This is a genomic window from Peribacillus sp. FSL H8-0477, assembly GCF_038002765.1.
GTDB lineage: Bacteria > Bacillota > Bacilli > Bacillales > DSM-1321 > Peribacillus.
The window spans coordinates 862,744-978,086 of sequence record NZ_JBBODE010000002.1; the positions used below are offsets into that span (position 1 = coordinate 862,744).

Sequence of the window (115,343 nt, forward strand, 5' to 3'; positions counted from 1 at the left end):
TTTTTATAAAAAAATGATTCATATCCGCAAAGCGCATCCAGTTTTTGTTTATGGGGAATATCAGTTATGGCTTGAGAATGATGAAGATGTGTATGTGTACACACGGACGCTTTCAAACCAGTTGGCTGTAGTCATTTGTAATTTTAGAAATAAACAAGCTGATCTTGTTTTGCCAACACTGCCTGAGGGCCAGTCGACGTTACTGCTAGCCAATTATCAGGACTGTTCAAATGAATTAACGAGTTTTGTTTCACTCAAACCATTTGAAACAAGAGTGTATCTATACGAATAACTGAGAGGTGGAGATCATGTTAATGACTCCGCCTTTCTTGGCAAATAGGTTGATTTTTGGAAAGGAGAGAAACTCGATGGCGGTTACCATTAAGGATGTAGCAAAATTAGCAAATGTAGCACCTTCAACCGTGTCACGAGTAATTGCTAATAATCCACGCATCAGTGAAAAAACAAAGCTCCGTGTCCGGGAAGCAATGAAAAAACTTGGGTATCATCCGAATTTAATAGCTAGAAGTCTAGCAAGCCAATCTACTAAAGTAATTGGTCTTGTATTTCCTTCATCGGATATATTCTTTCAAAACCCGTTTTTCTCGACTGTGATTCAGGGGTTGAGTGAAGGCGCTCATGAGAAGCAGTACGCCCTTCAAATGAGCACAGGTAAAACTGAAGAGGAAATTTTTGAAGGCGTTGTGCATATGGTCCAAGGCGGAAGAGTAGACGGAATCATTCTCTTATACTCGCGAGTGAACGATCAAGTGCTCAACTATTTACGAGATCGGGATTTTCCTTTCCTCGTCGTTGGAAAGCCCTATGAATGTGCGGAAGAAATCACTCATGTGGATAATGACAATTGCCGGGCATCAAGAGACGCTGCTGAGTATCTGCTGGGTCTTGGACATACCAAAATCGGTTTTATTGGCGGCAGTGAGAAATTAGTGGTAACCATCGAACGACTCTTAGGATATAAGGAAGCTTTGCGGGAAAATGGGCTGCCAATCCTGCCTGAATATATCATTCACGAAGAATTTCATCGAGAAGGCGGACAGGATGCCGTAAAAAAACTCCTATCATTAGACATACCGCCAACAGCATTTGTCGTCACAGATGATATTATGGCGCTCGGAGTCGTGAATACATTAGTTGAAATGAATATCAAACTGCCGGAACAAGTATCGGTTATCAGCTTTAATAATGTTTTATTAGCAGATATGTCGAGACCACCGTTAACTTCTATTGATATTAACATTTTTGAATTGGGCTACCAGGCGGCTAGAAGTCTAATCCAAATGCTAGAAAACGACAATGAACCTGTGAAACGAATTATCATTCCACATCAGCTTGTCGAACGGCTATCTTGTGAGAGAGCAGAAACCAAACTGGTCGCACATAAATAAGAAACCAGAGAGTTGTAATAACTCTCTGGTTTTTTTCGTGTTTCTTCTATTATAGAAGACGCACGTCTCAATATAGAGAATAATTGGTAAGTGATGGTAATTAAAGAAGTATATGTAAAATTATGTTTATAAAACAATATTGGTTTTTTATTGTATAAATTTAACTATATTACTTTTTTTAAGTATATCCGCTCATGTCTGGATAAAGAAAATAATAAATGGACTGCAGATCTAACTAGTTTTGTAGCATGGATCACGACTTAGTGAGAAATTGTATCTAGTATAAAATAACCAGGAATATAGTCGTATTCCTATTCTATCAAGGATATTTTGAGGTAGTACTTACTAGATTCACAAAAATGATTACATAAATTTTAACTAAAAGAAGAAAAATATGGTAATTTTTATCATAATTATGTATAATTTAATATAAATTTTGAAACCAATTGAAGAAAAATGTGTTAATTTAATCAAAATAATGTATAATGAAGATATTAAAGGATGAAGGAGGGGGCTTACGACACAGGGAAAAAAATAAAATGTTAATTATCACTAAATAATTGTCTCTTTATACCGATATAACATTTATGAAACTAGTTAGATAGTTTCACTCTGATTTCTGTCGAATATAGCAAACTACTTTTAATGTCCATTTAATAAGATTTGTGAAATTAGTTATTGTGCCTCTTTAGTATTTGGATGTTTCAAACTAATTAATGGTACTTATATAAGATCTAAACCTACTTGATAGGTATTTGAAAGGGGAACTACAACAAACATGAGTAAAAAGAAAGCAATTAAAATTACAACGGCAACTGCAATTGCCGCATCAGCATTCGTAGCAGTAGCACCAACACAATCTGAGGCTGCAACTAGCTCAGTTGACAAAGCAATCACAAAAGCAACTAACCAAATGGCGAAAGCTTACGATACTTACCACAAAACAGCTAAGAACGAAAACAAACTTCCTAAAACTGCAACAATCAGAAAAGAAGTTAAATTAGCTCAAGAATACTATGCAGCAGCAACAAAAGAAATCGCTAAAAACGGCGGAAGCAAAACTAAAAAAGCTGCATTCACTAAAAAATTAGATACTAAAAAGAAATACCTTAACCGTGCAGAAGCTTACCTAGCTGCAATCAACACAAACCTCAACCCAGCTAAAACAACTTTCACTACAGCTGTTGAAGCAGGAAAAGCTAAAAATGTTGAAAAAGCTAAAACTGCCCTAGTTAAAGACGTTGATGCTTTCAAAGCAATCGTAGCTAAAATTTACGGACCAGACGTTCGTGACTTACTACTAGAAAAATACGCAACTCCAGCAACTGAACTTTCTAACTCTGTAAACGACGAATTAAAAGTTTACGCAGCTTACAAAGCTATCGAAGCTGGTAAATTTGCAGATCTAGAAGAAACTGCTAAAAATATCGACAGTGTTAAAGCTGAAGTTGAAATTCTTAAAGGCAAAGATACTAAACTAGCTAAAACACTTGTTGAAGTAGTAGCTAAAAACATCAAAGCTTTTGAAGATAAACAAGTAACGACTGTTAAAGAAGTAAATGCAATTAACGCTACTACAGTTGCACTAACTGGTACTGGCTTAGATAAGCTAAAAGCTGAAAACTTCTCTTTAGAAGGAAATAAAGTAACTAGCTATAACGTGAACGCTGAAACTGGTGTAGCTACATTAACTTTTGAAAACAAATTCGAATCAGCTAAAGAACAAACGGTAAAACTTACTGAAAAAGTTGAAGGTGAAGCTGATAAAGTGTCTGAAATTAAATTCACATATACAGTAGAAGTTAAATCAGTTGAAGCTAATGCATTAACTGTTGATAACGATACAGCTAGTCAAAAGTTATCTTTCAAACTTAACGGTGAAACAGTAGACGCTGATGGTGAATACCTTAAAGCTTCTGGTTATACAGTTGAATTCCAAGCTACAACTGGAGTATTTGTTGGTGGTACTACCAATTCTTCAACAGGTGAACTAGCAACTAATTTAACTCAAGATACTAAATTTGCTTACAAAGTAGTTATTTCTGATAAAGATGGTAAAGAAGTAGCTGAATCAGCCTTAGTAGAAGTTAAAGTTGTAGACAAATCAGACGTTGTTACAAGCATTGACAAGTTAGATGTTACTAACGGTACTATCAAGCTTTCAAGCAACACTGTAACTTTAGGTGAAAACTTCGCTATTGATAACGTTGTTGGTAATAAAGCTGACGGTACAAAAGAGGCCGATATCACAAGCCTTGTAGAATTTTCTTCTTCTAATAAAGATGTAGCACTTGTAGATTCTACAGGTAACATTCTACCAATCAAGGCAGGTACAACAACTATTACAGTTAAATCAGGTGATGCAACAAAATCATTCACACTAACTATTGCTTCAGATGCACGTACTGCTAAATCAGCTACTTTATCTACTTCTACTCTTAAATTAGTTGAGAATGGTGATAATGGTTCTGTTGGTGTAGTAGTAAAAGACCAATATGGTGACGTTTTTGAAGGTCTAGATCTTTCTAGAGTAACTTACGAATATCCTCAAGTAACTGTTAACGGCACAGCTACTAATATTGTTTCTGTAACAGGTACAACTACAGATGCAGAAGGTAAAGCTGCTTTGACAGTAGCACCGGCTGCTGCGGGTGCAGGTGTAGTGAAAGTTAAAGTTGGTAATAATGTTGTAGCTTCATTGAATGTTTCTGTATCAAAAGATACAGCAGTAGCATCTCGTAAACTTGAATTAGTTGATGCTAGTAAAGATACTAAACTAGATATTTATGCTAATGAAACTCCTGATAACGAAGTATCATTTGTTTATAACAAATACAATGCTGCTGGTTTCTTATTAGGTAAAGAAAGTGCTGATATTGCTACAACTGGACAAAAATATACAGTTACAGTAGACGAAGCTACTGATAAAGATATTATTGATGTTGCTGTTGTTGATGGTGTTATTACAGTAACTGCCAAGACTGATGTGGGAACAGCTAACCTTGTAATTAAAGAAGGTTCTGTTACTCGCGAGAAACTAGCGATTACTGTTAATAACTCAACTCCTACTGTTTCTGAAGTTACTCTTAAGAATGCTGATAAAGTTATTACTCCTGGTACTGACATTACAGCAAGCTCTGTATTGACTTTGAAAGCAGACTCAGGTGATGATATCGTTCAAAATATCACACTATCTGCTACAACTTCAAAAGCTGTCCGTCTTGATGAAACTACAGGTAATATCTACCTAGACACTGACGCTAATGGTGCTTATGATGAATCAGAATTAGTAGTTGGTACTGTCTCTATCACAGAAAATATTGCTGCAATTGCTGTAGGCACTACTATTGCAACTACTGCTGGCGATAAAGGTAGCGTGGTTTATGCAGTTAAAAATGCAAGTGGTAAAGTAATTGCTACTACTGTAGTAGATGTAGAAGTTCCAGCTGCTAACTAATTTGACATCACATTTTTGAAGTAATCTATTTCTAGTAGGCACCTCAACGTATAGTTGAGGTGCTTTTTTAGTGCGCCCGGCATGGGTGCAATCTATAGGGGGGGGGAGTCCCGAACCATGAAGGCAGTAGTAATGGTTAGCTTAATGCAAGGATGTCCACGGTGACGTGGAATCTGAAGGAAGCAAGCGGCAAACCGCCGGTCTGAGGAACACGAACTTCACACGGGGAACTTCAAAAGGGCGGAGCAGATAAAGGCACAAATAGACTATTTATCCACGTAGAAAGGATATCAACAATGTTAATGGAACACATAGTAGAGCGGGAAAACTTAATACGGGTATTAAAGCGTGTAGAGGGAAATAAGGGAAGCCATGGAAAAGATGGAATGCCGGTTCAAAACCTGAGACCGCACCTCGTAGCAGCGTGGCATAGCATGAAAATATCCCTACTACAGGGTACTTATCAACCGCAACCCGTTCGTCGTATAGAAATCCCGAAACCAAACGGCGGTGTTCGGTTATTGGGTATCCCTACTGTCCTAGATCGTTTCATTCAACAAGCCATTGCCCAGATATTGACCAAGATATATGATTCTTCAGAGAATAGCTATGGATTTTGCCCTAACAAACAGGGACACCAAGCCGTTCGAAAGGCAAAATCCTATATAACCGAAGGTTATACATGGGTAGTAGATATGGACTTAGAGAAATTCTTCGATAAAGTGAATCATGATAAACTCATGGGAAAGCTTGAGCAGAAAATTGAAGATAAACGAGTTCTAAAACTGATTCGTAGATTCCTGCAAGCAGGGATTATGATTGAAGGGCTATTCCATAAGAGTAATGAGGGAACTCCGCAAGGAGGACCCTTAAGTCCTCTATTATCTAATATCATGTTGGATGACTGAATAATTTGAAACTGCCCTGAATAAAGGAGATAACTTGGAAGGAAAAACAGTATCAGTTAAAGTAGTTGAGATTGTATCTGTTAGTGCTTTTGGTTACAATATCCAGACTGGAAAGCATTTGGATTTTGTGTCAACTGACATTCCGAATCTTAAAAAAGGAGATAAAGTAATTCTTAAGGCGAAGGAAGTAAAAAGTGCATTGGGCTAATTTGTCATTACTGATGAAAAGCAGTAATTTGATTAAAAAAAAAATCACCAACAAAAAAACGCATACGAAATCCGTAAAGGATTTCGTATGCGTTTTTTGTAGAAAAGAACCTTGATAAGAATGAAATTCCCTGACCTGACCATTACTATTATGGTGGAGCAAGGCCTCAATCAAAAATTGTTTCTATTAAAAATCGATTAGAGTTAAAAGACATGCTTCAACTCCTTGAGGTAAATGTATTGAATTTGAAGATCCAGATAAGAGATTGAACGAATCATTAATGGATATTTTTGATGAAATAATGAAAATTATGGGTGCCGTTGATTGAAGTAACCTTTCTGATGAGCTAATATATCGTAAACCATACAATGAGGTCATCAACGTGAAGAGTGATTGTCCGATTCGTCATATCTATTCAGAAAAAGGTTGGTTTTATCAAATGGTACAGTATCGTAATCATTTTAGAGGAATAGAAAATATTCATAGCATGTCTCAGAAGAGGAACTGTTTAGACAATTGACTAATAAAATGTTTTTCGGATTGATGAAACAAGAAATGTATTCGGCTAGGCCTATAAGAGCTTTTAAGAGCTAATACAAGAGATAGTTGAGTATATAGATGTCCAGTTGAGTATCAAATGAAGAAGCTTAAATAATGAATAAGTGTATAAATGAAAAAATTCGGAGTGATTCTTCACTCCGAATAAAGTCTATTTATTCAATCTATAAAAGAAATGATTATGTATTCCTACTATTTCTGAGAATCAGATGTTGGTTTTACAGGGGGTAATTTTCCTGGACCGCCAGGCTCAATTTCATCTAAAGTAAGTGGTGTTAGGTCTTCAATTTCCTTATCCGTTAAGGGAACATCTCCTTTAGTCTGTTTCTTTACTTGTTCGACAACAGCGCCGTGATCTGCTACTTCTTTATTGGCTTGTTGAACTTGTTTTTCTAGTTCAGCAACTAATTTATCAGCTTCTTCTGCTTTTATTTTTGCTGTTTTTATATCAGTTTCTAATGCTGCTATTTTTCCATTAGCTGTAGCAAGTTCGGCTGCTTTTTGGTCATATTCTGCTGTTTTAGCAACAAGAGCGGCTTTGGTAACTGCTAATTCTTCTTTTGATTTGTTTAAATTTATTGTTAATTTTTCGATCTCTGATTGTAACATAGCTACATCTTTTGTAAGACTTTCTTTTTCGTAAGTCAAATCATAAACTCGCGATTCTAAATCAGCAATCGTTTCATTCTTTGTTTCAATCAATGTATTTGCATTAGCGATTTTAATGTTAGCTGTAGTCTTTAAAAGACCAAATTGTTGGAGGAGAGAACCTTCGTTTTTTTCGTAGTTTGCTAGTTTAATTCCTGCTTCTTTAACAAAAGTTGATGCTTGTTGAAGGGTGCTTGTACCAGTAAATAAAAGTCCTGCCCCGCCTAAAGTAAATCCTCCAGCTAAAACACCTATTGCTATCTTACTTGTAAGTAATCCCATTAATTTCATCTCCTAATCTTGTTTTATAAATGCGTATAATATACAGAATGTTCGCTTCATCTATGTATGCAATTTTTTACATCCAACCACCTCCTTTAATGTATAAATAACCAACGATTGATCTTACTATTCTTTTTCTCTTTAATTGTCCGCGTTGTAGATAATCCTCAAATACTAACAAAGTATTTTATATTTAGTGATTCAACTGTTATTGCTAGTTTCTCGTAAAACAAGTTCTTAATAGAGAACAACGAGACAAGTTCGTATTAGTCTAATTACTAAAGGAGTGAAGATATGAGTGCATAACTCCATGAATTAATATCCTTTTTATACCAATAGGTAGATTTTATTTCTTTATAAAGAACAAGTCAAGCGTTTTTAAGAATGTTTTGATAGAATTTTAGAAAGGTAATAATCTGGAACATTTAAGGTAACCAAGATTATTGTGAAAAAAGATAGGTTTGAACCTAGCCTATAGAAAACTTAAAATTGTGAAGAAGTGGAAAATAACCAGGAGGGTAAAGTTAAAACAGGCTCAACCAACTAGATGCCATTTCAAAAAGGCAGCCCACCAGGTCCCCAAGACCCAACAAGCTGCCTGTTTTTTTATTTACCCATTCACAACAGTTCCGCCATTGACATGTATAACTTGTCCGCTGACATAGGATGCGTCTTCACTTGCTAGGTATACGTAGGCTCCTGCTAGTTCCTCAGGCTGTCCTGCGCGTCCCATTGGGGTGTTTGTGCCAAACTTGGCTACTTCTTCGTCTGAGAAGGATGCAGGGATGAGTGGGGTCCAGATTGGGCCTGGTGCGACTCCGTTTACACGAATGCCATCTTTGGATATGGAGTTGGAGAGGGCTCGTGTGAAGGAGAGGATGGCCCCTTTGGTTGACGAATAATCGATTAGGGTTGGATTTCCTTGATACGCTGTGATTGATGTTGTATTGATGATGCTGCTTCCTTTTTTTAGATGTGGTAATGCTGCTTTGGTTAGATAGAACATGGAGAAGATATTCGTTCTAAATGTTTTTTCTAGTTGTTCAGCAGTAATATCAGTCAGGCTTTGCTGTACATGCTGTTCAGCTGCGTTATTGACTAGGATATCCAGTGATCCAAAGGTTTCTATGGTTTGCTTAATTACGTCCTGACAGAAGGTTTCATCACCGATGTCTCCGGCTAATAGTAAGCATTTTTGCCCTTCTTTTTCGACTAATTCCTTTGTTGTCTTAGCATCTTCGTGTTCATCTAAATAAACGATGGCAACATCTGCGCCTTCTTTTGCATAGTAGATTGCCACGGATTTACCAATCCCGCTGTCGCCGCCAGTTATAATGGCGGTTTTTCCTTTTAATTTACCGCTGCCCTTGTAGGATTCTCTGACAGAATCTGGTTCAGGAGTCATTTTGGTTTCAGTACCCGGTTGATGTTCTTGATGTTGTGGTGGAAAACCTTGTTTATCTTGTTTTTGATTGCTACTCATACATAATCCCTCCAATTTTTTGTCTATATTTTGTTATTCCTCACTCTTGAAAAAATAAAACATGGAAATACCTAGATAATGAAAAAAAGTTAGAAGGGTAGTCTATTCATGACATCAAAATAAAAAAATCTCCATGCTTGGCATGGAGATTGCTTTATCTATAGTTGATAAATTGAACATCGATGGATAAGTCTGCGCCGCGAATGGCTGCGATGGCAGCTTGCAGGTCATCACGGTTTTTTCCAGTTACCCGGATTTGATCATCTTGAATTTGGGTCTTGACTTTAATGCCGCTGTTTTTTATGATAGTATTGATTTTTTTCGCTTGTTCTTTATCAATTCCTTGAATCAGTTTGGCACGTTGACGGACATTTCCGCCTGAAGCACCTTCGATTTTCCCATAATCAATATTACGAATCGGGACATCACGTTTAACCAGCTTGCTGATTAAGACATCTTTCAGCTGATCTAATTTGTACTCATCATCAGAAACCAAGACAAGTTCCTCTTTGTCGAGAGTAATATCACTTTTGCTGCCTTTAAAATCATAACGTGTTTTGATTTCTTTAAGTGCCATTGTTACGGCATTGGTTACTTCTGTAAATTCTACCTTTGAAACGACATCAAATGAATTTTCCTTACTCATGCCTTACCTCCAGCTTTTTTTGTTTCTTTTATTATAATTAAACTATACTGTTAAAACAACCAAAGTCATTCAACGTGCATAAAAAAGAAAAGCAATCGAAACTGCTTTTCCTGCTGTCTATTTATGAGGGCGGGTTTTCATCTAAGAAGAAGATGGCGATGGTACTTGGACCGGAATGAGCTCCGACTACGGCTCCAACGACATTAATAATGACATTTTTAGTCCCAAACTCATTTTGAATGGCTTCTTTCCATTCTAATGCGAGTGGCAGGTCATCTCCGTGACTGATAGCAATCGTTTGTTTATCGAGATCTACTCCGCGTTCGTGCATTAATTCTAATGTACGTTTAACTAATTTTTTCTTGCCGCGGATTTTTTCAAGCGGAATTAGTTTTCCGTCTTCTACATGCAGCAATGGTTTAATATTTAACAAACCGCCTACAAATGCAGAAGCTTTAGAAATTCGTCCTCCGCGGGCTAAATATTCTAGATTATCCACGGTGAAAAAATGAACCATATGCTGTGCATGATACGCAGCAGCGCGGCTAATGGTTTCTTTATCGGCACCAGCAGCGGCTAATTCGACCGCTTTCATGACTACAAGTCCTTGACCAAGTGATGCGCATTTCGTATCAATGATATCCAAGTCCAAGTCCGGATAGGTTTCCTTAACTTGGTTGTACACCATAACAGCCATTTGGTAGGTGCCTGAGAGTTCAGAAGAGAAAGCAATATAAACGGCCTGCTTCTTTTCAATCGCAAGTTGAGTAAACAGCTGGGTAACATATTCTGGTGAAGCCTGAGATGTTTTAGGAGCTTTTCCTTCGCGCATTGCTTGATATACTTCAGCCGGCTGAATCGTCTGCAAGTCTTCATAGTTGTCCCCATCTAAATGAACTTGAAGCGGGATAAATGAAACCTTATTTTCTTTATAGTAAGACAGCGGCAAATCACATGCACTGTCAGCTATGATGGTAACGCTCATAGCTACACCTGCTTTCCTATATTAGATATAAAATAATTACTATAAGTAAGTGTAGCACGACAATGAAAAAATACAATCCTATTCTCGTGTATAAGTTTATGATGATAGGGTAATAAGATAACAGGACACACCTTAGAATGGAGACAGATTAAATGTATATGATGGAAACGAAAAAAATGATTGTTGTCGTTATCGGTGCTTTTTTAAATGCGCTGGCAATGAATTTATTCTTAATCCCAGCTAATATCTATGCAAGCGGCTTTACTGGTTTGGCACAACTACTGTCAAGATTGGTTGGATCCTTTGCACCTTTTAACATTTCAACCGGTATTTTATTATTTATCTTAAATATCCCCGTAACGATTATAGCATGGAGGAAAGTAGGAAAGTCATTCACTTTTTATAGTTTTCTAAGTGTTATTCTAATGAGTGTATTCCTTGAAATGATTCCTATCGTTCATGTTTCCCCAGATATTCTGTTGAATGCCGTATTTGGTGGTGTGATTGCTGCTGTAGGTGTAGGGATTACGTTGAAATACGGTGCTTCTACTGGCGGGATGGACATTATTGCGATGCTTCTTTCACGAATGAAGGATCGACCTGTTGGTACGTACCTATTTGCCCTAAATGGAATTATTATTGTGACAGCAGGCTATATTTATGGACCTGAAAAAGCATTGTATACCATTGTCACACTTTACACCTCGACTAGGGTAATTGATGCGATTCATACGCGTCATGAAAAATTAACGGTGATGATTATTACGAAAAAAGCCGACGAATTGAAGCAAGCCATACATAGCAAGCTGGTTCGTGGAATTACGTCCCTTCCTGCTAAAGGCGGATTCACAAATGAAAATAAAGAAATGCTGATGATTGTGATTACACGGTATGAATTATATGAACTAGAGAAGGTTATCCAACAAACTGATTCACAAGCATTTACCAATATTGTAGAAACTGCACATGTATTTGGAATGTTTCGTAAGGATTGACAAAAGGCCTCTATCCGAAATGGATAGAGGCCTTTTTGGTTATTTCTTTCTATATTTCGAGCTTTCTAAATCAGACTGCAGTTCACTCAGCTGTTCCCTTTCGGCATCCGTAGAATTAGCGAAGGCCGATGAAAGTGCGTTTTGAGCAGTTTCCATCATTTCTTCGTCCGATTTGGATGAATGGTGTCCGTGAAGGGCTTCATCGACGAAATCACGGGCTTGTTGAAATAATTTATTTCCCATTAAAAGCCGCCATAGCTTTGTTCAGACATAACCTGCAGTCGTTTTTCTTCTGCTTCAGCATACGTAGAATGATAAGGAATTCGTTCAGCGTGCTGTGCAATAGCATTTTTCCCTTGTTGCACAAACCGTTTGGACTTATTTCTTTTACCCATTCGTACCGCCTCCGCATTTGTTATTGACACGTGTTTCGGTGTCTAGATTAGTTTAGCCAAGAGTCTAAAACTTACTATCCTTAAAATTTGGTCTTTATGTTGAACTTTTCCTGAAGGAATAATGCAATCCCGTCTTCTTCATTGGTTAAAGTAACTTCATTCGCTACATTTTTTAATTGATCAATGGCATTGCCCATTGCTACGCCTGTTCCTGCGTATTCAAGCATCTCTAAATCATTGTCTTCATCACCGAATGCAATGATACGTTCCACAGGAACATTCAGGTGCTGTGCCACTCGTTTAATGCCTACAGCTTTATTTAACCCTGTCTTAACCATTTCGATGACATGGAATGGATCAGCCCAGCGGCGATGATCAATAACCTCTGCGTGAACATCAGATAGATGCTGGCGAATGTCATCAACATGTTGTTGATCCGTATGAATGAGCATGCTAGTAGGGGAAGCGGTAAGGAAATTACGTAAATCGCCTGTTGTCACTTTAGGAGACCCGACTTGCATGAGATTAATTAACTTTTCATCATGATAATGGAAATAAACATCATCCTGAATTTCAGCAATGATATTGTGGTATTGGAAATTTTGCAGCGCTTCAACAATTTCTTTTGCCACTTTCATATCCATTGGAGAGTGATACGTCCCCCAGCTCTTATTACGAGGATGATGAACGAACGCTCCGTTAAAGTTAACAATTGGTGTTTGCAGACCTAGTTCATGATAATACATTTCACTGGAGCGATATGGCCGACCTGTGGCAATCATCACCTCATGGCCGTTTTCTTTTAGATGCATTAAGGTTTTTTTAGTGCGCTCTGATATGGCTTTCTCATCAGTAAGCAATGTTCCGTCTAAATCTAAAACAATTAAATGTTTTTCTGCCATTGTTTGTCACCTTCAGTTCTTTTGTTTGTGTTGATGTCTTAATAGTAACGTATTGTCAGACAATGTTAAATCTTTTTCATTAGGTGGTATTCAGGTATAGTGATATTATTCAAATATATGAAATGACTGGGGGAAATTCTTTGATTATCGTAGAAAAAGAACGTATTGCTGACATTCCCGTTTTACATGTGGCAAAACAAGATATATGGAAGGAAGTATCTCCTTTAGTTATTTTTATCCACGGTTTTGGGAGTGCAAAAGAACATAATCTGCATTATGCCTATTTGTTGGCAGAAAAAGGGTTCCGGGTTATTCTGCCTGATGTGGCTTGGCATGGTGAACGTGAAGAAGGACTTAAAGAGTCACAACTTCTAAACCACTTTTGGCCAATCGTTGTTCAAACGATAGATGAATTAGCAGTCATTAAGGATGAACTGCTGACAAGGAAATTAATTGATCCTACAAAAATTGGTGTTGCGGGAACATCCCTTGGCGGTATCGTGACAAATGGAGCGCTCGCTGTCTATGATTGGATTCATGCAGCTGTAAGTCTTATGGGAAATCCAGCTTATTTAGATTATGCCAAGCTTCAGTTAGAAACGATACAAAAGCATAATCCTAACTTTACTATATCAGACGAAGAATCGGAAAGACAAATGGCCTTAATCAGCAAGTATGATTTAAGTTTACAGCCGGAAAAATTAGCCGGGAGACCGCTGTTATTTTGGCATGGAGCCAAAGATCCGATTGTTCCTTATACATTTGCATACAAATTTTACGAATCAATCAGGCCGGCATATGAGCAAAATAAGCTTGAGTTTATTTTAGATACCAGAGCCGAGCATAAAGTCAGCAGATACGGACTCATTCAAACAGCAGAATGGTTTGCCAAGCATTTATCAAGAGTTGGGCAAAATACTTAATAAAATGGCTAATATCTGCTATGATAGAGATATCACAGCTCATAAAGGAGAGTCTTAATATGGATGCTGAATTAAAAGAGAGTATGATGGGTGCACTGGAACAAGTTATTGATCCAGAGCTTGGAATAGATATAGTAAATTTAGGTTTAGTCTACGATGTAGATTTAGATGAAGCAGGACAAGCAACGGTAACGATGACGCTGACAGCTATGGGATGTCCGCTGGCAGCAACTATTGTTGATCAAGTAAAATTGTCGCTTGAGGATTTACCAGAAGTGAAAGATACAGAAGTTAATATTGTTTGGAATCCAGGCTGGACCAAGGACCGCATGTCCCGGTATGCAAAGATTGCCTTAGGGATTCAGTAAAAATTATGGTACGATTGATTAGGCAGAAGGACAGGAGGCTGTTAATGGCCTCTAGACCAGGTTTCTGCCTTTTTTTAGTTCTTATAAGGGAGTGAAAGTAATGGACAGCATGAAAATAAAGGATGCGTTGGACAGACCCCTTAGAGATTTACGAATATCTGTTATTGATCGCTGTAACTTTAGATGCCAATATTGTATGCCGGCGGAAATATTTAATGAAAATTTTCATTTTCTCCCGCGCAATGAGCTTTTATCATATGAAGAAATAGAGAGAGTAGCAAAGATTTTTGCAAGTCTTGGAGTGGAAAAATTACGATTGACAGGCGGTGAACCTCTCTTACGTAAGGAATTGCCTGTTCTAATTGAAAAGTTATCGAAAATTGATGGTATAGATGATATCGGACTAACCACGAATGGTGTTTTCTTAAAGCGGTATGCGAAAGAACTAAAAGAAGCAGGGTTAGACCGTGTTAATATTAGTCTTGATAGTATCGATGATGAATTGTTTAAACAAATCAACGGACGTAATATTGGGACAAAGAAAGTAATGGAAGGAATCACTGCAGCTAAAGAAGCAGGCCTTGGCATTAAAATTAATATGGTTGTAAAAAAGGGATTAAATGAATCGCAAATCCTTCCAATGGCCAGGTACTGTAAAGAAGAAGGTGTCCAGTTGCGTTATATTGAATTCATGGATGTCGGCAGTACGAATGGCTGGCAAATGGACAATGTAGTAACGAAGAAGGAAATCCTGCAGATGCTGGAAAGTGAATTCGAGCTAGAGGCAGTAGAAGAAGATTACTTTGGTGAAGTAGCTAAGCGTTATCGCTATATAGGGACTGACAATCAAGTTGGCTTTATTACCTCAGTTTCAGAATCTTTCTGCGGCAGCTGTACACGAGCACGACTGTCAGCAAACGGAAGTTTATTTACTTGTTTATTTAATGGTAATGGACATGATCTTAAAGAACTGCTGCGTTCAGACATGAATGATGAAGACTTGCGTGACCACTTAATTGGTTGGTGGAATCACCGCAAAGACCGTTATTCGGATGAACGGATTGAAGGTAAAAATCAGAATCAGCAAAAAATTGAAATGTCCTACATTGGCGGTTAAGCAAATTATGCTTAACCGTTTTTTTTGTGCAGAAATATGCCCCGTGGGGTAATTTCCTGTTGTCAATTGTGCCCAAATGGGAATAGGCACCTCTAGACAGGAATATGCATAGTCCAGACGGGGTTACCGATATCTCAGACGGGAATAAAGGTATACCAGACGGGATTAACCATATATAGAGATGAAATACCCCTGACCTCCACTAGTAAAAATCCGACTTTGTCCTTAGAGAGCAAGCGAGGCGTGAATAACCTCCAGTAATACTCCTTTAATTATTAGAACAAACTCAATTATCTAAAATATTATAAAAATACAATTGATTTTATTTTTATTCAGTCATATAATAATAGAAATAAACAATAGGGAAATAAATTGGAGTTGATAGTTTGAAAGTTTCTATCGTAGGTGCAACGGGTTACGGGGGTCTAGAGTTAATAAGACTCTTACAAATGCATCCGAAGTTTACGATTACTTCTTTGCATACTTCTTCGAAATTCGGTGAACCGATTCATAATCAGTACGCACATCTATTACATGAAGAGTATCTATTGAATAAAATTGACCCAGAAAAAATAGCTAAACAAGCTGATATTGTTTTTCTTGCAACGCCGTCTGGGGCATCATCAGAATTGGTCGCTTCATTTAAGAACCTTGATATAAAAGTTATTGATCTCTCTGGTGATCTGCGATTAAAGACACCCGGTGAATATGAGAAGTGGTATAAACGTACACCAGCACCTGCTGATATCTTAAGTAAGGCAGTTTACGGACTTTCTGAATGGAATGCCGAACAAATCAAAGATGCAGAGATTCTAAGTAATCCTGGCTGTTATCCGACTGCGACATTACTTGGGTTAGCGCCGCTGTATAAAGAAGGTTTAGCAAGCGGTGAGGACGTAATTGTCGATGCCAAATCTGCTGTTTCAGGTGCTGGGAAATCACCAACAGATGCGACTCACTTTAGTACGATGAATGAAAATTTCAAGGTGTATAAGGTACACAGTCATCAGCATATTCCTGAAATTGAACAACAGCTGGGCATTTGGTCAGAAAAAAGTAAGCCCATTTCGTTCACTACTCATCTGGTTCCAATGACACGGGGAATTATGGCGACGATGTATGTGAAATTACAACAGAAAATGACCACAGAACAATTACATAAATTATATACAGAAACATATAAGAATCATCCATTTGTACGGATACAGCCAATCGGCAGCTTCCCTGCAACGAAGCAGGTATACGGCTCAAACTTTTGTGATATCGGTGTGGCTTATGATGAGCGTACGCAAAAAGCAACGATCATTTCGGTGATTGACAATCTGGTGAAGGGTGCTGCAGGCCAGGCCATTCAAAATGCGAATCTGATGATGGGGTACGAAGAAACGTCAGGGTTAATGACACTTCCTCTTTATCCTTAACCAAAATAGGAGGTACAAAATGAAAACACTTGAACGGAACATAACGATTCAGCTAGTGAAGGAAGGAAACATTCTTTCTCCAAAGGGATTCAAAGCAGCAGGTCTTCACGCAGGTCTCCGTTATTCAAAAAAAGATCTTGGCATGATTTTGTCGGATACGCCAGCATCCTGTGCAGCTGTTTATACGCAAAGCGTCGTTCAAGCAGCACCGCTGAATGTGACAAAGGAAAGCATTCAAACGGGAGGGAAAATTCAAGGAGTTATCGTTAATAGCGCCTGTGCCAATGCATGTACCGGCGAACAAGGTTTGAAGGATGCATACGAAATGAGAAATCATGCAGCCGCGAAATTTGGTTTGCCTGATCACTATATAGCGGTTGCATCGACGGGTGTCATTGGAGAATTTATGAAGATGGATAAAATTAAACAAGGCATCGAATTACTTGAGCCTACGACTGACGGTGCAGATGATTTTGAGCATGCAATCTTAACGACAGATACGGTAACGAAGCACTATGCTTGTCAAACAGAAGTGGATGGAAAGCTCATTACAATGGGCGGAGCAGCCAAAGGATCAGGAATGATTCATCCCAATATGGCTACAATGCTTGGCTTCATTACGACTGATGCTAATATCGAATCGGCTGACTTACAAAAAGTGTTATCAGAAATAACGGATGAAACATTTAATCAAATTACGGTAGATGGGGATACCTCAACCAATGATATGGTCTTAGTCCTGGCAAACGGGCAGGCTGGAAATAGTCCGCTGACTAAGAGTCATCCAGATTGGCCGCAGTTTGTAGCATTATTAAAACAAACGTCAGAGAATCTAGCAAAAGAAATTGCTAAGGACGGTGAAGGAGCAACTAAGCTTGTTGAAGTGAATGTAACAGGAACACAGACGAAACAGGAAGCACAAGTGCTTGCAAAAACGATTGTTGGATCAAACTTAGTGAAAACGGCCGTTTACGGAGCGGATGCAAACTGGGGAAGAATTATCGCGTCAATGGGCCGCAGCGGGGTAGAGTTTAATCCAGAAGATACGACCATTACCTTTGGTGAGATTACGGTTTTACAAAATGGAGAACCGGCTGCCTTCTCAGAAGCGGAGGCGAAATCCTATCTGGAAGAGCCAACGATCATCATCAATGTACGTTTAAATGAAGGGACGGAAGCGGGTACGGCATGGGGCTGCGATTTGACGTACGATTATGTGAAAATTAATGCAAGCTATCGTTCATAAGGAGTGAAACGGATGAAGGTGTTGGTCATAAAATGCGGCGGCAGTATTATTGATGAATTAGCTGATTCATTCTTCGAGAGCATTCGTGATTTGCAGGATCATCAATTTAAAATCCTCTTTGTTCATGGCGGCGGGCCTGATATAAATGCCATGTTAAAGCAAAATGATATTGAATCGGTATTCGAAAATGGATTACGCAAAACAACGGATGAAGTATTAGAAGTGGTGGAGCTTATGCTCGCAGGAAAATCAAACCGCAGTCTAGTTTATAAGCTGCAGCAGAATAAGATCAATGCCATTGGTCTTAATGGTTCGGATGGTAAGCTTCTGACAGGTGAGTTTGTTAATGAGCTTGTTCTAGGATCGGTTGGTGAAGTGATAGAGGTCAATACAGACCTGTTGCTGCAATTGTTAGAGGCGGATATCTGTCCGGTTTTGACCCCTATGGCAATTTCAACGTGCGGCAGGAAGCTGAATGTAAATGCTGATATGGCTGCAGGAGCGGTAGCTGAAGCACTGCATGCAGATATGTGTTTATTTATCACTGATGTCTCAGGCGTTATGAAAGAGAATAAATTACTTGCACAGTTAACGGCTGAAGATACACAAGCATTAATTAATGAGGGATCAATCTACGGGGGAATGATTCCAAAAGTTACAACGGCCCTATCCGTGTTAAATAAAGGAAGTAATGATGTTATGATTGTCAGCGGTAAAGAGCGCTTTTTTCAAAATCAGCAATTTATTGGAACTAAATTCTATAAAGAAGAAGGAAGGGTCTTACAATGACTGCACTATTCCCAACATATGCAAGATGGAAGATTGAACCAGATACCGCAAAAGGCAGCTGGCTGACCAGTAAGGAAGGGAAGAATTACCTTGATTATACGTCTGGTATCGGCGTCTTAAATTTAGGTCATGGCAACGAAACGGTAAAAGCTTCTGTAGAAAGACAGCTTGAGCGTTTTTGGCACACCTCTAATTTATTTGAAAACTCGGAGCAAGAACAGGCAGCCTTGTTACTAGCCAAAGCCTCTGGTCTTAATCGGACTTTTTTTGCGAATAGCGGGGCCGAAGCGAATGAAGCGGCGATAAAGCTTGCGCGAAAAGCGACAGGAAAAAGTAAAATTGTCACTTGTACTCAGTCGTTCCATGGCCGCACGTTCGCAACAATGGCCGCCACGGGGCAAGAGAAGATTCGAGTTGGATATGGAACGATGCTGGATGGATTTACACATGTGCCATATAACAATGCAGCCGCACTTGAGGAAGCAGTTGATGATCAGACAGCCGCGATTATGCTTGAAGTAGTGCAAGGTGAAGGTGGTATTCATCTGTTGGATACATCCTATGCAGAAGCAATCATGAAATTAAAAGATAAATACGATATTCTTCTTATCATCGATGAAATTCAAACAGGAATCGGCAGAACGGGTAAACCATTTGCATTTCAGCATTACGCCATTCAGCCAGACATTATAACCCTTGCAAAAGGACTCGGTAATGGTTTGCCTATCGGTGCAATGGTTGGCAGTGAAGACTTGGCTGAATTCTTTGGGCCGGGAAGCCACGGCTCAACATTCGGCGGGAATCCAATAAGTATATCCGCTGCAATAGCCGTACTATCTGAAGTGATGAATCCACAGTTTCTACAGGAAACAGCAGAAAAAGGAATCTACTTTATGCAACAGCTCAAATGGTGTTTAGAAAATTCAGAAGATATCGTCGAAATACGTGGACTTGGATTAATGATTGGGATAGAATTGAAAGATGAAGCAGCACCAATTGTACAAAAGCTGCAAGACTCGGGCCTTCTCCTCTTAACTGCTGGACCCAATGTTATTCGCATTCTCCCGCCGTTGACAACAGATAAAAATGAAATGGATCTTGCTGTAGAAAAGATATCAAACGTGTTGAAAATTGAATCAATACCGACAGCCTAAGGGCTGATTTTTTTACACATTGCTTGTATAAAAATACTTAAATATATATAAATATACGAACTAGATGAGGTGGATTTCATGGATAGCTATTTGCATTTATCAAACGGAAAGTCTTTTGAAGGAACCATTTTGAACGCAAGCCTAGACAAAACTGTAACAGGTGAACTTGTCTTTTTTACTGGCATGACAGGTTATCAAGAGGTCTTGTCGGATCCCTCTTATAAAGATCAAATTGTTGTATTTACCTATCCGCTTGTAGGGAATTACGGCATTAATGACCATGACTTCGAAAGTAAAAAACCTCATGTAGCAGGCGTTATCGTGTATGAAGGAGACATGGGGCATTCACATTATCAAGCACGTTATTCTCTGCAGGAATATCTTACGAAATGGGGAATTCCACTCTTAAGTCAAGTAGATACGAGAGCGGTTGTTAAAAACATCCGCAAAGAGGGTTCTATGATGGCAGCCATTTCTCCTGTAAAAGACATGCTGTTAGATACTGAAACAAAGGAAATGGTTCAGTCGGTAGCAGAGGTTTCTTCTAAAGATATCTCGGTTTTTGGAGCAGGAAAAAAACATGTTGTATTAATGGATTTTGGTTATAAAAAGTCAATCCTTAGTTCGCTGACTGACTTTGGCTGTAAAGTGACGGTCGTGCCATTTGATACAAGCTATGAAACAGTCAAACAATTAAACCCTGATGGAATTTTACTATCAAATGGACCTGGGAACCCAAAACAGCTTCAGTACTTATTACCGAATATCAAAAAAATTATTTCCAGTTACCCTACGCTTGGGATTTGTCTTGGACACCAGCTAACGGCTCTTGCCTTTGGTGGAGATACGAAGAAAATGCTTTTTGGACATCGCGGTGCCAATCAACCAGTGGTTGATCTAGAAACAAAACGTGTATACATGAGTTCCCAGAATCATAGTTTTGAAGTGGATGAATCCAGTCTTGCGAATACACACCTCTCTGTTCGGTTCCGTAATGTTAACGATGATACGGTTGAAGGCTTGTCACATAAAAACTTGCCTATATTGACAACACAGTATCATCCTGAAGCGAATCCAGGTCCAGTTGAAAGTATTATTCTTTTTGAGAATTTTTTACAGATGATAAATGAATACAGCGGGAGAGAACAAGCATATGCCTAAAAATCATTCTATACAAACCATCTTAGTCATCGGTTCCGGTCCAATCGTCATTGGGCAGGCAGCAGAATTTGATTATGCAGGAACTCAGGCCTGTCTAGCTTTGAAAGAAGAAGGATATAAAGTCGTCCTAGTGAATAACAATCCAGCAACCATCATGACCGATCATATGAATGCTGACGTGGTTTATTTAGAACCGCTTACAGTGGATATGCTGGAGAAAATCATTCAAAAAGAAAAACCGGATGGCTTACTAGCTACGCTTGGCGGACAAACGGGATTGAACCTTGCCTATCAGCTAGATGAAACAGGAATTTTAGAAAAGTATAATGTAACCTTACTCGGTACACCGATTGATTCAATTAAAAAGGGTGAAGACCGCGAGCTGTTTAGGGAATTAATGCTCGAAATTAATGAACCAGTTCCGGACAGTGTAATTGTGCATACGCTTGAAGAGGCTGTCGCTTTTTCCGAGGAAATTGGATTTCCAATCATCGTTCGTCCGGCATACACGTTAGGCGGTACTGGCGGGGGAATTTCAGATAATCTCGAAGATTTTAAGGAACTGGTCCGCGGCGGTCTGCAAGAAAGCCCAATCACACAGTGTCTGATTGAAAAAAGCATCGCAGGCTTTAAGGAAGTCGAATATGAAGTTATGCGTGACAGCAATAATACATGTATAACCATCTGTAATATGGAAAACATCGATCCAGTTGGGATTCATACAGGTGATTCAATCGTTGTGGCACCATCGCAAACCTTATCTGACGATGAATATCATATGCTTAGAACTGCTTCCATTAAAATCATCTCGGCACTAGGCATCATCGGCGGATGTAATATCCAATTCGCACTTGATCCTAACAGTAAACAATATTATCTAATTGAAGTTAACCCGCGGGTTAGTCGCTCATCAGCTTTAGCATCAAAAGCAACTGGGTATCCAATTGCGAGAATTGCAGCGAAGCTGGCAGTCGGATACCATTTAGCAGAAATCATTAACCCTGTGACCAAAAGCACCTATGCAAGTTTTGAGCCTGCATTAGATTATGTAGCAGTTAAGTTTCCACGCTGGCCATTTGATAAATTTACGACAGCTGATCGTAAACTTGGAACACAAATGAAAGCGACTGGAGAAGTGATGGCTTTACATCGCAGCTTTGAAGGTGCTGTGCAAAAAGCAGTCGATTCCCTCGAATTAAAGACACTAGGGCTTAATCTTTTATCCCTGAGCGAAAAAAGTATCGATGAGCTTTGGGAAATGCTCTTTGCTAAAACCGATGAACGGATATTTGTCATTTTTGAAATGCTCCGTAAAGGGGTTACCGAAAAAGAAATTCATGAAGCAACGAAAATTGACTACTTCTTCCTTCATTCCTTTAGCTTACTAATTAATATCGAAAAAGAAATCGCTGATCAGCAGTTAGAAGAAATGAGTAAAGCGGCGATGCAGCGTATTAAAGAAAAAGGATTTTCAGATCGGTATCTGGCTTCAGTCTGGAAAACGGACGAAGCGACTGTTAGGCACTATCGTCAAGAACTTGGAGTCAAAGCTGTGTATAAGACGGTTGATACATGTGCAGCAGAGTTCGAATCACATACTAATTATTTTTATTCCACGTACTTTGGAGAGAATGAACAACAAAAAACATCCAAGCCTAAGGTGCTGATGATCGGCAGTGGTCCCATTCGTATTGGACAGGGAATTGAGTTTGATTATTGTTCAGTACATGGCGTATATGCCCTGCAGGGTGAGCAGGTAGAAACGGTAATGATTAATAGTAATCCAGAAACCGTGAGCACGGATTTTGCAACAGCTGATCGTTTATACTTTGAACCACTTACGCTTGAATATGTGTTAAATGTAATTGAAGCCGAGGATATTACCGATGTGATTGTCCAATTTGGCGGTCAAACGGCTATCAATTTGGCACAGGGTCTTGAAGAATATGGTGTGAACCTGCTTGGTACATCCTTTGATAGTTTGGATCAATTGGAAGATCGAGATCGCTTCTATCAACTCCTTCAAAAACTTGAGATTCCTCATGTCCCAGGTGCTATGGCAGCTGATCAAAAAGAACTTGTTCAACAGGCAGAAGGCATTGGATTTCCTGTGTTAATCAGACCCTCATATGTTATAGGCGGTCAGGGAATGGAAATAATCCAAGACAAATCTGCTCTGGAGCATCGAATGAATGAAGGAACAGCGATTGTTTATCCAGTCTTAATTGACTCATATATCCCAGCAAAAGAAGTCGAAATTGACTTAATTGCTGATGGAAGTGACATTTATATTCCGTTAATTGCCGAACATGTTGAAAAAGCAGGCGTTCACTCTGGAGATAGTATGGCCTTATTCCCAGAAGTCTCCCTTTCAGATGAAACGAAAGGTTTAATTGAATCTTACGCTAAGAAGCTTGTCGTGGAACTAGATTATAGAGGGCTAATGAATATTCAATTTGTCATTGATGGGGAACAGGTATATGTACTGGAAGTTAATCCTCGTGCAAGCAGGACGATTCCAATTATTTGTAAAATAACTGGTGCCCCAATGGTTCAAGCAGCAACAAAAATATTGCTTGGGAAATATAAATTGTCGAATTTATTCGAAAAAACAGGATTAAATGAAAATCTTAGCTTTGCTGCTGTGAAATATCCTGTCTTTTCAACATTTGCTTTAAGCGGACTCGATTCCAAAGTTGGACCGGAAATGAAATCAACAGGAGAAGGGATCGCTATTGCTGATACGGTAGAGGAGGCACTTGCAAAGGTGTACCATCCAAATCGTGCAGTGAATAAAACGGCCATTTATCATAGTTCATCCGTTCACGTAAATGCCGTTTCCGAACAAATGGGACTTGAAGCAGGCATGACTTTCCAAAGCGGAGACTTTGAAGGTTTCTTGAAACAAGGGAATGGAGCAGCTGTTCTTGCTTATGGAACAACGAAAGAAGATCAACGTCTACGAGTAATGGCAGCAAAATATCGGATTCTTGCCTTTACAGAGGAGTCAACCTTTACTGCTTATTTACAGTCGTTAACACATGATGAGATTAAAGCAGTTTCCCTTCAGGAATGGCTTGAAAAAATCCCACAAGGAGTGACACCTATATGAGCGTGAAAACACTTGAAAAACAAATTATCGGACAAAAAGATTTTCTAACACTTAGAGATCTCTCAACAGATACGATTTTAAATCTATTGGCATCTGCAGAAAAGATCAAAGAGAAATTACAGGCAGGGGTCGAATACACCCCTTTAAAAGGGAAAACGCTCGGGATGATTTTTGAAAAATCTTCTACTAGAACGAGGGTTTCCTTTGAAGTAGGTATGCTTCAATTAGGTGGGAACGCTTTATTTTTAAGCAGTAATGATATCCAAATTGGCCGCGGTGAAACGATTTCTGATACAGCGAAAGTCCTTTCTGAATATATCGATGGCATAATGATTAGAACGTTTGGTCATGACAAAATTGAAGAGTTGGCGAATGCAGCAACCATTCCTGTTATTAATGGGCTAACGGACACCTATCACCCTTGCCAAGCACTAGCAGATTTACTCACAATCAAAGAAATTAAAGGTTCACTTAAAGGGTTAAAACTAGCTTATATTGGTGATGGAAATAATGTTGTTCACTCACTCATGCTTGCATGTGCTAAAACAGGCATTGATATTGCTATCGCTTCACCAAAGGGCTATGAACCGGATGCGGATATTGTGAAGTTTGCCGAAGAAGCAGCTGAGAGCCAGGGCAGTAAGGTTCTTGTGACACAATCACCAATCGATGCCATTAAGGACGCGGATATCGTTTATGCTGATGTTTGGACATCAATGGGATATGAACAGGAAAATATTACGAGACTTGAGGTATTTAAACCCTATCAAATCAATGCAGAATTGATTAAGCATGCGAAGCCTGATTATTTGTTTATGCATTGTTTACCGGCACATCGTGGTGAAGAAGTCACTGGAGAAATTATCGACGGCCCCAATTCGGTCGTCTTCCATCAAGCAGGTAATCGACTTCATGCTCAAAAAGCTGTGCTCGTTGATTTACTCTCATAAAAAAAGTGCCTGCAGACACCTGCAGGCACTTTTTTTAAATACTAATATTCATGAAATCAGTAACACACGGAAACAATAAGAATGCAGCCGGTTAAAGGAGGGTTCCTGTGGGACAAAATCATCAATTTAAAGCAGGTCAAAAAGCACCTAATAATGGGGTATATGTTGAAATTGGAGAAACGGGAAGCACTGTTCTCAACCCTCAGAAGGTCAAGCTTAATGCGGGGGATCATTTTCCTGATACGACGAATCAGAACCGTGTTTGGATGTATCAACGCAAACCTTAAAAAAAATCCTTTCCTCCTGGTTATGCAGTGAGGAAGGGTTTTTTTCTTACATAGAGCCATAAAAATCATTATTTAAAGGACATGGTTTTTGCTTTACATCTCTTTGGAAACTAGTATAATTAAGTAAAGGTCAAAAAAGGTCAAACTTTTCATCGGATAGGAGGAACCAAAGTTGGATATGAAGAAAATGACAGACAAATTACAGGATGCCTTTGTAAGTGCTCAAGAAATAGCCCTAAACCAAAAGAATCCTGAGTTGAATGAATTCCATTTGCTATCGGCTTTAATTTCTCAGGACGATAGCATGTTGGCAAGGGTGTTATCTGAAAATGGTCGCCCAGTTAAACGGTTTACTGATGAACTGCAAACTGAACTATCTAAGCTGCCACAGGTTTCCGGTACAAACAGCGGGCTGTATATGTCTAGTTCCTTGCAAACCATTTTAGATGCAGCTGAAAAACAGATGCGCGAATTTGAAGATGAATATTTGTCAGTCGAACATATTTTACTTGCCATTGTGAAAGAAAATAAGCAAGGCATCAAGAAGCTGTTTGCGCCTTTCGATATTACGTATCAATCGATGCTCGCCATTATTAAACAAATTAGGGGGAATCAACGGGTGACAAGTCAAAATCCAGAAAACACCTATGAGGTTTTAAAAAAATATGGCCGGGATCTAGTGGCTGAAGTACGCAATGGGAAAGTAGATCCAGTTATCGGCAGGGATTCGGAAATTCGGAACGTTATACGAATTTTATCTCGAAAAACAAAAAATAATCCAGTCTTAATAGGGGAGCCAGGCGTCGGGAAAACGGCGATTGTGGAAGGACTTGCACAACGGATTGTTCGTAAAGATGTCCCAGAGGGCCTGAAAGATAAAACCGTATTTTCTCTTGATATGAGCTCGCTTGTTGCAGGAGCCAAATTCCGCGGCGAATTTGAGGAGCGGTTAAAGGCCGTATTAAATGAAGTGAAAAAAAGTGATGGGAAAATTCTCTTGTTTATTGACGAGCTCCACACCATTGTTGGGGCAGGACGCACGGATGGGGCAATGGATGCCGGTAATATGCTGAAGCCTATGCTTGCTAGAGGAGAACTTCATTGTATTGGAGCGACAACGCTTGATGAATATCGTAAATATATCGAAAAAGATCCTGCACTTGAACGAAGATTTCAACAGGTGCTTGTTAGTGAACCAGATGTTGAAGATACCATCTCGATTCTACGCGGCTTGAAAGAACGATACGAAGTCCATCACGGAGTGAGAATACATGATCGTGCTCTAGTAGCAGCTGCGTCCTTATCCAATCGCTATATTACGGATCGTTTCTTACCTGATAAGGCTATTGATTTAGTAGATGAAGCCTGTGCAATGATTCGTACGGAAATCGATTCGATGCCGACTGAGCTTGATGAAATTACCCGTAAAGTGATGCAGCTAGAAATAGAAGAAGCTGCATTAAATCTTGAAGATGATCCGCAAAGCAAAGAGCGCCTTTCTGTGTTGCAAAAGGAATTAGCAGACCAGCGTGACATGGCCAATAGTATGAAAGCACGTTGGCAGATGGAAAAGTCATCACTCCAAGATGTTCAAGACTATCGGGAGCAGCTCGAAAAGCTGCGCAGGGAACTGGAAAAAGCAGAAGATGAATACGATTTGAATAAAGCAGCCGAATTGCGTCATGGGAAAATTCCACAAAAAGAAAAAGAACTAGCGGCTTTAGAAATCCAACTTGAAAGTGAGAAAAAAGATTCTCGTTTGCTGCGTGAAGAGGTTACAGAAGAAGAGATAGCCTCCATTGTCGCCCGCTGGACAGGTATACCAGTCGTTAAACTGGTTGAAGGTGAACGTCAGAAACTATTGAAACTAGCGAATATCCTCCATGAACGCGTAATTGGACAAGATGAAGCGGTTGAACTGGTATCAGATGCTGTTTTACGAGCTAGAGCAGGAATTAAAGATCCAAACCGTCCAATTGGCTCCTTTATTTTCCTTGGACCAACAGGTGTTGGAAAAACAGAACTAGTGAAAGCTTTAGCAGAAACCCTATTTGATAGTGAAGAGCATATGATTCGGATTGACATGTCCGAATATATGGAAAAACACTCCGTTTCCCGTTTGATTGGAGCTCCCCCTGGATATGTTGGATTCGAAGAGGGAGGTCAGCTTACGGAAGCTATCCGCCGCAAGCCTTACTCAGTCATCTTGCTGGATGAAATTGAAAAGGCACATCCAGAAGTATTTAATATACTCCTGCAAATGCTGGATGACGGCCGGATTACGGACTCGCAGGGTCGTACCATTGACTGTAAAAACACAGTTATTATTATGACATCAAATATTGGGTCCCAGTACCTTCTGCAAGCTGCAAATCCAGAAGAAGGTATTGAAGAAAGTATAAAAGACCAAGTGTTTTCTGAATTAAGAGGGCATTTCCGTCCAGAGTTACTCAACCGGATCGATGACATCATCTTATTTAAACCTTTGTCTAAAAAAGAAATCGTTCAAATTGTAGCTCAGATGGTTATGCAGCTAAAACTTCGCCTGCAAGATCAGCAAATTGACTTGGATATATCCGATGCAGCGAAGGAGTTCATCGCCGAACAGGGATATGACGCTGTATATGGAGCCCGTCCACTGAAACGGTTTATTCAAAAACAAGTAGAAACAAAACTCGCCCGTGAAATTATTGCGGGAACGTTAGAAGGACAGCATGAAGTATTAATTGATTACAAAAATCAGGAATTAGTACTAACGATAAACTAATCTCGAACCAAAAAGAGGTAGACTGCCACATGCAGTCTACCTCTTTTTGGATTTGAGATTCTAAGACAAACCTTAGCTGCAGAAATTAACGCCAAAGCAAGATGCTCTGGTAACTGGGAAGACCGGGGTGTTGAGGCATTAACCTGGAATTAAGTGATCATCGTGACTATCTAACGGCTAGATACACTTATTTACTAGACAAATCGTCATTAGAACCTACGCTGTATTAGCATCTCGGAAAATCAGTATGTGCGAAACTGAGGGGAATGTGTGCGGAACAGAAGAGTTTATGTGCGCTTGAGCTTATTTATGTGCGGAAACGGGGAAATCTTGTGCGCTTGGAGTGATTTTATGTGCGGAAGCCTATTGTGGGGATGACGTAGAAAAAGAAGCTGAGTAGATCGGGTTGTTAAAAATGTGTCATTAACCTGGAATTTAGTGATCCTTGAGACTATCTAAAGTCCAATACGTTTATTTATTAGGCAAACTTGTTCTTGAACATGCGCTGCACAGGCGTTTTTAGCATCTCGGAAAATCAGTATGTGCGGAACTGAGGGGAATGTGCGCGGAACAGAAGAGTTTATGTGCGCTTGAGCTTATTTATGTGCGGAAACGGGGAAATCTGTGCGCTTGGAGTGTTTTTATGTGCGGAAGCCTACTGTGGGGAGGAAGTAGAAAAAGAAGCTGAGTAGATCGGGGTTGTTAAAAATGTGTCATTACCCTGGAATTGAGTGATCCTTGAGACTATCTAAAGTCCCATACGTTTAATTAATAGGCAAACTTGTTCTTGAACATGCGCTGCACAGGCGTTTTTAGCATCTCGGAAAATTAGTATGTGCGAACTCAGGGGAATGTGTGCGGAACAGAAGATTTTGTGCGCTTGAGCTTATTTATGTGCGGAAACGGGGAAATCTTGTGCGCTTGTAGTGTTTTTATGTGCGGAAGCCTATTGTGGGGAGGATGCCGAAAAGTTGTTGTTAATGGAACGGAATTAGCCAAGTCCAGCTAAAGACCTGAGCTTCAAGAATCTTTCATCTCGTTCTCAAAATCCGAATTTTCCACATAAAAAAAGAGGCATCACAGTTGTGTGCCTCGGGACTAAATGTGGACTTCAAATCAATCAATGATGAGCTTCTTTTGCGGGACCTTCAGGGATGATAGCTGGAATAATCATAATAAGAATTGGCGCTGCAATTCCTAAGATTGTACCAGTTGTGAAGTCATAAGTAGCTCCGATCATGGATGAAACAACATATGTAAGCATATGTGCTAAAATGAATGTCCAGAAAAATGTCATAATAAATTTCATTAATGTTCACCCCATTCCACTGCAATCATCTTTATCATACCATAATTAATATGCAGTTAAAACGGGTTATTTATAAATTATTCTGTAAAAATAGAGGTGGTTGTCCATTTTTCTTTTTCTATTCCTATTTGGGCATGATACGATAGGCATATCCCCTATCAAAATAATATACGAGGCATAGAGTATATAGTAAGCAAGACTTCTTAAAGGAGCATGTAATCATGGAACAGCGAACATTTCTATTCGATGGACAATGGAATATCGTCTATTATCCCGTACAGCCGAGTGGTTTTGGGGTCCTCGTCATTGGAGACCGAACTCATTTTGTGGAAGAGAACACTAGTTATTGGATCCAGCATCCTGGTCGAAAGCAAATACTAGACCATTTAAAGAGTGCGGGGTATGTGTTATTTTCTTCAAACTTATATGGGGCAAATTGGGGGAGTGCGAAATCCGCTGATCTTGCAGCAAAACTATATTATATGATGATGAAAAGCGAGATTCTTAATCAGAATGTTCATATTTTGGCTGAAGGTTCTGGCGCACTTACTGCATTAAGTTTAATGGAAAAAATGGGCGATCACATTCGTTCAGCAGTGTTTATCAATCCTACTTTGTTTCTTAAACAAAAAATGGACAAGGAAAAGGAAAATGTCTTTTTCTATAAAAAGTGGCTCCACGAAGCAGCGGAAGCGAATGAAATGACACCAAAGGAATATGAAGGCTTGATTAGTAGTAAGGACAGTATGCCTCAATTATCAAATGTACCGCTTAAAATTATTCAAGTGTTAGAGAGAACGGATGAAAAACTTCATAAATTGTATCGTGATCTACAAAATCAAGAGGGGCCAGAAGTGGATATCACGTATCTCCTGCCGGAAAAAAGATACAAAATTGCTTCTCAAATTCAAAGATTTTTTAAACTCTATGAAGGCTCTTTATAAAGAGTCTTTTTTACATACTTTTTTCTTCTGAACTATTCTTCAGACTACCTGCATACGATACAGCAAGAACTTACATGTATGGAGGCGGAAAGATGGAACAATCAATCGTAATCGGTGCTCACCAATTTATCGGCTTTCACCTGACGAATGAGTTGCTTGAAAAAGGAAAAACAGTAATCGGTATAGACGATTCGACGAATAAAGAAACCAATGAGATGGACCTGTATATCGGGCGTAATGCTAATTATTCATTTTTAACCTTAGAGCAGCTTAAGGAAGTAAAGGTTTCGGAGCAGACTACAGTCTTTATAGATTGGTATGATATTCAGATTAATCGTGAAAATTGTCGTATATCTGCCGAAGAGATTACGAACGTTCTTCAACGCTGGGGAGAGCATAAGGAGCCGAATGTCCTCGTCTTATGTCCAATGGTACAAGAGAGTGAAGAACCCTTTATAGAATGGAAAAGGATTAAATCGGAAAAAATCATTTATCTGCCGACTGTATATGGGCCATGGCAGCCTGTAACAATGGCTTTTGCAGCAGCAATTAGTGATGTTGATACAAACGATATACGGACGTTCAAGAATGACTTTCGCCTAGACGCCATCTTCATCGATGATGTTCTTAATGCACTTACAGAGATTCAAAAACAAGAACATCAAACAATTATTTTAGAAAGTACGAGTGAAAATCAGTGGGCAGCTTGTGCGGCAGAATTAAACAAACCTGAACTTATCGAAACGCTTACATCTAAGGAGAATAGGGTATATAATGAAAAAGCTGTTTATCATAAAGTGATTAACTCTGTTTCGCCAAAACAAGGGATCGCTTTACAAATCGAACATTTTGAAAAAATGAAGCGTTTGAGTATAAGGGAGTAACAGAGATAGAAGAAATTTTTTTGCAGGTAGTGTAGAATAAAAAAAGGGTAAATGAAAAAGGATAGCGTGGAAGGAGGATGGATAGAATGTCAGAAGATAAAACATTAGAATTTATGGGGATTGCTATGAAGTACTTCCCAGAGGCAAAAGCAAAATTAGACGCTTCAGGTATTGATTTTACAATGGATTTAGCTGAGCCGTTTATGGATTTATTTAAAAAAATTATGCAAGAAGCATATGAACTGGGAATAAAAGATGCAACGAAATAAGGAATCGGCAGTCTTAAAGGACTGCCTATTTTTTTTCGCCGCTTAATTTCGTTAATAAGGTGATAAGTACCGGACTTAACTTTTTCAACGAAGGCTTCAAATCATCGTAAACAGTCATTAATGTATCAACGCTCTCCATTAACTGCATATAATCTATCGTTGATTCAGGAGCGGGAGGTTCAATGGGTTCTTTTTGTGGAGTTTCTCTTGATGGGAACATCATCCGAGAGAAGGGGTCTTTTCGAACCGATGGTTGCTGTGTTTCTTCGTTTTCCATAGCGTTACTCTCCTTATTAAACGTTTTGTTACTACTATATGTCTGCTATATTGGAAAGGCGCAGGCTCATGTCCGGATACAAGGAAAAGAATACCGCTCCTAAACAAGTTCTTGCAACATGGTCTAGTTTTGTATAAAATTAGTACCAGGTAATATTAATTGATGATAATATTTTATTTATAAATAAGGGGCTGGTACTATGAATGCTGGGATACTTGGAATGGGCCGCTATTTGCCAGAAAAGGTTTTAACTAATTTTGATTTGGAAAAAATGATGGATACTTCTGATGAATGGATCCGTACCATGACTGGAATAGAAGAACGCCGAATTGCTTCTGATGATTGTCATTCTTCGGATATGGCTTATGAGGCAGCAAAAGCGGCATTAAAGGATGCAGAAATAAACGCTGAAGATATTGATTTAATTCTAGTGGCAACAGTTACACCTGATCAGCCATTTCCTACTGTTGCATGTATGCTCCAAGAAAAGCTTGGTGCAAAAAAGGCAGCAGCAATGGATGTGAGTGCGGCATGTGCAGGATTTATGTATGCAATGATTACGGCTTCGCAGTTCATTGCTACTGGAGCGTATCGTCATGTTCTAATTGTCGGTGTTGAAAAACTCTCTAGTGTAACAAATTGGAATGACCGTAATACAGCTGTCCTTTTTGGAGATGGCGCTGGTGCAGCAGTTATTGGTCCTGTATCTGAAGGACGCGGAATTCTTTCGTTTGAATTAGGTGCTGACGGTACAGGTGGACCTCATTTGTATCAAAATGAAGACCATATCGTGATGAATGGCCGTGAGGTGTTTAAATTTGCGGTTCGTCAGATGGGGGAATCTTCATTAAATGTGATAGAAAAAGCAGGGCTGACACTGGACGATATTGATTTTCTAGTTCCTCATCAGGCAAATATCCGCATTATGGAAGCGTCAAGAGAACGTCTGAAGCTCCCAGTTGAAAAAATGGCGAAAACGGTTCATAAATATGGAAATACTTCTTCGGCATCTATTCCAATCGCTATGGTGGATGCATATGAAGCAGGTAAAATTAAGGATGACGATGTCCTTGTATTAGTAGGCTTTGGCGGAGGATTAACATGGGGCGCCATTGCTCTCCGCTGGGGTAAATAAAAGAAAAAAACAATGGGATGTATAGATAACGTTACTAGTAAAGGGGCGAAAATGAATGAATAAACGCAGGGTAGTAGTCACAGGAATCGGGGCAGTAACCCCGCTTGGAAATGACGCAGAAACAACGTGGGATAATATTGTTGCCGGTAAATCAGGCATTGGACCATTAACAAGATTAAACGCCGAAGAATTTCCAGCAAAGGTTGCTGCAGAAGTTAAAGACTTTAATATTGAACAATATACAGATCGTAAAGAAGCACGGAAGATGGACCGTTTCACCCATTATGCAATTGCGGCAGCAGCCATGGCTGTTAAAGATGCTGATTTAGAGATTAATGATGAAAATGCTGAGCGTATCGGAGTATGGATTGGTTCAGGAATCGGTGGTCTGGAGACGCTTGAAACTCAACATGAAATCTTTTTAAAGCGTGGCTATAAGCGAGTGAGTCCGTTCTTTGTACCCATGATGATTCCAGATATGGCAGCAGGTCAGGTTTCAATTATGTTAGGCGCTAAGGGAATTAACTCTTGTACGGTAACCGCATGTGCAACGGGAACAAATTCAATTGGTGATGCGTTTAAAGCCATTCAGCGTGGAGATGCAGACGCAATGGTAACCGGTGGTGCTGAAGCCCCTATTACCAAAATGGCTGTTGCTGGATTCTGTGCCAATACGGCGCTTTCAACTAACCCAGACCAAAACTCAGCCAGCCGTCCATTTGATAAAGATCGAGATGGGTTCGTTATTGGCGAAGGAGCAGGAGTCATTGTTTTAGAAGAACTTGAATATGCTCAAAAACGCGGTGCAAAAATATATGCCGAAATCATTGGGTATGGATCAACTGGGGATGCCTATCATATAACTGCCCCAGCACCTGGCGGCGAAGGTGGAGCCCGTGCTATGAAGCAAGCACTTAACGATGCAGGTATGGTGCCAGAAGACATTCAATACATTAACGCTCATGGTACAAGCACACCGTATAACGATCAATATGAAACGATGGCAGTGAAAGAAGTATTTGGCGAGCATGCTTACAAATTGGCTATCAGCTCGACTAAATCAATGACGGGACATTTATTAGGGGCTGCTGGAGGAATCGAAGCTATCTTCTCCATCCAGGCTATCCGTGATAGTGTGATTCCTCCGACAATTAATCTTGTTAATCCAGATCCAGATTGTGATCTTGATTATGTTACTGAAGGATCCAGACAAGCTGAGGTAAATGCAGTAATGAGTAATTCTCTTGGTTTTGGCGGTCATAATGCAACGATTGTCTTTAAAAAATATCAAGCGTAACCTAATCCCCTCCTGGATGTTCAGGAGGGTTTTTTTGTTTCAAATAAATCGCACCCCCTGCTGAAAAAGTATGAATAACCAGCAGTAATATACATAAAGTCAAAAAGTAGAGAAGGGGCAACATTTTAGCATCTAACATATTATATGTGGCATAGAGCAAATGGGGGTGCATCTTAGATTGGGTATTATAGAGACCGATAACTGGTTAAGGGAAGATCGTATGAACCCGGTGGCGATTTGTGACCGTTTAAAACATTTATTTTCAAATGAAGACCCAGAAGAAATTTACCGTTTTTTGCAGAATCACGGCATGTATACAAAAGCCATGAGGCTCGACCCTCTGGTAGACAAGATGACTGAGGAGAAAGTTTGGATACGAGCTAAGAGCATTTTAAACAAGTTACAAAAAGGATGGAACGGACCAGATATCCCTGTGTACATTTTTCCGCTGCGATCATCGGGATTTCTTTCTCGTGCTCTTGAAAGTAAGTCCGGCTTGGCTTTTACTGATAAATTATTTTTGTTTATCAAACCGGATATCAGTGATATAGAACTTAAAGCCTTGATCATTCATGAGTACCATCATGTCTGCCGGTTAAAACAATATAAAAAAAGTGAATGGGAATACACATTGCTTGATTCAATGGTGATGGAGGGGCTCGCAGAACATACGGTTAAGCATTATTTAGGGGAAAAGGGGCTTGCACAATGGACTTCTCTTTATCAAGATAGTGAGCTTGAGAAGCTATGGAACAGCTATATAAAAGAAAATACATCGATTAAGCGTGACACACGTTTACATGACAAACTTTTAGTGGGAAGAGCACCTTATCCTAAAATGCTTGGTTATAGTATGGGTTATTACCTCGTTCGAAAAGCAGAGCCTTTCGAAATCAAGCATTCCTTTTCCATTGAATCGAAAAAGTTCATCGAGGGAATCATTTAGTCTCTCGATGAATTTTATCAGGTTGCCCATTTCAGGAATAATATTTCAATAATCTGCCTATACTGATGGACATACAGATTACGTTAGTGAGGGGTAAAAATATGCTATATCTTCATGATGTTTGGGTAAATTGGTTTGAGGGTGAGGAAAACGGCTATAATATTTGTCACTTTCACGAGTGGAGAAAAGATGATGGAATTGAACTGCTCGATCAAGTCCCGCTTTTAAAAATCTCCCCATTGCTTTTCAACTACATAGAGAACGACTTAATGGAACTTCCAAAGGCATTATTGAATGATGTTTTTCAAAAAGCATTTGCAAGAAAAAATCATGAACGAATTCAACTGGATTATTGCTTTATCATTACAGATGGTAAAGGAATATTAGCGGTCGACACGATTGGCTATCATATCCCCATCCGAAAAAGCCGGTTAATTCCGAGGCAGGAACAAATTGTGTTTGATATGATCGACAATCATCCCGATATGGATTATACCTTTGAAGATAGCTTAACGGAAAGAGAATATCATATTTTATCGCCTGATCCGCTGTTCATGAATGGGTTAACGAGAAAAGAACGACAACTAAAACAGCTGCTGTTTATGGCAATGGATCATTTATCAACGGCAAAGCATACAGCAGAGATGAGATATTGGTATACGGAATGGGCTCCGGAAAAATATGCTGAAATACAAGCGATGGAGTTTGATCAGGCTTGGGTAGAACTATATAATGCCATCCAATACGGTTGGACGGATAAGCATCTCCAGCTTTGTGAACATCTGGTTAAAGGTCAGCCGTTTTTTGAAAAGCTTTGGGAATTAGAAGTAGGGGACAGTCCTTCTATGCTATGAATAAAAAAAGAGAAAGTCCGCCAGGTTTGCCCAGGCGGACTTTCTCTTTTTCGCTTATTTCTTTCTTTTACGGCCAAGGCCCATAGCGTTACTCATCTTCTTAATCATTTTGTTCGCTTCTAGGTTGGCTTTTTCTGCACCACGGTCAAGGATTTCATCAAGTTCAGTTGATTCAAGCAGCTCATGATAGCGGTCTTGAATAGGTTTGATTTCACTTAAAATGACATCAGCTAAATCTGACTTGAAATCTCCATAGCCTTTTCCTTCATATAACTTCTCAATGTCTGGAATGCTCTTTTTACTGAAAATCGAGTAAATAGAGAGCAAATTACTGACACCAGGTTTGTTTTCTTTATCATATTTGACTATACCTTCAGAATCGGTGATCGCACTCTTGATTTTTTTCTCAATTTGTTTTGGATCATCAAGAAGAGTAATAGTCGCTTTTTTATTTGAATCTGATTTGCTCATTTTTTTAGTTGGTTCTTGCAAAGACATAATCCGTGCTCCAACTTTTGGGAGGCTGATTTCAGGGATTGTGAAGATATCATTGTATTTTTTATTAAAGCGTTCCGCTAAATCACGAGTCAGTTCAATGTGCTGCTTTTGATCGTCCCCTACAGGAACTAGGTCAGAGTTATAAAGCAGAATATCACCAGCCATTAATGGCGGATAGGTGAGAAGTCCGGCATGAACACTGTCTTTGCCAGTTGCTTTATCTTTGAATTGAGTCATTCGCTCAAGTTCACCAATTGTAGAGATACATTGCAGCATCCATCCAGCTTGTGCGTGAGCAGGGACTTCAGATTGAATAAAAATGGTGTTTTTTTCCGGATCTAATCCGATTGCTAAATAAAGTGCCGCAAGATTACGGATACTTTTTCTTAATTCAAGCGGGTTCTGTGGAACCGTAATAGCGTGCTGATCAACTATACAGAAGTAGCAGTCGTATTCATGCTGCAGCTCAACAAATTGTTTGAGGGCCCCAATATAGTTTCCTAGCGTTACGGAACCGGTAGGCTGTATGCCTGAGAATATTCTTTTCACTATAAGTCACTCCTTAAATATAAAACCATATCTCTCTTATTGTAGAGATAAATCCTGGATGAATCCACTGTTTTAGAATTCATTAGTAAAATTATAGACATTTAATTGCTTTTCTATAAGTAGTAGATGCCTAATCCAGCAAGAACGACTACAAGAAGGGAAAGGCCAATTAAGAAAAAAACACCTAAATTAATGGATAGAATATTAGATAAACGCGATATTTCTTCTTGTTCACCGCTGGGCTTCTGTGATTCAAAGAATTTACGGAAGCTGTAGAAAATACCGTCAAAGAGCCCTTTTTGAATGACAAACAGTAAAAGTGAAAAAAGAAGAATGGAGCTTGCTAAGTAAAAGGTTATATCAATAAAATAAACCAGTGACAATTCGTGATAAATGATAAAGGAAAGGCAGATAGCAAGAAGAATAAAAAAAGAAGTCCATAAACTGTACTTTTTCATATAAGAGTACTCCGTTCTATTAGTAGAATGTAAAATAGTATAGCAAAAAAGAAGACTAAACAGATAATTTAAATCATTAAATGTTATTTGAGTATAAAGATAATAAACCAGTGATGAATCTCTACCAATATAATACTATGAATTTATTAGGAAAACATAAAACAATATACCTACTTAACTTTAGTGCTAAACTCCGTTAAAGCGATAAAAGGACTAAATAATAACTATTTAATAGAGAATTCTTTGAATACTTTACTATTTTTTAAATTTATTAAACTTTTTTGAAAAAGTATATATACAAAAGTCTGAAAAATTGTATAATAATCTTTGTGGACTAAAAAAAAGATAAGGGGTGTCGGGTAATTGAAAAATTCTAAATTTTCACTGCTTTTAATATTAACACTTGTGCTGAGTGTTTTCCTTGCAGCATGTGGAGGAAATGATACGGACAAGACTACTGGCAACAAAGAAGAAAAAGGCGGAGATACGGCTAAAACCGACGTACCGCAAGAAATGAAAGTTTTAGACTCAGCTGAAATACCTACTATGGATACAGTCTTAGCAGAAGGATCTACTAGCTTCACTTACATTAATAATGTTGGAGAAGGATTATACCGTCTAGATCAAGAAGGCAAGGCAGTTCCAGCATTAGCTGAAGGCGATCCGACAACTAATGAAGACAAAACAGTTTATACGTTCAAATTAAGAGATTCTAAATGGTCAAATGGAGAGCCTGTTACGGCACAAGATTTCGTATTTGCTTGGCAGCGTGCAATTGACCCGAAAACTGCTTCACCATATGGTCCATATATGATGAACGGTAAAATCAAAGGCGCACAAGAAATCACTAATGCTGCTGCTGATAAAAAGGATTATGATTTAAATACACTAGGTGTAGTTGCAAAAGATGAAAAAACACTAGAAGTAACACTTGAAAAGGCATTCCCATTCGCGGCTGACCTTTTTGCTTTCCCTACTTTCTACCCGCAAAATGAAAAATTCGTCACTGAAAAAGGCGATCAATATGCAAGCAATGCTGAAAACATGATTTACAACGGACCATTCACAATGACTGAATGGGATGGACCAGCAGGAGCAGAGTGGGTTTTAGAAAAGAATGATACTTACTGGGATGCTGATTCAGTAAAATTGAATAAAATCACAGTAAATGTTGTTAAAGATCCTGGTGCTCAGGTTAATGCATTTGAAGCAAATGAAACGGATGTTACTGGTCTGCTTTCTTCTGATTTAGTTCCAACATATGAAGGCGACGATCGTATGTTCAGTGAATTATCAGCGAGCGTTTTCTGGTTAAAAATGAATCAAAAAAATGAAGCACTACAAAACTTAAATATTCGTAAAGCAATTGCACAAGGGTTCAATAAAGATGATCTTGCTGCAAGTATTTTAAACAATGCATCTGTTCCGGCTAACTACATGGTGCCGCAAAACTTTGTAAGTCTAGATGGTAAAGATTTCCGTGAGAAAAACGGAGATTTAATTACTTATAATTTAGAAGAAGCACAAAAAGCTTGGAAAGCAGGCTTGAAAGAACTAGGTGTGGATAAATTAACAATTAGATACCTTGGCGGCGATACTGAAGCTTCTAAGAAAATTGATTCTTATATGAAGAATCAGTTAGAGAAAAACCTTCCTGGTTTAACTGTTGAATTAGAAAGTGTTCCATTCGCAGTTCGTTTAGAGCGTGATAATTCAATGGATTACGATTTACAAGCTGCTGGCTGGGGACCTGACTATGGAGATGCAATTTCATTTGCTGACCTTTGGGTAACTGATGGCGGAAGTAACAGAATGGGATATTCAAATAAAGAATACGATAAGCTAATTAAAGCTGCTCAAACTGATCTTGCAACAGATCCAAAGGCAAACTTTGAAGCACTGCAAGAAGCTGAAAGAATTTTACTTCAGGAAGACTTTGGTATTGCACCGATTTATCAACGTGCAGAAAACTTCCTTATTAACCCTAAAGTAAAAAATATTGCAACTTACCAGTACGGTCCAGATTACTGCTACAAGTGGGTAACTATCGAAGAATAATCACATAAAGGTTTTCATTTCTAGTATTTCATATTACAGAAAATGGAAAGAGAGTATAGTAACGTATACTCTCTTTTTCCCTTTGGTTATAATTTTCAAAACATGCTGAATATTCACATTATAGGAGGTGCACAAATGGCGAAATATCTCTTGAAACGGGTTTTTTATATGGTTATCACTTTGTTTGTGATTATTTCATTGACCTTCTTCTTAATGAAGCTGATTCCTGGGACTCCATTTGCTAGCGCAAATAAATTACAGCCAGAGCAATTGGAGATTATGAAAGATAAATACGGGTTGGACGAACCGATAGTCGTACAATATGCCAAATATATGGGGAATGTTGTGCAAGGTGACTTAGGGACTTCTTTCCAGTTTAATAATGTACCAGTTACGGAGCTGTTGGCTTCTAGAATTGGTCCGTCCATGACACTTGGATTCCAAGCCATGTTCTTCGGTTCCATAATAGGAATCTTTCTAGGTGTAATTGGGGCTTTAAGACAAAATACATGGGTAGATTATGGTTCTACTTTTATCGCTGTTTTGGGTAAATCTATTCCCAATTTTGTTTTTGCAGGTCTGCTTCAATACTACATCGGTGTGAAAATGGGATGGCTTCCGGTACTATTCTGGAAGGGTTGGGAATACAGTATTATGCCAACGATTGCACTAGCGATGTTCCCAATTGCGATTACTGCAAGATTTATTCGTACAGAGATGATTGATGTACTGGGTTCGGATTATATTACATTAGCCAAGGCAAAAGGCGCCAATTATTTTGAAATTGCCTTTAAACATGGGTTGAGAAATGCCTTGATTCCAGTTGTAACGGTGGTTGGGCCGCTGGCGGTATCCATGATGACAGGATCACTTGTTGTTGAAAAGATTTTTGCTATTCCTGGAATTGGCGATCAATTCGTAAAATCGATACAAGTAAATGATTATTCGGTAATCATGGGAACGACGGTCCTATTTTCTGTACTATTCGTCGTGATTATTTTAGTTATTGATATTCTTTACGGAGTTATCGATCCACGGATTAGACTGTCAGGAGGTAAAAAGTAATGGCGAATACGCAGATTAAATTAAGCAAGGACAAGTTTTCTCCTGCCATTATAGATTCTTCCTTAGGTGAAGTAATCGATAAGCCGAGTTTAAATTTTTGGCAGGACGCATGGTTAAGGATGCGGAAAAATAAGGCAGCTATTGTTAGTATAGTTGTGGTTTTCTTGATTGTTCTTATTGCATTTACCGGTCCTCTTTTCAGTGGAAAAGAAGCTAAAACACAAACACTTCCACACAATAATCTTCCTGCGAAAATTCCTGTTTTAGAAAATATCAGCTGGCTTCCGTTTGATGGTATGAGAACATTAAACAATGGAGATCAAGTTAACATTTATGAACAAAAAGGAATTGAAGAGTATTACTGGTTTGGTACTGACGGGCTGGGAAGGGATTTATTTACAAGGATTTGTGAAGGTACTCAAATCTCCCTTTATATCGCTTTCTTAGCGGCTATCCTTGATATGCTGATTGGTGTCACATATGGAGCGGTTTCAGGGTATTTTGGCGGAAGGCTGGATAACTATATGCAGCGCTTCACAGAAATTCTCTCTAGTATTCCTAACTTAGTCATCGTTATTTTGATGATTCTAGTATTTAAACCTGGTATTGTGTCGATTACATTGGCATTAGCTCTTACGGGCTGGGTGAGTATGGCACGTGTTGTGCGGGCGCAAACGATGAAAATGAAAGAACAAGAATTTGTAATGGCTTCACGTACGTTAGGAGCTTCCAATGCAAAAATTATCTTTAAGCATCTTTTACCCAATATGGTAGGGGTTATTCTTATAAATACAATGTTTTCAATTCCTAACGCGATTTTCTTTGAAGCATTCCTAAGCTTTATCGGACTTGGTCTTCAAGACCCGCTTGCTTCATTGGGAACCTTGATTGATGATGGTTTTAAAACATTAAGATTATATCCTCATATCGTAATATTCCCATCGATTGTAATAAGCTTAATTATGATTAGTTTTAATATGATTGCTGACGGTCTTCGTGATGCACTAGATCCAAAAATGCGTGATTAAAGGCAGGTGACTATAATGGAAAATATATTAGAAGTTAAAGATCTTACTATTTCATTTCATACCTTTTCAGGAGAAGTACAAGCCATTCGTGGGGTGGATTTCGAACTTAAAAAAGGGGAGACATTAGCGATTGTTGGTGAATCCGGTTCAGGGAAATCTGTCACAACCAAGTCCATTATGAGGCTGCTGCCCCCTGGAAACTCTGAAATCAAACGTGGTGAAATTCTCTTTAATGGTAAAGATTTAGCTAAATTGAGTGATAAAAGCATGCAGAAGATTCGTGGGAAAGAGATATCAATGATTTTTCAGGATCCAATGACTTCATTAAATCCAACCATGAAAATCGGCAAGCAAATTATGGAACCAATTATTAAACATCAAAATATGAGTAAATCGGAAGCAAAAGAGCGTGCAATGGATTTACTTCGCTTGGTAGGCATTCCTAATGCGGAAGAACGTTTTGGACAATACCCGCATCAATTTTCGGGCGGGATGAGACAGCGTGTGGTTATTGCAATTGCACTTGCCTGTAACCCTAAAGTGTTGATTGCTGATGAACCAACTACAGCATTAGATGTAACCATTCAAGCGCAAATTTTAGAACTAATGAAAGACTTACAAAAGAAAATTGATACATCAATTATCTTTATTACGCATGATCTTGGTGTCGTCGCGAATGTTGCTGACCGTGTAGCGGTTATGTATGGCGGTAAAATTGTGGAAATTGGTACAGTTGATGAAATTTTCTACAATCCTAAACACCCGTATACGTGGGGACTAATCAGTTCTATGCCTAGTTTGGATTCGAAAGATGATGAATTGTATGCGATACCCGGTACACCTCCCAACCTGTTACATCCGCCTATTGGGGATGCATTTGCACCCCGGAACGAATATGCCATGCAAATCGATCTTGAAGAGCAGCCGCCAATGTTTAAAGTATCAGATACACACTATGCAGCTACATGGCTTCTGCACCCAGATGCACCTAAGGTTGAACCCCCTCTAGCTGTGAAAAAAAGAATGGATCAATTCCAGACATGGCAGGAGGTTAAATAATGGAACAACGTGAGAAATTAGTGGAGATTAGAAATCTTAAACAATACTTCAATACTGGGAAACCAAGTATGGTTAAAGCAATTGATGATATTTCCTTTGATATTTACAAAGGAGAAACGCTTGGGCTTGTGGGGGAATCTGGTTGTGGTAAGTCTACTACAGGCCGGACAATCATTCGTTTATATGATGCTACTGATGGGGAAGTCTTCTTTAATGGAGAAAATGTTCATAATACGAAATCAAAAGCTCAGTTAAAAGATTTCAATCGCAAGATGCAAATGATCTTTCAAGATCCTTATGCTTCATTAAATCCGCGCTTAAAGATCGTTGATATCATCGCAGAAGGTATTGATATCCACGGACTAGCAAAAAATAAGGAAGATCGTATACAACAGGTTCATAAGCTGCTGGAGACAGTTGGATTAAATCGTGAGCATGCCAATCGGTATCCTCATGAATTCTCAGGTGGACAACGTCAGCGGATTGGAATAGCCCGTGCGCTTGCTGTGCAACCGGAATTTATAATTGCCGATGAGCCAATTTCTGCTTTAGATGTTTCCATCCAGGCTCAAGTTGTAAATTTACTGAAAAGACTACAAATTGAACATGGATTAACGTATCTTTTCATTGCACATGATCTTTCCATGGTTAAATATATCAGTGATCGTATTGGGGTTATGTATTTTGGAAAATTGGTAGAACTTGCACCCAGCGAGGAGTTATATGAAAATCCAATTCATCCATATACACAATCATTGTTATCAGCTATTCCTGCTCCAGATCCATATAGTGAACGGATGAGAAAGCGGAAAGTATACAACCCAAACATTCACGGATATGGTGAAGGTGAAGACTTGCAAATGCGTGAAATAAAGCCAGGTCATTTCGTTTATTGTTCGGAAAAAGAGTTTAAACAATACCAAACGATTCATACAAAATAAATTAAAAACGATCTCTTAACGAGGTCGTTTTTAATTTGGCGAAAAAAGTCGAAAAAAGAGGCTTAAGATACCGTACCAGGTGGTATAGAAGGAAGACGATGTTTTCGGGTAAGATGTACATAATAAAGAAATAATAATAAAAAACGTTTCATGTTTATTTTGTAAGTAGGGTTATCCTATACATTAAAGAAAGGAGTTAGAGAATGAAATTTCTAAATAAAATACTGATTTCGAGCGTAGCTTTAGCCAGCTCCTTAACAGTCCTCAACCCCTCCGTTCTTGCTGAAACAGATAGTAAGAGCAAGTCAGGCCACCAAACGAGTGAGCTTGCACTAACGAAAAAGGTCTTGCCTGATAAAATGAATCGGTTTAAATATGAAACCAATTTTACTTTTAACTATCCTGATGCCGTGCGCGGTATTTATCTCACTGGTAATTCTGCAGGAGGTCAAAAATTCGATAAACTTCTAAATTATGTTGAAAAAACGGAATTGAATGCTATGGTGATTGATATAAAAGATGATTGGGGGAATATTACGTATACTCCTGAGGACCCTGATTCACCCTATGCTGATATTGCAAAGAACTACATATCGGAACCAGTAGAAATGTTGAGTAAGCTTGAAGAGAAAAAAGTTTATCCAATAGCGAGAGTTGTGGTCTTTAAGGATTCGGTTCTTTCAAAGCAAAAACCAGAGTGGTCCTTTGTAGATAACGGGGAAACTTGGAAGAATGGACGAGGAGAATCGTTTGTTAATCCGTTTATGAAAGAAGTTTGGGACTATAATATCGGAGTCGCAATAGAAGCTGCGAAAATGGGCTTCCAAGAAATTCAATTTGATTACGTCCGTTTTCCTGAGGGATTCGAAAATCGAGAAGACTCACTAACGTATTCCATGGGTGAATATAAAGGAACATCGACTAATCACACACAAAAACGTGTACAGGCAGTTACAGACTTCGTCGCTTACGCAAGAGAGAAACTGAAACCATATGATGTAAAGGTATCTGTAGATATCTTCGGTTATGCAGCAACTTTACCAGAAGCACCTGGAATCGGTCAAAACTTCTCTAAAATATCTGAGAATGTAGATGTTATTTCGTCGATGATCTACCCAAGTCATTGGACATCCTATTTTGGCATTACTAAGCCTGATTTAGAACCATATAAGCTGGTTTCAGCTTATGCGAAATTGGAAAAAGAAAAATTAGGAGAATTAAAAACACCCCCGACTTCAAGACCATGGCTTCAAGATTTTACTGCTGCCTATCTTGGAAAAGGAAACTACTTAAAATATGGGAAGTCTGAAGTTCAGGCACAGATTGATGCATTAAATAAAAATGGAATAAATGAATACTTGTTATGGAACGCTGCGAATAATTACACACAGGGTGTCGATTATAAACCATGATTGATCGGGCAGTGAAAAACTGCCCGAGTTTCTGCGGTCAATTACTTTTTACTGCCGCCTACTTGGTTCCAGCCAGCTTGTATGTCTGTGGAGTGATCAGCAATTTCTGTTCGGCGTTTTCCTCCGAAAAACGTTTCACCGAGGGTGTTGAGTATCACACCGTTGAATGCGGTGATCCCAATTATTAAACCTGCGACTACAGTGAAGTCAACGAAATACCCAATCATGGACACCCTCCTAGGTAAGAATGATGAAATACTATCGTAAATAAATGTACCATTTTTTAACAGATAATTTCAACAGAAGAGAGGAACTTAACAATGCACTGGTATGAAAAGCTTAACGAATATTTTCCTATTCATGAAATGAAATCACAAGAACATATGGAAACCCTATTGGAAGAAAAGGGAGATATCTATCAAAAAGATGAAGGCCCGCACCATGTTTTAATGTATGTCGAAGATACTGATTATATTTTTATCGATTATTTGTTTGTGTCTAACGCTTCAAGAGGCCAAGGAATCGGAAAGAAACTCATTAAGATGCTGCAGGAAAAACAAAAACCTATTCTTCTAGAGGTTGAACCTATAGACAAGAACGATAAAGATTCCGCACGAAGGCTTAAATTCTATAAACGTGAAGGGTTTAACCATGCTTCAATGGTTTCTTATCGGAGAAGATCTTTAGCGACGAATGAAATCAGTCCTATGGAAATATTATATTGGGCTCCGAATCCTCGATTAGATGCGGCTGAGGAAGAGGAAATTCTCAATTACATGAAGAGAACCTATCAACGAATTCATACGTATAAAGATAAACTATTCTATGGAAAAATGTATCAGCCTGTTGATGAAGTATTGACCCTCAAATCAGCTCCTGAGGAAGATATTCTAAAGTCTATTTAATTGTTTTAGTAAGAAAGGTTTAATGGAAGTGAAAAGGGGTATCTAAAAAGTATTGTATTGTAACAGTGAAAAAAATGGTAATTGAGAATTAGCACAGGATTTTTTCAATTGCCTTTTTTTCATTACCGAAATGATGATATCTAATCAGCTGGGTAAAAGCTGCAAATAGTGTTAGGAATTCATGCTTTACTGTGATTGTAGGCAAATATTAAAAAGGGTATTCATTTCGCTGAATATAGTGTATAATCATAAATATATATTGCTAATTTAAAATCATTTCAATGTAGATATTAGTGATAAAAAATAGAGTTCCCATCATAGATTGCCAATTCTATACTTAGGGAGTGTGAAGTAACATGGTTACATTATATACCTCACCAAGCTGTACCTCATGCAGAAAAGCAAAAGCATGGTTGGAAGAGCATGAGATAGGATATACAGAAAGAAACATCTTTTCAGAACCGTTATCAATTGAAGAAATTAAAGAAATTCTTCGAATGACAGAAGACGGAACAGATGAAATTATTTCAACACGTTCTAAAACATTCCAAAAATTGAATGTTAACCTAGAATTATTGCCCCTTCAGGAATTATATAAGCTTATCAAAGACAATCCTGGCCTGCTAAGACGTCCAATTATCCTTGATGAAAAAAGACTTCAAGTCGGATATAATGAAGATGAAATTAGAAGGTTCCTGCCGCGTAAAGTTCGTACATACCAATTACGCGAAGCACAGCGGATGGTCAATTAAAATAGGCGTAAGCCCTGCCATTAAATTTGGCGGGGTTTTTATTTTTTATTTGCTAAATAAGCTCATGCAAACCTGCTCGTTTTGAATAGAATAAGGTAACCAGGTAAAATTAAATGGAGTTGCAACTCATACCTATATTTTGTAATATAGTAGGACTATTAGGCAAATGATTGTTTTTTACAACTAGAGGTTTTTTATTTCCCTTCTCAAGGGTTTTATCATAAAATAAAAGAAATAGTTTATTTTTATCCTGCTGCCGGTTACAAGTATTCCTTCGGGGGTAAAGATATCATAAGAGCGTTTATAGCTCGGGGGTAATTATCCCTTCAAAACGAGAAAGAAGGGAGATGGAATTATGGAGATCGAACGCATTAATGAAGATACCGTTAAATTTTATATTTCTTATATAGATATTGAAGAACGCGGCTTTGACCGGGAAGAGATATGGTACAGCCGTGAGCGCAGTGAAGAATTGTTCTGGGAAATGATGGATGAAGTACATCAAGAAGAAGAATTTACGATGGAAGGACCTTTATGGATACAAGTACAAGCACTTGAAAAAGGTCTAGAGGTTTTAGTTACTCGAGCTCAGTTGACAAAGGACGGCCAAAAACTGGAGCTTCCGCTGGCAGATGACAAGCTTGGTGATATGCAGGTAGACGAAAAACTGGAATCACTGCTTGAACAACAATTTCAAGGGAAGCATGAATTCAGTTCAGTACAGTTTGAAGATGGTGTAATTGAATTTATTACGGCTTTCGATGACTTTGAAGATGTTATTTCTCTGAGTAAACGCTGTGGACTTGATAGTCTAGATGCGAAGCTCTATGCATACAATAATAAATATTATCTCTATATTTCATTCTCAGAAGATGATTCGGAGGAAGAAGAAATTGATAATATTTTGAGTACACTGTTAGAGTATAGTCATGAATCACCTATTACCGTTCATATCTTACAGGAATACGGAAAAATAGTGATTGAAAATGATGTGTTTAACACGGTTCATAAATATTTTGCTTAGTGTAAAGCCGATTTCAGTCTGAAGTCGGCTTTTTGTTTCATACTGACCTCTTTTTAAATGATTGGCAGGTGAGCGGGTTGAAAAACACATTTCGTGTTGTGTTATTATCAGGAATATTACTCTGTTTTTGGTTTATTTTTCATAACACCTTGACCGATACAGTATTCAGATATTTCAGTATTCTTTTATCATTGTCGCTTCTTGTGATCGGAATCCTGATTTTCCTTGAAAACAGACATCCAGCTCAAACACTTACATGGCTGATCGTATTCGGTGCATTTCCGATTATCGGTTTTATTTTTTACTTTCTGTTTGGACGTAATTATCGTAAGGAACGAATTTTTCGAAAAAAATATTTGCTTGATAAAGAAGCCTATTTACAAGTTCAAGCGAAGAGTAAGACTAATTCAAACGATCAACGGAAATTAGAAGAGACTATTCATCAGAGCAAATTATTTCGGTTAGCTGAACGAATCGGAAACAGCCCCATTTCGTTTGCGACGGAAACAAAAATTCTCACAAATGGAGATGAAACGTATTCTCATATCCTAGAAGAACTGGATAAAGCAGCGCATCATATACATATCCAATATTATATTGTCCGTGATGATCATATTGGGCAGGAAATTAAGAAGATGCTCATTGAAAAAGCCAAGCAAGGAATAAAGGTTCGCTTTCTGTATGATGCAGTAGGATCGTGGAAATTATCGACTACCTATATTACTGACCTGAAGAATGCTGGAGTAGAAACAGTAGCCTTTGGTCCTGTCCATCTGCCGTTTTTAAATAATAAATTCAACTTTCGTAATCACCGTAAGATTATCGTGATTGATGGCTCTGTAGGCTTTATGGGTGGATTGAATATTGGGGACGAATATCTCGGACGCAATGAGGTATTTGGTTTTTGGAGAGATACACATTTAATGGCTAAAGGTGAGGCAGTTCAGACCATGCAGTTAATTTTCCTTCAGGACTGGTACTATAGTACCGATCATAGCTTTCTGACAGATGAGTATCTTTCCCCGTCCATGCCTCAAGAACATACACATGGAGGCGTGCAGATTATTGCCGGCGGGCCGGATAACGAATTGGCTATTATTAAAAGCATCTTCTTCTGTATGATTACCAATGCTCAAAAATCAGTCTGGATTGCTTCTCCGTACTTTATTCCTGACGAGGATATTTTTCAAGCGATGAAGATTGCGGCCTTAAGTGGTCTGGATGTCAGGCTGCTTGTCCCCAAAAATCCAGATAAACGAATTGTATTTCACGCTTCCAGGTCTTATTTCCCTGAACTATTAGCTGCTGGCGTTCGAATCTTCGAATACAAAAATGGGTTCATGCATTCGAAACTAGTCATTGTTGATCATGAGATTGCTTCTATTGGAACAGCCAATATGGATATGCGCAGTTTTCATTTAAACTTTGAAGTGAATGCGTTTTTGTTTCAAACAAGAAGTACTCAAAGATTGGTCAATGATTTTTTACATGACCTTCACGTATCATGCGAATTACATTTGGATGACTTTTCTAAGCGTAAAATTAGATATAAGATAATGGAATCCACCTGCAGGCTGTTATCCCCGTTATTATAAAATGAAGGGCCGAAAATCAGTTTCGGCCTTTTTGAAGGAATATTCCCCAAGCTTGGCGAATTCTCTTTTAGGAAAAGGAGGATGCCTATGCTAACCGCAAAAAATCAGGAGGGAATGTTAATAACACTTCCTGAAAAGATAACAAAAGAAGCATTGAAAGTAGTAAAAGAGAATCAGGAGTTCTACTGCCCCTGTTGTGAAAGTGAATTAATTATTAAAGCTGGTGATAAGAAGATTCCTCATTTTGCTCACAAAAAAAATCCCCTCTGCACCGCCTCATCTGAAGCAGAATCCGTCTATCATCTCACTGGAAAACGTCAACTTTTCAATTGGCTGCAAAAGAATCAAATTCCCTCCCAACTGGAGGCCTATCTACCTGATATTAAACAACGTGCAGATATTCTAGTTACCTCGGAAAAAGGGGTATACGCAGTAGAATTTCAGTGCTCCGTTATCTCAGTAAAAGATTTTGTAAAGAGGACCGCTCTTTATTTGGAAATTGGAGTTATTCCAATATGGATCCTAGCAGAAAAAAATCTTCGAAAGGATAAAGCAAATGCGTTCATGCTGTCAGCTTTTCACTGGCAGTTCCTCAATGAGACATTTAAACGCCCCCTCATTATTACCTTCTGTCCTGAAAAAGGCCATATGGGCTTTCTACAGCATCTTACGCCATTCTCAGCTCGAACTACATACGCTGCCTTTGTAAAAGTGAAGCTAACGCTGTTGAGGCCTTGTACGCTCCCTGTTATTAATGAACCTCTTATACTGAAGACCTGGTTTGCAAAACGAAAAAATTGGAGTCTTTTTAGTATGAGAAGAATCACTCGAAAAGATCGTTTTTATGCAGCGCTATATAATAATAGCCTCTCACCAGGAACCCTCCCCTTTGAAATCGGACTGCCTGTGAAAGGGATGTGGGTAATCGAAACACCAGCAGTCAAATGGCAAGGGTGGCTGTATATGGATGTTCTGTACACGAGAGAAAAAGGGGAGTTAATAACCTTTAATCAGGTTCTTTCTGCCTTCCGAAAACGGCAGAGGAAAGGAGATATTAAACTTCGTTCGCTGGCTTTACTGCCATACCTGGATTGCACTGCGGTTATTAAAGAATATTTACATCTTCTTAAAGAATTAGGACACCTGAAGGAAGAAGCGGCGGGGATCTATTCGATCAGGGAGTTGATTCAAATTCCCCAAAATGATATAGAAGTAGAAAATTTAGAAAAATCATTATATTTAAAGCTTACTAAATGATTTTTATAAGGAAAATGGAGTACAATAGACATAGTACACCTATCATAGGGGTTAGGACAAACATCCAATAGGAAGATTTAGAGGAGGACCATAGACATGACGCAAGAAAGTACAGTGAAAACATTACAAGCTAGAAAAGATGTACCTGCAGAAGACACATGGCGTTTAGAAGACATATTCGCTACGGAAGAAGATTGGGAAACTACCTTTACAGCTATAAAAGAAAGCCTTCAAAAAGCAGATGCCTTTAAGGGAACGCTTGGAGAAAGTGCAGAAAAGCTGTTAGTCGCACTGCAATTTCAAGATGAAGTCTTTGAAAAACTAGGCAAGCTATACGCTTATTCTCATATGCGTTACGACCAAGATACGACGAATTCCTTTTATCAAGGCAAAGATGATCGGGCAAAAACGTTATATGCACAGGCAGCAAGTGCTTTTTCTTACATAGTACCAGAATTATTAAGTATAGATGAAAGTAAAATTCAACAATTCCTTGAAGAAAATGAATCGCTTAAACTCTATAAGCATGCGTTAGAAGAAATTAACTTGCAGCGTCCACATGTTTTATCAGCCGATCAAGAGGCATTACTTGCAAAAGCATCAGAAGTTATGGACGCATCAAGCAATACTTTCGGTATGCTTAATAATGCGGATCTTAAATTTCCAACGATTAAGGATGAATCTGGCGATGAGGTAGAAATTACACATGGCCGCTATATTCACTTCCTTGAAAGCGATGATCGTCGAGTTCGTGAGGAAGCATTTAAGAGTGTTTACGAAACATATGGCAGCTTCCGCAATACGTTTGCGAGTACTTTAGCAGGTCAAATTAAGAGTGATAACTTTAATGCATCGGTCCATAATTATAAATCAGCTCGCGAAGCCGCGTTAAGCAACAATAATATTCCCGAAAGCGTTTATGATAATTTAGTGAATACAGTTAATGAAAATCTTCCGTTATTACATCGTTATATAAGTTTACGTAAAAAAGTACTGGGGTTAGATGAGCTTCATATGTATGACTTATTTACACCACTAGTCAAAGAAGTTAAAATGGATGTCTCCTATGAAGAAGCGAAAGAATACGTATTGAATGGTCTTGCACCGCTTGGAGAAGAATACCGTAATGTTCTTCAAGAAGGATTTGATAATCGTTGGGTTGACGTCCAAGAAAACAAAGGGAAAAGAAGTGGAGCATATTCATCTGGGTCGTATGGAACGAATCCGTATATCCTCATGAACTGGCAGAATAACGTCAATAATCTCTTTACCCTTGTGCATGAATTCGGACATTCCGTCCATAGTTACTATACAAGAAAAACCCAGCCGTACCCATATGGTAACTATTCAATTTTTGTGGCTGAAGTAGCTTCTACTTGTAATGAAAATCTATTGAATGATTATCTTCTCAATACAATTGAAGATGAGAAAAAACGGATTTATCTTTTGAATCATCAGCTTGAAGGCTTCCGTGGAACCCTTTTCCGTCAAACGATGTTTGCTGAATTCGAGCACATTATCCATGAAAAAGCGCAAAATGGGGAATCACTGACAGCAGATATGCTGACAGAAGAATACTATGCGCTGAATAAAAAATACTTTGGCGATGATATTGTTATTGATGAAGAAATCGGTCTTGAGTGGGCCCGCATTCCTCACTTCTACTACAATTATTATGTGTATCAGTATGCGACCGGAATCAGTGCAGCAACCGCATTGAGTAAACAAATCGTTGAAGAAGGGCAGCCAGCTGTAGATCGATATATCGAGTTCTTGAAATCAGGAAGCTCAGATTACCCGATCGAAGTGTTGAAAAAAGCCGGTGTCGACATGACAGAAGCTGATCCAATCCGAGAAGCTCTCAAAGTATTTGAAGAAAAACTAACTGAATTAGAATCACTTCTAGCATAAAACCAAAGAGAGGTCGTCAACTATGACGGCCTCTTTTGGGTTTCCAAAATAAGTATGGAAGGGGTGTTGATCAAAAATCAAAGGGCCGAATGTAATGCTAAATGGGCCGAATAAATTAGGAAAAGGGCCGAATAAAAGATAGAATGGGCCGAATGTATTCCATTTAGGGCCGAATGAGGTCTGTTCAAGCTGATTTTTCACGGTAAAGGTGATCCAATTGGAAGGATGCACAAAAAAAGTTAGCATAAAAGACAAATACGAACTTGTGACGCTTTAATTTAAGCGTAATCGAGACGGCCAGAATTAAAAGCCTTTAAAACGTTTTTGTTGGCTGATTCTTGTTAATAAGATAAATATAGTAATGAAGAGAATGGGTGAGCTGATTAATAGTGGAAATGCATTTAAGAAACCAAGCAGTTGAAGAAATAGTGCTACCAGAAATAGACAGGTATAAATAGTCGTTTTCATTCGAATTTCCTCCGGTTTATATGTTATTATATTCAACATATGCGTCGGATATTGAACTAGAATCGTAAATATGACGAATTTGTGAAATCTATCACAATTGCTTGTAATACAGCCGGAAACTTGGTATATTTACATTGTGAAGTTTATCACATACAAACTTATACCCCTTTGTTTGACCGTGAAAACTTTCTCCCATCCCCTTTGTTCGTATTTATAGATGAATTCCTGCAAACTCGCGATTTCCAGGAATTCCAATGGTTTACAAGTGACAATATTGTGAAGTTGGTATCAAGAACTTGATGCTGCTTAGGAATATTGGTAAGATTGAAAGTGGAAATTGTAACAACTCACATGTAACGAAATCCCCTTTTGTTTATTGTGAAATTTCTCCCATCCCCTTTGTTCGTTTTTATAGAAAAAGCCCTGCAAAGTAATTTGCAGGGCTTTTATTTGGTTAGTTTAAAAAAAGCCAGGCCGCGGTGAATTAACTTCCGCAGTCTGGCTTTTTAATGTACTTCCAAAAGGTTCCGTATTTAGCTGGGATCCGTTGGACAACTTGTTTCAATACAAGGCGTTTCATCTGACATTCTACTTCATTCTTAGTCATATCATAAACCACTTCAATCTCTTTTGTTGCAACAAATTGAAAGGACTCCATGAATTCTTCGAGCTTAGGACGCTTACTCGGTTCTGGAAGTGTACCAAGCATTTCTTCGATGATATTCACGTAGATACTGTAAGGATATGCGCCAGATACTTTAATGCCTTCTTCTTCAATGTTTTGATTAAAAAACACAAGGGAAGGGATCTCGCTGACTTCCATTTCAGAAGTAATCTTTAAATCACATTGAAAACCTCTTGCGGCACTCGTTGAATGGATGTCATCGAGGAATTCGGTAACATCAAGTCCGACTTGTCGGGCGCATTCTGTTAAAACATCTATATTAGAAATATCTTGCTTATTTACAAATAAAAATTCTTGGAGCTTTCGCAGAAAACGTGCTGCAAGCCTTTTTCCCTGAAGCTCTGCGGCCTTAATCGCAATAGAGGCTGCAAAAGGGGAAGAAATCGGATTATCTTCCCAAATCGTCCCATCACAGGACATGCCCGAACGGCTTGCAGTTTTTTCCCAAACTTGAGCTATGTTTTCAAAATTTTTATTTTTTCCGTTATTAAGGGAAGCGAGTTTTCCGCTAATTACATGCCTAATACTGAATAAATGTCCATATTCAATGTGCAGTTTCTTAAGTACCGGTTCCATGGCCCAGCATTCTGGACACAAAGGATCAATAAAAACATAAATTTCTATTGGTTTTTTTCCTGCATATGAATGCTGCGAGGTAATCCAATCAGAAACAATGAAAACTGGTTTTTGAGCGCTCAAATTTCTACTCCTTTCCCGTCCGTCTCGGAAGTATTAATCATATGTTGTGCGGTCAAATCGAGACGATGAAAGAAAAATTCCCGCAAATCTCCTTCAAGACCTACTTCATCCATGGCTTTGCTCATACAATGCAGCCAGGCCTCTGCCCGTCTAGGTGTAATTTCAAATGGGATATGACGAGCACGTAACATCGGATGACCATGTTCTTCTGTGTAAAGAGAAGGACCTCCAAGATACTGCGTCATAAATTGTTTTTGTTTACGTATCGTTTCGGTAAAATCATCTGGAAATATCGGCTTCAAATCCGGATGTTGGCTTACATTGGAGTAAAATACATCGATTAATTTGTGTAAAAGCCCTTCTCCAATGGCTTCATATGGTGTAGGGTTTCCTTGCTCCATGCTGTTTACTCCTTTATGTGTCCATAGTCTGTATTATTATTTTAACAATGCCTTTGCAATATAACAAATATCTAGCTTGATGAAATTATGTATTCTGTACTAGGACAAGCGGTAGGCAGAAAAAATCCCATGACCAATGGCGGAAGAAGCAGCGACAATTGGCATGGGATTATATAAAAATTAACTTAAATAAGTAGACATTACGTTCTGTACATATTGACTGGTTTCTTTAAAGGGAGGGATTCCGCCGTATTTATCGACATTTCCTGGTCCCGCATTATAAGCAGCCAGGGCAAGTTCTGTATTGCCATTATAACGTTTCATCATCTGGCTGAGGTATTTAGTGCCGCCCATAATGTTTTCGGTCGGATCAAGAATATTAGTAACGCCAAGCCCTTTCGCGGTTGCTGGCATCAGCTGCATCAGTCCAGAAGCTCCAGCAGAGCTAGTTGCTTGTGCATTAAAATTTGATTCCTGTTTAATGACAGATGTTATTAATTTTTCGGGCAGCTGATACAATGTGGCTGCATGACTAATAATCTGGTCATAGCCTGTACTTTTTACTGCTGCAGGCAAGGAAGAAACCGCAGCCGTAGAAGAAAAAGGTAATTGCTGGTTTATGGAAGATGAGTTTGTCAAATCCACCGCGGCTATTATTTGGCTTAGGACATTACCAAGAGGTTTAGATTGCGTGTCAGCGTCTTTCTCGCCGGTAAGGACGGTTGACAGCATTTCTTGAAAGAGATTGACTGTAGAAGCTGTTTGAGCTTTATTTGAGCTATTCAGTCCTTGCAGGGCCTGTAACTCTAGTATGGATGTAAAATCTTGTATTTTCAAAAAGGTTCACCTCATGACATTATAAACAGGAAATGAATTCATCATTGTCCTTGTTTAGCACGATAAAAGCGCTTAACCTTATTTTCGGTTTCCCGTACAGGAATCTTAAGACTTTTTAGAAGCTGCAGGAATATTTTTTTACCTTCTACTGCATCTGATACTTCATATTCTATTTCATAATCCTCTGTATTAATATAAGCACTATGGTCGAGTACGATGAGTCCGCCTTCATACTGAAATTCAGTACGATTGGTCATTAGTGTACCAAAAAAGCGAATCGAATCCGAGGGGATATTTAACTTATTTTCAAGCAGACGACTGATCACGCCTTCTGGAAAAGTACCTTCTTCAAGAAAGGTTTCCGCTTCTGTACGTGTTAAAGGCTGAGTGGTTTCTAATAACCCAGTATCAGCAGGCTCTTTTAAAGTTAATTCATATTCGCCGTTTCTTTGACGAATGCGCAGTGCACAATTTTTTTCTTTTAAAGAAAATGTTTCTGTGTCGCAATAATGGTTCGATTGAAAAGCGAAACTATTTTCTTTAACTTTGAAATGCTGGACGAGTTTGCGGAACTCCTGTTTTGTTAAAAGATTCTTAAATTCTATTTCAATATGCTGGTTCAAGATCATCTTCCTTTCATATGTATTTTATCTATTATCTCGTTGTTTTGCGTTTTCAGCAAATAAGAGCCCTGTTGTCTCCTTTTATGTAATGTTTAGGGACTTGGAATTTAGCATGAGAAATTAGGTGAATTCTTGGGATTCCCTAAAACAATGTGATAAAATATAAACGTTAAACGTTGGGGGGCGATACGGGCTATGAGAACAAAAATACATATAAAAGAAGCTTCTATTCGAAACAATGAGCTGCTTCTACAACCAGACGAAATCTTTGAAGGATCCACCTTTATAGCTAAAGAACAGGTGCTGGCTGATTCAGATCATCAAGCGTTTATTTATTTACTAGAAAAAAATGACGAGTATACATATATTTCACTCCCAGAATCAATTTGGCGTTTCTTATGTATTGCGATAAAGGAGAACTATCCTGTTTTCATTGCATCGGAAGAAACAAAATTTGAATTAAGCGGGATAGTTGAAGAACTAATTGATTTGCTTGAAAATATTAAAGGAAACAGTAATTATGGTGAAGCATTTACAGTAAAGGTTGAACAGGTGTTTACTGAATGCGGATGAGGCTGATTCCATTAAAATAGGTCAAGGGGTGCGGAAATGGAACAGTGGAATGATTTTTTGGCTCCTTATAAGCAAGCTATCGAGGAGTTAAAGGTGAAATTAAAAGGGATGCGGACAGAATTTGATCGCGATCATGTCCATTCTCCGATTGAATTTGTTACTGGCCGAGTAAAACCAATCGTGAGTATTCTAGATAAAGCTGTTCAGAAGAACATTCCACTCGATAAATTGGATACAGAAATGCAGGATATCGCTGGGTTAAGAATGATGTGTCAATTTGTCGATGATATTAGAAAAGTCGTGGAGCTGCTGAGACTTAGGAATGACTTCGAAATTGTCGAGGAGCGAGATTATATTTCACATAAAAAGGTTAGTGGATATCGATCTTATCATGTTGTCATTCGGTATCCCGTGCAAACGATTCATGGAGAAAAGAAATTGCTCGCAGAAATTCAAATACGTACACTTTCGATGAATTTTTGGGCAACTATTGAGCATTCTTTGAGTTATAAATACCGGGGAGACTTTCCAGAGGATATACAAAATCGTCTGCAGCGTGCAGCTGAGGCTGCTTATTTGCTTGATGAGGAAATGTCGCAAATTCGAATTGAAATTCAGGAAGCACAGCGGATTTTTTCAAGAAAAAAGGACACACAGAATCATTAAATAAAAACTAGGGCGGGATCATATGAAATTTGCTGTAACCTCTAAAGGGGACTCCAAATCGAATAGTTTAATGCATAAGGTTCGTACCTATCTTCAGGATTTTAATTTGGAATACGATGAAGACCAGCCGGATATCGTCGTTTCCATCGGTGGTGATGGCACCCTATTATATGCCTTTCATCGATATAAAAAACGACTTGATAAAACGGCTTTTGTCGGTGTTCATACCGGCCATCTAGGCTTTTATGCAGATTGGACGCCTGATGAAGTCGAAAAGCTAGTCATTGCGATTGCGAAAACGCCGTTTCAAGTAGTGGAATATCCGCTTCTTGAAGTCATTGTCCGTTACCAGCATGGGGGACGCGAATCGCGTTTTCTGGCTCTTAACGAATCCACAGTTAAAAGTGTGGAAGGAACGTTAGTTATGGATGTGGAGATGCGAGGAGAGCATTTTGAAACGTTTAGAGGGGATGGTCTATGCGTATCCACACCTTCAGGAAGCACGGCGTATAATAAGGCGCTTGGCGGGGCTATTATTCACCCGACCATTGATTCTATCCAGCTCTCTGAGATGGCTTCAATTAATAATCGAGTATTTCGTACCGTTGGATCTCCACTTGTGTTACCCGCGCATCATACGTGCTTGCTGCGCCCAGTAAATAATGTTGATTTTCAAATTACGATTGATCATTTATCCTTGCTTCATGAGGATGTTAAATCCATTCAATTTTTGGTGGCTCCAGAAAAAATTCGATTTGCTCGTTTCAGGCCTTTTCCCTTCTGGAAACGCGTCCATGATTCATTTATCGCAAACTAAGGAGATTTGAATAGTGTCTACTAACAACGAATCGAAACCATATAGCCTTTCATGGACTGTAGAAAGTAAGGATGAAGGCAAGCTGCTCAGAAACTTTCTCAATGAACATAAGATTTCCAAAAAAGGGTTGACGGCGATTAAGTATCGCGGCGGTAAACTTTCTGTGAACGGAAAGGTTGTCACTGTCCGTTATCCGCTGCATGAAGGGGATGTCGTAGAGGTTGTTTTTCCGCTCGAGGAAATAAGCTTGGGGTTGATTCCTGAAAAGTTGCCGCTCGTCATTCGGTACGAAGATGATTCAATAATCATTTTGGCAAAGCCTGCCTATCAAAGTACCATTCCTTCGCGAGAGCGCCCGAGGGGAAGTTTGGCAAATGCTTTAGCGGGGTATTATGAATCAAAAGATGTAGCTTCTACTGTTCATGTGGTGACGAGGCTTGACCGAAATACGTCAGGTCTTGTTATAATTGCGAAGCACAGTCATATCCATCATTTACTGAGTGCTCAGCAAAAAGCGGGACTAATCACCCGCACATACCAGGCGATTGCGGAAGGACAGCTGGAAGAAGAGAGCGGACGAATTGAGGCACCAATTGGCCGTAACCCAGAAAGTATTATCACCCGCATGGTAAGAGATGATGGTAAATATGCTTGTACACTATACCAGGTTATTCAGTCTTCACCAGCAATAAGTTATGTAGAACTCCAGCTTTTAACAGGACGGACGCATCAAATTCGAGTTCATATGGCTCATATTGGTCATCCGCTTGCAGGTGATGATTTATATGGAGGCACAACCACCTTAATTCCACGACAAGCGCTGCATTGTGCAAAGATAGAATTTTCACATCCCCTTACTGGTGATCGAATGACGTTTGAAGAACCAGCACCTGGAGATTTTCAAGAGTTATTAAATAGATAAACTAGCCTAAAATGAGGCAGTAAAAAGGCTGATTTCTTAATAAGAAATCGGCCTTTTGTTTTTAAACTGTAAATTCAGTCTTGAATTTCTCAGGTAGATAAGGCATTGATGAAGGTACGGAAACGAGTTCGAACTCTGGATAGCGCAGTGCAGTCAGCTTGCCTCCAAACACACAGCCGGTATCAATATTGATGGTATGGTTCACGATTCTTGCTTCTTTTACAGGCGTGTGTCCATAGACAATCCATGCTTCACCATGATAGGATTGGGCCCAATCACGCCTTACGGGAGAGCCATCTGGGTGCTTGGCACCAGAAATATCTCCATACAAAACGAATGTTTTAACTTTAGCTCCGGTTTTACCAACATAATCTCCTCGAATACCCGCATGTGCAATATATAAACTTCCGTTATCCAGCGTTTGGTATAAAGGGGATTGGTCATATAAAGTAAGAAATTGCTTTTTAATCTTTTTCTGTTGATCAACCGGTAGTTTTTCATATTCTGCAACAGTTGTTTCGAGACCATGAGAGTGCTGAACTTTGTTGCCAATAAAGTAACGGTACAGCTTATTGCAATGGTTACCGGGAGAATAATAAGCATGGTTACTATGGACAAGGTCATATACGGTTTTTACGACTTCGAGAGATTGTGGCCCTCGGTCAGTCAGGTCTCCAACAAGGCCTAATTTTCTGCCGTTTGGATGAATAGGATACCCTTTTTCCCATGAGTAGCCTAATTGTTTCGTTAATTGGGTAAATTCATTATAACAGCCGTGAATGTCACCAATAATATCGATATGCATAGTTCACATCCTAACATTTACTTTATCTTATTATCTACCAAGCAGATACTTTACATGAAAGGAAAGAATTTATCACTAATATGGAGGGGGGCTAACGTATGACAGCACCTATGGAGGAAGAGAACCTTCAACGAGAGAAAATGACGGAAGCCTTATATACTGATAATCTACAAGGATTCCGAGAAGAATTTATTGAGCTGCATCCTTATGATCAAGCCCTCTTTTATTCAAGTCTGGAGAAAGAACTTCGATCAAAGGTTTATCTGTTTCTGTCTCCAGAAGAAATGGCAACTATATTTGAACACATTGAAAATGAGGAAGCTGAATATGAAAACCTGCTTTCTGAAATGGTTCCAGCTTATGCAGCAGATATGCTTTCAGAAATGTATGCCGATGATGCAGCAGATGTTTTAAACGAACTGGGTCAGGAACAAGCAGGCAGCTACTTGACCATTATGAATCATGATTCGGCAGTCGAATTAAAAGAGTTATTGAGCTATGAAGAATACACAGCCGGCAGTATTATGACGACTGAATTCGTAGCTATTGAAGCCAATCAAACAGCGCGTTCTGCGATGTATATACTGAAAAAAGAAGCTCCGAAAGCGGAAATGATTTACTACCTTTATGTGATTGACACTCAGTCGAAGCTTGTTGGTGTCTTGACACTTCGTGATTTAATCGTTGCTGATGATGAAACAATGATTGCTGATATCATGCAAGATCGAATTCAATTTGTTTCAGTAACGGAAGATCAAGAAAATGTCGCACGTACTATGCGCGATTATAATTTCCTTGCAGTGCCTGTAGTTGATTTTGAACAGCGTCTGTTAGGGATTATTACAGTTGATGATATCATGGACGTTATGGAAGAAGAAGCTTCTGATGATTATTCAAAACTGGCTGGTGTATCAGATTTAGACCGTGTGGAAAAAAATTCGTTCACCGCTGCGAGTAAACGGCTTCCATGGCTGATTATCTTGTTATTCTTGGGCATGTTTACAGCTAGCCTAATCGGCAGATTCGAAGAAACGCTTAGTCAAAAAGCAATTCTAGCTGTCTTTATACCGCTTATCGGCGGGATGGCCGGAAATACCGGTACACAGGCTTTAGCTGTTGCAGTACGGGGGATTGCGACGGGTGATTTAGAAAATGAGAGTAAATGGAAACTAGTTATTCGCGAGGCAGGAACAGGATTAATTACAGGTTCTATTTGTGGTATTTTGATTACGGTTATTATCTTCTTTTGGCATCACGATTTACTGCTAGGTCTACTCGTTGGAATCTCCATATTTTTAACATTGATTATTGCAACATTGGCAGGATCATTGATTCCGCTTATGATGCATAAAATGAATATCGATCCAGCTGTAGCTTCCGGACCTTTTATTACGACGATTAATGACATTATTAGTATTTTAATATATTTCGGCTTAGCCACGTTGTTTATGAGTTATTTACTTTAGACGCATGTTGAAAGATGCTTTCCATGATTCCAAAGATTTGTTATACTTTTATTACTAGGTACTAATAACTCGTATCAATCAGGAGGACTAATTCATGACTCTTTCTTTACAAGGTAAGACATTTGTCGTTATGGGCGTTGCTAATAAACGCAGCATTGCTTGGGGAGTTGCCCGCTCCCTTCATGCATTTGGAGCTAAAATAATCTTTACATATGGCCGTGACCGGACAGAACGCAGCGTTCGGGAATTAGCAGCCACACTTGAAGACAATGCACTTGTTTTACAATGCGATGTTTCAAAGGATGAAGATATTGAAGCGTGTTTTGCTTCTATCAAGCAACAAGTGGGAATCATTCATGGGGTTGCACACTGTGTGGCGTTTGCCAATAAGGAAGAGCTCAATGGCGAGTATATGAATGTAACGCGTGAAGGATTCATGCTTGCTCATAACATAAGTTCTTATTCGTTAACGGCCGTAGCCAAAGCAGCAAAAGACCTTATGACTGAAGGCGGAAGTATTATTACGATGTCTTATCTTGGCGGAGAACGCGTATTGCCTAATTACAACATTATGGGAGTAGCTAAAGCATCGCTTGAAATGAGTGTCCGCTATCTGGCCAATGATCTAGGACCGTTAGGAATTCGCGTGAATTCAATCTCAGCTGGTCCTATACGTACATTATCAGCCAAAGGAGTCAGTGACTTTAATTCAATTCTCCATCAGATTGAAGAAGAAGCACCGCTTCGCAGAACAACTACACCAGAAGAAGTAGGCGATACAGCCGTATTCCTTTTCAGTGAGATGGCTAGAGGCATAACAGGTGAAAATCTGCATGTAGATTCCGGTTATCATATAATGGGATAAATGAAAAGCTCAAGAAGCCAAGAGTGGTTGGCTGTTCTTGAGCTTTTTTTATTCAAAAACAGGAGTTAACTTATCTTTTCCTGAGTTTTGAAGGGTTACGTTAATATCTATCGAATCAATGAGATCCTTTGTTAAGGGAATTCGCCCGTCCTTTTCGATTTTTTTCCATGTTTTATTATCCTCTCTGTATAGTATTTCGGATAAGTGAAATACATCAACCCCTTTACTTGCCCCGTATTTATAGCTGGTTTTGATTTCATTCTTTAATACTTTTTTAATTTCCTTCTCAAAGTCCTTCATCTTGGTTGGTTGTTTCACTAATTCAATATTCGCTTTTAGCCTTAATTTGATCTTGAATTTGACTTCATCGCCCCGAACGATAGGAATGACTTTTTCTTTTTTGTCATAAACCACCGCAGTAATTACTTTATCTGTACCTTTAAAAAGATCAATATTATCTCGCGTAAAGTCTTTAAATATGAGTCGGGTTCCGCCAATTTTATCTTTTGGAAATATTCCATAGTATTTCTTTTTTGATACCACAGCTACATCCTGAATTAATATATTCTTTCTCGATTCCTTTTCTCCAAACCATTGCTTAGTGATTTTTATAACAGGGAGTGCAGCTACATGACTTGGTTCATCAAGTCTAATGATGAGTTCTCTTAAATCAAGAGGCTGAATCAATGAACTCTGTTTAAAATTCCCCTCTGGGTCACTCAGCCTGGAGAAAGCCATTGAGACACTCTCTATGGGACCGATTTTCATCGCTTCTTTAAGCGGTTCTTTAGTTGCGTAATAAAAGATTCTATATCTTGTCTCACGGTAACGATCAAGAAAATCAGTAGCGGGTCTTAATAAGTCATTTTTTAACGCTTTTTCAGAAAAAATGATAAATGATAAATGGCCCCAATATATTCGCCGATCTGAGGTGTGGTACAAGTTGAAAATTGCTTCATCAAGTGTTTTTCCAGCAGCTCGGCCGACATCTACTCGATTTGGAATTGAACTTCCGCCTTCTGTTTTGGCTAAGCCGCTCATATTCATAATTTGTAAAAACACGACAATCTCACCATCTTTATAATCTATGCCCATACCAGTTGCGTACACAAGCCGCTCGGGTTCAGTAGTATCCCAACAGCCTGAAAGAATGAGGGTGCAAAGAATGATGGATAGGTATTTAACTGATTTTTTCACTGTTCACCGTCCCCCTGAGGCCTTTTATCGTCTGGAGAAAACATAGAAGGTCTGCTTTTAATTTGTTTAGCAGGCAGGCGAAGCATTTCTCTTAATAAGTTTTTGAAATTTAGATTAGCTGTAAAGTCCAAATAAGGAATTCCGAATGTCCTCATATTACTCAAATGAATCAAAATGAATAGAAGTGAAAAAAAATATCCAAATAAGCCTAAAAAGGAAGCAAATAAAATCGTAAACAGCCGGAGGACACTTATCGCTCCAATTAATGACTGATTAACCAAGGTAAAGGTAGCGACAATAGAACCGGAAATGACGACAAGCATAGCCGGGCTTGTTAGACCAGAACGGATGGCTGCGTCACCTATAATCAAGCCGCCGAGAACACTTAAGGTGGTTCCGATGCTTGGCGGGAGACGCATGCCAGCTTCTCGGAATATTTCAAACATGATGACCATAACAATGGCCTCTAATGAAGAAGGAAGCGGTAGGCCTCTTCTAGCCTCTACAACGGTGGCGAGTAAGATGAGCGGAATTTGGTCTTGGTGAAAGGTCGTCACGGCCACCCAAAAACCAGGCAATAGGGCGGCAACAAAGATACCAAAGATTCTTAGTAATCGTTCAAAGGAAGCGAAAACACTGTTATATTCATTATCTTCTCCCGTTTTTAAGAGTAAAAATAAGTTGGCAGGAGTAATGATTGCATAGGATATGCCATCAATTAATAGGATAATTCGTCCTTTTAAAAGCGATTGAACAGCAGTATCAGGTCTTCCGGTATAATCATATCTCGGAAATAGAGGTGCGGGTTTTTCAATTAATTCCATCATCTGATTGCCGCTGTAAATTCCATCGACATCAATCTGTTTAATTTTTTCTACAAGTCCTTTCACAATTTCAGGATTTGCAGCATCCTTTACATATAAGAGTGAAACCTTTGTTAAGGATCGCCGGCCTACTTCAAATTGTTCGTTTTGAAGTGATTTAGTACGCAGTCTTTTTCGAATTAATGCAGAATTGATTATTATATCTTCTATGAAATTATCTCTTGGTCCCTTTATAGTCGTTTCTGTTGCCGTATCCTCAGGTGTACGTTGAGGGCGATTGGAAATTCCAATAGAATAAAGCCGATCATAACCTTGAAAAAGGATGATTGCTTTACCAGAAAAAATATCGCTGACTAGATCCTCCTCGTTAAGAACTTCTTTCATAATGGGCAAGTGAAGAGCATGCAAAATAGTGTCTGGTGAAGGCAATTGGTCTGGATAATTTTCAAAAAAAGCATCCAATCGTTCAAAAACGAGCCGATTTAAGGACTCTGTATCAACAAGTCCTTCACAAGCGGTAATGGTAACGTTTATTGGGTGTGCTGTTCGGAAGGTAAAGGACTCGAAAAATACATCCGCTGAATCAGCAAATAACTCTCTAAGGTAGCCTTCATTAGGAGAAAAATCTAAAGCCATACTTGGTTTATTACTTGGAATTGTAGGTCTCTTTTTTGTTCTCTTGAACATATTGACTCCTCCTGCTTTTCTTGTTAGCTAAAGCGGCAATGATGCCTAGAATAAGGGAGATGGCAAGGAAAAACCAAAACGTAAAAGGCATTAAGAATGAACGGATAAATGAATAAAAGGTGATATCGCTCATTGGAATAAGGTTAGTAATAATCAAAAAAAGTGAAAAGCCTGCTAGTAGGATTATTTTTTTCTTATTGCTTTTAAAGGTAAAGGCTTCGGCTGACAGAAATAAAAAAAATGAAATCCTAATAAAGGCTCCAGTTATCCATTGGTAGATGGACAGAAAGTCAAGATGCTCAATAAATCTTCCTAATGAAACGAGTCCCCATTGTTCAAAGGCAGGGTATTTTTGACGTGCTGCCTCATAAGGTCCAAACTCAGTCAGGGATCCAATCAAAGGTCCTATGATGAGCCCGGCTAAGATAACACTATTAATCAGAAAAAGTTTGATGGTCATTTTTCCATGTACTTTTTGTTGGATGAAAAGAAGAGCAATAATTTCTATTAGTCCGGATAAAGGGTAAATAGTCCCTGAAAGTACTGGTTTAAATCCATGCTCTAAAATCGGTTTTAAAAGGGTGTGATCTTTGTATTGGATATTGGCGAAGGCCACAAAAAAACCGAAAACAACGACTGCTGTCAGGACAAATGTATTTAGAATAACGATGGTTTGTATATTGGTTATCGACAGTAAAAAACAAAGAATGGTAAATAAGATGACACTGAATAATATTGGGGTAATCGGCAGATACGATACTTTTGTCCATGAAATAAACTCTTTAAGAGTGACTGCAGCGAGTAACACAAATACCAAACTAACCATTATGGAAAAGGTCCGGCCAAATACTTTGCCTGTATGTTGTTCAACAAACTGAAAGATATTTTGATTGATGGTTTTTCTATGGATATAGGAAAGTAAAAAACACCAACACAGAATAAAACCAAGCGCGATTCCGACAGATACCCAGCTATCCCTTTTAGCAGCACCTAATAAATGCGGGATAACGGTAACATGATTCTTCAAACCAATCGCCGTAATAATCAGGAGTGATATTTGTAAGAGTGAAACTTTAGGCTGGTTATTCATTAGACAGCTCCCTATATAGTTACTTATTATTATCTTTTTCTAATAAAGGGAAATTTATTTCAATTATTTTTCATTAGAGGAATCGAAGGGAAACAGGGTAGTCATAAAAACGAGAATGAAAAATATAAATGACACATAGGGATGCATGAAAAAATGTGGGCGAGGAGGGGCGCAGCATGTCAGAAAAGGAAAAGAAAGTAAGATCAAAGCCGCTTCTTTATATTGTTCAACCGGACATTTTAGAGCCAGAAACAGAAAATATGCAGAAGGAATTTAGAAGCAAAAAAACTAAGATAGATTATAAAACAGATGTTGAGCCAGTGGAGGCAACCGAGATAGTTCCTGAACATGAAGTGAAGATCGAAAGTGAAGATAGGGAAGAGAAAGAGAGGAAAGAACAGCAGCTTGAGCAGATGAAGCATGACTTTGGGGTTTATAAAGCTATGGATGAAATTCATGCGGAGATTGATTCTATTAAACAAATAACGGATCATTACTCACCGGAAGGTACGTCGATTATAAAAGAAAATATACCAGTCGCAAATGGAGGCGGCGTTCATGAAATTAAAAAGCTTGAACCAAAGTCTGCTGAAGAGCTTCAAAGAAAAGAAGTAAGAAAAGCAGTGAAGGATCTTTTACGTAAAACAGAGAAAGGCGTAACGCCTCTTTGTGAAGCGAAAATCAATGGTCGTATTGTCCGATTTCAGCTTTTGGGAAAAAAAGGGGAATCTGTGCAAATAAAAACAGGCACGACAATTCAAAATGTGCAAATAATCGATCTTTCTGATTTTAAAGTACTTTAGCGGATGAAAGGGGCGAATCGTAGAGGATGTTACTGAAAGAAATCAGTTGGACGGTAATTACGATGCTCGGACTAGCGTCATTTAGACTAACTCGAATTATCGTCTTCGATAAGATTACCTCATTCTTACGTGCCCCGTTTTTTAATGAAATAGAAGAAACGAATGAAGATGGAGAGATAGAAATTTATTTAGTTCCGAAGGAGAAAGGACTTAAAAGCTGGATTGGGCAGCTCTTGAGCTGTTATTGGTGTACAGGTATTTGGGTCAGTCTATTTATAGGTTATGTATATACGTTAGAGCTCCCAATAGGAGAATTCTTTATTATTATTCTGGCAATTGCTGCAATAGGTTCCCTTATAGAAACAATCGTGTTACATCTCATAGGCTAGTGTATCAAGCAAGAAAGGAGCAATAAACATACTCTAATCATATATTCCATATAAAAGGAGTGTAGATAATGGATAGGAACATTAATCAGCAGCCGTATCAACAGCCATATCAACAGCAACAACAGCCCAGTTATGCATATCAGAGACCAGTTAAGAGAATCCCAAAAGTAAAAAAAGACTGTGGGTGCAATAAAGGTGGATATAAAAGGTAGTGATTGGAAGCTAGACTCAATTTAGAGTCCGGCTTTTTTTTATTTAAGGAAGCAAAGGGATAAGAGCAGAGGAAATAGGCTGTATCGAGTAGGACATAGCCTGCACATAACGACAAAAATTTCATATCTTAACAGTGAGCTAAGCTTAAAGCGAGGTGAAAAATATGTTTGGATTATGTGGAGGATACAACTCTTGCGGCGGTGGATATGGCGGCGGATATAGCAATGGATACGGCGGCGGCGGGTACAGCAGCGGAGGATACAGCAGCACGTTTGTATTAATCGTTGTATTATTTATTTTGTTAGTTATTGTCGGCGCTTCATTCTGCTAAGTACTCAATGGAATAGGCGTCAGGCCTATTCCATTTTTACTTAATCAAATACGACGATTACTTTCTTATTTCTTGCAGTTAATAATTCTTCCTGAATTGTAGAGCTAGAAATGTGATTTTGATGTTTTGTTAAGAAAACAAGACGATCAAACTTAGGAATGGCCGGTATTTCCTGCAAAACTGGCATTACATAAGTAGGCCTTTTCCAATACCGTCCAGGGGAGGACTGAAAAGAATGATCCCAACCATCATCAGGATTGAATTCGGTTAATTCAGTAAACTGTATGTCTCCGTTGGGGGTTTTTGCAATAGAATCTTGTAAGAACAGGAAAAAGAAAGTATCAGCATATTGGACTGTGTGGATCATGCTATAAGGAAGGTAAATCCATCTAAGTTCGCTGTTTATCACGATCCCTTTCTTAAGAATCTTTGTGATTACACCAGGAATACTTTGGGGAGAGCTGCTAGTCTTACTGATTATTGAATCGATTGTTGCCCCTCCTATTCAACGTTTTGCTACACTATATTCAATAAACAGAAAAAGGTAAGCCATGAACGAAAAAATTCTTAAATTTCCTTTAATGTTGGCTATGCACCCTTTGGATTTGGGTTCATAGAATAGGAATACAGAGAAGGAGGGCGAAGGATGGATAACAAATTCTTTAAAAATATGGAAAACAAGACTGGCGTCAATATGAAAGATGTATTTGAATTGGCAAGTTCTCTGCAAGGGGCAAATTTTAAGGATGAAGCGACCGTACGGAACGTCATAAAACGGGTATCCCAGATTGCCAATAAACCAGTTAACAAAGAAACAGAAGATAAAATCGTCCAATCAATCGTAAAAGATGGGAACAAACTCGACTTCGGAACGCTTGCTGAAATGCTAAATAAAAAATAATCGGGTATACAAAAAAACGGAGGATGCTGGAGTCCTCCGTTTTTGTAGTTATAGGTTTTAAGACGCGGCGAAATTAGTCGGCCTTCCTTTAAAAAGGGCTGCTTCTGCATTTCTAGTTGTCTAGCGCCAGCAGCCAGCTTACTGTGGAAAAGATGAAAGTCCACAAAAGGCAAAGGGCCGCCTTTTGGTCCTTTCCCTATTTCCTTCGCAAGCTAACGGGCTGCTTCTGCATTTCTTGTTACAAGTTCAAGAATCTTGATGGGTGTGCTGTTTTTCCTCTTCTTGTTTGTGGTACGGAGATATAGAGTTCCTGTTTGGCTCGTGTGGCGGCTACGTACATGAGTCGTCGTTCTTCTTCTAGTGGAGCGGTTTCACCTTTACGGTATGCTTCGAGTGAGAAGTCATGCGGTAAGCTGCCGTCTACAGCGGATAACAAGTAAACTGATTTGTATTCTAAACCTTTTGAACGATGGATGGTCGTCAGTTGAATCGCGTCTTGGAAATGCTTGGAGAGCTGCTTGACTTCCTTCACCATAGCAGCCATATGGTCCGCATGTTCAATGAATGAGCTAATGGTTTCAAAGCGTCTTGCGGCTACTTTTAAATCTCGGATGTCGTCAGAACCTTTATCCACACTGACTTCATCACCGCGTTTTTTTACGTAATCTGTAAAGCCAAGATCCTTTTCAATAAATTCAAGTGCAACAGAAGGGGACAAGCCGGATAAAGATCGAATTTTTTCAGGTAATGTTTTTAGCTTTCTCTCCTGAAAGGCATGTCCTGTTTTAACATGTGAAAAGGCATTAATAAAATCACAATCTTGTAAGATTGTTTGTGCTTTCATTTCTTGTAAAGCACTTTGTTTTAAAAACAGGGAAGATAATATTGAACTCACTGGTTTTGGATCTTCAGGATCAAGCGCCAGCCGCATATAAGCGAGCATGCTTTTGACTATTTTACGTTCATAAAAGCTCTCGGCATCTCGTTCAATTACAAACGGAAGACTAGAAGCTGCCAGCCGCTCAAAAATAGCTCGTGACATGGAATGAGTGCGGTATAGAATAGCAAAATCACCTGGTTGAGCACCTTGTCTGATTTTTTCTTGGATATCGGTCACAATCATGGTCGCTTCAATTTCCTCATCATAAGGATAAAACAAAACAGGCGGGTTTCCGTTATCATGCTGTGCTTGCATGGCTTTGGCACGGCGTTGTTTATTGCGCTTAATCATCCGGTTAGCTGTCGAGACGATTTTATGTGACGAACGATAGTTCTCTGTCAGTTTAATGACCTTTGCTTGTGGAAAGTCCCCTTCAAAATGGAGAATGTATGAAGGGTCACTTCCACGGAAGGAATAGATGGACTGATCGTCGTCACCAACCGCACACACATTTTGTGTATTGGCTGATAAGAGTTTAATTAATTCATATTGTACAGCATTAATATCTTGAAACTCGTCGACTAAAAAATAGTGAAAGCGTTCTTGATATCTGGCTAATAGCTCTGGGTAGTCACGGAAAAGTAAATAACAGCCTACCAGCATATCGTCAAAATCATAGCGATCGGTTTGAGTTTTATAGTCTTCGTAGCTTTTATATAATGATAGACAAGATGTTTCAAACTCGTCCTTTGGTTTAATATCCTTAGGGAATAGAAGTGAATTTTTCCATAATCCGATTTGCTGTAACGCTTGGTCATAAGCAAATTCTTTTTCATCTAATCCTATTTCCCGCCCCGCGTTTTTAAGAATCTTTGACCTCTCCCACTCCCACTTCAAGAGACGATCCCGCTGCCATTGATCTGGTTGATGGAAGATCAGGATTTTATAGAAAATACTATGAAAAGTCCCGCTGACAAGCTGCGAAGCAATCATCGGCGTGATTCCTGGATAACTTAGCAGACGTTGTTTCATTTCAGCGGCTGCTTTGGAGGTAAACGTGACAAGCATAATACTTCGCGGATCAATCTTTTTTTCCGTCAGCATAAAAGCTGTCCGAACCGTTAATACCCTTGTTTTTCCGCTTCCAGCGCCAGAGAGAACGAGTAATGGCCCCTCAATTGTCGATGCTGCAGTAAGCTGCTGACTATCAAGGATGACACCGCATCTGGCTAATTCATTGAAGTAAGGATTATCAATTGTTGAAGGTTTTACAAGTTTCTTTTCAAAATCAGGACTACCGCTGACTTCTTTGGATGTAAGGAAGTTTTGCTGGACAGGTTTTTCTTCTGTAATGGTACGAGAGATAGGAATACGAAACCCATTTTGTTCACGATACTCTACTGTTTCAGTAGAGGGAGAACTCGGGCTGGATTCCCATTGCAGGGTATTGCATACGGGTACATTTGGAGCTGCATGATAAAAATGCGGCTCTTCGTGTATACCTACATATAATTTGACTGGTGAATGGCAAGCAGGACATAACAGATTCCCACGCTTTCCCTTTTCAAAAAGGATTTGCAGTTCATCAGGTGAAATACTGTCTAGTTTTATAAGTCTATTTTCTGATTTTGCTGCTTTCATAGGTAAACCCTCAAATCTGCTTCTGCTGAAATAGTATTGCAGGTTTTATCATAACAGAACAAAAAGAAAACAAAAAGTTGTAAAAGTGGTTTAACTAGTAGAAATATTGGGAATAGGTCTATGAGTACATACATTCATTTACTATTTAAAAACTTTAGGAAGGGTGAAAATAAAATGGGATACATAGCACCAGTCACACAGTTTGATTACATCCAATATGCTAATCGTACAGCTGCTGCCGAAAGCCAAGCGAATCGTTCTGTCCATGGAACATCCCCCATTTTCCCAATGAAGTTTTACAGGGAAATGAATACAGATCGTACTGAAACGCAGCCCACTGAGACAATGTCAGATCATGAACCTAACGAATTAAGTATGTATAACGGTGCATCTAGACATAAGAATTATGTTCCAAGAGAAGTTATCGAACAAACAGCAACGGAGTTAACAGGCAAGGGATGGTTTGTTAATGCAATGGTGTAAATAAAGTCAAAAGGACACATATGTGTCCTTTTGGGTTTACTATTACAGAACGTCAACTTCCACAATAATCGCAAGAAGCAATTGAAGTAAAAGCTGGATATTGATAGCGATTTGAGCATCAGTCGTTCTGATTTCAATATCACGGCTGTTTTCAACAATTGTTTTTTGGCGTGTAATCTGGCTGATTTTAGACGTTTGCAGCAATTCTTGTGTGATTGAAGAAGAATCCTGGCCGTCAGCAATTGAAATGCTGATAATGACAGCAATCGCAGCTTGAATGGCAGCTTGTAAAGAAAGTGCTGCTTTTAAATCAACTGAAGTAACCGTTACATCACAAGAATCTTTGATGAAAATTAACTCTTCAGATAATTGGAATTCTGAATTACCTTGAACAGCTCTTTGATCGATGTTATTATCTTCGTTACGGCAAAATGCGGATAATGGGTGACGATCGTCTGAATCTAGAGCAGACCACCTTTTTTCTTGGCGACATTCCTTTCTGCTTTCCTCTCTACAGCTGCTGCTTTCGCTGCTGCTGCTCTCACAATGATTTCTATTGCTTCTATACACCTCTTGATTCATAATAATCCTCCTTAGGTTTGATTCTTTATTAAAGTATGCGTCAACTGCCATGATGTTTGGACGAATCTACCTCGGCAAATAACTATTTTGTGCGGATTTTTGGGTTAAAGCTGACGAGGCTATTTAAATGAGTCATAAACATTAGTAGTTGGATTTACATCGGCTTCGGTAATGCTGGTATGTTCGTCAGTTAATTTCTTGTATTGCTCCTGCAGATGGAGAATCGTCTTTTTCAGTTGTGCCTTCTCCTGATCTGTAAGATTAATATTCTCTTTTTTGATGCCATGTTTCCGTAATGTGCTGGATACAAGCAGCTTCATTAACTCCTTTTGAGATTCCTCCATATTAAATCCTTGATCACTGATAACAATCTCCTCCTTTTCCTTTCATACTCATAGACTATGAAGATAGGAGCTGATAGGACAGGGGCAAACGTGGAATTTCTCCATTTTGAGCAAAGAAAAATCCCGAACCAATTGGTTCGGGAGTACTTACATGTCTTTTATCATAGTCTTATGAGGAATGCCCGCATCGAGGAATTCTTCTGAAACGATACGGTATCCGCGTTTTTCATAAAAAGGAATCGCTTGAATCTGTGCATTTAGCTTGAATGTGTGGATATCTTGTTTAGTCCCATATTCTTCAAGAGCATTCATAATAATAGTGCCGGCACCCTTACTGCGAGCAGCGGGCATCACGCAGATACGTTCAACCTTACCGATTCTATCAAGAATACGGAGCCGCCCTGCACCAGCTGGACGCTGAAGTTCATCATATAAAATAAAATGAGTAGAAGCATCCTCAAACTGATCAATTTCTTCTTCCTCAGGAACAAGCTGCTCCTCAACAAAAACTTTCATACGAACATAATAAGCATCTTCAAGTTGTTTTTTAGTAGTTACAAGTTCTATGTTCAAAGATCTTATTCCTTTCCAAGCTTGTACGTTTTATAAACGTTCCAAGTGCCTTGTTCATTTTGTTTCATTAATTGAATTTCAGTAATAACTTCCTGATGGGTTAAATCAAGCATGCTTAACTGACCTAGAACATCAGAATGCTCATTAATCGATAGATTCTGACCGATCGTGATATGCGGGACAAAATTATAAGGCGAAGGTGCTCCAGCAAACTCTTCTTGATTGAATGCATTGTACAATCCCTCAAGTTCTATTGAAGGTTCAACCTTAAAATAGATGGTATTTGAGACTGGTTGAAACGTGCTCGCTTTAAGAACCTTAAGCACCATAGGGTTGAAATGCGTAACAACATCCTCGATTTTCTGTTCAATGTTTTTAATTTCAGCATCTGACGCTTCAAAAGCCGCTTTAATTGTAACATGAGGCGCAATCAAGGAATAATTCGTATCATACCGTTTTCGATATGAATTTGCTTTATCCTGTAGTGTCTTAGAAGGAAAAATAGCGATACCATATTTCATAAAAATACCTCCCGAATGAGAATACTGTACTTTGTACGTTATTTCAAATAGTATACCAAAAATTAGGTAAGATTGTGACGTAAACTACCTATGCTTAAAACATTTCCTTTAACGCCCGTTTAAGATCCTTTTGCCAGAACTTCCAGGTATGTGTACCTTCAAACTCATCATAAAAATAAGAAAAGCCTTTTTCTTTCATCAATGCACTTAATTCTTGGTTCGGCTTGAGAAAGTCGGAAACTGTATCGTCGGTAGAGGAGGGGACTTCCGTTTCTCCAGTACCGATAACATGATAAATTTCAAGCAAATGAGGTGCCTCAAAATCCCTTACTGCATTGATAACTGTTTCATTTACAAGTGGTGACTGTAAAATACACTTACCAAATGTATGTGGATATTGAAGTGATGTCATGAGTGAGACTGTAGCCCCAAGTGAATCACCGATTAACGCACGGCCCAATCCCATATGGTAAACCGGAAACTCTTCTTCAAGAAAAGGAAGAAGCTCGTGGGCGAGAAAACGTATGTAGTTCTTATTTTGATCCCCATCTGGATGATACTTATTCCAGCGGTCATAGCGATTTTGATAAGGAACACCCACTATGATAACATTCTCCATTTCCCCACTGGCAAGCAGCTCATCCGCTACTCTCCCCATTCTCCCGAGTTGAAAATAATCCCGACCATCCTGAGCAATAAGCAGTGAGTATTTATATAGAGGAGAAAAGTTAGCTGGTAAATAGACAAGCAATTCTAAATCTTCCCCTAAAGCCTTACTGGTAAACCTATATTCCTTAATGGTGCTCTTAGCTTCATTCATCCCGTCACACCCCTGTTGAATGTTTTAAATTAGTTGAAAGGGCTTACGAAATAATTTTACCACACTTATTCTTGTAATTCCCGTCTAAAGGACGGCTGAATGAAGAGCAAATCACTGTGTTATGGAGAGTAAGAAGAAGGACCAGCTTAGCACTGGCCCATATATGAGGAATAAATAGGGAAGAAGGATTAGAGGAGTCAACCTAACCGCTGTTTATAGGTAAGCAGTTGTGCAGATAGAATATTACTCACTTTAAAGGTACGTTTCAACTGACGTAAATAGCAGAAAGCCCGTATTCGATCTTCCTCAATAGAAAGTACCTGAATTTTACGCTGCGTAATCACACCTGACTCTGACATATAGATAATTTCCACCATTCGATTCTGCTCCATACTCTTTGCAAACATCGTCATCAACATCTAATACACACCTCCATAAATGTATTATATGCGAACGTATATTCTTTATGCAATATAAATAAGAACATTAGTTCTCTTTTTGGTAAAAAAGAATTAGAAGTTTTCCTAGAAAAATAGTATTGACATTTACCAAAGAAAATATATAATTAGAAATGTACCAAAACGAGCATCATTACATAACGATCTGTTAGCTCAGCTGGGAGAGCACAACCTTGACAGGGTTGGGGTCGGGGGTTCGAGCCCCTCACAGGTCATCACTTTCCAAAGGCTACAATCCTTGATATCACAAGGTTTGTAGCTTTTTTTGTTGTTGTCTTACCGGCTGCGTTTTGCTCGATTTAAGGATTTGCTCACATTTTGCTCACATAAAATTTTGAACAGCGTTATGGAAAATATCAGCCACTTCATCATCTTGGTTAGGGACAGAAGTTATTAATGTCCCTAGTACCGGTGGAGCGAGCTTTCTTTATGAATATTACAAAATATGGTATATTAAAGAAAAGTTGCAAAGATTTTAAAAAAGGAAATAAGTAGGGATACTTTTAATTACAATGCCAATTCACCTTATAACTACGAAATATATTTACACTACTTCGTCAAAAGCCACTGTATCCGCAGCTACAACAGAAACAGCCACCATAGAACAGAAAATCATAATCGATGACAAACGGGGAAATAATCAGTTCCACTATTACGAGATTAGCAGTGATACAACCAATCATTGTCGTTACGGAAAATCATTTATATGAAAGTAATCACTTTCGAAAATACCGTTCTGTATTAAATCCATATTAATTTGGAGAGTGACCGTATGTTTACAAAACAATTGTTAACTAGTTTAAAAGAAAGATTAAACGAAAAAGGTAGATTACTTAAAACTACACCTGAAGGTCTAAATATAGAAGTAGTGTGCACGTTTGAAGAACCGGCTTCTCCTGAAGAAATTAGCCAAGCGGAAAAAGACTTTAAGATGAAATTCCCAGATGACTACAAAGAATTCTTGTTGCAACATAATGGTGCTTCTCTTTTTTCGGGAATTGAAGATGGAGAAGAAATTGGTGGAGAACTGTGGTTATTTTCAATAGAAGAGATTAAGGAAGCAATAGAAGACTATAATATCGAAAAGGGTAAATTTTTACCGATAGGTTCAGTGTTGGATCAATCTTTAGCTATTAGTAGTGAGCCACTCAAAAAGGGAAGTTTAAATTATTTAGGGATTGCTGAAATAGTGGATCACTATGAATCGGTTAATTTGAATTTCGAATTATTTTTAAGTCGCTTTATTACCACATCTGGAGAAAACTTTTGGGAATGGGATTCGTGGACTGCTGACGATTATTACGAGGAAGATGAAGGCTATTGAGGTATAAGGAGAAGTAAAAATGAATAAAAAGATACTATCTGGTCTTGTACTTGTTCTCGGAGTAGTAATCTTGGTTGCTTGGGAGGGAAACGGAGTGAATAAAGAAGTAAAATCGAATCACTCTCAAAAAAATGAGAAAAAACGTATAGAAGATGTAATATATGTAATCGAACCAGAAATAGAAATCAAGATATGGAAACAACTGAAGATGCGGAAATTATCTATGAACTAACTGAAGAAGAAGAAAGATTGGGCCTTAAGTTTGTGGAGTAAGCGTTATGAAAGGTGAATTTTATGGACTTTTCCAAACCTTTAATTTTTTCAAGGTAACTTATAAGTAATATAAACATATGCTTAGAACAAATACATGGTAGAGCCTGTCATTAGGTTCGGCTATGTATTTTTTTCTATGGAATATTCATCCTAAGAAAATGATATTGCAGCGTATTTGAACTTGTACGAGAGTTATATCATGAAGTGCACAGAGAAAAATAAAATAATAGAATAACAATATGTGATAAAATACACTTAAATGTTTTTAAATTATAAGGAGTCCAAAAATGAAAAAGAAAACAAGTTTTTTAGCCTTACTTTTAACGATTATCTTTATGGTTGGTTGTACGAACGTAGAGGATGCATCTGTCACAGATAAAGAAACAGATTCAGAAGATGTAACCGCAGTTGAAACAAATTCAACTAATAGCGAAATAGAAGAAACTATCAATACGGTTGAAGATGAGCCAGTTGAGGAAGAAGCACCAACTGAACAAAATAATGACCTGTTCTCGGGATACAAACTTATTGAAGTTGATGGTGGTGATTTGTCTGGATATCGTGAACCTAACGTCGTCGTTGACATTGGCTTTGGGGACCGTGAATATTGGGCATTTACTAATGAATACGGGCAGCTAGTACGTGTCATTGCTGACGAAATTACTTTACAAGATGATCGTAACGAACCTGTAACATCGTCTGGAAGATACTATTCTGATGAGGCGAAAGTTCCAGGAGTGGAAAGCGATGTTTTAGATGAAGGACATGCCATCGCAGATTCTCTCGGTGGGGTATCGAATGCATATAATATTACCCCACAAAATAGTACACTTAACCGCCATGGTGACCAAGCTTATATGGAAAATGCGATACGCAGTGCAGGTGGAGCCACTAATTTTGAGTCGGTTATCACCTATCCAAATACGGAAACGCAGATTCCTTCACATTATGAGTATACCTATACGTTGAGAGGCAACAAGATCGTTGATTCCTTTGACAATGGAAACCCTGACGAAGTAAACGAATCACTCGGTTTAACAGGCAGCAAACCTTCTAAATCACCTAGTTCAAATGAAAAACCATCTAGTTCAAATAAAGACGGTGATATTTCTAGTGTTGATACTAACGGTAATGGACAAGTGACGATTAAAGAAGCAAAAGATGCCGGTTTTAGTATGCCCATAACGAGTGAACATTGGTTATATTCCTATATGATTGATAACGATAATGACGGCATGGTGGGTGAGTAAGCACCAAACATATGAAGAAAAGAACGTTGTCGTCAGTATCAAGAAGGGGTTGCCCCTAAAAGTCAGGAATAGGACTTTTAGGGGCAACCCCTTTTTGTATCTATTAATCCCAAACTTCATCTAACGTCTCTAAAAACAAACGATCTAATTTTTCTGTGGGGTCTGTAACTTGTATGTTTAAACTTTTGGTATAGACTTCGAGCTTGGTTATTTCTGTATCTAAAAACTCATTAATTAACGAAATTTTTGGTTCTAAATCCATTTCATCACCGGCTATTTTTCTCTTGAGAAGTTGATCAATCTCCAGTCTAAGCTCACCAGATGGAATGATGTCATCTAGTAGGGAGTGGAAGGAGATAGGTGGAATCGTATTATATTTTTCAATCCACTTACAAGCAAGAATAGGACGAAGCACATAAAAGTATTTTTTTATTTTTACTAAGTCGGACTGTAGATATTCTCGATAATTATTTTTAGCCATATTTAAATAGTGATAGAGGCTAGCATTTGGATAGAAAGTATCTTTCTCCAGTGCTCTCATCTTATTAATGGTTGAAAAGGCTTGATAGTAAAGGATATCTGATCTCATCCATTCCAATAAAGGCGGATTTGATTTTCGTAGAAGGCGTAACGTTTTAGTTAGATCCCATCCACTAATATCAAGTAAATCATTGATTGGTCGTTCAATTACATCTCGTTTGGTACCAATCCCAACTGGGTCAATCGTTAGGTAATACTCTTTTTTATGGATATAAATGAATCGAACATCATAATCGCTGTCTTTTGAAGGAAAGCCCCAGGCACGGCTTCCAGATTCACAGGCGTAAAGTATTTTCACATCGTTTTCTTCTTCAATTTTTTTCAGTTCCTCGAGTATTATGTCTTTCATAGTCAAACGACCTCTCATATGTATAATTTATGCATTATATAACTACTATCATCATTGTTCAATATAAGCTTCAAGAATTTAATTAATCTACCTGTAAATAAAGCCCATCGATTGTAAAATCAAAACACTAAGAGAGCTGGATAATAGTTGAATATCATAGTACCATAGATTAGGAAGATAATGGACACGTTGAGATGAGAAACGTTTTATGATTAATAAGGAAGTAGAATTTGAGTTCAATCAGATTTTCCCGATGAACATAAAAAATTGAGGCACAAGTTAAAGTGTTTTATTGAATAAAATGAGTTTATTGATGCTCGTTATGAAGGAGAAAACGTATTTATAGGGAATACATAGGGGTATGTATAATTATGCTTTTCTGTTAACTAAATTATAGACCATTATTTAAATCGTATAGGAGTAGGTATCGGTTTTAAGTGGTAAACAGGAGGTCTTCATGCAGGAAAATATAAACATATCAATGGAGAAATATAGCCATACGAAGAGTACTATGGATCGTTTTCCCTGGTCAAATAAAATCAATAACTTTTTGGTCCTTTGTATTTATGAACCTAACAATCAATATTATGATCTTAATAAAACGTTTAAACTACATATGGTGAAAGGCACGACAAGTTTTCAGCTGTTTACAAAGACAAAGCTTACCTCTTTTGTCATTTGGGAAGAGGCATACAAGGAAAATGAAGAACTGTTTTTTAAGTTAAGGATTGCTGCACGAAATGAAACGATTTCAAAAATAGCGCAAAGTATTGTGTTCTATCTTATAAGTAGATATGAAAGAATAGCTTCAAAAAGTGACACTATTTTAAATGATAAACAATTAATTGAAGATGCGATTTATCAAATGGAAAATAAATTAAAAAAAGAAACATTTTTGGCTAAGGAGTCTGTTTGGAATGAATTTTACAGTTGGTTTAGACTTCAAATAAAAGAGTGGATTCTGGAAGAAATAATCGGTTTCATGGGTTTTGATGAAATGGAAAGTCTTACTCATGATGAACTGAATAAAATTTTCTATCATCATCTTACTAATCATTTTGCTAAAGATACCGGTTTTGAATCGAAGCTAATCTGTCTAGCAAGTGATTATGTCCAAGAATGGGTTAAGTTAATCATCATTCAGTTTAATTTAGAGTCTTGTTCAATTAAAGAAATAGAGGAACTTCTGTGTGTTAAAAAAGATTTCTTTCCAACAACTGATTTATTATTAACTAGAATTAGGGATTTTTCTTCAAGTTTTACTATTCAAGACCACTTGCTGGTGATGAATAGTGCTCCGTATCAATCTGTCAGAGATGCCATTTATAAAAAAAACTTTCATAAAGTCGGTAAGACCCCTTGGCCATCAACACCTATCTTAAGAGGAAACACGGATGGTTTTATACAAATTAAACCGATAACAAACTCTTTAACCAGTAATCAAAATGCCTTTGAGGAAGCATGGAGTATAGTGCCATTATTGTCGGACGCAGATGTAGATGTATTCGATGCACTTTGCAGTCTTTTTTTATCTAAAGCCAGGCATAACGAAGAAGTTATCGAAATCTATTTGAATGATTTACTCTCCATTAGAGGCTTAAAACCTAAACTTGGTGGAGAAGGCCGAAGAGGTGGATATGAAGCAAAGCAGCGAGAACAAATTTTGAAATCGCTTACAAATATTCAAAGCATATGGATAAACATTCATAAGACGATCATTTATGAAAAAGGTAAACCTGTTCATACAATGTTACATGGTCGAACTTTTATTTTTAAAGATGAGATGGGGGAAGAATATTCTATTTCAAAAATGACATGCAACAAAAAGATAACGTTTACAATTGATGAAGTTTTCGCTAAATTTCTGAATGGTTCGGGAAGGCAGGTTGCCCTTCTTTCAATTAAAGCGTTGCAATATAATCCATATAAACAACTTTGGGAGAAACGGCTTACACGATATTTAAGTTGGCGTTGGAGGACACAAGCCAGGAAAGGTACGTTCTTACAGCCGAATAAAACTAGTACTCTATTGGAAGCAATCGGTGAAAAAATGAATACCCGAACACCTTCACGTACTAGAGAACGTTTCGAAAAGGCTTTGGATAGTTTACTTGAAGATGGTGTTATTGCGTCATGGCATTATGAAAATTGGGACGAATCTATTGCGGAATTTAAGGGTTGGGCGAATATTTGGATGAACTCAATGATATTAATAGAACCTCCGGAGATTATTAAGGATCAGTACCGTTCAATTGAGAAAAAGCAAAAGGGTCAAATGGAGGACCCTCATACAAAACTTATTCATACTAACCAAAAGAAAAATGAACAATTAGGTGAGCAAATAAGAACTACTAGAAAAAATCTTAATCTCACCTTATTTCAATTAGCAGAAGAACTAGAAATATCTGCTCCTTACGTAAGTAATATTGAGAGAGGCATAAAGATCCCATCAAATAAAATTCGGTCGAAAATGATGAAATGGCTAGAAAAACATGGAGAAAATCTTAGTTAATATAATCTTTTTTATTGGGAATCCGCTAAAGTGGATTCCCTTTTTCTATTACTGGAAATAAATTAAGCGTTTATCTTGTTCAGTTGTCGGGGTTATCACCAAGGAAAGTCGGGGTTATAGAGAACATAATTTTTTTAAGAATTCCCTGTATCCCTTGGTGTATAACAGATGTATTAACATTTTTTTAAAAATTGCCTCCTAATAGTTATATGAATTTAGTATTAGTTAATTTTCTTGTCTTTTCCACCCTGCATGTAAGATAAAAGCAACGAGAAAGCTTTATATATTCGTAGTATGGGGGAGAATTAATGACAACTTATCCTTTAAATCGATCGAATCAAACGCTTGAACCACTATTTAACCCTAGATCTGTAGCCGTTTTAGGAGCATCAGCCACTAAATTTAAAATTGGTAATTTACAAGTGAAAACCCTTTTAGATGGTAAATATATCGGTGAAATTTATCCGATAAATCCTAAATCAAAAGAAATTGAAGGCTTAAAGTGTTATCCATCTTTAGCAGATGTACCGAATGATATCGACTTGGCTATCTTTTGTTTAGGTGCTGAACATGTAAAGCAAGGGTTAGAGGAATGTGCAAAAAAGAATGTTAAAGCAGCCATCATTTTTTCTGCCGGTTTTTCAGAAACGGGTGCAGAAGGGATTGAAAAACAGAAAGAACTTACTGAGATTGCTAGACAAAATGGTATTCGAATAATTGGTCCTAACTGTGTTGGTTTAGTCAATTTGTCTAACGGGTTAATCGGAACGTTTTCTCCAGCAATATTATCCGTTCCTTTAGATGGGCAAAGAGGTGTTGGCTATGTCTCACAAAGCGGAGCGTTCGGTGTATTAACGTATATGGCAGCTGCCCAGAACGACCTTAGCTTTGATTATTTTGTGAGTGTGGGAAATGAAATGGAAACAGAGTTTGCTGATGTCGTAGAATATATGGTTCATGATCCAAAGATAAAGATAATCAGTGGATACTTAGAAGGAGCAAAAAACCCAGATAAACTAAGAAACTTAGCTAAGGAAGCGCTGGATAAAAATAAACCGATTATTGTGATGAAGACAGGCCGAAGTAATGCCGGCAGTAGAGCTGCCGCTTCTCATACGGGTTCACTTGCTGGATCGGATAAAATATATGACGCATTCTTTGAGCAATCAGGTATTGTCCGAGCCGACGATTATGAAGATATTATCTCCTTTTCTAAACTTTTTCTTTCCGATAAACTACCAACTGGGAGAAACACGGTTATCATCACTAGTTCTGGTGGACGGGGAATAAATGAAGCAGACCGTTGTGAATCATATGGACTGACGATTATTCCGCTAAGTGAAAAAACTAAGGAAGAGATTAAGCTTCATATCCCTACTTTTGCAAGCGCTTCCAACCCAATTGATTTAACTGCTGCTGCCTCCGTATCGAATCCAGAATTATTTATCGCTCCCTTAAGAGCTCTAGTTGAGGACCCGGATGTGGATAATATTATTTTTACAGAGTTTCCTAATTATTGGGGTGCTGATCATCCACTGTTAAAAGAATTTATAGAGATATGTAGAGAGTCTACTAAATTTATATTCATTACCTCATTTCCTTTGGTAGGCATGTCGATTCCCCAAGGAACAGCAGAGCTTGTTAAAAACGGGATTCCAGTTATACCCGGTAATCTACATCCAATCAGAGGGTTAGCAAAATTAGTAAAATACAGTGAATACTATCGAAAAAATAAAGAGCTGAATGAAATAAATCAACTTGAAACTCCTGCCTTAATAGAGAAGCAAGATATAGAAACATTATTGCATTCGGGAAAAACATTGAGTGAATTAGAAACAAGCACTATATTGGATCACTATCAAATTCCCACGACAAATCGATTTTTAGCGGCGACAGCCGAAGAAGCATCAAATTATGCAACTATGATGGGTTACCCCGTTGTGTTGAAAGTGGACTCACCAGATATCCCACATAAAACGGAGGCAGATGCCATTCGATTGAATCTGAAAAATGAGCAAGAAGTAGTGTTGGCATTCAGTGAAATTACTCGTAACGCACTGAATTATAAACCTGATGCTGCAATTAATGGGATTTCCGTTCAAGAGATGCTCCCAGAAGGAGTGGAAATTATCATAGGGGCGAATAATGATTCAGTTTTCGGACCTGTCGTCATGTTCGGCCTAGGGGGAATCTTTGTAGAGGTTTTCAAAGATGTATCACTGAGGGTTGCACCTCTTACGAGAAAAGACGCTTACGAAATGATTGAAGAAATCAAGGGGAATGCCATTCTAAAAGGTGCACGGGGGAAAGCTCCTGTTCATATCGAATCAATCATAGACGTGTTATTGAAAGTATCCGCATTGGTTACGGATTATAAAGATACTATCAAAGAATTGGATATAAACCCTCTAATCGTTTATGAAAATGGGATTAAAGCGGCGGATGCCATGCTTGTGATTGGGAAAGAAGCAGAAGACAAAACCACGGTTAGGGGGTAGAAGCTAATGGAACTTGATTATTTAAAGGGGTTAACAGGAACTCAATTTGTATTTGAAGTCGAAAAAAGACATATCCGTCAATTCGCAGAAGCAATTGGTGATTCTAATCCATTATATGTCGATGAAGAGTATGCTGCAAAAACCATGTATGGAGGGATTATTGCACCACCCACCTTTCCTATTGCAATAGGGCAGGATAGTGGAGAAAGTTTGGATTTAAAACTCGATCAAAGAAGAATGTTGCATGGTGAACAGGAATTTATCTATAAACGCCCGATTCGACCCGGGGATAAATTATATTGCCAGATGAAAGTTTCAGATGTGTATGAACGCAACGGGAAAAAAGGGCCTATGCAGTTCGTGGTCCTTGATACAGAAATGAAAGATGAAGCTGATCAGTTGGTTGTGATAAGCCGTACAAATATTATCTATAAGCCGCTAAAAGCTAAAACCTCCACTAGTTGATAAAGGTGTAATAGGTAAAGTGATGAAAGTGAAACCCGGATTCGCAATAGAATAGAGAGCTAATGAAAGGAGGAAAAGGAATGCTTATTTATGAAGAGTTACAAGCAGGACAAAGGCTTACGTCACTTACCAAGGCAAGTGTAACTAAGGTGCAATTAGTCAAATATGCGGGTGCTTCAGGAGATTTTAATCCGCTTCATACAGATGATGACTTCGCCAAAAAGATAGGCATGCAAGGGGTAATCGCCCACGGAATGCTGGTTATGGGCTTTCTAGGTGAATATGTAATGAACTTAGCAGGGGATATAGCGGTACCAACAAACTTTAAAATGAGATTTGGTGCTATGACTGTACCAGGAGATCAAATTACATGTTCCGCTTTCGTTGAAAATGTCTATGAAGAGGAAGGAAAACGCTTTGTGCAACTGGAGCTTATTGCAGAAAAAGAACCAGAGCATGTTGTGGGATCAGGTCAAGTAGTCTTGCAATTTCAGTAGATTGTTTTAAGCAACTAAAAGGGAGGCTTTTTTATGGTAAGCATAAAAGATCGGTACGCCATTGTTGGCGTAGGGGAAAGTGAACGATCCAAGAATTCTGGTACAACGCCCTTACATATGGCATTGGATGCAGCACGGGCAGCATTAAATGACGCAGGGCTAGAAGCGAAGGATATCGATGGATTCATGAGCTATTCAGAACATGATTCTTGTAGCTCACATCAGTTAGCCACGTATTTAGGCGTTCGGCCGAAATATGTTAAAGATATTATGGGTGGAGGCAGCAGTACGGAGATGTTAATCGCAGATGCTGTTGGTCTAATTGAAACAGGGCAAGTAAATACTGTTTTAATTTACCGTTCGATGAATGGGCGATCGGGTGTACGGATGGGCGGAGGCGGCTGGGATGTAAATATGCTCCAGAATGCTTTTGAAGGGGGAAGTTTTATCATTCCTTATGGAGCGGGTAGTCCCTCTCAATGGTTCGGACTTTTTGCCACTCGTCATATGCATGAGACTGGATTAACTCAGGAACATCTTGGACATGTTTGCACAAGTTTTTATGAACATGCCCAAAGAAACCCTAAAGCCTATTTTTATGGTAAACCTTTAACGATGGAAGAATATAAAAAAACACCATATTTGAGTTTCCCGTTCAATAAGCACGACTTCTGTATGGAATCGGATGAAGCAAATGCCATTATTGTCACTTCAGCTGAGCGCGCTAAAAATGGAAAATCTAAACCCGTATACATTATGGGGATATCTGCGAGGCAGTGTGTGTCACATGCACATTATTGGAACAACTTAGATGAAGTGGCAGCGGATTATGTTGCCCCTGAAGTGTATAAAATGGCGGGAGTGGGACCTGAAGATATTCATGTTGCTTCCATTTATGATTGTTATAGCTGGGTGGTCCTTCGACAATTAGAGGCCTATGGATTCGCACCACGAGGTGAAGTAGGGAACTTTGTAGCGGAAGGAAACTTGCGTATGGGCGGGAAATTACCTTCTAATACTGCAGGTGGCATGTTGTCAGAAGGCTATACACATGGAATGAATAATGTTTTAGAGATTGTTCGGCAAGTTCGTCATGAATATAAAGGTACGGATCGTCAGGTTGAAAACTGTGAAATAGGAATATGTACTGGCTGGGCTGGTCCGGATATAGCCGGAGCTATGATTCTTAGAAATTAGGAGGGAACGAAATGGATAATCAAAAACCAATTCCAGTAAAAACCCAAGATAACAGCCCATATTGGGATGGGGCAGATCGTCATGAACTAATTTTACAAAAATGTAATAGTTGTCAAGAATATTCACATCCACCAGGACCGAGTTGTGCAAAATGCGGGGGTACCGAACTCAGCTGGGAAAGCCAAGGTAGTGAGATAAGTGGAAAAGTTTATTCGTATATCATATCTTATCGTCCTTTTTTGCCGGGATTTCAAGATGATTTACCACTCATCATTGCGATAGTTGAAATAGATAAATTGCCTAATGTCAGATTAATTGGGAATGTTCTGCAGTGTTCTACGGATGATATTCGAATTGGGCTGCCGGTCAAGATGATCTGGAAGGAACTAACGGAAGAACGTTCTTTGCCACAATGGATTCAAGTTTAGATCATTACATTTGTTCCAAAAAAGGGGGAAAGAAACCATGGATTTTTCATTTTCAGTAAAAGAAGAAGAATTCCGACATGAATTAAGATCGTGGCTTGAACAAAATTTACCTGAAGGTTGGTTAGATGGATCTAGCCAAGTTTCTAAAGAAGAAGGTGAATCTGCCGCTTTCTTACGAGATTGGCAAAGGAAGTTATATGAAGGCGGGTGGGCAGGAATCGCTTGGCCGAAAAAATATGGCGGCCGGGAAGCCACATTGATGGAGGAAATTGTCTATCAACAGGAAATGGTCCGTGTTAAGGCACCGCCTCTTGTGAACTATGTAGGTCTTCACATGGTGGCTCCAACGCTTATGCAAATTGGTACGGAAGAACAAAAAGAAAGATACATTCAAAAAATCCTTACAGGAGAAGAAGTGTGGTGTCAAGGATATTCCGAACCGAATGCTGGTTCAGATTTAGCTGCCATTCAAACCAGTGCAATTAAGGATGGAGACCGATGGATTATTAATGGTCAAAAGGTATGGACAAGCTTTGGTCATCTTGCAGATCGCTGTTTCTTACTCGCCAGAACAAATCATTTCGACAAAAAGCATAAAGGAATAACCGTGTTCCTTTTAGATATGAATCAACCAGGGGTAGAGACAAAGCCTATCATTCAAATGGATGGGCAGCATGATTTTAATGAAGTGTATTTAAATGATGCGATTGCTTATGATGCTGATATTGTTGGAGAAGTGGATGAAGGGTGGAAGGTTTCCATCGCTCTTCTTATGCATGAGAGAACAGGTATAGGGGCACAGGTTTTTACATTAGAGCAGCAATTCAATGACCTTGTATCAATGACGAAAGAATTGAAAGAAGACGATAAGCCGGTAATGGAAGATCCACTCGTTCGGAAAACAATGATAGATTTATACACTCGTTCTCGTGGTTCGCTATTAAACTATTATCGGAATTTAACGAAGACATTAAAAAATGGGCGTCCAGGAGCAGAGGGTTCCATGGATAAATTATTGGTAAGTGAACTGACAAAGGACCTGCTTTCTCAATCAATTTCCTTACAAGGTCATCAAGGCGTTCTATGGAAAGAAGATGCTATTTCAGGACAGTCATACTGGCAAGATAATTATCTCTATTCATTCGGCCAGACAATAGGCGGGGGGACAAGTGAAATACAAAAGAACACAATTGCAGAAAGAATACTAGGTTTACCGAAGGATATGGGACGTTAAATCTAAAATAGGGGTGATGAAAAATGGATTTTTCTTTAAATCAAGAACAAGAGATGTTTAGGGGCTATGTTCGAAAATACTTAGATGGTGCAGGTCAAACGAAGGCTGCTCGTGAATTCATCAATGGTGATACAACATACTTACAAACTCTTCAAAGCGGACTGGCTGATTTAGGCTGTAATAGTATTAATGTTTCAGAAGAACATGGAGGAATGGGATTAGGTCCTCTGGATTTAATACCTGTTTTTGAAGAATACGGTCGTTCTTTATTACCCGGGCTTTATTTAGAAACAAATGCATTAGCTGTTCCCTTGTTAGAAAAATTCGGTTCGGAAGAACAAAAAGAAACGTATTTACCTTCTATTTCAAATGGAACGAAAACATTTTCTCTCGCATGGTTGGAGCAGGAAGGAAGTTATCATGCTTCTGGTATCAACCAATTAACAAAAGTAGAAAATGATTATTTACTTGTAAATGGTGTAAAATCGCTTGTTCCTGATGCAGAGTTGGCAGATCATTTTTTAACACTAGTTCGTACCAATACAGGCAAAGGAACAGATGGGATATCCTTAATTATTGTCGATAAAACAGATGAAAATCTGACCATTCAAAGCCAGAAAAATATCGATGAAACCCGTCATTTAGCGGAGCTTACTTTTAATCAAGTTAAAATTCCGAAAAATCGTATACTGGGAACTCTTCATCAAGGGTGGGATGTTCTCCAAGAGGGGTTACTTTCGTTCAACGCAGCGCTTTCGACTGTCATTGTTGGAGCGATGGAGAAAATAGTAGAAATGGCGACCGAGTATGCAAAAATTCGGGAACAATTTGGTCAGCCTATCGGAAGATTTCAGGCTGTTAAACACAGAATAGTAGATATGAAGACAGATTTAGAGACAGCAAGATCATTGGCTTATTACGCAAACTGGGCGTTAGAAAGTCATGCGTCTGATCGTATTCAAGCAATTGCATGTGCACGAATATTTGCAACTGATGCCTTTATCCGCATCTCCGCTGATAATATCCAAATTCATGGAGGTATTGGTTTTACAGAAGAAATGGATTGTCAGCTATATGTAAAACGTGCTCGATTTTATGAAAACTATTTAGGACGTACAGAACAATTTTATAAACAAGCGGCAACCGCGTTAGGATGGTATGAAGAAAGTGCGGTCATCATTCCTGTTTAAGTTATGGATACCCATTATGAAAGGGTGACGATAAATAGTGAAAATAGCAAATGAAATTAGGAATTATCAAAATGTTATTAATGGGAATCGAACTCACTCTTCTTCGGGAAAACAAATCGATAGTATCGATCCATCAACGGGAAAGGTTTGGGCCACTATTCCTAGCAGTACAATTGAAGATGCTGAATCGGCAGTTGCAGCAGCTCGCAATGCGTTTGAAGGCTGGTCTTCGCTATCTGCTTTAGTACGTGCAGATTATTTGAGAAAAATTGGTGATCTAATCGTTCAACATGGAGAAGAGTTAGCTGAATTAGAAACAAGAGATAATGGGTGGGTAATTAGGGAAACGAGCTATGGACTTATTCCTAGCTTAGCAAGTTATTGGTATGATGCAGCAGGAGCAACAGCAGCGGGCAGTAAGGGGGATACGGTCCAACTGGGTTCTTCAAGTGTTGGGTATACATTACGGGAACCTTTTGGGGTGATCGTTGGGATCCTTCCGTGGAACTCCCCTCTATTTACATTTACAGTTAAAGCAGCTTATGCGCTTGCAGCCGGGAATACCATCATACTAAAACCATCAGAGCTGGCCTCTGTCTCATCATTAAGGTACGGTGAATTAATTAATGAAATACTTCCACCTGGTACACTAAATGTTGTCTCAGGAGATGGAGTGGAAGTAGGGAATACACTAGTCTGCCATCCTAGCGTGAGTAGAGTGAGTTTAACTGGGTCTGGAAATACGGCTAGCGCGATTGCCCAATCTACAGCTCGAAATCCCAAACCGATGACGTTTGAGTTGGGTGGAAAATCCCCAAACATCATATTCGAGGACGCGGATCTTGAAAAAGCTGCACAAGGAGTTACACTCAACGGGATTTTCACAGGAAATGCAGGTCAAATATGTGTAGGTGGATCGAGAATTCTTATTCAAAGGTCGATTTTTGACAAGATGATTATGAAAATGAAAGAAGCTATTACCGAGCATAGTAAACTAGGAGATCCTATGCATCCAGAAAGTTCGATGGGTCCCATAGCTAATGCGATACATTATGAAAAGGTGTGTTCTTATATAGAGTTAGGAAAAAAAGAAGGTGGAGAAATTATCATCGGCGGCCGTCATGGCGGACAGAGTTTATTACCTGATCATCCCCATTTAGCAGAAGGATTTTGGGTTGAACCTACATTAATCAAGGTGACCAGTAATTCTCTACGAATTTGCCAGGAGGAAGTATTCGGCCCAGTGGCGACCGTTATCCCGTTTGATACGGAAGAGGAAGCTATTAACATGGCCAACGATACTGCTTATGGACTGGGAGCTGGAGTTTGGACGACGAATTTAAACCGAGCACATCGGATGATTCGTAAATTAGAATCAGGAAATGTCTGGGTCAATACATACCGGACAGTAGGTCCTGAATTGCCTTTTGGCGGCCAAAAAGGGAGTGGCTACGGTGTGGATTCCGTTTTAGAATTTACCCGGGAGAAAACGTGTTATATCGAAATCGGTTAAACTGCGAAGGAAATGAGAGGATTAGAAGAAGGGCGGTTATCTATGGAAAAAGGAGCTAAAGGCGTATTTTATGGTTGGTATGTTGTCTTATGTGGCTTCTTTATAATGTTTGCCGCATACTCTATCATAAATTCCTTACACAGCTTATTTATGGTTTCAGTTACTGAAGATTTAGGGATAAGCAGGACCACATTTTCCATTGCCCTCTCCATCTCTGGTCTAGGCGTGGCAGTAGCTTCCCCGTTCATGGGAAGACTTCTGGCAAAAGGGAATATGAGGCTGATTATGTCCATTTGTGTAGTAGCGGCAGGAGTGGGATTTATGTCGTACTCATTAGCCAGTTCAGCTTTATACTTTTGTATTGTCGGATTTATGATTGGGATCTGTGTAGCCGGTTTTTCAAATATCCCTATTTCCATTATGGTAACGAATTGGTTTTATGAGAAAAAGGGGAAGGCGATGGGTTTTGCCTTTGCTGGATCAGGATTAGGGGCTGCCGTACTTAGTCCAGTCCTAACTACAATTATCACAAACTATGGTTGGAGAACGGCTTATGTTATAGCAGGGGTTCTTCTTATTGTCTTAACACTCCCATTTGTTTTACTTTTTGCCAAGAAAAGCCCTTCTGAAAAAGGACTCGTTCCACTTGGTGCTGATAAAATAGAGGTAACTGAGAGCATAGAGACAGAAAAGAGCGGCTTAACGATGGGTGAAGCAAAGAAGACCGTTATGTTTTGGGTTTTTGTATTAGGTGTCGTTTGTTTTGCTTTAGTAGCAGGAGGCGTACAGATGCATATACCCGCCTATTTAATAGACATTGGTCATCCCGCCATTTTTGCTGGTACGATTTTTGGTCTCCTTTCCCTTGCAAACACAGTGGGGAAATTAATATTAGGTGCTGTATTGGATAAATTCGGAACTGCTGGAGGAGCAATCTACGTAGGAATATGTATGACGATTGCTATGATATCCCTTCTGTTGGCAAAAGGACAAGCATTCGCTTATCTATTTGCTATTGCATTTGGATTCAGTGTGGTCATATCGACAATAGGCCCGCCATTTATGACAAATGATATCTTTGGAAGCAAAGATTTCGGTGCCATTTTTGGGATTGTACAAGTTTTCTTTGTAGCAGCAGGCTCATCAGGTGTCATTGTTTCTGGGTTAATCTATGATCTCACTGATAGCTACCGTGTCGCTTGGCTCTTCTTTCTTGGCCTATTTATCTTCAGCATGATATGTGTACTCATGGCAAATAGCATGAAAGGGAAAACGAAAGCTAAATTTAAGGTGGAGCCAAATCAAAAAATCGTTTAATAATACACTATTTACCTAAAAACCCCCGGAAATTATTCCGGGGGTTTTTAGGTAAATAGCATGGATGAAAATACACAATAAATTGTTCATTCCATTCTTTGTTTTTATTAAAGAATAGGTCAATAGCAACGAGATCAAAGGATAAGCCTAGAGAGTTAGAAACGATGGTGTATAAATCAAATGATAATGATGTAAAGATCGTATCAACCATATAATTGACAACGCAAAGAAAAATAAAGTATGTAGTAAATGTCTTTTATGTTCATAAACTTGGTTTATTGTGTCTAGCTTTGTTATTACTAATAGCTAGCAGCATAAATGGACCAGTGACACATATGGTTAAAGCATAAACAATAATCATAATTTTATATTTTTCAGAATACCGTTTATAAATATGATAGTGTACGTATATGTTTGCTACGTATGTAATAATGAAATAGAACGGGATCGGTGTCCAAGATATAGCCGAGATGACTAACATGATAATAGCTAGATACTTAACTTTAGATTCTTTTTCAGCTAATCTCCCTAAAAGGAAATCCATTAGTATTATGGGGATCCAGGCAAACCACGCAATCTTACTTTGTCCTTGTTCTCGAGCTATTCTAGTTAAAGCAATACCATTGCAAATATATACTGTTATAGCCAGTATGAGCACTAATAACAATAGTGCTAATATAATAGCTAAATGATCTGGATTGGCTGCCCAACCTTCAAACCCACTTAATACCCCATTCTCCATTAATTGTGCCTCATTTCATATGAAAATAGTTTCTGTCTACTTAAATCTTCTTAAAGAGCAGGTTATGTTAAAATCTTTTAAATTGTTTAAATTATTACAATATAATTATAGACTTTCTTCAAGGAAAAGGTCAATTCGATAGATAATTGAGACGGCATTCCTTTCTAATAAAACTGTTTAATTTGAGCCGAAAAACCCATAATTAAGTAATTTTCCTTTATAATATAATAAAACGATAAGGGATGATGCAGAATGCCGTTTGAGGATATTTTACCGCGTTTAAAAAATGGAGAGAAAATTATACGTAAAGGTTGGGGCGGGGCGGAGCTGTATGTGAAATATGTTCCAGCAACGACAATTGAAGAGACACCGCTGAATCCTTACCTCGTTATTAATGTTACGGGTGAAGGGTACACAATATTCACTCCAACCATTTGCGATATATTAGCAGAGGATTGGGAAATTGTACAATAATAAAGAGCAACTCTTATCTTTAGGAGTTGCTTTTTTATTTGAAAATAGGAGAGAACAAAATGAAATTTGAAGAGTTTAAGAATAAAACAATCTTTATTACGGGTGCTGCATCCGGCATTGGTCAGGCACAAGCGGCAGCTTTTTTAGCTAACGGTGCACATGTAATTGGATTAGATCTACAAGAGTCGACAATTACTCACGAATTTTATACGCATTACATAGGCAGTGTTACAGACTCAGAGCTGATAAAGAATATTATTGGTGAGAAAACTATAGACATTTTATGTAATACGGCGGGTATCCTTGACAACTATGCTAAATCGTTAGATACCGACGAGGCGCTATGGGATCAAATATTTAGTGTCAATATTAAAGGTATATATATCGTTACGAACGCAGTTCTACCAAATATGCTTGCTCGAAAAAAAGGGATCATCATCAATATGACTTCAATTGCGGGACTGGTTTCAGGAGGCGGCGGTGCAGCTTACACGGCTTCAAAGCATGCGGTCATTGGTTATACAAAGCAACTTTCTTATGATTATTGCACGGAAGGTATTCGTGTGAATGCGTTAGCGCCTGGTGCCATTCAAACGCCGATGAATGCAGCAGATTTTGAAGGTGCAGGCGAGATGGCTAAGTGGGTTGAAAATAACACACCTGCGCGGAGATGGGCGATGCCAGAAGAAGTTGCAAATGTTACATTATTTATAGCTAGTAATGCGGCTGACTATATGCACGCAACGGTAATACCAATTGATGGTGGATGGATGAATAAATAGATTTCCGAAAAATGAAAATTTAGCTTGATGCAGATAAGTTAAGGTAGGTATAATGAACGGTGGTAACCACTATGACACTTCGGTAGGGCAATCTAGCTCTTACTCCTTTGGTCATAGTTATTAGTAAAACGATGAGTGTCGTTTTACAAAGGAGGAAAAGAATATGGAAAATACGATTGCTTCGTCACGCTCGCATGTTAGCGACTTGACGAAAACAGCATTGGTCGCAGCTCTTTACGTAGTGGTAACGGTGATTTTAGCGGTTATTAGCTTCGGTGCAGTACAGCTGCGCTTATCCGAAATGTTTAACTACCTTGCACTTTTCAACAAACGCTATGTATATGCTGTGACACTAGGTGTTGTGCTTGCGAATTTTTACTCGCCAACATGGATAATTGACGTGCCGCTTGGAGGAATCGCAACATTACTTGTCCTCTTACTTTGTCGAGCACTAACGAAAAATATTCAAAGCATCGCATTAAAAATCGTCATAACGGGGATCCTTTTCACTGTTTCGATGGTTACAGTGGCAGGTCAACTAACTATTGTTCTCGGATTACCTTTTTGGCCTACATACGCCTTAGTTGCAATCGGTGAAGCTTTCTCGATGGCAGTAGGAGGTATAACCATATACATGTTAAATAAAAAAATTAATTTCTCAAAATAAAGTTAAACAGTACCCTATGTGTAAACACTTAAATCAGTTTACCTATAGGGTATTTTTATATAGTATGGGATAGGAAATGAACCGTATATCTGCTGGTTTTTTTGCTGTCAAAGATGTAAATAAAAAAATCAATGATATCGAGAGAAACATTTTGTTAGGAAAATAGGGAACTTTAAGAATAATCATCTGAAACCGGCCCTCAATAAATTTATAATTATTGTATGGCTGAACTTTAGAGACCATTATTGTAACTGGTGAGATAACGAAAGAAATAGAGCAGGTGAATAATTTGAGTACAGTAGAAATCGTATCCTATCAATTTGATCAAACAATCTTAAATCAAATTAATAATGAAGAACAATTTTTAAACTACCCGGTCATTTATATTTTAAATGGAAATAAAGAGGCTTATATAGGTGAAACTGTTATTTTTAAAAATCGAATGAAAGCACATATTAAGAATAAGGATCGGAAAAATTTAGATCAAATTAATTTAATCAAGCATGAGGAATTTAATCGTTCAGCAACCTTTCATTTAGAAACGAAGCTCATCAATTATTTTATTGGTGATGAAAAATATACCTTACAAAATAAAAGCAAAACAGTGAACGATTTTACCCATAATTATTATAACAAACCATTTTATGACCAGAAGCTATTTACAGAGATATGGTCGGAATTATATGCGCAAAAGTTAGTAAATAACGAGCTTCATACAATAGAAAATAAAGATATATTCAAGCTTTCACCATTTAAAGAACTCTCGATCGAACAAATTGATTTAAAAGAAAAAGTATTAGAGTTTTGTGAAGGGCAAGTAGTAAAAGATCATAATGAATACGGAAGCTTATATGTAATTGAAGGTGAAGCAGGAGTAGGGAAAAGTGTTGTGTTAAGCTCTATATTTAATACAATCCAAACACAATCAACAGAGCAATTTTCAAATTTATATGGTACAGAAAACTACTTAGTTGTGAACCATGAGGAAATGTACAAAACATATAAGAGTATTGCGAAGCAAGTAAAACATTTAAAAGGGAAGAATTTTGCAAAGCCTACTTCACTTATCAATCAGCTTCAAAAAGCCAAGAAAAAGGCTGATATCATTTTTGTAGATGAAGCACATTTACTATTAACAAGGCCTGATACCTATAATAACTTCTATGGACAAAACCAATTGGAGGAGCTACTAAAATTAGCAAAGGTAGTTGTCATTATCTTTGACCAAGACCAGGTCTTAAAATTGAAAAGTCTTTGGGGAGATTCCACATTAAAGAAACTTGAAAAGATAAGCGCATACTACGATCGATACAAACTCACAAATCAGTTCCGTATGCAGGCAAATGATGAGATTATTAACTGGATAAATCAATTTAAACAGAAACAGTTGAAGCCACTACCGAAAGATGAAAACTATGAATTTAAGGTGTTTGCATCATTAAAAGACATGCACGAGGCCATTAAGCAAAGAAATAAAGAATTTGGTCTAAGCAGAGTTGTATCGACATTTGATTTTCTACATAAAAAAGACAAGGAAATCTACTATGTTAGTGAAGCTAATGGCGATTATAAAATACCTTGGAACACCACTGATAGCAAGTATACATGGGCAGAAAATACGGAGACAGTTGAGGAGGCAGGATCTATTTACACGATTCAAGGGTTTGATTTAAACTATGTAGGTGTTTTGTTAGGACCGTCTGTTCAATATGACGCAGTCAATGATTGCCTATTGATTGATACAACGTTATATAAGGACATTGGTGCATACACAGGAATGGATGGAACTAAAAATGTAAATGAAGCTAAAGAACGAATCGTACTTAATTCCATCAATATTTTAATGAAAAGGGGAATTAAAGGGCTTTATATTTATGCGACCGATGAAGCATTACGAAACAAATTAGTAGAATATCAATCAAAAGCTTGAACAACGTATAAATAAATAGGAAGAAGGATTTAATCAATGAGTAGTATATTTCCAAAATGGTATGATTTTTTTATGGGCCCTTTGGAAAAAGGGAAATTTAAAACGGTTCGAAAAGAACTGCTTCAACGGGCTGATGGTTCAGTTCTTGAAATAGGTTCAGGTACTGGAGTGAATTTTCCTTATTATCATCATTCGGTTACAACAGTTACTGCCATTGAACCTAGTCAACATATGATTGACCGTTCTAGAAAGAAAAGAGAAATGTCTGTAGTGCCTATCCAAATTATCAAGGATAGTGCTGAGCGATTGCCTTTTGATGATCATACGTTTGATACGGTGGTGGCTACGTTAGTACTCTGCACGATCCCCAATCCGGAAACGGCTTTACAAGAAATGAAAAGAGTCTGTAAACCGGAAGGCAAGATTCTAATATTTGAACACGTTAAAATGAAAAATGTTGTTCTTGCTAACTTACAGGAGTGCCTTACGCCTTTATGGAAAAAAGTATGTGATGGCTGCTGTTTAAATCGAGATACATTACAGATGATAAACGAGAACGGAATGGAAATAGTACATAAAAAAACTTTTTACAATGGGCTCTTTATTCAAGTAGAAGTAGGGATAAAAGAAGGGCAACATCGGTCCCAAACTGACATATTTGTGTAGGCTTTTTTGTAACCGAAACTTCCTCTTATTCTATAGATCATCTAACATGTAACGAAAAATTAAGCCTGCCTTAAAAAAGAAGCAAAATTCTAATGAGTTAGAATATATTATGTAATAATCTAAATTTGAAAAGAGCTAATAAATAGTATTAAATGAAGGAAAATGGAGTGAGTAAATATTTCAATACTAAAGGGAGATAAGCTATGAAAAATGACTGGGAGATAGCTATGGAGTCTATTTCCAAAATTACTGTTTTTTCAAATCCAAATAACGAGTCTGTAACCATAAGCGGTGAAACGGATAATATGAAGTGTATTGGGATGGGAACAGATGCGGCTGTTTTTCAATCTCCTTATGCCCCAGCTTTTGCATTTAAAAAATATGCTAAAGATAAAGTATTCAAAGTCAAAATTGAAGCAAGTGTTTATGATAGATTGGGAGACTCGCCTTTTTTCCCGAAATGTTTTGCATCATACGACGATTATTTGGTTTTAAGCTACGAAGAAGGAAAAACACTCTGTGACTGCCTTTTACAAGGTATTCACATTCCAAAACAGATTATAAATGACGTAGAGGAAGCAAGAGCGTACATTCAAAAAAAGGGACTTAACCCACGTGATATCCATTTGAAAAACATCCTACTCCAAAATGGAAGAGCAATAGTCCTTGATGTTTCTGAGTACACCAAGCCAGGGAACGATTTTCGTTGGGAGATGCTTAAAAAAGGTCATACACAATATTACCATTTAATAGATGGACAGCCTGTGCCCTTTTGGTTAGTGGAAAAGGTTCGGAAATGGTATAACCAGCAGAAAAAAATGACTGGCGTTCTTGATGAATAGTATTGAGCAAATCATAAATGCGATTTCCTTAAGGTCTTCTGTTTAAAAAGTCTAAATCCTGTTGCTTCAAGGGTTTGGGCTTTTTTTTGTCTTGAAAGTGCCTGATAATGATTTTTATTCCCTGTAATTACCATTATAATAGCAGAAGACAGGTGCTAACGACCGGATTAAAAATAGGTGAATTAGGTGGGGAAATTATGATTGTTGAGTTGGATAAAAGTGAATTTAGAAAATGCAGAGGGTTGCTTCATCCAGAGGGGCAATTAGAAGCAGCAGCCATAGTTGAAGGAATGAACCCTGGAAGGATATTTGTAGATGATCGGCTGCAGCCTGAAACTGGACTAATATGGTTAGGGAATAATGATGGCTTCCTTTTTATTGGAAATGAGGATAATGAGAGCTTTAATACTTATATCAATCATTTCATTGATTCTATCATCACTCAAGAGGCAAAAAAAGTTCATTTGGATTGTTTTGAAGCTATTGGGAATCACAATAAGTGGAATGAAATAATCGAAGAAGTATTTGAACATCGCTGTTTAGGGACTTGGAACCAAAGAATTTATTTGTTGATAACAGAAAAGTATAGAAGTAACTGTGAGCCAATACTTAAAGAAGGATATGAAGTAGTAAAAATAGACGAAACTTTAGTTGAAAATAAAGGTACAATCAATCTTGATTTTTTACATGCAAAGATCCTTGAGTTTTGGTCCTCACCTGAAAAATTTTTAGAGGAAGGATGCGGCTACTGCGTTGTTTACAGACATGAAGTGGTTAGTATTTGTTTCTCTGGATTTGTGGCGGGGAGAGTTCATGGGATCGCTATAGAAACAGTAGAAGCGCACCAAGGGGAAAAATTAGCTCAAAAGATTGCTCATCAGTTTGTTAAAGACTGTTTGCAGAATAACCAGCTTCCATATTGGGACTGTATGGAAAGTAATAAGCCTTCAATTGCCATTGCAGAAAAGGTAGGATTTGAGAAAATGGCTACGTATGTAGGGTATGAATTCCCTTTATGATCATGCTGAAATACCATACAAAGTATTTATTCGATATATAAAGATACGTATGGTTCAGTGAAATTCATTTAAAGGAGGTGCTTATAGTTGGAGAATCGTAGACGATTGTCTGATACTTCTCACACTCATGCAAAGCCAGTAGTAAGAAAAGCGATACTTTGCATGGGGCGAAAAGGTTAACTTTATCGCTATAACTTTTCTAACCAATTTGCTTTGCTCCCTTATTCCAATTCAAAATAAGGAGCGAGCAAAATTGAAGTATACAAACGCACAGAAAGTACTGCCTGAAAAGCTCATTTTAGAATCTTTCCGTTGAAAGTATTATCTATTCTAAGTATTGATCTTCCCCTGCAAATGTACGATTTGCAGGATTATTTTATGTATACAACGTTTCTAAATGGTTTTAGCCCTAGTAGAACTGCATGTTTTCTATTAAAATAAGTGTACCAAAACAAAGCATCAATTTAGGAGCGATACGGATGAACGAGAGATTTATTAAAAATGAGCAGCTTAACTTTATCAAGAAACAAGTTGCTTGGATTAAAGATAGTACTAAACAGCATTTACCTGCTGATGTGTTAACCTCCGTTTATGAGATTTCAAATGATAAAATCCTCAATTGTGTTCCCAACATGACAGAAGAGCAAAAAAGTAGATTGGATTTTTCTACTTTTAAAACAGTTGAAGCATACGATCAAGCTCTAGAGAAACTGAAGGACTATGTTCTTCCTTTCCCAACCATTACCGACCAACAACTTAAAAAGCTATTTCCAAAAAGTAAAAAATTAAAACTTCCTGATTTATCTACTGTAGACTTAACAAGCACAACTTATTTAAGCTGGATGGATAGCAGGTCAAATAAAAAGTATATAATTTATGAGCTAGATGAACAGGTTGTCGGTATTGAATGTTCCTTTTCTCCATCATCAAAGAAAAATATTTGCTCCATTTGCCATTGCCACGGAGAAGTCACTCATTTTTCTACCATAACAAAAGCGAGAAAGCTAAATAACCCAGATTATTATAAGTCTATCGGTAATCTTATTTGTGCAGATAGCAGCGAATGTAATAAGAAAATTACAGATGTTTCGTATTTAGAGGAATTCTTAAGAGAGTCTCTTCGTAAATAGCATTACTAAGGCCGGTACTCATAAAGTATCGGTTCCCTTTTTAATGGGTTTTTTTATGTTAAAATACCTTAATCAAGAAAATCTAACTTGGAGGATGTATGAATAAAAAATTCGTTTCTCCGAACGTGGTAGAGTACATGGTCAATAAATTAGCAGCACTTGGTCTGTTACTATTTCTTATGTGCAGTTATTTGTTGTTGGCCACTGAATTCGATTTGTATGAGTTTACAGAGTATCTTTCGAATTTAAAGATTTGGGGATTGATTTGCGGATATGCATTAGTGACGACTCTGCTAATCGATTTGATTAGGTATAGATGGATAGCGTTCACTGTCCAAACTGGTGTGCTTCTACACTGTTTAGCAGGTTTCATTGTGTTTTTTCCTTTTATGGGAATTAGTTTTTTTTCTGTGATCGCTGGAGCCGTTGGTTCATTATGTGCGTTTATTTATGCCTTTAGCAGTTATCTCTTTCAAAGGAAAAAGAAGTTTTTATGGGTTATTCTTTTGGTTTTCCCGCTATTGTTAAGTGTTAGGTTGTATGATTTTACTAGTAAGAAGGGCTGGACGGTAGAAGAAACTAATTCATCATTCTCCGCAGAGTTTGAGCATTTTAATGGTAAACATGAGATTCTGCTATCTTTAAAAAAGGGGGAGAAGGTAACGAGTTATCTCTCCTTTACTCAAATAGATGAAGGCGGGTATGGGTATCATATTTTAGATCATAACGAAGAGTATGTAGGGATAAAAGAGTTAGAGGAATCTGAGGAAGAAGGTACACAAGCAATTGAATTTAATGCGGCCCAACCAGGTGTATACAAAATCATCGTAACTGGGGATGAATTGAAAGGAAAAATTGATGTAAATTGGGAAATAGATTAATAGTATTTCCTGTATCTAAATAAAAAGCGCAAGTCCTTTTATATAAAGGGTTTGCGTTTTTGGCGTGTAAGAGGGCATTAGATCAACCAATAGGCTGATTTACATAGGTTATTGTTAAAAAATAGTGAAAATAATTTCCAAAATAGAATAAATAAAGAAAATTATTTACATAAATTATATTACATGCTAAGATTACTGAAAATTAGGTGATTTAGACACCGGTTAATTGGAGGGAATAAATTGATAGAAAAATTCAAAGGTATTTTTCCAGCATTTTATGCTTGCTACGATGATGAAGGTGAAGTTTCTGAAGAGAGAACAAAGAGTCTATGTGAGCACTTATATCAAAAAGGAGTCAAAGGTCTTTATGTTGGTGGAAGTTCTGGAGAGTGTATTTATCAAAATCTTACAGAACGAAAGGCTACGTTGAAATATGTTGCAGATGCCCTTAAAGGAAAGCTTACTTTAATTGCTCATGTTGGTGCACCATCTACGAGAGAGAGTATCATTTTAGCAAAATATGCAGAAGAGTTGGGATATGATTCTCTATCAGCCATTCCTCCCATTTATTTTCAACTTCCAGAGAGTTCTATTTATAAGTACTGGTCAGACATCATTGATTCAACGGAGCTGCCATTCATCATTTACAACATTCCGCAAACAACAGGATATGCACTTTCTATCAAGCTATTTAATCAATTAATTCAGAATCCAAAAGTGATTGGTGTCAAGAATTCCTCAATGCCGGTTATGGATATTGAACGATTTAAAAAGGCAGGAGAAAATAAGATTCTAGTCTTTAATGGACCAGATGAACAATACGTAGCAGGACGATTAATCGGAGCCGATAGTGGAATTGGCGGTACATATGGAGCGATGCCTGAACTTTTTCTGAAAGCTGAAGAGTTTGTCACTAACGGTAACTTTGATCAAGCACGAAACATTCAAACAGATATTAATGACATTATTATTGCGCTGTGTTCGCTTAACGGTTCTATGTATGCTGCAATTAAGGAAGTTTTGAAATTAAAAGGAATCAATATTGGAAGTGTAAGGGGACCGCTGGAGCCAATTTATGGCGATGACTTTACAAAAGCAGAGGAAATCAGCGTTTTAATTGATCAAACAATTGCTAAATACAGCTAACGCTTTCTACTACCTAACGTAAGACTCCTTAGAATAGACTACGGATTGTTTTCCAACAAATTCATGATTAAACACTTTATCTAGGAGGATTAGTATATGAAAAAACAATTTCGCGTGTTAATGACAGCATGTATACTGCTGATTTCTGTTGCATTGGCTGGTTGTTCGGACGATTCAACTGAAAAAAGTTCTGGTAAAGGAACGGTTGAAATTACAGCTTGGTTAACTCCTCAATGGAAAGGTGTTATTGATAGTTCGGAAGAAGGAGCCGATTATGACAGCTTTTTTAAACAAGCGGCAGAAGACTTTAGTGCTCAGTACAAAGATTATGATGTGAAAGTAAATACCCAGGTAATTGCTGGAGATCAACGGGATGAACTTCTGAATGTTAATTTAAATGGCGGCACTCCTCCTAATGTCTTTTTTGAAAGCGTATTCGCTATGGGTGATTATGCTCATAGAGGGGCTCTTGAACCATTGGACGATCTAGTAGATGATGCCTCAAAAGAAGATATTCCAGAGAGTATTTGGGAAAACGTGAAGTTTGGAGAAAACATCTATTTTTATCCTTTCTCACAAAACCCAGGTACCTTAGCTTACAACGCAGATATGTTTAAGGCTGCAGGCCTTGACGAGTTTATTGGTGATGAAAATGAAATTAAAACATGGACGTTAGCAGAATATGAAACCATTCTTAGAAAAATCAAAGCGGATTTGCCGAAGAAGACGTATTCTAATGCGTATCCTATGGGGCTATTTGCCTTAAATAATCAAGCTGATACGTGGAATCTATCGTATCTTAGAATGTTTGGGAATCCTTTCTTCGATGAAAAAGGAAAAATCGTGGTTAATGATCAAGCAGGAGCTAAAGCAACAACTTGGCTAAAAGAAATATACGATGAGGGGTTAACTAACCCAGGCGCTGAGTCAGTTTCTTCAAATGATACAAACGCTATGTTCCAAAACCAACAGCTTGCTATAAACTTTACTAATTCTGTATTGTATTCAAATGCAAAGACGGATATGGAAAGTGGAAAATCACCTAAGTTCGATATGAGACTTGCTAATATCCCATCAGAAAGCGGCGATCCATTAACATTTACTTATGTTACCGGTGCATCTGTCTTTAAATCAGATGATGAAATTAAAACGAAAGTCGCTAAAGACTTTGTGAAATTTTTCTCTACAGATAAAGAACTAGTTAAAGCATCTAAAAACGCTGTGCCGGTTAGAACATCTGTTGTGGAAGAATTTAAGTCAAAACATCCTTTATTTGAGGCCTATGAAGCGAATGCACAATACGTCTTTAATTTCACGGGAAATGTAGCTGGATACAATCAAGTTAGACAAGTGTTATATCCAGAACTTCAAGCTCTTTATACAGGTGAAAAGAAGCCTGCAGACGTATTAAAGGATTATCAAAAGAACGGGAATAAAATAATTGAAGATGCTACAGCAGATTCAATTATCAAGTAATTTCCTTTATGAAATTCATTGTGTAAGCACATAGAAAGGAAAGTTGCTAATGAAAACGGATAGGGTTAGAGAAAATATAACCGGTTATCTCTTTATATTGCCACAGCTTTTACTCTTTTTAGTATTTATCGTTTATCCCGTGTTTGAAGGAATAAGATTGAGTTTATTTAAGATTAGTTATACAGGAGAAACGTTTATAGGATTCACAAACTATATGACATTAATTAAAGATCCTGTATTTGTGAAGTCAACAATGAACACCGTGATCTTTGTTATCTTTATTGTGGCATTAACAGTATTTTTTGCCCTTTTCGTTGCGTCAGCAATTTTTGATAAAAACGCAAAGTATGTTTCGCTGATCAGGGGAAGTTATTATATACCTGTCATGGTCTCAATGGTTGTTATGACAATGGTATGGAGTTTCTTATTAAATCCTAGTAATGGACTTATTCCGCATTTAGCTAGAGAAATGGACATGTCCTCTATCAATTTACTAGGAAACAAAAATACCGTTTTACCGGTCATCATTTTTATAACGTTTGCCATTAATGTAGGACAGGCAATTATTCTTTATATTGCCTCCATGATCGGAGTTCCTAAAGATTTATTTGAGGCAGCTGAAATGGATGGAGCGAGCAGAACGACGGTAATTTTTAAAATACTTGTTCCGCTGGTCAAACCAACCACAACCTATATCATCATTATGAATATCATCGCTGTCTTAAAAATATTTGTTGTTATCCAGTTATTAACTGGCGGCGGACCCAATAATTCATCGAGTACGATGATGTACTACTTGTATAATAATGCGTTTAAATATAATCAGTTAGGCATCGCTTCAGCTGTTGGTGTAATTATGTTCTTAATTACAATCATATTGTCTATTCCTCAGTTAAGAGCCATGTTTAAAAATTAGGGGGGAGATTATCTTGAAAAACAAGAATAAGAAAAAGCTAGAATTGAGTGATATCTTATCCAACGTCATTGTAATCTTCTTTGCATTGTTAAGCCTGTTCCCTATCTATTGGCTATTTACTAGTTCCTTGAAGAATAGCTCAGATGTTGTGAAAATGCCGCCTGATTGGTTCCCAGCGAGCATCAACGTTTCTAACTATGTGGATGTCTTTTCGAATCAACCAGCATTTAAATGGACTTTAAACAGTTTAATTGTCGCAACGGTTTCAACAGTGGGGCTGGTGATCGTTAGTTCCCTCGCTGCTTATGCCTTTTCGAAACTGAATTTTAAATTTAAAAATATTATCTTCGTTATCTTTATCTCAAGTTTAATGGTACCTAAAGAGGTATTAATCGTGCCGTTATTTAGATTGATTCAAGATTTAGGAATGGTCAATACGCTCAGCGGGATGATCTACCCGAATGTTGCAACCGCATTTGGCGTGTTCATGCTTAAAGGATTTTTCGATACGATTCCAGATACGCTTAGAGAAGCAGCGAAAATGGATGGTGCAACTGAATGGACTGTTTTTTATAAGGTCATGCTTCCGCTGGTCAAGCCCGGCATTGGGGCTTTATTTATCCTAAACTTTGTTCAAGTATGGAACGACTACCTATGGCAGCTCGTAGTCGGACAAGAAGTCAATTCCAAGACGTTAATGGTTGGTATTGCAACGTTAATGCAGGATCTTAATCCAAACTTTGCTTATAAGATGGCTGGTGCAACGATAGCGGCTGTCCCGATGATTCTCATATTTATTTTCTTCCAACGTTATTTCACAAGAGGTATATCAATTGGGGGAGTCAAAGAATAATTACAGCAAGGAGCTAGATTATGAGTAAACAACAAAAGATTTTCGAACAAATAAAGAGAAGATTAATTGTTTCCTGCCAAGCTCTCCCAGAGGAACCGCTTCATAGCCCATTTATTATGAGTAAAATGGCGGATGCTGCCATGAAAGGCGGCGCTGCGGGGATTCGCGCGAATAGTGTGGAAGACATAAAGGCGATAAAAGAGACAGTCGATTTACCAATCATCGGTATTATTAAACGAGTTTATGAGAATTCAGCTGTTTTTATCACACCTACTGCTTTAGAAATAGATCTTCTTTACAAGGCGGGTGTAGATATTATTGCGTTAGATGCGACTAAAAGAATAAGACCGGATGGTAAAACGATAAGCGAAACATTTCCAGAGATTCGCGCGAAATATAAAGATCAACTCTTTATGGCCGATTGCTCGACCTTTGAAGAAGCAATGGAAGCCTATAAATTAGGCTTTGATTGTGTGGGTACCACCTTAAATGGTTACACAGAGTACACAAAACATCACCAAATTCCGGATTTAGATTTAATTAAGCAATTAGTAAATGAACTACCTATTCCTGTCATAGCTGAAGGCGGGATATGGACGCCAGAAGAACTTAAGAGTGTGTTTGATTTAGGCGTTCATACAGCTGTGGTTGGTACAGCCATAACGAGGCCAATGGAGATTACAAAGAGGTTTGTGCAAGTAATTGAATGATCGTTAACGTATAAATCCCCGGAAAATTTTTCTTGGGATTTATATTTCTTTAAAGATGTAAAAAGGAGTGGTAGATATGATAATAGCCGCAGTGGACATTGGAGGTACCTCAATAAAATTTTGTGTGACTGATGAGAATGGGCGTATTTCAGCGTTTAGAGAATATGATACTGAGTCGAAAAGAGGCGGCCCTTTCATAGTCGAAACATTAATTGACGCGATCTCTATGTATCCGGACATTGAAGCGATTGCGATTAGTACAGCTGGCCAAGTGGATCGTCAGGCAGGGTCTATAATTTATGCAAATGAAAATATCCCAAACTACACGGGTACACCATTAAAAACAATTTTAGAAGGTGTTTTTAATGTTCCTGTCGAAGTTGAAAATGATGTGAACGCCGCAGCTATAGGAGAAAAACAGTTCGGTGCAGGGAGAGATTATACTGATTTTCTTTGCTTGACCTATGGGACAGGAATTGGCGGGGCGATCATGATAAATTCACAAATCTATAAAGGAAACAATGGGATTGCAGCTGAATTCGGCCATATCATTAGCCATCCTGGCGGGAATCAGTGTACATGTGGTCGAAAGGGATGTTATGAAACATACGCTTCTACTACAGCTCTAGTAAAAAAGGCACAATTAATAGATAAGAAATATCATAATGGCAGAGAAATTTTTATTGGTCTTGAACAAGGCAATGTTACACTAGAGAGAGTACTTCATGAATGGATCGATGAAATGGCTCTAGGTCTCGTATCGCTTATTCACATATTTAATCCTCCTGCTATCATCATCGGAGGCGGCATCATGGAGCAAGACAGCCTTATCTCTATGATTTCAAACAAAGTACAAGAGAGTGTCATGGAAAGTTTTTCAGATGTGAAGATAGTGAAAGCTTCCCTTGGAAATAAAGCAGGACTACTTGGTGCGGCAGCTCTTCACATAAATGCTAGGAGATGATTGGGTGACAAATCAAGATGTATTTACATTAATACGATCGACATACAATTCTTTCACTAATACGGAAAGAAAAGTGGCGGACTACATTCTTGATCATACAAAAGAGGTAATTTACCTGTCCATTGTTGATTTGGCAGATGCTTGCGGTGTTGGAGAATCAAGTGTGTTTAGGTTCTGTAAGACAATGAAGCTAAAGGGGTACCAAGAGTTTAGGATCGTGTTAGCTCAAAGTATTTCACCAGATGAAGACACGCAAGAATTGACAAGTAAGATTACGATGGAAGATACCCTTGAAGAAGTATCTTCGAAAATATTAACGACAAATATTAATGCACTGACAGAAACACAGAAATTGATTAATGAAAACGATATTTCAGAGGCAATTACGAGCATGATTATGGCTGAAAGAATTCACTTTTTTGGAGTAGGCGCCTCCTTAATGACAGCTATGGAAGCAAAAAATAAGTTTATGAGAATCAGTAATAAAACGGAGTGTTCGATTGACTCACATCTTCAAATTATGACAGCAGCCTTGATGTCAGAGAAAGATGTTGCTGTGCTCATTTCTTATTCAGGCTCGACGAAGGATATGATCGAAGTAGCTAAAATTGCCAAACAAAGAGCCGCAAAAGTCATTCTGATTACCAGATTTGTAAAGTCCCCTTTAACCAATTATTCGGATATCACCTTACTCTGTGGTGCGAATGAAGGACCTCTTCAGGGAGGCAGTCTCTCAGCCAAATTAGCTCAACTTTACTTATTAGATGTTCTTTATGCAGAATACTACCGGAAAACAGGGCAGATATCAGAAACAAATAAAGAAAGAACCTCTAAAGCCGTCATTGAGAAAATGTTATAAAAATACAAGAGACTTTTCTATTGAAAAGTCTCTTTTGTATAGGAAATTTCTTAATCAATCAGTAAAGACAAACCGTAAAAAAAAGTAATCAGCTTTTCATAATTTACTATAGGGGGAATCAAAACATGATTAATTCGTTCTCTAAAATGGTAATTATCATATTTTACAGATAATTTGAAGGAGAACCTCAAATCATCACACCTGTAACATATATGTTTAGTCTTCATTTAAAAGTAGGATAATTATCTATACCCAGTGGGGTATTTTGGGACTGAAAATCGTGCCTAGACGGGAATACGTGGTCTCCAGACAGGAATACGCATGATCCAGACGGGATTACCATCATCGCAGACGGGAATATGGTTACTCCAGACGGGATTAATGGCAGGAAAAGCAGAAAAATAGGTAAAATACCCCCCATGAGAAAACTAGATGCTAGCTTAAATGGAAATTGCCTAAGGTGTAAGTGTTAAAAGAAGGCGACCAATTTTCAAAAACCCCTATGAGTCAGCATTTTTTAAAAATTTGGTATATGGAGACAAATTCTTCTCTGTTATTTGATAAAATATGTCTGACTAAGTTCACAAAATATTTAACTATTTAATAAAGTAGTATATAATAGACCAAGAGAATATTTGGGATAAACAAAACAATGACGGGATGGCATCAATGTTCGAACTGTTATTGTGATATATTTAAAAAGAAACGCAAGCGTTTTCATATTTGTAAAATATACGATATAGTATATTTAAGAATAGCAGCCGTAGTTTATAAAGGTCTTATTTTTTTGTGTGTTTCTGGGATTAAGTTGATAGATTTCTCACTTTTTACTAGTTTTTTGCTGAATTGTGACAAATTTTCAACAATAGATATTTTAATATATAAATAATTATGATAATTTATAATTGATACAGAAAAGATGTGTACGTAGGTTGCGCCTTTGTTTTTGTGACACCTAAGCAGGAGCGCCTGCATCTCTTTTGCAAATATAGGAGATAAGGAAGGTTATAATGAGCAGCATACAGAAAAAAACAGACGTTATTTTAATTGGTGCTGGAGTCATGAGTGCGACTTTGGGATCATTATTGAAGGAATTAGCACCGGATTGGGAAATAACAGTGTTTGAGAAGCTCGCAAAGGCTGGGGAGGAAAGTTCTAACGAATGGAATAATGCTGGAACAGGGCATTCTGCACTGTGCGAGCTGAACTACACAGTTGAAAAACCGGACGGATCTTTAGATATTAGCAAAGCGATTAAAGTGAATGAACAATTTCAGCTTTCAAGACAGTATTGGTCTTATCTTGTAAACAGGAAGTTAATCCGCAATCCGCAGGATTTTATCATGCCGCTGCCTCATACAAGCATGGTCCAAGGGGAAAAAGATATATCATTTTTGAAAAAAAGATTTGAAGCGCTCTCAAACAATCCGCTGTTTCAAGGAATGGAATTTTCAGATGATCCTGAAAAGCTGAAGGAATGGATTCCACTTATTATGGAAGGGCGTACATCGAATGAACCGATAGCAGCGACAAAAATTGACTCTGGAACGGACGTTAATTTTGGTGCGTTAACGCGCTTGGTATTCGACCACTTAAAGAATAACGACGTTAATATAAACTATAAACATAGTGTGGATGGGATTAAACGCACCAGCGAAGGCTTATGGGAATTAAAAGTACGTGATATGGAAAAAGGAACAACTGAATTTCATACGGCCAAATTCGTCTTTATCGGCGGAGGGGGTGGAAGCCTGCATTTACTTCAAAAATCCGGTATCCCTGAAGGAAAAAGGATTGGCGGTTTCCCAGTAAGCGGACTATTTATGGTTTGTAAAAATCCTGAAGTGATCGCACAGCATCATGCTAAAGTCTATGGTAAGGCAAAAGTAGGCGCTCCGCCAATGTCTGTTCCGCATCTTGACACAAGATATATTGACAATAAAAAATCACTGCTGTTTGGACCCTTTGCTGGATTCTCACCTAAGTTCTTGAAAACAGGTTCGATGTTTGATTTACTCAGTTCTGTAAAACCTAATAATGTCGTTACAATGCTGGCGGCAGGTGTAAAAGAATTATCACTGACCAAATACTTAATTGAACAAGTTATGCTCTCGAATGAAAAGCGTATGGAAGAGTTACGGGAATTCATTCCTAATGCTAAGAGTGAGGATTGGGATATCGTAGTAGCGGGACAACGTGTGCAAGTAATTAAAGATACTGAGGCTAACGGTAAAGGAACACTTCAATTTGGAACAGAAGTGGTAACTGCCGCAGATGGCTCGATAGCTGCATTATTAGGTGCTTCTCCAGGTGCATCTACTGCCGTACACGTTATGCTTGAAATCATGACTCGATGTTTCCCGGAACAAATCAAGGAATGGGAACCGAAAATCAAAGAAATGATCCCTTCTTATGGGTTGTCGTTAATGGAAAACCCAGAGCTTTTCCAACAAATTCATGCGTCAACTGCAAGATCACTTGGCTTGAATGAAAGTTCGCCGGAACGCGTTCATTAAACTATTTTATACAAAAAGAACCTTCGATCTTAGGATTGAAGGTTCTTTTCACGATTAGGGCCAACCTGATTCTTAGCAACAAAGAGAGGATTTCTCACAATTTGTCTATAATTGACTATAAATTAAGAGATGAGAACAGGTAAAATGGAAAGAAAGTAATGTAAACCGTTTACTAGTTTGATGACAGTTAATCCAGGGGTATTCAGAAATATACTATAGAATAAAGGAGTACTAGAATGCGTTCACCGATAAATTTCTTACGCGTGGCAGGAATAGTAGATGGGATTTCTTTGTTGACCTTATTATTCATCGCTATGCCCTTAAAATATTATGCTGATCTTCCCCTTGCTGTCACTATTAACGGCAGTATACACGGGGGGATTTTCGTGTTATACATCGTTACGATTTTATACGCAGCACTCCGTATCCAATGGTCTATTGGCTGGTCAATTACAGCCTTGCTTGCAGCATTTATACCATTTGGGAATTTTATTTTTGATTTTTATTTAAAAAAACTACAGCATCGTTATACGGTAAAGCCATTTAAGATGTCATGGATCGTCTATTGTATTATTTTCTTCTCATTTATTGATCTATTTGTGCAGCTTCCGGTTATGAGTACATTTGCGACATCTGTTGGAGCAAGTACAGTTATCGCTGGAATTGTAGTCGGCTTGTATTCATTTACGAATTCCTTTGGGAATGTTGCTTCAGGTATGTTAACGGATAAGGTCGGTCCATTGCGGATTATGTTAGTTGGATTAGGTACAACAAGTGCTGCGCTTTTTGCGTACCAACTGGTTGATGATCCCTTGACTTTACTAGTTGTACGTTCGTTGCATGGGTTTTTTAGTGGATTAATCGTACCAGCAGCCTTTACGTTATTGGCCAATACAACCGCAAACAATGAGCAAGGCAGTAAAAGTGCGATTACGGGTTCAATTGTAGGGATTGCTGCGATTGTGGGTCCGGCTTTTGGTGGAATAATGGCGAGCAAAACCTCGGTTCCAAATGTATTTACCTTTGTGGGGATTCTAGGGAGTCTTTTGATCGTTGGTGCAGCCTTTTTAAGGCATCTAAATAAGAGTAAGGAAAAAAGTAATGAGCGTCGGCTGTCATTTAGCTGGAACTCTGGCGTACAAAAAGCTTTTATGGGCGCTTTCTTCCTAATGTTCTCTCAAGGTGTACTGGCTTATCTGCTGCCGCTGTATGTGGAATCACTTGGGTTTAGTTCACGAATGTCAGGAACACTGTTGAGTATGTTTGGGATTGTAGCGGTACTGGTCTTTATCTTACCGACCAATCGTTTGTTTGATCGTGTGTCTCCAGTGCATACCCTAATGATTGGGGTGGGAATATTAGCAACATGTCAATTGTTAATCGGTCAAATGACGACTACGATTACGTTATACAGTGTGATGGCACTCTACGGAGTGGGATTCGCCTTTTTATTTCCTTCCATTAATACGCTGTTGATTCAATCAACAACGCCAGAAATGCGCGGACAGGCTTATGGTTATTTTTACGCTTTTTTCTCCATTGGTGTGGTTGTCGGATCATCCGTACTGGGTCTGCTGCCACTAAGCATTAGAGGAAGCTTTTTACTTGCCGGTATGGTACTTGTGCTGTTTTTCATTTTTGTCTTAATTGATATACGAAAAAAAGAAACGGTACAGCATTCTGAATTAGACAGGTAGAAAGAAACAGAGCCTGCATCCCCTGTTCAAATTTATCTAGCAATCTGATAAGCTAATAGTAAATAGTGAATAGAAGGGTGAAGGTGTCATGATAAAAGAATTTAAGGCTTTTGTTTCTAAAGGGAATGTTCTCGATCTTGCTATCGCTGTAGTGATGGGCGCTGCATTTGGGAAAATCGTATCATCCCTCGTAGAAAATATTATTACTCCGCTTGTTGGTATTTTACTAGGAGGAGTGAATTTTTCGGAAATGTCCTATCCAGTAGGAGATGCAAGTATTCGATATGGATCATTTATTCAAGCGATAATCGATTTCCTCATTATCTCATTTGCGATTTTCATGTTTATGAAGATAGCCAATTCTCTTTTTAGAAAAAAAGAAGAAGTCAAAGAAGTAGTCGTAGAAGTACCAGCCACCGAACAATATTTAAAAGAAATTCGTGATCTTCTGCAGCAAAATGCAAGACAGGATGAGAGACAATAGGAAAAAGAGGTCCGTTGCTTTCGTTTTTATAGGAAATCATACAACTAGTTAATAAATTTAGGAGATAGGCTGCAAACTTGCGGCCTTTTAGTTGTGTTTGGAAAAATTCTTTACTATGAAATCGATGGAGATACACTCAACTTTTTTGTTTATATAAGAAGAAGTCAGGGCTAAGGTTGTAATCGATTTCATATAAAAAAGTTGAAATGGTTGATGTTTACACGTTCTTTGGAAAGGTTAAAGTATTACTAGAAATCATCATAGAGGAGGAATTAACTTGAATATTTATGAACAGCAAAAAGAAGGACAACCTGGACAGACTCAGCCGCAGCAACCTGGAATTGAATCTGAGATGACCCCGCTTCCAGTACAACCGATTGATTACATAGGCAGTGGGAAGTTGAAAGAACGGGTCGCTTTAATTACGGGCGGGGACAGTGGAATTGGAAGAGCTGTTGCGATTGCATATGCGAAAGAAGGGGCTCACGTTGTGGTGAACTATTTGAACGAACACAGCGATGCTGAAGAGACAAAGGCACTAGTTGAAGCAGAAGGCGTTCGCTGTCTTTTACTTCCGGCAGATGTTTCCGAAGAGAAAAATTGCAAGGAGCTCGTACAAAAAACAATTGATGAATTCGGGAAGCTGGATATCCTCGTTAATAATGCGGCGGTGCAGTACCCGACAGAGAACATTGAAGATATTACGGCTGAACAGTGGGATAAGACGTTCCGCACGAATATTCATTCTGTTTTCTATATGAGTAAGCATGCTGTTCCACACATGAAACAAGGGAATACCATTATCAATACGACTTCCATCAACCCTTACAGAGGCCATGCAATATTGATGGATTACACAGCTACAAAAGGAGCAATCGTCGGGTTTACGCGAAGCCTAGCTCAGAACTTGGCAGAAAAAGGAATCCGGGTCAACATGGTTGCACCAGGCCCAATCTGGACACCACTAATTCCGGCTACATTTAATGAAAAACAGGTAGCGGAATTTGGCAGTGATGCACCTCTTGGACGCCCAGGACAGCCGGCCGATCATGCTGGAGCATATGTATTACTGGCATCTGATGAAAGTGCATATATTACGGGACAATGCATTCATATTAATGGCGGAATTACCATGTCTTCGTAAATGATTAAGATAGTATGATAAAACAGGCTGCTGAGGAAATACTTGCAGCCTGTTTTTTTCTTTCATTAATACAAGAACGTACGTTTTGTTAAAATCTGGATTTATGTTATGCTTTGTAATATTAGAGAAAAAGAGGGGAAAAGAATGAGTGAAATTAGTAATCTACGTAACTATTCATCTTGGTTAGAGACCCTAGTAGATTTGGATGAAACATTATGGTCTAAACCGATATCTAAAGGCAAATGGTCGGTAAGTGAAATAATAGCTCATATTACTGCTTGGGATCATCATCTATTGTCCGAAGTCATTCCATCTGTAAAGAAGGAAAAGGGGATGGAATTTCCTGATTTTGAACCCTTTAATAAAAAGGCATCTGATTATGCAAAATCCGGCATATCACAGTCAACGCTGCTTATAGAAGCAAAAGATACTAGGGAACTACTTGTGAAAGAACTTAATGAAATTCCTGCAGAAAAGTTAAACAAATCATTAACCTCAAATGGTGTAACTCACTGCCCGCATACGGGAACGCCTTATTCGCTTAAACATATTGTTAAAGAATTTACAGACCACGATCATCATCATAAAGAACAAATTATTCATTTCCTTAAGAAGAATAGCTTTGTAGGTAAGTAGTTTTTTGGACTTCTAACACATGGGTTCACGTAAGAAAAGGAACTTCGTCACGTATAGTGGCTGGGTTCTTTTTTATTTTGAGTAAAATTTCTTTCGATTTTATTAGTAAAAAAATAGTTGTTTTGTCCTAATACATGCATACCTTATATGAAGGACAGAGTGTCTGTTTCGTGAAAAGGAACTTTGTCTGCTTGGATGTAAGGTTATCTATCAAATTATTGGTTTATATAAATCCTTTTACACTTTGTCTAATGTAATACTATGGTAATGGTTATATAATGTTATAAAACATAACATGAGTTATCGTAGAGAATTGAATTGTATACAAAGGAGTGATTTTTAATGGCGATAAGAAGAGAGAGCCTTCCAGAAATTGAGTTCGAGCATGTGAGCATGCGTTATCAAACGGATGCCGCAGAGATTTTAGCGCTTGAAGATGTGAGTGTCAATATTCAAAAAGGAGAATTTGTCTCATTGCTCGGGCCTTCAGGTTGTGGAAAAACCACTTTGCTCAGAATTATGGCTGATTTGATTCAGCCAACTAGCGGCGAAGTGAAAATCGCAGGAGAAACAGCGAAGGAAGCTAGGCTAGCCCAAAAGTATGGAATTGTGTTTCAAAGTCCTGTTTTGTATGATTGGCGAAAAGTAAAACAAAACATTTCACTTCCGTTAGAAATGATGGGTATGACTAAAATTGAAAAAGAGAAGCGCATACACAATTTATTAGAATTAGTAGGCCTAGAGAAATTTAAGGACAAATATCCTTGGCAGCTTAGCGGGGGGATGCAGCAGCGTGTGGCGATTGCACGAGCACTAGCGATGGAGCCAGAGATTTTACTGATGGATGAACCTTTTTCTGCTTTGGATGAATTTTCTCGAGAACGTTTAAATGAAGAACTATTGTCAATCTGGAGTAAGTTTGGGAATACCGTGGTTTTTGTTACACATAGTATTTCTGAAGCCATCTTTCTTTCTGATCGTGTCTTTGTGCTATCTCCGCATCCGGGAAGACTTTCTGCAATTGTAGAAATTGATCTTCCTCGTCCTCGAACAAAAGAAA

At 38.3% G+C, this 115,343-nt stretch carries 115 protein-coding genes, 1 tRNA gene and 1 pseudogene (2 of these 117 only partly in view); 86 read left to right on the forward strand and 31 right to left on the reverse strand.

Annotated elements, in window-relative coordinates; all coding sequences use genetic code 11:
• The 5 genes and pseudogenes from MHI18_RS15965 to MHI18_RS15985 all read left to right on the forward strand — a co-directional run.
• Positions 1-292, forward strand: the 3' portion of a protein-coding gene (locus tag MHI18_RS15965; protein ID WP_340848721.1) for an alpha-glucosidase. The gene continues 1,370 nt to the left of window position 1, outside the view; only the last 292 of its 1,662 coding nucleotides appear in the window; its start codon lies off the left edge, out of view; its stop codon occupies positions 290-292.
• A gap of 76 nt (positions 293-368) precedes the next feature.
• Positions 369-1,409, forward strand: coding sequence for a LacI family DNA-binding transcriptional regulator (locus MHI18_RS15970; protein WP_340848723.1), 1,041 nt, complete (start codon positions 369-371; stop codon positions 1,407-1,409).
• Between the two features lie 778 nt (positions 1,410-2,187).
• Entirely contained in the window at positions 2,188-4,866 is a 2,679-nt protein-coding gene (locus tag MHI18_RS15975) for a hypothetical protein (protein ID WP_340848725.1), read from the forward strand.
• 296 nt (positions 4,867-5,162) lie between these two features.
• A pseudogene (locus MHI18_RS15980) lies at positions 5,163-5,771 on the forward strand (reverse transcriptase domain-containing protein); the annotation flags it as partial.
• 37 nt (positions 5,772-5,808) lie between these two features.
• On the forward strand, positions 5,809-5,982 hold the full coding sequence (locus tag MHI18_RS15985) for a hypothetical protein (RefSeq protein ID WP_340848727.1): 174 nt from the start codon (positions 5,809-5,811) through the stop codon (positions 5,980-5,982).
• A 750-nt stretch (positions 5,983-6,732) separates the two neighbouring features.
• On the opposite strand, the gene MHI18_RS15990 is transcribed toward MHI18_RS15985, so the two are convergent.
• The 4 genes from MHI18_RS15990 to MHI18_RS16005 form a co-directional block, all read right to left on the reverse strand.
• On the reverse strand, positions 6,733-7,470 hold the full coding sequence (locus MHI18_RS15990; protein WP_340848728.1) for a hypothetical protein: 738 nt from the start codon (positions 7,468-7,470) through the stop codon (positions 6,733-6,735).
• A gap of 610 nt (positions 7,471-8,080) precedes the next feature.
• Positions 8,081-8,953: an SDR family oxidoreductase gene (locus MHI18_RS15995; RefSeq protein ID WP_340848730.1), complete on the reverse strand. Its 873-nt coding sequence runs from the start codon at positions 8,951-8,953 to the stop codon at positions 8,081-8,083.
• 154 nt (positions 8,954-9,107) lie between these two features.
• Positions 9,108-9,599, reverse strand: coding sequence for a YajQ family cyclic di-GMP-binding protein (locus MHI18_RS16000; RefSeq protein WP_040376040.1), 492 nt, complete (start codon positions 9,597-9,599; stop codon positions 9,108-9,110).
• 121 nt (positions 9,600-9,720) lie between these two features.
• On the reverse strand, positions 9,721-10,584 hold the full coding sequence (locus MHI18_RS16005; protein ID WP_340848732.1) for a DegV family protein: 864 nt from the start codon (positions 10,582-10,584) through the stop codon (positions 9,721-9,723).
• Positions 10,585-10,736: 152 nt separating this feature from the next.
• On the opposite strand from MHI18_RS16005, the gene MHI18_RS16010 reads away from it, so the two are divergent.
• Positions 10,737-11,579 (forward strand): YitT family protein, encoded by an 843-nt coding sequence (locus tag MHI18_RS16010; RefSeq protein ID WP_340848734.1) that lies wholly within the window; start codon positions 10,737-10,739, stop codon positions 11,577-11,579.
• 39 nt (positions 11,580-11,618) lie between these two features.
• Here the strand turns inward: MHI18_RS16010 and MHI18_RS16015 are convergent, their stop codons facing one another.
• The 3 genes from MHI18_RS16015 to MHI18_RS16025 form a co-directional block, all read right to left on the reverse strand.
• Complete coding sequence (locus MHI18_RS16015) at positions 11,619-11,822, reverse strand: DUF3813 domain-containing protein (protein ID WP_340848735.1); 204 nt, start codon at positions 11,820-11,822, stop codon at positions 11,619-11,621.
• On the reverse strand, positions 11,822-11,974 hold the full coding sequence (locus MHI18_RS16020) for a hypothetical protein (protein ID WP_340848736.1): 153 nt from the start codon (positions 11,972-11,974) through the stop codon (positions 11,822-11,824). Before MHI18_RS16020 ends, MHI18_RS16015 begins: the two co-directional genes overlap by 1 nt.
• 80 nt (positions 11,975-12,054) lie before the next feature.
• On the reverse strand, positions 12,055-12,876 hold the full coding sequence (locus MHI18_RS16025; RefSeq protein WP_340848738.1) for a Cof-type HAD-IIB family hydrolase: 822 nt from the start codon (positions 12,874-12,876) through the stop codon (positions 12,055-12,057).
• 140 nt (positions 12,877-13,016) lie between these two features.
• Here MHI18_RS16025 and MHI18_RS16030 point away from each other — a divergent pair, with 140 nt between their 5' ends.
• From MHI18_RS16030 to clpB, 12 genes are all read left to right on the forward strand, one after another.
• On the forward strand, positions 13,017-13,799 hold the full coding sequence (locus MHI18_RS16030; protein ID WP_340848739.1) for an alpha/beta fold hydrolase: 783 nt from the start codon (positions 13,017-13,019) through the stop codon (positions 13,797-13,799).
• A gap of 59 nt (positions 13,800-13,858) precedes the next feature.
• Positions 13,859-14,167: a metal-sulfur cluster assembly factor gene (locus MHI18_RS16035; RefSeq protein WP_040376046.1), complete on the forward strand. Its 309-nt coding sequence runs from the start codon at positions 13,859-13,861 to the stop codon at positions 14,165-14,167.
• Positions 14,168-14,267: 100 nt separating this feature from the next.
• A complete protein-coding gene (gene moaA, locus MHI18_RS16040) occupies positions 14,268-15,284 on the forward strand; it encodes a GTP 3',8-cyclase MoaA (RefSeq protein ID WP_340848741.1) in 1,017 nt (338 codons plus the stop codon).
• A 386-nt stretch (positions 15,285-15,670) separates the two neighbouring features.
• A complete protein-coding gene (gene argC, locus MHI18_RS16045; RefSeq protein ID WP_340848742.1) occupies positions 15,671-16,705 on the forward strand; it encodes an N-acetyl-gamma-glutamyl-phosphate reductase in 1,035 nt (344 codons plus the stop codon).
• A 19-nt stretch (positions 16,706-16,724) separates the two neighbouring features.
• Positions 16,725-17,951 carry a bifunctional ornithine acetyltransferase/N-acetylglutamate synthase gene (gene argJ, locus MHI18_RS16050; protein WP_340848744.1) on the forward strand — a complete coding sequence of 409 codons (1,227 nt, stop codon included), beginning with the start codon at positions 16,725-16,727 and terminating at the stop codon, positions 17,949-17,951.
• A 12-nt stretch (positions 17,952-17,963) separates the two neighbouring features.
• Positions 17,964-18,740 carry an acetylglutamate kinase gene (gene argB, locus MHI18_RS16055; protein ID WP_340848745.1) on the forward strand — a complete coding sequence of 259 codons (777 nt, stop codon included), beginning with the start codon at positions 17,964-17,966 and terminating at the stop codon, positions 18,738-18,740.
• Positions 18,737-19,894, forward strand: a complete 1,158-nt coding sequence (locus MHI18_RS16060) for an acetylornithine transaminase (RefSeq protein ID WP_340848746.1) — start codon at positions 18,737-18,739, stop codon at positions 19,892-19,894. Before argB ends, MHI18_RS16060 begins: the two co-directional genes overlap by 4 nt.
• A 78-nt stretch (positions 19,895-19,972) precedes the next feature.
• Entirely contained in the window at positions 19,973-21,055 is a 1,083-nt protein-coding gene (locus tag MHI18_RS16065) for a carbamoyl phosphate synthase small subunit (RefSeq protein ID WP_340848747.1), read from the forward strand.
• The gene (locus MHI18_RS16070; RefSeq protein WP_340848749.1) at positions 21,048-24,167 is read left to right on the forward strand and encodes a carbamoyl phosphate synthase large subunit; all 3,120 of its coding nucleotides are present in this window, start codon (positions 21,048-21,050) and stop codon (positions 24,165-24,167) included. Before MHI18_RS16065 ends, MHI18_RS16070 begins: the two co-directional genes overlap by 8 nt.
• Positions 24,164-25,117 carry an ornithine carbamoyltransferase gene (gene argF, locus MHI18_RS16075; protein ID WP_340848750.1) on the forward strand — a complete coding sequence of 318 codons (954 nt, stop codon included), beginning with the start codon at positions 24,164-24,166 and terminating at the stop codon, positions 25,115-25,117. The genes MHI18_RS16070 and argF overlap by 4 nt, the downstream gene beginning before the upstream one ends.
• Before the next feature lie 107 nt (positions 25,118-25,224).
• Positions 25,225-25,404: a YjzC family protein gene (locus tag MHI18_RS16080; RefSeq protein ID WP_040374455.1), complete on the forward strand. Its 180-nt coding sequence runs from the start codon at positions 25,225-25,227 to the stop codon at positions 25,402-25,404.
• Between the two features lie 172 nt (positions 25,405-25,576).
• On the forward strand, positions 25,577-28,171 hold the full coding sequence (clpB, locus tag MHI18_RS16085) for an ATP-dependent chaperone ClpB (RefSeq protein ID WP_340848751.1): 2,595 nt from the start codon (positions 25,577-25,579) through the stop codon (positions 28,169-28,171).
• A gap of 1,120 nt (positions 28,172-29,291) precedes the next feature.
• Here clpB and MHI18_RS16090 read toward each other — a convergent pair.
• Positions 29,292-29,480 carry a YjzD family protein gene (locus tag MHI18_RS16090; RefSeq protein ID WP_340848752.1) on the reverse strand — a complete coding sequence of 63 codons (189 nt, stop codon included), beginning with the start codon at positions 29,478-29,480 and terminating at the stop codon, positions 29,292-29,294.
• A gap of 221 nt (positions 29,481-29,701) precedes the next feature.
• Here MHI18_RS16090 and MHI18_RS16095 point away from each other — a divergent pair, with 221 nt between their 5' ends.
• From MHI18_RS16095 to MHI18_RS16105, 3 genes are all read left to right on the forward strand, one after another.
• Complete coding sequence (locus tag MHI18_RS16095; protein WP_340848753.1) at positions 29,702-30,424, forward strand: hydrolase; 723 nt, start codon at positions 29,702-29,704, stop codon at positions 30,422-30,424.
• A 92-nt stretch (positions 30,425-30,516) separates the two neighbouring features.
• The gene (locus tag MHI18_RS16100) at positions 30,517-31,308 is read left to right on the forward strand and encodes a hypothetical protein (protein WP_340848754.1); all 792 of its coding nucleotides are present in this window, start codon (positions 30,517-30,519) and stop codon (positions 31,306-31,308) included.
• A gap of 86 nt (positions 31,309-31,394) precedes the next feature.
• Positions 31,395-31,577, forward strand: a complete 183-nt coding sequence (locus tag MHI18_RS16105; protein ID WP_040374450.1) for a ComZ family protein — start codon at positions 31,395-31,397, stop codon at positions 31,575-31,577.
• Between the two features lie 25 nt (positions 31,578-31,602).
• On the opposite strand, the gene MHI18_RS16110 is transcribed toward MHI18_RS16105, so the two are convergent.
• Positions 31,603-31,854, reverse strand: a complete 252-nt coding sequence (locus MHI18_RS16110; protein ID WP_340848755.1) for a hypothetical protein — start codon at positions 31,852-31,854, stop codon at positions 31,603-31,605.
• A 199-nt stretch (positions 31,855-32,053) separates the two neighbouring features.
• Between MHI18_RS16110 and MHI18_RS16115 the strand changes: the two genes are divergently transcribed.
• The 4 genes from MHI18_RS16115 to MHI18_RS16130 all read left to right on the forward strand — a co-directional run bounded on the left by MHI18_RS16115 (position 32,054) and on the right by MHI18_RS16130 (position 36,086).
• Positions 32,054-32,989 (forward strand): beta-ketoacyl-ACP synthase III, encoded by a 936-nt coding sequence (locus tag MHI18_RS16115; protein ID WP_340848756.1) that lies wholly within the window; start codon positions 32,054-32,056, stop codon positions 32,987-32,989.
• A gap of 55 nt (positions 32,990-33,044) precedes the next feature.
• On the forward strand, positions 33,045-34,286 hold the full coding sequence (fabF, locus tag MHI18_RS16120; protein WP_340848757.1) for a beta-ketoacyl-ACP synthase II: 1,242 nt from the start codon (positions 33,045-33,047) through the stop codon (positions 34,284-34,286).
• 178 nt (positions 34,287-34,464) lie between these two features.
• A complete protein-coding gene (locus MHI18_RS16125) occupies positions 34,465-35,232 on the forward strand; it encodes a DUF2268 domain-containing protein (RefSeq protein WP_340848758.1) in 768 nt (255 codons plus the stop codon).
• Between the two features lie 101 nt (positions 35,233-35,333).
• Complete coding sequence (locus tag MHI18_RS16130) at positions 35,334-36,086, forward strand: YjbA family protein (protein WP_340848759.1); 753 nt, start codon at positions 35,334-35,336, stop codon at positions 36,084-36,086.
• 54 nt (positions 36,087-36,140) lie between these two features.
• Here the strand turns inward: MHI18_RS16130 and trpS are convergent, their stop codons facing one another.
• Positions 36,141-37,136 (reverse strand): tryptophan--tRNA ligase, encoded by a 996-nt coding sequence (trpS, locus tag MHI18_RS16135; RefSeq protein ID WP_340850304.1) that lies wholly within the window; start codon positions 37,134-37,136, stop codon positions 36,141-36,143.
• A gap of 110 nt (positions 37,137-37,246) precedes the next feature.
• Positions 37,247-37,591 (reverse strand): DUF3899 domain-containing protein, encoded by a 345-nt coding sequence (locus MHI18_RS16140; protein ID WP_340848760.1) that lies wholly within the window; start codon positions 37,589-37,591, stop codon positions 37,247-37,249.
• A gap of 363 nt (positions 37,592-37,954) precedes the next feature.
• Here MHI18_RS16140 and MHI18_RS16145 point away from each other — a divergent pair, with 363 nt between their 5' ends.
• The 6 genes from MHI18_RS16145 (at position 37,955) to MHI18_RS16170 (ending at position 45,154) form a co-directional block, all read left to right on the forward strand.
• The gene (locus MHI18_RS16145) at positions 37,955-39,649 is read left to right on the forward strand and encodes a peptide ABC transporter substrate-binding protein (protein ID WP_340848761.1); all 1,695 of its coding nucleotides are present in this window, start codon (positions 37,955-37,957) and stop codon (positions 39,647-39,649) included.
• Between the two features lie 135 nt (positions 39,650-39,784).
• Positions 39,785-40,714 carry an oligopeptide ABC transporter permease gene (opp3b, locus tag MHI18_RS16150; RefSeq protein ID WP_340848762.1) on the forward strand — a complete coding sequence of 310 codons (930 nt, stop codon included), beginning with the start codon at positions 39,785-39,787 and terminating at the stop codon, positions 40,712-40,714.
• On the forward strand, positions 40,714-41,742 hold the full coding sequence (opp3C, locus tag MHI18_RS16155; RefSeq protein ID WP_340848763.1) for an oligopeptide ABC transporter permease: 1,029 nt from the start codon (positions 40,714-40,716) through the stop codon (positions 41,740-41,742). The genes opp3b and opp3C overlap by 1 nt, the downstream gene beginning before the upstream one ends.
• A gap of 15 nt (positions 41,743-41,757) precedes the next feature.
• A complete protein-coding gene (locus MHI18_RS16160) occupies positions 41,758-42,801 on the forward strand; it encodes an ABC transporter ATP-binding protein (protein WP_340848764.1) in 1,044 nt (347 codons plus the stop codon).
• Positions 42,801-43,742, forward strand: coding sequence for an ABC transporter ATP-binding protein (locus MHI18_RS16165; protein ID WP_340848765.1), 942 nt, complete (start codon positions 42,801-42,803; stop codon positions 43,740-43,742). Before MHI18_RS16160 ends, MHI18_RS16165 begins: the two co-directional genes overlap by 1 nt.
• 203 nt (positions 43,743-43,945) lie before the next feature.
• Positions 43,946-45,154, forward strand: coding sequence for a putative glycoside hydrolase (locus tag MHI18_RS16170; RefSeq protein ID WP_340848767.1), 1,209 nt, complete (start codon positions 43,946-43,948; stop codon positions 45,152-45,154).
• A gap of 41 nt (positions 45,155-45,195) precedes the next feature.
• Here MHI18_RS16170 and MHI18_RS16175 read toward each other — a convergent pair whose 3' ends face one another.
• On the reverse strand, positions 45,196-45,381 hold the full coding sequence (locus MHI18_RS16175) for a hypothetical protein (RefSeq protein WP_340848768.1): 186 nt from the start codon (positions 45,379-45,381) through the stop codon (positions 45,196-45,198).
• Between the two features lie 93 nt (positions 45,382-45,474).
• Here MHI18_RS16175 and MHI18_RS16180 point away from each other — a divergent pair, with 93 nt between their 5' ends.
• From MHI18_RS16180 to pepF, 6 genes are all read left to right on the forward strand, one after another.
• Entirely contained in the window at positions 45,475-46,059 is a 585-nt protein-coding gene (locus tag MHI18_RS16180; protein WP_340848770.1) for a GNAT family N-acetyltransferase, read from the forward strand.
• A 356-nt stretch (positions 46,060-46,415) separates the two neighbouring features.
• Complete coding sequence (spxA, locus tag MHI18_RS16185) at positions 46,416-46,811, forward strand: transcriptional regulator SpxA (protein ID WP_040373207.1); 396 nt, start codon at positions 46,416-46,418, stop codon at positions 46,809-46,811.
• 355 nt (positions 46,812-47,166) lie between these two features.
• Complete coding sequence (gene mecA / locus MHI18_RS16190) at positions 47,167-47,835, forward strand: adaptor protein MecA (protein ID WP_340848773.1); 669 nt, start codon at positions 47,167-47,169, stop codon at positions 47,833-47,835.
• A gap of 77 nt (positions 47,836-47,912) precedes the next feature.
• Positions 47,913-49,430 carry a cardiolipin synthase gene (gene cls, locus MHI18_RS16195; protein ID WP_340848774.1) on the forward strand — a complete coding sequence of 506 codons (1,518 nt, stop codon included), beginning with the start codon at positions 47,913-47,915 and terminating at the stop codon, positions 49,428-49,430.
• Between the two features lie 87 nt (positions 49,431-49,517).
• Complete coding sequence (locus MHI18_RS16200) at positions 49,518-50,687, forward strand: competence protein CoiA (RefSeq protein WP_340848775.1); 1,170 nt, start codon at positions 49,518-49,520, stop codon at positions 50,685-50,687.
• A 96-nt stretch (positions 50,688-50,783) separates the two neighbouring features.
• On the forward strand, positions 50,784-52,598 hold the full coding sequence (gene pepF / locus MHI18_RS16205) for an oligoendopeptidase F (protein ID WP_340848777.1): 1,815 nt from the start codon (positions 50,784-50,786) through the stop codon (positions 52,596-52,598).
• 303 nt (positions 52,599-52,901) lie between these two features.
• On the opposite strand, the gene MHI18_RS16210 is transcribed toward pepF, so the two are convergent.
• The 5 genes from MHI18_RS16210 to MHI18_RS16230 form a co-directional block, all read right to left on the reverse strand.
• Positions 52,902-53,066, reverse strand: coding sequence for a hypothetical protein (locus MHI18_RS16210; RefSeq protein WP_340848778.1), 165 nt, complete (start codon positions 53,064-53,066; stop codon positions 52,902-52,904).
• A gap of 484 nt (positions 53,067-53,550) precedes the next feature.
• A complete protein-coding gene (locus MHI18_RS16215; protein WP_445670003.1) occupies positions 53,551-54,450 on the reverse strand; it encodes a ClpXP adapter SpxH family protein in 900 nt (299 codons plus the stop codon).
• Complete coding sequence (locus tag MHI18_RS16220; protein ID WP_340848780.1) at positions 54,447-54,851, reverse strand: globin domain-containing protein; 405 nt, start codon at positions 54,849-54,851, stop codon at positions 54,447-54,449. Before MHI18_RS16220 ends, MHI18_RS16215 begins: the two co-directional genes overlap by 4 nt.
• A 180-nt stretch (positions 54,852-55,031) precedes the next feature.
• Complete coding sequence (locus MHI18_RS16225) at positions 55,032-55,688, reverse strand: lytic transglycosylase domain-containing protein (RefSeq protein WP_340848781.1); 657 nt, start codon at positions 55,686-55,688, stop codon at positions 55,032-55,034.
• A gap of 41 nt (positions 55,689-55,729) precedes the next feature.
• Positions 55,730-56,311, reverse strand: coding sequence for a CYTH domain-containing protein (locus MHI18_RS16230; RefSeq protein WP_340848783.1), 582 nt, complete (start codon positions 56,309-56,311; stop codon positions 55,730-55,732).
• Between the two features lie 195 nt (positions 56,312-56,506).
• Here MHI18_RS16230 and MHI18_RS16235 point away from each other — a divergent pair, with 195 nt between their 5' ends.
• The 4 genes from MHI18_RS16235 to MHI18_RS16250 are packed head-to-tail and all read left to right on the forward strand — an operon-like array spanning position 56,507 to position 59,289.
• Positions 56,507-56,884, forward strand: a complete 378-nt coding sequence (locus MHI18_RS16235) for a UPF0738 family protein (RefSeq protein WP_340848784.1) — start codon at positions 56,507-56,509, stop codon at positions 56,882-56,884.
• Between the two features lie 36 nt (positions 56,885-56,920).
• Positions 56,921-57,550, forward strand: a complete 630-nt coding sequence (locus MHI18_RS16240; protein ID WP_040373268.1) for a GTP pyrophosphokinase — start codon at positions 56,921-56,923, stop codon at positions 57,548-57,550.
• A 22-nt stretch (positions 57,551-57,572) separates the two neighbouring features.
• Entirely contained in the window at positions 57,573-58,367 is a 795-nt protein-coding gene (locus MHI18_RS16245) for an NAD kinase (protein WP_040373267.1), read from the forward strand.
• A gap of 13 nt (positions 58,368-58,380) precedes the next feature.
• Positions 58,381-59,289, forward strand: coding sequence for an RluA family pseudouridine synthase (locus MHI18_RS16250; RefSeq protein ID WP_340848788.1), 909 nt, complete (start codon positions 58,381-58,383; stop codon positions 59,287-59,289).
• A 61-nt stretch (positions 59,290-59,350) separates the two neighbouring features.
• Here MHI18_RS16250 and prpE read toward each other — a convergent pair whose 3' ends face one another.
• A complete protein-coding gene (gene prpE, locus MHI18_RS16255) occupies positions 59,351-60,094 on the reverse strand; it encodes a bis(5'-nucleosyl)-tetraphosphatase PrpE (RefSeq protein ID WP_340848789.1) in 744 nt (247 codons plus the stop codon).
• A 98-nt stretch (positions 60,095-60,192) separates the two neighbouring features.
• On the opposite strand from prpE, the gene mgtE reads away from it, so the two are divergent.
• Complete coding sequence (gene mgtE, locus MHI18_RS16260; protein ID WP_445670004.1) at positions 60,193-61,560, forward strand: magnesium transporter; 1,368 nt, start codon at positions 60,193-60,195, stop codon at positions 61,558-61,560.
• 94 nt (positions 61,561-61,654) lie between these two features.
• Complete coding sequence (gene fabI / locus MHI18_RS16265) at positions 61,655-62,425, forward strand: enoyl-ACP reductase FabI (RefSeq protein WP_340848791.1); 771 nt, start codon at positions 61,655-61,657, stop codon at positions 62,423-62,425.
• 48 nt (positions 62,426-62,473) lie between these two features.
• Here the strand turns inward: fabI and MHI18_RS16270 are convergent, their stop codons facing one another.
• The 3 genes from MHI18_RS16270 to MHI18_RS16280 are packed head-to-tail and all read right to left on the reverse strand — an operon-like array spanning position 62,474 to position 66,223.
• Entirely contained in the window at positions 62,474-63,622 is a 1,149-nt protein-coding gene (locus tag MHI18_RS16270; protein ID WP_340848793.1) for a Ger(x)C family spore germination protein, read from the reverse strand.
• Positions 63,619-65,133 carry a spore germination protein gene (locus tag MHI18_RS16275; RefSeq protein WP_340848795.1) on the reverse strand — a complete coding sequence of 505 codons (1,515 nt, stop codon included), beginning with the start codon at positions 65,131-65,133 and terminating at the stop codon, positions 63,619-63,621. The genes MHI18_RS16270 and MHI18_RS16275 overlap by 4 nt, the downstream gene beginning before the upstream one ends.
• Positions 65,093-66,223, reverse strand: a complete 1,131-nt coding sequence (locus MHI18_RS16280; RefSeq protein ID WP_340848796.1) for a GerAB/ArcD/ProY family transporter — start codon at positions 66,221-66,223, stop codon at positions 65,093-65,095. The genes MHI18_RS16275 and MHI18_RS16280 overlap by 41 nt, the downstream gene beginning before the upstream one ends.
• 176 nt (positions 66,224-66,399) lie before the next feature.
• Here MHI18_RS16280 and MHI18_RS16285 point away from each other — a divergent pair, with 176 nt between their 5' ends.
• From MHI18_RS16285 to MHI18_RS16300, 4 genes are all read left to right on the forward strand, one after another.
• On the forward strand, positions 66,400-67,026 hold the full coding sequence (locus MHI18_RS16285; RefSeq protein WP_340848798.1) for a hypothetical protein: 627 nt from the start codon (positions 66,400-66,402) through the stop codon (positions 67,024-67,026).
• 26 nt (positions 67,027-67,052) lie between these two features.
• Positions 67,053-67,415, forward strand: coding sequence for a DUF1360 domain-containing protein (locus tag MHI18_RS16290; protein ID WP_340848799.1), 363 nt, complete (start codon positions 67,053-67,055; stop codon positions 67,413-67,415).
• A 68-nt stretch (positions 67,416-67,483) separates the two neighbouring features.
• The gene (locus tag MHI18_RS16295; protein ID WP_340848800.1) at positions 67,484-67,627 is read left to right on the forward strand and encodes a hypothetical protein; all 144 of its coding nucleotides are present in this window, start codon (positions 67,484-67,486) and stop codon (positions 67,625-67,627) included.
• 164 nt (positions 67,628-67,791) lie between these two features.
• Positions 67,792-67,959 carry a YjcZ family sporulation protein gene (locus MHI18_RS16300; protein ID WP_340848801.1) on the forward strand — a complete coding sequence of 56 codons (168 nt, stop codon included), beginning with the start codon at positions 67,792-67,794 and terminating at the stop codon, positions 67,957-67,959.
• Positions 67,960-67,999: 40 nt separating this feature from the next.
• Here the strand turns inward: MHI18_RS16300 and MHI18_RS16305 are convergent, their stop codons facing one another.
• On the reverse strand, positions 68,000-68,368 hold the full coding sequence (locus tag MHI18_RS16305) for a hypothetical protein (protein ID WP_340848802.1): 369 nt from the start codon (positions 68,366-68,368) through the stop codon (positions 68,000-68,002).
• A gap of 237 nt (positions 68,369-68,605) precedes the next feature.
• Between MHI18_RS16305 and MHI18_RS16310 the strand changes: the two genes are divergently transcribed.
• Entirely contained in the window at positions 68,606-68,860 is a 255-nt protein-coding gene (locus MHI18_RS16310) for a stage VI sporulation protein F (RefSeq protein WP_201648128.1), read from the forward strand.
• A gap of 238 nt (positions 68,861-69,098) precedes the next feature.
• Here the strand turns inward: MHI18_RS16310 and MHI18_RS16315 are convergent, their stop codons facing one another.
• Entirely contained in the window at positions 69,099-71,381 is a 2,283-nt protein-coding gene (locus MHI18_RS16315) for an ATP-dependent helicase (protein WP_340848803.1), read from the reverse strand.
• Positions 71,382-71,501: 120 nt separating this feature from the next.
• On the opposite strand from MHI18_RS16315, the gene MHI18_RS16320 reads away from it, so the two are divergent.
• Positions 71,502-71,864, forward strand: coding sequence for a hypothetical protein (locus tag MHI18_RS16320; protein ID WP_340848804.1), 363 nt, complete (start codon positions 71,502-71,504; stop codon positions 71,862-71,864).
• 42 nt (positions 71,865-71,906) lie between these two features.
• Here MHI18_RS16320 and MHI18_RS16325 read toward each other — a convergent pair whose 3' ends face one another.
• The 6 genes from MHI18_RS16325 to MHI18_RS16350 all read right to left on the reverse strand — a co-directional run bounded on the left by MHI18_RS16325 (position 71,907) and on the right by MHI18_RS16350 (position 75,123).
• Positions 71,907-72,446: a spore coat protein gene (locus tag MHI18_RS16325; RefSeq protein WP_340848805.1), complete on the reverse strand. Its 540-nt coding sequence runs from the start codon at positions 72,444-72,446 to the stop codon at positions 71,907-71,909.
• 119 nt (positions 72,447-72,565) lie between these two features.
• A complete protein-coding gene (locus MHI18_RS16330; RefSeq protein ID WP_340848806.1) occupies positions 72,566-72,790 on the reverse strand; it encodes a hypothetical protein in 225 nt (74 codons plus the stop codon).
• Positions 72,791-72,937: 147 nt separating this feature from the next.
• Positions 72,938-73,363 (reverse strand): GNAT family N-acetyltransferase, encoded by a 426-nt coding sequence (locus MHI18_RS16335; RefSeq protein WP_340848807.1) that lies wholly within the window; start codon positions 73,361-73,363, stop codon positions 72,938-72,940.
• Between the two features lie 5 nt (positions 73,364-73,368).
• Positions 73,369-73,884: a 2'-5' RNA ligase family protein gene (locus tag MHI18_RS16340; RefSeq protein WP_340848808.1), complete on the reverse strand. Its 516-nt coding sequence runs from the start codon at positions 73,882-73,884 to the stop codon at positions 73,369-73,371.
• 94 nt (positions 73,885-73,978) lie between these two features.
• Positions 73,979-74,704, reverse strand: coding sequence for an alpha/beta hydrolase (locus MHI18_RS16345; RefSeq protein ID WP_340848809.1), 726 nt, complete (start codon positions 74,702-74,704; stop codon positions 73,979-73,981).
• Positions 74,705-74,901: 197 nt separating this feature from the next.
• Positions 74,902-75,123, reverse strand: coding sequence for a hypothetical protein (locus MHI18_RS16350; protein ID WP_340848811.1), 222 nt, complete (start codon positions 75,121-75,123; stop codon positions 74,902-74,904).
• Positions 75,124-75,304: 181 nt separating this feature from the next.
• Here MHI18_RS16350 and MHI18_RS16355 point away from each other — a divergent pair.
• From MHI18_RS16355 to MHI18_RS16375, 5 genes are all read left to right on the forward strand, one after another.
• Positions 75,305-75,377, forward strand: a tRNA-Val gene (locus tag MHI18_RS16355).
• 297 nt (positions 75,378-75,674) lie between these two features.
• Positions 75,675-75,872 carry a hypothetical protein gene (locus MHI18_RS16360; RefSeq protein ID WP_340848813.1) on the forward strand — a complete coding sequence of 66 codons (198 nt, stop codon included), beginning with the start codon at positions 75,675-75,677 and terminating at the stop codon, positions 75,870-75,872.
• 62 nt (positions 75,873-75,934) lie between these two features.
• Positions 75,935-76,486, forward strand: a complete 552-nt coding sequence (locus MHI18_RS16365) for an SMI1/KNR4 family protein (protein ID WP_340848814.1) — start codon at positions 75,935-75,937, stop codon at positions 76,484-76,486.
• 19 nt (positions 76,487-76,505) lie between these two features.
• Positions 76,506-76,718, forward strand: coding sequence for a hypothetical protein (locus tag MHI18_RS16370; protein ID WP_340848816.1), 213 nt, complete (start codon positions 76,506-76,508; stop codon positions 76,716-76,718).
• A gap of 328 nt (positions 76,719-77,046) precedes the next feature.
• Positions 77,047-78,009, forward strand: a complete 963-nt coding sequence (locus MHI18_RS16375) for a DNA/RNA non-specific endonuclease (protein WP_340848818.1) — start codon at positions 77,047-77,049, stop codon at positions 78,007-78,009.
• A gap of 103 nt (positions 78,010-78,112) precedes the next feature.
• On the opposite strand, the gene MHI18_RS16380 is transcribed toward MHI18_RS16375, so the two are convergent.
• Complete coding sequence (locus MHI18_RS16380) at positions 78,113-78,898, reverse strand: nucleotidyltransferase domain-containing protein (RefSeq protein WP_340848819.1); 786 nt, start codon at positions 78,896-78,898, stop codon at positions 78,113-78,115.
• A 457-nt stretch (positions 78,899-79,355) separates the two neighbouring features.
• Here MHI18_RS16380 and MHI18_RS16385 point away from each other — a divergent pair, with 457 nt between their 5' ends.
• The 10 genes from MHI18_RS16385 to MHI18_RS16430 all read left to right on the forward strand — a co-directional run bounded on the left by MHI18_RS16385 (position 79,356) and on the right by MHI18_RS16430 (position 91,749).
• On the forward strand, positions 79,356-81,410 hold the full coding sequence (locus tag MHI18_RS16385; RefSeq protein ID WP_340848821.1) for a helix-turn-helix domain-containing protein: 2,055 nt from the start codon (positions 79,356-79,358) through the stop codon (positions 81,408-81,410).
• A gap of 308 nt (positions 81,411-81,718) precedes the next feature.
• Positions 81,719-83,908, forward strand: a complete 2,190-nt coding sequence (locus MHI18_RS16390; protein WP_340848823.1) for an acetate--CoA ligase family protein — start codon at positions 81,719-81,721, stop codon at positions 83,906-83,908.
• A gap of 6 nt (positions 83,909-83,914) precedes the next feature.
• A complete protein-coding gene (locus MHI18_RS16395; protein ID WP_340848825.1) occupies positions 83,915-84,373 on the forward strand; it encodes a MaoC family dehydratase N-terminal domain-containing protein in 459 nt (152 codons plus the stop codon).
• An 80-nt stretch (positions 84,374-84,453) separates the two neighbouring features.
• Positions 84,454-84,870 carry a MaoC/PaaZ C-terminal domain-containing protein gene (locus tag MHI18_RS16400; RefSeq protein ID WP_340848826.1) on the forward strand — a complete coding sequence of 139 codons (417 nt, stop codon included), beginning with the start codon at positions 84,454-84,456 and terminating at the stop codon, positions 84,868-84,870.
• 33 nt (positions 84,871-84,903) lie between these two features.
• Positions 84,904-86,067 (forward strand): thiolase C-terminal domain-containing protein, encoded by a 1,164-nt coding sequence (locus MHI18_RS16405; protein WP_340848828.1) that lies wholly within the window; start codon positions 84,904-84,906, stop codon positions 86,065-86,067.
• Between the two features lie 11 nt (positions 86,068-86,078).
• Complete coding sequence (locus MHI18_RS16410; RefSeq protein ID WP_340848829.1) at positions 86,079-86,495, forward strand: Zn-ribbon domain-containing OB-fold protein; 417 nt, start codon at positions 86,079-86,081, stop codon at positions 86,493-86,495.
• 37 nt (positions 86,496-86,532) lie between these two features.
• Entirely contained in the window at positions 86,533-87,729 is a 1,197-nt protein-coding gene (locus tag MHI18_RS16415; protein WP_340848831.1) for an acyl-CoA dehydrogenase family protein, read from the forward strand.
• 23 nt (positions 87,730-87,752) lie between these two features.
• Positions 87,753-88,919: an acyl-CoA dehydrogenase family protein gene (locus MHI18_RS16420; protein WP_340848832.1), complete on the forward strand. Its 1,167-nt coding sequence runs from the start codon at positions 87,753-87,755 to the stop codon at positions 88,917-88,919.
• Between the two features lie 37 nt (positions 88,920-88,956).
• The gene (locus MHI18_RS16425) at positions 88,957-90,432 is read left to right on the forward strand and encodes an aldehyde dehydrogenase family protein (RefSeq protein ID WP_340848834.1); all 1,476 of its coding nucleotides are present in this window, start codon (positions 88,957-88,959) and stop codon (positions 90,430-90,432) included.
• 42 nt (positions 90,433-90,474) lie between these two features.
• Positions 90,475-91,749, forward strand: a complete 1,275-nt coding sequence (locus MHI18_RS16430; protein WP_340848836.1) for an MFS transporter — start codon at positions 90,475-90,477, stop codon at positions 91,747-91,749.
• Positions 91,750-92,011: 262 nt separating this feature from the next.
• On the opposite strand, the gene MHI18_RS16435 is transcribed toward MHI18_RS16430, so the two are convergent.
• Positions 92,012-92,491 carry a hypothetical protein gene (locus MHI18_RS16435; protein ID WP_340848837.1) on the reverse strand — a complete coding sequence of 160 codons (480 nt, stop codon included), beginning with the start codon at positions 92,489-92,491 and terminating at the stop codon, positions 92,012-92,014.
• A 252-nt stretch (positions 92,492-92,743) separates the two neighbouring features.
• Here MHI18_RS16435 and MHI18_RS16440 point away from each other — a divergent pair, with 252 nt between their 5' ends.
• The 22 genes from MHI18_RS16440 to MHI18_RS16545 form a co-directional block, all read left to right on the forward strand.
• Positions 92,744-92,965 carry a DUF2829 domain-containing protein gene (locus MHI18_RS16440; protein ID WP_340848838.1) on the forward strand — a complete coding sequence of 74 codons (222 nt, stop codon included), beginning with the start codon at positions 92,744-92,746 and terminating at the stop codon, positions 92,963-92,965.
• Positions 92,966-93,024: 59 nt separating this feature from the next.
• Entirely contained in the window at positions 93,025-93,747 is a 723-nt protein-coding gene (locus MHI18_RS16445) for a 3-oxoacyl-ACP reductase (RefSeq protein ID WP_340848840.1), read from the forward strand.
• A 163-nt stretch (positions 93,748-93,910) separates the two neighbouring features.
• Positions 93,911-94,414, forward strand: coding sequence for a QueT transporter family protein (locus tag MHI18_RS16450; protein WP_340848842.1), 504 nt, complete (start codon positions 93,911-93,913; stop codon positions 94,412-94,414).
• Between the two features lie 289 nt (positions 94,415-94,703).
• Positions 94,704-96,344, forward strand: a complete 1,641-nt coding sequence (locus tag MHI18_RS16455; RefSeq protein WP_340848844.1) for a DUF2075 domain-containing protein — start codon at positions 94,704-94,706, stop codon at positions 96,342-96,344.
• Positions 96,345-96,380: 36 nt separating this feature from the next.
• A complete protein-coding gene (locus MHI18_RS16460; RefSeq protein WP_340848845.1) occupies positions 96,381-97,010 on the forward strand; it encodes a class I SAM-dependent methyltransferase in 630 nt (209 codons plus the stop codon).
• A gap of 203 nt (positions 97,011-97,213) precedes the next feature.
• On the forward strand, positions 97,214-97,852 hold the full coding sequence (locus MHI18_RS16465; protein WP_340848847.1) for a serine/threonine protein kinase: 639 nt from the start codon (positions 97,214-97,216) through the stop codon (positions 97,850-97,852).
• Positions 97,853-98,049: 197 nt separating this feature from the next.
• Positions 98,050-98,871 (forward strand): GNAT family N-acetyltransferase, encoded by an 822-nt coding sequence (locus tag MHI18_RS16470; protein ID WP_340848849.1) that lies wholly within the window; start codon positions 98,050-98,052, stop codon positions 98,869-98,871.
• Positions 98,872-99,350: 479 nt separating this feature from the next.
• The gene (locus MHI18_RS16475) at positions 99,351-100,001 is read left to right on the forward strand and encodes a FusB/FusC family EF-G-binding protein (protein ID WP_340848851.1); all 651 of its coding nucleotides are present in this window, start codon (positions 99,351-99,353) and stop codon (positions 99,999-100,001) included.
• Positions 100,002-100,099: 98 nt separating this feature from the next.
• Complete coding sequence (locus tag MHI18_RS16480; RefSeq protein WP_340848852.1) at positions 100,100-100,882, forward strand: hypothetical protein; 783 nt, start codon at positions 100,100-100,102, stop codon at positions 100,880-100,882.
• A 240-nt stretch (positions 100,883-101,122) separates the two neighbouring features.
• Positions 101,123-102,028, forward strand: coding sequence for a dihydrodipicolinate synthase family protein (locus MHI18_RS16485; protein ID WP_340848854.1), 906 nt, complete (start codon positions 101,123-101,125; stop codon positions 102,026-102,028).
• Between the two features lie 96 nt (positions 102,029-102,124).
• The gene (locus MHI18_RS16490) at positions 102,125-103,504 is read left to right on the forward strand and encodes an ABC transporter substrate-binding protein (RefSeq protein WP_340848856.1); all 1,380 of its coding nucleotides are present in this window, start codon (positions 102,125-102,127) and stop codon (positions 103,502-103,504) included.
• A gap of 49 nt (positions 103,505-103,553) precedes the next feature.
• Positions 103,554-104,420, forward strand: a complete 867-nt coding sequence (locus MHI18_RS16495) for a carbohydrate ABC transporter permease (protein ID WP_340848858.1) — start codon at positions 103,554-103,556, stop codon at positions 104,418-104,420.
• 13 nt (positions 104,421-104,433) lie between these two features.
• Positions 104,434-105,273: a carbohydrate ABC transporter permease gene (locus MHI18_RS16500; protein ID WP_340848859.1), complete on the forward strand. Its 840-nt coding sequence runs from the start codon at positions 104,434-104,436 to the stop codon at positions 105,271-105,273.
• 20 nt (positions 105,274-105,293) lie between these two features.
• Complete coding sequence (locus MHI18_RS16505; RefSeq protein WP_340848861.1) at positions 105,294-105,983, forward strand: N-acetylmannosamine-6-phosphate 2-epimerase; 690 nt, start codon at positions 105,294-105,296, stop codon at positions 105,981-105,983.
• Between the two features lie 76 nt (positions 105,984-106,059).
• Positions 106,060-106,947, forward strand: a complete 888-nt coding sequence (locus tag MHI18_RS16510; protein WP_340848863.1) for an ROK family protein — start codon at positions 106,060-106,062, stop codon at positions 106,945-106,947.
• 4 nt (positions 106,948-106,951) lie between these two features.
• A complete protein-coding gene (locus MHI18_RS16515; protein WP_340848864.1) occupies positions 106,952-107,806 on the forward strand; it encodes a MurR/RpiR family transcriptional regulator in 855 nt (284 codons plus the stop codon).
• 1,010 nt (positions 107,807-108,816) lie between these two features.
• Positions 108,817-110,322, forward strand: a complete 1,506-nt coding sequence (locus MHI18_RS16520) for a malate:quinone oxidoreductase (RefSeq protein ID WP_340848866.1) — start codon at positions 108,817-108,819, stop codon at positions 110,320-110,322.
• Between the two features lie 236 nt (positions 110,323-110,558).
• Positions 110,559-112,019: an MFS transporter gene (locus MHI18_RS16525; protein WP_340848868.1), complete on the forward strand. Its 1,461-nt coding sequence runs from the start codon at positions 110,559-110,561 to the stop codon at positions 112,017-112,019.
• A gap of 88 nt (positions 112,020-112,107) precedes the next feature.
• A complete protein-coding gene (gene mscL, locus MHI18_RS16530) occupies positions 112,108-112,503 on the forward strand; it encodes a large conductance mechanosensitive channel protein MscL (RefSeq protein WP_340848870.1) in 396 nt (131 codons plus the stop codon).
• A 277-nt stretch (positions 112,504-112,780) separates the two neighbouring features.
• On the forward strand, positions 112,781-113,647 hold the full coding sequence (locus MHI18_RS16535) for an SDR family oxidoreductase (RefSeq protein ID WP_340848872.1): 867 nt from the start codon (positions 112,781-112,783) through the stop codon (positions 113,645-113,647).
• A gap of 144 nt (positions 113,648-113,791) precedes the next feature.
• Positions 113,792-114,283: a DinB family protein gene (locus MHI18_RS16540; RefSeq protein ID WP_340848874.1), complete on the forward strand. Its 492-nt coding sequence runs from the start codon at positions 113,792-113,794 to the stop codon at positions 114,281-114,283.
• A 342-nt stretch (positions 114,284-114,625) separates the two neighbouring features.
• On the forward strand, positions 114,626-115,343 hold the 5' portion of the coding sequence (locus MHI18_RS16545) for an ABC transporter ATP-binding protein (RefSeq protein WP_340848876.1). It continues 65 nt past the right edge of the window; the window shows 718 of its 783 coding nt (coding positions 1-718); its start codon is at positions 114,626-114,628; the stop codon falls past the right edge of the window.

Bases quoted from the DNA above. Each gene is read 5' to 3' on its own strand.
- MHI18_RS15970 (WP_340848723.1), top strand. From the start codon at position 369: ATGGCGGTTACCATTAAGGATGTAGCAAAATTAGCAAATGTAGCACCT.
- MHI18_RS15975 (WP_340848725.1), top strand. From the start codon at position 2,188: ATGAGTAAAAAGAAAGCAATTAAAATTACAACGGCAACTGCAATTGCC.
- MHI18_RS15990 (WP_340848728.1), bottom strand. From the start codon at position 7,470: ATGGGATTACTTACAAGTAAGATAGCAATAGGTGTTTTAGCTGGAGGA.
- MHI18_RS15995 (WP_340848730.1), bottom strand. From the start codon at position 8,953: ATGAGTAGCAATCAAAAACAAGATAAACAAGGTTTTCCACCACAACAT.
- MHI18_RS16000 (WP_040376040.1), bottom strand. From the start codon at position 9,599: ATGAGTAAGGAAAATTCATTTGATGTCGTTTCAAAGGTAGAATTTACA.
- MHI18_RS16005 (WP_340848732.1), bottom strand. From the start codon at position 10,584: ATGAGCGTTACCATCATAGCTGACAGTGCATGTGATTTGCCGCTGTCT.
- MHI18_RS16010 (WP_340848734.1), top strand. From the start codon at position 10,737: ATGTATATGATGGAAACGAAAAAAATGATTGTTGTCGTTATCGGTGCT.
- MHI18_RS16015 (WP_340848735.1), bottom strand. From the start codon at position 11,822: ATGGGAAATAAATTATTTCAACAAGCCCGTGATTTCGTCGATGAAGCC.
- MHI18_RS16020 (WP_340848736.1), bottom strand. From the start codon at position 11,974: ATGGGTAAAAGAAATAAGTCCAAACGGTTTGTGCAACAAGGGAAAAAT.
- MHI18_RS16025 (WP_340848738.1), bottom strand. From the start codon at position 12,876: ATGGCAGAAAAACATTTAATTGTTTTAGATTTAGACGGAACATTGCTT.
- MHI18_RS16035 (WP_040376046.1), top strand. From the start codon at position 13,859: ATGGATGCTGAATTAAAAGAGAGTATGATGGGTGCACTGGAACAAGTT.
- moaA (WP_340848741.1), top strand. From the start codon at position 14,268: ATGGACAGCATGAAAATAAAGGATGCGTTGGACAGACCCCTTAGAGAT.
- argJ (WP_340848744.1), top strand. From the start codon at position 16,725: ATGAAAACACTTGAACGGAACATAACGATTCAGCTAGTGAAGGAAGGA.
- argB (WP_340848745.1), top strand. From the start codon at position 17,964: ATGAAGGTGTTGGTCATAAAATGCGGCGGCAGTATTATTGATGAATTA.
- MHI18_RS16060 (WP_340848746.1), top strand. From the start codon at position 18,737: ATGACTGCACTATTCCCAACATATGCAAGATGGAAGATTGAACCAGAT.
- MHI18_RS16065 (WP_340848747.1), top strand. From the start codon at position 19,973: ATGGATAGCTATTTGCATTTATCAAACGGAAAGTCTTTTGAAGGAACC.
- MHI18_RS16070 (WP_340848749.1), top strand. From the start codon at position 21,048: ATGCCTAAAAATCATTCTATACAAACCATCTTAGTCATCGGTTCCGGT.
- argF (WP_340848750.1), top strand. From the start codon at position 24,164: ATGAGCGTGAAAACACTTGAAAAACAAATTATCGGACAAAAAGATTTT.
- MHI18_RS16090 (WP_340848752.1), bottom strand. From the start codon at position 29,480: ATGAAATTTATTATGACATTTTTCTGGACATTCATTTTAGCACATATG.
- MHI18_RS16095 (WP_340848753.1), top strand. From the start codon at position 29,702: ATGGAACAGCGAACATTTCTATTCGATGGACAATGGAATATCGTCTAT.
- MHI18_RS16100 (WP_340848754.1), top strand. From the start codon at position 30,517: ATGGAACAATCAATCGTAATCGGTGCTCACCAATTTATCGGCTTTCAC.
- MHI18_RS16105 (WP_040374450.1), top strand. From the start codon at position 31,395: ATGTCAGAAGATAAAACATTAGAATTTATGGGGATTGCTATGAAGTAC.
- MHI18_RS16110 (WP_340848755.1), bottom strand. From the start codon at position 31,854: ATGGAAAACGAAGAAACACAGCAACCATCGGTTCGAAAAGACCCCTTC.
- MHI18_RS16115 (WP_340848756.1), top strand. From the start codon at position 32,054: ATGAATGCTGGGATACTTGGAATGGGCCGCTATTTGCCAGAAAAGGTT.
- fabF (WP_340848757.1), top strand. From the start codon at position 33,045: ATGAATAAACGCAGGGTAGTAGTCACAGGAATCGGGGCAGTAACCCCG.
- MHI18_RS16130 (WP_340848759.1), top strand. From the start codon at position 35,334: ATGCTATATCTTCATGATGTTTGGGTAAATTGGTTTGAGGGTGAGGAA.
- MHI18_RS16140 (WP_340848760.1), bottom strand. From the start codon at position 37,591: ATGAAAAAGTACAGTTTATGGACTTCTTTTTTTATTCTTCTTGCTATC.
- opp3b (WP_340848762.1), top strand. From the start codon at position 39,785: ATGGCGAAATATCTCTTGAAACGGGTTTTTTATATGGTTATCACTTTG.
- opp3C (WP_340848763.1), top strand. From the start codon at position 40,714: ATGGCGAATACGCAGATTAAATTAAGCAAGGACAAGTTTTCTCCTGCC.
- MHI18_RS16160 (WP_340848764.1), top strand. From the start codon at position 41,758: ATGGAAAATATATTAGAAGTTAAAGATCTTACTATTTCATTTCATACC.
- MHI18_RS16165 (WP_340848765.1), top strand. From the start codon at position 42,801: ATGGAACAACGTGAGAAATTAGTGGAGATTAGAAATCTTAAACAATAC.
- MHI18_RS16170 (WP_340848767.1), top strand. From the start codon at position 43,946: ATGAAATTTCTAAATAAAATACTGATTTCGAGCGTAGCTTTAGCCAGC.
- MHI18_RS16175 (WP_340848768.1), bottom strand. From the start codon at position 45,381: ATGATTGGGTATTTCGTTGACTTCACTGTAGTCGCAGGTTTAATAATT.
- MHI18_RS16180 (WP_340848770.1), top strand. From the start codon at position 45,475: ATGCACTGGTATGAAAAGCTTAACGAATATTTTCCTATTCATGAAATG.
- spxA (WP_040373207.1), top strand. From the start codon at position 46,416: ATGGTTACATTATATACCTCACCAAGCTGTACCTCATGCAGAAAAGCA.
- mecA (WP_340848773.1), top strand. From the start codon at position 47,167: ATGGAGATCGAACGCATTAATGAAGATACCGTTAAATTTTATATTTCT.
- MHI18_RS16200 (WP_340848775.1), top strand. From the start codon at position 49,518: ATGCTAACCGCAAAAAATCAGGAGGGAATGTTAATAACACTTCCTGAA.
- pepF (WP_340848777.1), top strand. From the start codon at position 50,784: ATGACGCAAGAAAGTACAGTGAAAACATTACAAGCTAGAAAAGATGTA.
- MHI18_RS16210 (WP_340848778.1), bottom strand. From the start codon at position 53,066: ATGAAAACGACTATTTATACCTGTCTATTTCTGGTAGCACTATTTCTT.
- MHI18_RS16220 (WP_340848780.1), bottom strand. From the start codon at position 54,851: ATGGAGCAAGGAAACCCTACACCATATGAAGCCATTGGAGAAGGGCTT.
- MHI18_RS16235 (WP_340848784.1), top strand. From the start codon at position 56,507: ATGAGAACAAAAATACATATAAAAGAAGCTTCTATTCGAAACAATGAG.
- MHI18_RS16240 (WP_040373268.1), top strand. From the start codon at position 56,921: ATGGAACAGTGGAATGATTTTTTGGCTCCTTATAAGCAAGCTATCGAG.
- MHI18_RS16245 (WP_040373267.1), top strand. From the start codon at position 57,573: ATGAAATTTGCTGTAACCTCTAAAGGGGACTCCAAATCGAATAGTTTA.
- prpE (WP_340848789.1), bottom strand. From the start codon at position 60,094: ATGCATATCGATATTATTGGTGACATTCACGGCTGTTATAATGAATTT.
- mgtE (WP_445670004.1), top strand. From the start codon at position 60,193: ATGACAGCACCTATGGAGGAAGAGAACCTTCAACGAGAGAAAATGACG.
- fabI (WP_340848791.1), top strand. From the start codon at position 61,655: ATGACTCTTTCTTTACAAGGTAAGACATTTGTCGTTATGGGCGTTGCT.
- MHI18_RS16275 (WP_340848795.1), bottom strand. From the start codon at position 65,133: ATGTTCAAGAGAACAAAAAAGAGACCTACAATTCCAAGTAATAAACCA.
- MHI18_RS16280 (WP_340848796.1), bottom strand. From the start codon at position 66,223: ATGAATAACCAGCCTAAAGTTTCACTCTTACAAATATCACTCCTGATT.
- MHI18_RS16285 (WP_340848798.1), top strand. From the start codon at position 66,400: ATGTCAGAAAAGGAAAAGAAAGTAAGATCAAAGCCGCTTCTTTATATT.
- MHI18_RS16290 (WP_340848799.1), top strand. From the start codon at position 67,053: ATGTTACTGAAAGAAATCAGTTGGACGGTAATTACGATGCTCGGACTA.
- MHI18_RS16295 (WP_340848800.1), top strand. From the start codon at position 67,484: ATGGATAGGAACATTAATCAGCAGCCGTATCAACAGCCATATCAACAG.
- MHI18_RS16300 (WP_340848801.1), top strand. From the start codon at position 67,792: ATGTTTGGATTATGTGGAGGATACAACTCTTGCGGCGGTGGATATGGC.
- MHI18_RS16310 (WP_201648128.1), top strand. From the start codon at position 68,606: ATGGATAACAAATTCTTTAAAAATATGGAAAACAAGACTGGCGTCAAT.
- MHI18_RS16315 (WP_340848803.1), bottom strand. From the start codon at position 71,381: ATGAAAGCAGCAAAATCAGAAAATAGACTTATAAAACTAGACAGTATT.
- MHI18_RS16320 (WP_340848804.1), top strand. From the start codon at position 71,502: ATGAGTACATACATTCATTTACTATTTAAAAACTTTAGGAAGGGTGAA.
- MHI18_RS16325 (WP_340848805.1), bottom strand. From the start codon at position 72,446: ATGAATCAAGAGGTGTATAGAAGCAATAGAAATCATTGTGAGAGCAGC.
- MHI18_RS16330 (WP_340848806.1), bottom strand. From the start codon at position 72,790: ATGGAGGAATCTCAAAAGGAGTTAATGAAGCTGCTTGTATCCAGCACA.
- MHI18_RS16340 (WP_340848808.1), bottom strand. From the start codon at position 73,884: ATGAAATATGGTATCGCTATTTTTCCTTCTAAGACACTACAGGATAAA.
- MHI18_RS16345 (WP_340848809.1), bottom strand. From the start codon at position 74,704: ATGAATGAAGCTAAGAGCACCATTAAGGAATATAGGTTTACCAGTAAG.
- MHI18_RS16350 (WP_340848811.1), bottom strand. From the start codon at position 75,123: ATGTTGATGACGATGTTTGCAAAGAGTATGGAGCAGAATCGAATGGTG.
- MHI18_RS16360 (WP_340848813.1), top strand. From the start codon at position 75,675: ATGCCAATTCACCTTATAACTACGAAATATATTTACACTACTTCGTCA.
- MHI18_RS16365 (WP_340848814.1), top strand. From the start codon at position 75,935: ATGTTTACAAAACAATTGTTAACTAGTTTAAAAGAAAGATTAAACGAA.
- MHI18_RS16370 (WP_340848816.1), top strand. From the start codon at position 76,506: ATGAATAAAAAGATACTATCTGGTCTTGTACTTGTTCTCGGAGTAGTA.
- MHI18_RS16375 (WP_340848818.1), top strand. From the start codon at position 77,047: ATGAAAAAGAAAACAAGTTTTTTAGCCTTACTTTTAACGATTATCTTT.
- MHI18_RS16380 (WP_340848819.1), bottom strand. From the start codon at position 78,898: ATGAAAGACATAATACTCGAGGAACTGAAAAAAATTGAAGAAGAAAAC.
- MHI18_RS16385 (WP_340848821.1), top strand. From the start codon at position 79,356: ATGCAGGAAAATATAAACATATCAATGGAGAAATATAGCCATACGAAG.
- MHI18_RS16390 (WP_340848823.1), top strand. From the start codon at position 81,719: ATGACAACTTATCCTTTAAATCGATCGAATCAAACGCTTGAACCACTA.
- MHI18_RS16395 (WP_340848825.1), top strand. From the start codon at position 83,915: ATGGAACTTGATTATTTAAAGGGGTTAACAGGAACTCAATTTGTATTT.
- MHI18_RS16400 (WP_340848826.1), top strand. From the start codon at position 84,454: ATGCTTATTTATGAAGAGTTACAAGCAGGACAAAGGCTTACGTCACTT.
- MHI18_RS16405 (WP_340848828.1), top strand. From the start codon at position 84,904: ATGGTAAGCATAAAAGATCGGTACGCCATTGTTGGCGTAGGGGAAAGT.
- MHI18_RS16410 (WP_340848829.1), top strand. From the start codon at position 86,079: ATGGATAATCAAAAACCAATTCCAGTAAAAACCCAAGATAACAGCCCA.
- MHI18_RS16415 (WP_340848831.1), top strand. From the start codon at position 86,533: ATGGATTTTTCATTTTCAGTAAAAGAAGAAGAATTCCGACATGAATTA.
- MHI18_RS16420 (WP_340848832.1), top strand. From the start codon at position 87,753: ATGGATTTTTCTTTAAATCAAGAACAAGAGATGTTTAGGGGCTATGTT.
- MHI18_RS16430 (WP_340848836.1), top strand. From the start codon at position 90,475: ATGGAAAAAGGAGCTAAAGGCGTATTTTATGGTTGGTATGTTGTCTTA.
- MHI18_RS16435 (WP_340848837.1), bottom strand. From the start codon at position 92,491: ATGGAGAATGGGGTATTAAGTGGGTTTGAAGGTTGGGCAGCCAATCCA.
- MHI18_RS16440 (WP_340848838.1), top strand. From the start codon at position 92,744: ATGCCGTTTGAGGATATTTTACCGCGTTTAAAAAATGGAGAGAAAATT.
- MHI18_RS16445 (WP_340848840.1), top strand. From the start codon at position 93,025: ATGAAATTTGAAGAGTTTAAGAATAAAACAATCTTTATTACGGGTGCT.
- MHI18_RS16450 (WP_340848842.1), top strand. From the start codon at position 93,911: ATGGAAAATACGATTGCTTCGTCACGCTCGCATGTTAGCGACTTGACG.
- MHI18_RS16460 (WP_340848845.1), top strand. From the start codon at position 96,381: ATGAGTAGTATATTTCCAAAATGGTATGATTTTTTTATGGGCCCTTTG.
- MHI18_RS16465 (WP_340848847.1), top strand. From the start codon at position 97,214: ATGAAAAATGACTGGGAGATAGCTATGGAGTCTATTTCCAAAATTACT.
- MHI18_RS16470 (WP_340848849.1), top strand. From the start codon at position 98,050: ATGATTGTTGAGTTGGATAAAAGTGAATTTAGAAAATGCAGAGGGTTG.
- MHI18_RS16475 (WP_340848851.1), top strand. From the start codon at position 99,351: ATGAACGAGAGATTTATTAAAAATGAGCAGCTTAACTTTATCAAGAAA.
- MHI18_RS16480 (WP_340848852.1), top strand. From the start codon at position 100,100: ATGAATAAAAAATTCGTTTCTCCGAACGTGGTAGAGTACATGGTCAAT.
- MHI18_RS16490 (WP_340848856.1), top strand. From the start codon at position 102,125: ATGAAAAAACAATTTCGCGTGTTAATGACAGCATGTATACTGCTGATT.
- MHI18_RS16495 (WP_340848858.1), top strand. From the start codon at position 103,554: ATGAAAACGGATAGGGTTAGAGAAAATATAACCGGTTATCTCTTTATA.
- MHI18_RS16505 (WP_340848861.1), top strand. From the start codon at position 105,294: ATGAGTAAACAACAAAAGATTTTCGAACAAATAAAGAGAAGATTAATT.
- MHI18_RS16510 (WP_340848863.1), top strand. From the start codon at position 106,060: ATGATAATAGCCGCAGTGGACATTGGAGGTACCTCAATAAAATTTTGT.
- MHI18_RS16520 (WP_340848866.1), top strand. From the start codon at position 108,817: ATGAGCAGCATACAGAAAAAAACAGACGTTATTTTAATTGGTGCTGGA.
- MHI18_RS16525 (WP_340848868.1), top strand. From the start codon at position 110,559: ATGCGTTCACCGATAAATTTCTTACGCGTGGCAGGAATAGTAGATGGG.
- mscL (WP_340848870.1), top strand. From the start codon at position 112,108: ATGATAAAAGAATTTAAGGCTTTTGTTTCTAAAGGGAATGTTCTCGAT.
- MHI18_RS16540 (WP_340848874.1), top strand. From the start codon at position 113,792: ATGAGTGAAATTAGTAATCTACGTAACTATTCATCTTGGTTAGAGACC.